We start from the raw sequence: 113739 nt of genomic DNA, 5'->3' as shown, positions 1-113739 counted from the left end.
GGCGTGTGCCACGGTCCGGGCCGCAGGCCCGGTGGGGCCCGTGGGTCCGGTCGGCCCCGTGGGGCCCATCGGGCCCGAGCGCGCCGGGCCGCTGGACCCGCCTCGCCAGGGCCGCGCGAACCCCGTGCCACGGCCTGCCGCGCCAGTGCAACCTGCCACCAGCGCTGCCAGCGGCGTGGGCGCGGGCAACCGCATCGAGGTCTCGGGCAATACCGCGTCCGGCACACGTTGCGCCTCGGATGGCTCGGCCTCCGTCAACAGCGTGGACGTATCGGGCGCGCGCCTGGAGGGCCGCACGGTCATCGTGCAGGGCCGCAATGCGAATGACGTGCGCACCGGCGATTGCCCGCAGCCCCCGAAGGCGGGGGCGGCGGCGGGCCAGACCAACAGCATCCGCATTCGCTGATGCGTGGCGCCCGACCCGCCGTTCCGCAGGCCCCCTCGCAAACCGCGCCACGGCAACCACCATGGACAGTGATTGATGAACCAGGAGCACCAGACACCATGAATTCAACGACTCCCGTGTGGACGCCATTGCGCAGGGGGGCGGCCCTGGCCGTGGCCGCTGCCGCCGTCGTGCTGGCAGCGTGCAAGGAGCGCGCGCCGGAGCCGCAGGTGGCTGCGGCGACCGCGCCCGTGCCCGCCGCGGGCCCCGCACCCACTGCACCTGCAACCCAGGCAGCGCCAGCACCGGCACCGGCGGCCGTGCCAGCCGCCGCCACGCCCAAGAAGGTCCCCATGTCCATCCAGGGCGTGGCCGCCGCGGGCGTCACGGTGCGCGTCAAGGCGGTCGAGATCGGCGCGGACGCGACGGTGCTCGACGTGAGCATCTCGTTCGCCAACCGCATCACCGACACCACCATGCTGGCCCTGGCCGACACCTACCTGCAGGATGAGAGCGGTGCCCGCCTGCACATCAAGCGGCCCGACAACAACCGTGACATCACCATCCGCGAGGGCGAGACGCTGGACGGCCAGCTCGTGTTCATGGGCGCCGTGGCGCCGTCGGCGCGCAAGCTCAAGCTCGTGTTCAACGATGGCAACCAGGGCGACAACATCGTGGCGCCGGGGCTGGTCGTCGACCTGCCGCTGCAGGGCGGCTGATGCGGCATCCGGGCTTGGCGGCCGCCGGGGCGCACGCCGTCGCGCCGGCCTGCGCCCTGCTGATAGCGCTGGCGGCTTGCGGGCCGGCACATGCGCTGGAGGTCGTGCGCAGCGGCCGGGCGCTGGGCGCCGTGCCCACGCGGCTGGTGCCCGCATCGGGCGCGCCATCGACCACGCTGCGCGCGCAGGAGCCCGCGGGCGGGCTGGTGGGACGGCGGCAGGACACCACGCTGCAGCGCAGCGCAGGGCCGCAAACGATCCTGCGCGAGGCCGAGGTGCCCAGGGAGCGGCTGGAGCAGACGCGCGCCCTGCTGGCGGAGCTCAAGGCCCGGCCCACGCCCGAGCAGGCCATCTCCATCGACCTGCCGGCGGACGTGCTGTTCGATTTCGACAAATCCGACCTGCGCGCGGACGCGGCGTCCTCGCTGGACAAGGCGGCGGAACTCATCAAGAGCTATGCGGCGGCGCCGCTCACGGTGGTGGGCCACACCGATGGCAAAGGCACCGACGCCTACAACGACAGCCTGTCGCTGCGCCGCGCCGAGGCCGTGGCGCGTGCACTGCACCGCCAGACGGGCCGGCAGGCCGCTGTGCAGGGCCAGGGCAAGCGCCAGCCCGTGGCGCCCAACACCACGCCGGACGGCCGGGACGACCCGCAGGGCCGGCAGCTCAACCGGCGCGTCCAGATCCTCATCGGCGTGCCGCTCCGGGAAGGCAGGTAGACCATGGCCCTTGTGCGTTGCCCGGAATGCGGGCGTGAAGTCTCGTCGAAGGCGCCCGCCTGCCCGTCCTGCGGCTACCCCCTGCAGGCCCAGGGCGCTTCGCCCGCGGAACCCCAAAACGCGCTGCAGTCGCCGCATGTGTGGGGTCGTGTGGCCTTGGCCCTGGGCGCGTGGCTGGTCACCCCCTGGATTGCCAGGCTCATCGTGGCGCTGGCGGTGTGCGTGCTGGCGTATTTCATGTTCACCGGGCGGTGACCTTGCGCGTCCCGGAGGGTTCGCGCTTGCGAGTCCACGGGGCGCATCAATGCGCCAAGGTGCCTGCGCCATGGGCGCCCGCCAGCGCCACCGCATCCGCGCCCGCCGCATAGCGCAGCCGCGCTGACGCATCGTTCACCGCCGCCCACACGGCCTCGGCCACATCCTGCTCGGTCGTCACGGCCGCGGGCTGGCCCAGGGCGGCGAAGACGGACTGGGCGCAGGGCGCATAGGCGGGAGGGATCAGCCCCTGCATGCGCTCGGCGCCATTGGCGGTGAACTGCGTGGTGGGCGCATAGCCGGGCTCCACGAGTTTCACGCGGACGCCAAAGGCCTCCAGCTCGAAGGCCAGCGAGGCGGTGAACCCCTCGATGGCGGTCTTGCTGGCGGTGTAGGCGGCCACGAGCGGCATGGGTGCCAGGGTGGCGCTGGACGTGACGTTGACCACCAGGCCCGCGCGCCGGTCGCGCATCTGCGGCAGCACGGCCTGGGTCACCGCCATGGTGCCGAAGGTGTTGGTGTCGAAGATGTCGCGCACTGTGGCCATGGGCGTGGCCTCGAAGGCGCCGAACAGGCCCAGGCCCGCGTTGTTCACCAGCACGTCGATGGGGCCTGCGGCCTGCAGCGCCTGGGCGATGCTGTCGGACCGGGTCACGTCCAGCGGCAGGATGCGCAGGCGGTCCGATGGCGGCAGCAGGTCGGTGCGCGGGGTGCGCATGCTGGCGATCACGTTCCAGCCCTGGGCGTGGAAGTGGCGGGCGGTGGCAAGGCCGTAGCCGGACGAGCAGCCGGTGATCAGGATGGTCTTCATGGTGAAACTCCGTGGATGGGTTGCGATGGAAAGTGGTGCAACGATATATGGCCGGAACCGGATTAAATACAATATAAAGTCTGATTTTCTTTTGCAGGAGTCCGACCGTGGTCGATCCCCTCGCGCAGGTCATCGCTCTGCTGCGGCCGCGCGCCGTTTTCTCCAAGCTGATCAGCGGCGCGGGGCCCTGGGCCGTGCGCTATGGCGAGTTCGGCAGCCCGAGCTTTTGCACCATGCTGGAGGGACAGTGCGTGCTCGCCCTCGCGGGGCAAGAGCCCGTGGCGCTGGAAGCGGGCGACTTCGTGCTTCTGCCGGCGACACCGGGGTTCACCTTGTCGGGCATGGAGCAACCGGCGGCGCCGGTGTTCATGGACCCCCACCGCATGCCCGCGCCAGACGGCGAGCATGGGCTGCGCCATGGCACGCCCGACGGCCCGCCGGACATGCGCATGCTGGGCGGCTACTTCGAGTTCGACTCCCCCGACGCCGCGTTGCTGGTGTCGCTGCTGCCGGACATGCTGCACGTGCGCGGCGTGGAGCGGCTGCCGACCCTGGTGCAATTGGTGCGGCAAGAGTGCCTGGCCGCGCTGCCGGGCCGTGAACTGGTGCTGGACCGCCTGGTGGAGGTGCTGCTGATCGAGGCCCTGCGATCGAGCAACCGCGATGGTGCGCCCCCCGGGCTGCTGCGTGGGCTGGCGGACGCCCGCGTGGCGGTGGGCCTGCGCCTGATGCACAGCGCCCCGGAGCGGTCATGGACGGTGGACGCGCTGGCCCGGGAGGCGGCGTTGTCACGGTCCACTTTTTTCGAGCGCTTCCTGCGCGCCGTGGGGGTGCCGCCCATGGAATACCTGCTCGCCTGGCGCATGGCGCTGGCCAAGAACCTGCTGCGCAGCGGTGGCGGCGTGGGGCTTCATGAGGTCGCGGAACGCGTGGGCTACAGCTCGGCCAGCACGTTCAGCACGGCGTTCAGCCGCCATGTCGGGCTGGCGCCCGGCCGCTACGCGCGCCAGCAGCAGTAGCAGGCCTGCGCGCTGGTTGCTATGTTTTATATAGCTGATTGCGCTTGTCCATCAAGCGCTGGGGGCACTTTTCATTCCAATTTTCTGCGCCAGCACCCAGTGGTTGTCCAGCCGCACATCCTGCAAGCCCCGGCCATGCGGGTGGCGCAGGGGCGCGGCGACCTGCGCGCTCTGCAGGCTGGCGCCCAGGCCGCCTGCCCACAGCACGCCGCCTTGCACCGCCAGGGGGCAGGCCTCGGGCAGGGGCACCAGGCCCTGCCACTCGCCCTGCAATGAAAACGTGGCAATGCCGTGGGCGCGGGGGCAGCTCACGGCCCAGCCGGCGGGCGTGGCGGCCATGCTGCCGCCGTAGCCGTGGATGCCCTGGGCGATGGCCTGGGGTGCAGCCACCACGCGCAGCGCCGTGCCGTCGAACAGGGCCAGCACCGGGGCGGCGTCCTTGGCGGCTGCGTCGTCGTGCTCGGCCTGCAGCGCGATGCCCAGCGTGGTTCCATCGGGGCTCCATGCCAGGTGGCGCAGGCTCAGGCGGGGGTCCTGCAGGCGCCATTGGCCCAGCAGCCGGCCCGTGCGGGCGTCGAGCCGCACGAGCGATGAGTCCATGGTGCCCAGGTCGCGCTTGACGCGGCCTGTTTCTGGCGCGGTGGGCACGCCGCCGTTGGCGACGATCAGCGTGGGGGCGGCGCTGCCTTGGCCCTTGCTCTTGCCGCCCTGCGTGTCCCAGAGCAATTCATGCGCGTCGATGCCGTGGGTAGGCCATTCGGCGGTTTTCGCGAGCGTGTGGGCGTCGCGCGCCACGATCAAGCTCGCGCCGGTCTCGGCGTCGGTCTCGGTGGTGTACAGCCGCTGGCCATCGGCGCTGGCGAGCACGTGGCCGTTGAAGGAGCGCTCGCCGTCTTGCCACAGCCACTGGGGCTCGCTGTCTTTGTCCGGCTGCCAGCGCACCAGCCAGTCGCCGGGCCGGCGGGCGGTGGCCAGCACGGAGCCGTCAGGCAGCACGCACAGGCCGTGGGCGCGCGTGGGCACGTCCAGCGATGCGTGGACCTGCAGTGCCTGCCCGGCTCCTTCAGATGTGGACAGCAGGCCGATGTAGAAACGGCCCTGGCGCTCCCACGCGGCAGCCAGGTGCACGCGGTCACCGGGTTTGGCGAAGACGGCACCTGGCGCAATCACGCAGGCACCGAGGCCCCCGAGCAGGGCCAGCGCGTGCCGGCGGTGCAGAAGATCAGTCGCCGTCTGCATCCGAGAATCCAATGCTCACCTGCAGCGCGGGCGCCACTTCGGACTCGGCCAGGAACTTCAGCGCCGCCAGGTCCCTGGCGGTCTGCTGGATGGCCGCCTTGTTCTGCAGGCCGGACTTCTGCACCTGGGCCATCGACGCATCGACCTTGCTGGTGGCCTGGCGCAGCTTGTCGGCCAGCGGGTTCAGGCCCTTGCCGCGCAGGTACATCTCGAGCGGCACCAGGGCCTCGCCAGCGGCGGGGATGTCGGCGCTGGCGGGCAGGGTGGTCAGGCTGCGCAGGCCTCCCCAGGTGGCCGCCCAGGCCGCCAGCGTGGTGCCGCTGGCGGTGCGGGGGTAGTCGGGCGTGCGGGCGCCGGATCCCGATCCGGCGGCGCGCAGCGGCTTGTCCATCTGTGCCCAGCGCAGGCGTTCGATGCCACCCACCCACTGGTTCACGAATTCGCCGATGGCCTGGGTGGACGCCTCCTGCTCGTCCTCGGCGCCCCAGTCGGTGGCCGCCGCATCGGCATAGGCCTTGGCCAGTGCGGCGGATTCCCGCGCCACATCCTGGGCCACTTCGTGCGCGTAGCCGCAGGCGGGGCTGCCGGGCTGGGCCGGGCGCGTCCACAGCAGCCATTCCAGCGCGGGCAGGCCCTTGGCGGGCGTGCCGATGCGCTCGAAGGCCTTGGCGCCCTGAGGCTGGGCAGCGATGGCTTTGTCGATCAGCGCGGGGCGCGTGGGCGTGAAGTCGATGGCGCGCTGGCTGCGGCGTGCGATGACGGGGCCCACGGACACGGCGGCGAGCTGCTCCCACGCGCGGGCCGTGGCCTGCCAGGCGGCGCGTGCGGAGTCGAGCGCGGCCTTGCCGTCTGCCGCCGACGCCTGGCACAGCGCCGCCACGGCGGGCACCAGGGCGCGGGCATCGCGGTCGAAGTCCTGTGCGCGTGGCAGGGCCCAGTGGCCGTAGATGCCTTGCAGGGCGTGCACCGTGTCGTAGAACGGCACGGCGTTGCGCTGCCAGGCTGGGATGGGGGGTGCAGTGGGCGCCGCAGACTGTGCCTGCGCTGTGAGAGGGGGCAGGGTGGCCAGCAGCAGGGCGGCTGCAAGGAGGGATGTTTTCATTGCCGGGCCGCCCCAAGATGAAAACGCGGCCCCCTCGGGAGGCAGCGACCACACGGAGTGGGGAGCGTGGGGGTAAATTCTCATAGCGACTCCACGAATTTCACGAGCGCGTCACGGTCGGCTTTCTTCATCCTGAGCACCTGGTTCTTGGCCTCCTCGGCCTCGCCGCCGTGCCACAGCACGGCTTCGAGCACGCCGCGCGCACGGCCGTCGTGCAGCAGGCGGGTGTGGCCGCTCACGTCCTTGATCAGGCCCGTGCCCCACAGCGCCGGGGTCTTCCACTGGCGGCCGTTGGCGCCAAAGTCGGGCCGGCCGTCGGCCAGGCGCTCGCCCATGTCGTGCAGCAGCAGGTCGGTGTAGGGCGCAATGCGCTGGCCGTTCAGTGCCTTGCTCGTCAGCTGGGGGAAGGGCCCCTCCTTGGTGACGTAGCTCGGGCGGTGGCAGGTGGCGCACTGGGCCTGCGAGAACAATGCCTGGCCGCGCAGCACCTGCGCATCGTTGATGTTGCGGCGCGCGGGCGGGGCCAGCGTGGCCTGGTAGAAGATCACGTCGGCCAGGGTCTTGTCGTCGATCTCCACGCCGGGCTGGCCTTGGTCGCCACCGCTCTTGCCGCTGGGTGCGTCCAGGCAGTCCTTCTGCGCGGGTGTGCAGGCCTCTTGCGCGAAGTGGCGCGAGGTGATGCCCATGTCGCCCAGGAAGGCGCCGCCCGTCTGGTGCGCGATGGTGGCCACGTTGGCCTTCCAGCCGAAGCGCCCGACCATCGTGCGGCCGGCGGGGCCGTCCCACACCTTGTTGGGCACGCCCTTGATGGGGCCGGGGGCGGCGGCCTGATCGGCGGCGTTGGCCAGGATGTCGGCCTCGGCGATGGCTTCGAGCAGGCCCACGCCGATGATCTGCGGCGCGATGCGCGGGCTGGTCATCACGTCCTTGTGCAGGGGGCCGTAGCCCAGGGCGGCAAAGCCGTAGATGGGCTTTTGCAGCGTGTAGGGCGTGCCGTCGGCGAATCGGCCCTTGATGGTGTCGTAGCGCAGGGTCACGCGGCCTTCGGGCTTGACGCCCTGGATGGCCGCGTTGTTGAACTGGTCGCCGTACACCGGGTCGTGCACCGGCCCGCCGTGCACGTCGGTGCCGGGGATGGACAGGCGGATCAGCAGGGCCACCGTGGGGTCCTTCGTTTCGCCCAGGCGGTTGAAGATCGCTGGCGGTTCGCCCCGGCCGTCCTGCACGTGGCAGCCGCCGCACGAGCGCGCGATGAAGTGCGGGCCCAGCCCGTCGCGCGCCTTGGTGGACGCGGGCGCTTCCACCCAGTTGCGCCGGAAGAACGAGTTGCCGATGACGAAGCGCGTGCGCTCTTCATCGGTCAGGTTGGCGGCCGGGAACGAGAAGGCATTGCGCCCGGTGGCGAACACCGTGGTCTCGCCGCCGGTTTTTTCGCCCAGCGGGTCGGGCCGGGGCGCCGCCGTCAGCGACTGCAGGCCCAAGCCGCCGAAGCTGGCGAGTGCGACGATGGCGGTGCTGGCTGCCGCCAGGCGCACGGTGCGCCGGCGGGCAATGGCTTGCGCAGGCTTCATGCTCAGGGCTGGACCAGGGTCAGCTTGGTGATGCCGATCGCGTTGGCCGCGGCGACGAGGTCCTTGCTTTGCTGCGTGAGGCTGTCGATGGTCTTCTGGATGCGCTGGCGGCCCGGTGCGTCCTTGCCGCCGATGATCTCGCGGTCGAACGGTGCCTGGATGCCTTCGGCGGCAGCCACCGAGGCCGCGATCTGCTTGGTGGTCTTGTCGGCCAGCGCCGCGTCCTTGGCGGCCACCAGGTCGCGCAGCGATGCGCCCTTGACCACGCTGCCGTCGGCGCGCTGGTACTCGCCCAGCCACACGTTCTGGATGCCCTTGGCGTTGGTCACCGCGTCGCGGTGGGTGTTGTCAGAGAAGCACGAGTGCTCGTCTTCCTGGTCCTGGCTGTTCAGGGCCACTTCCAGGCGTTCGCCGGCCAGCTCGCCGCGCGAGAGCGAGCCCAGGCCCACCAGCATCTTGCGCACGGACTCCTGGCCGCCGCGCGCGAAGCGGGCGCGGTAGTTGTTCTTGGCGTCGGGCGCCCAGGCCTTCACCAGCGAGGTGAGGTCGTCGATGAGCAGGTCGGTCACCACGGTCAGGTACTGACGGCGGCGGTCGGCGTTGGGGGCCTTGCCGTCCACGAAGTCCTCGAAGTTGCGGTCGCCCGGGCCGGTCTCGGACAGGTCCTGGCCCCACAGGAAGAACTCGATGGCATGCCAGCCGGTGGCGATGTTCTCCTCGCCGCCGCGCTCGTTCTGCGCAGACAGGTTCTTCTTGTTGATGGCGAACTTGCGGTTGTTCACGAGGCCCGCGTTGGGCTTGCCCTGCACGCTGTCGACGAACGATTCGTCCATGGGCCAGGCGTTGATGCGGCCCTCAGGCCCGTTGTCGTTGTCGATGGGCCCGCCGTAGAAGCGGAAGGCCTCGGTCTGGCCGTAGAACTCGCGCGCGGCCAGCCACTTCTTGCGGGCGTCTGCCAGGGTCTCGGCCGAGGGCTTGGCGGTGAATGCCTGCACGGCCTCGCGCAATGCCTGCGCGCTGGCCAGGGTGTCGCTGTAGTTGGCATGCACCAGCTGCGCGTAGTGCGCCGCCACGGCCTGGGCCGTCACTGCCTGTTTCGCCTGGGCCTGCGGGGCCGCCGCCGGTGCCGTCTGGGCGGCAGCGCCGGTGCTGTAGGCGCAGGCGAAGCTACCCGCGAAAAACGCAGCCCCCAGCAGGGACGTCTTCAGGGAGGGGAATGTCATGCAGTGGTCTCCAGGGAATCACGCGGGCTGCCGCACGGGGCCATGGGCCGGTGGTGGCACCGCGAAGGATGGGTGTGGATGGCGGGGCCGCACTGGCTGGAAGGGGCCTGCGCGCGAGCGTGGGCACAGACGACTGGCTGGGTGGGCGGGGGTGAGAAGGGATTATACAAATGGTAGTGATTCGTATTTGCCGAATTCCCTGGGTCCTGGCCGGGAACGCCTGTCATCAAACCGACGCAAAACCTTCACGGGGATGTCACCCGCGGTTTCTACGCTCCAGGGGTTTTGTAACCAACAACCCGAGGAACCCCCATGACCCACCGCGTGGATACGCCCGAGCAGGCCATCGACTTCAACAACGAAAACGCCAACACCTCCGCCAACCCCACGTTCGACGCGGTGCTGGGCGCCCGCCTGTCGCGCCGTGGCCTGCTGCGCGGCGGCGTGGGCTCCGTCGGCACCACCGTGCTGGCCGGGTTCGGCGTGAGTGCCTGTGGCGGCAGCGACGACCCCGTGGTGACGCCTCCCCCCGCCGGCCCCAAGCTGCTGGGCTTCGGCGCCGTGTCCAAGAGCCTGGCCGACGTGGTGGCCGTGCCCGCGGGCTACACCGCCAGCGTGATCTTCGCGCTGGGGGACCCCATTGCCGCGGGCGTGTCCGCGTACAAGAACGACGGCACCGACGGCGACTTCGACAAGCGCGCCGGCGACCACCATGACGGCATGGAATGGTTCGGCCTGGGCGCCGACGGCAAGCGCAGCGACAACGCCACCGAGCGCGGCCTGCTGGCCATCAACCACGAAGCCACCACCGACGAGAAGCTGTCCTCGTACTTCCTGCACGCCAATGGCGGCACCACCACCTTGCCCCGCCCCGCGGCGGAAATCGACAAGGAAACGGCCATCCACGGCATCGCCGTGATCGAAGTGGCCAAGTCCGGCGGCAAGTGGGCCTACGCGCAGAACTCCGCGCTGAATTTCCGCCTCACGTCGCTCAGCCCCGTCGAGATCTCGGGCCCGGCCCGCGGCAGCGCGCAGCTGTTCACCAAGTTCTCGCCCACCGGCACCACCACGCGCGGCACGCTGAACAATTGCGGCACGGGCAAGACGCCCTGGGGTACCTTCCTGACCGGGGAGGAAAACTGGTTCGGCTACTTCACGCGTGGCGCCGCCGACGACGCCGCGCGCGGCAACGACAAGAGCGTGACGGCCCTCAAGCGCTATGGCCGCAACCAGGGCGCCGCATCGCGCCACGGCTGGGAAAGCGGCGGCACCGACGACAAGTACCAGCGCTGGAACAACAGCAAGACCGGCACGTCGGTGGACGGCACGGACGACTACCGCAACGAGATGAACGGCATGGGCTACATCGTCGAGATCGACGCCTACGACAAGACCCGCATGGCCAAGAAGCGCACCGGCCTGGGCCGCTTCGCGCACGAGAGCGCGGCCTTCGGCAAGGTGGTGGCCGGCCAGCCGCTGTCCATCTACATGGGCGACGACTCGCGCGGCGAGTACATCTACAAGTTCGTGTCCACCGCCACGTGGAACCCGGCTGACGCCAATGCCAGCGACCGCCTGGCCATCGGCGACAAGTACCTGGACAGCGGCAAGCTGTACGCCGCCAAGTTCAACGCCGACGGCACCGGCGGCTGGGTGGAGCTGTCGCTCACCAACACCGCCATCAGCGGCTATGCCACGTACAAGTTCGCCGACGCGGCCGACATCGTCATCAACACCCGCCTGGCCGCCGACGCCGTGGGTGCCACGAAGATGGACCGCCCCGAGTGGAACGCCGTGAACCCCGCCAACGGCGAGGTGTACTTCACGCTGACCAACAACAGCGCCCGCAGCGCCAACCCTGGCAGCGGCCAGTACCTGCCCGACGCGGCCAACCCCCGCGCCTACACCGACATGAAGGGCACGACCAAGCAGGAAGGCAACCCCAACGGCCACATGGTGCGCCTGAAGGAAGGTGCGTCCGTGTCGGCCTTCACCTGGGACGTGTACCTGTTCGGCGCGGAAGCCAGTGCCGACAAGACGCTGATCAACATCTCGGCCCTGACGGACGACCAGGACTTCTCCAGCCCCGATGGCCTGGCCTTCAGCAAGGCCACGGGCATCTGCTGGATCCAGACCGATGACGGCGCCTACACCGATGCGAGCAACTGCATGATGCTGGCGGCCGTGCCCGGCCAGGTGGGCGATGGCGGCAAGAAGACGCTGACCTACACCAAGGCGGATGGCAGCAAGTTCGACATCGTCTCGCCCGTGGGCAAGGCCGCCACGGCCGACACGCTCAAGCGCTTCCTGGTCGGCCCCAAGGGCTGCGAGATCACGGGCCTGGCCGAAACGCCGGACGGCAAGACGATCTTCGTGAACATCCAGCACCCGGGCGAGTCCACCGGCATGGCCAACCTGGGCGACCCCGCCAAGTTCCAGAGCCAGTGGCCCGCCAACGCCGGCTACGGCGCGGGCAAGCGCCCTCGCTCGGCCACCATCGTGATCACGAAGAACGACGGCGGCAACGTGGGCACCTGACGGGGCGGGGTGAGAGGGAATGGGCCTCTCACCTTCCTTGATGGATTGGTTGCTTGCAGGCCGGCCCAGGGGGGCCGGCCTTTTTGTTTTGGGGGCAGGGGCTCAGTAGTCCGAACCCGGGGGCGGCGGCGGGGCGGGGGGCGAGGGGCGTGCCGGCGTGGCGGCGGGTGTGCCGCCCGCGCCGGGCGTCGCGGTGTAACCCATCTGCCCGCTGCCGTCCTTGGTGCCCTTGCGCCCGGCGATCTGCCAGGCCGTGCGCTGGTGGATGAGGCTGGCCAGGAACTCCAGTTCCTCGTCGGTGTGGTTGATGGCGCCGGCCGGGGTGAGCAGGCGGCCATTGCGCGGCGCGTTCTCGACCCAGAACGACTGGTGGTATGACGCCTCGCTGACCAGGCTTTCGGTGCCCGCCGCCAGGTCCACCGTGCCGTAGCAATTGCAGAAGTAGCCCCGGTTGTCCTGATCGGCGAAGACCTCGGCGTACACCCCCGTGCCCCGGATGCCGGCGGTGGCGGTGGGCAGGATCACCTGGCGCTCCGCGCCCCGGCCCCACACGCTGGCCACGGCGCCGCTGACCAGGCGCAGCACCCTGACGGCGGTGGGCGTCTCGCCCTCCAGCGCCACGCGCGAGTTCTGGCGCACCAGGAAGGCGCCGTTGCCCACCGCAAAGACCACGGTGGCGCCGGGCCCGGTTTCAAGGCGGTCTCCCGCGGCGATGCTGTGCTGCGGGGTCAGCGCCTCGCCGTTGCGCAGCACCTGGCCGCGCAGCTCCACGATGTTGCTGCGCGACTGGGCGTGCGCGGCCACCCAGCCGCCCGTGGCCATCCACAGCGCTGCGGCCTGCAGCAGGCCGCGCCGCTGGTACCAGGCCAGCTCGTCCTCAGTGCGGCCCAGGAGCTGGTGCGGGTGGGGGCGGTGCGTCGTCATGGGGTGGTGCCTCGGAGGCTGGATGGGACGGGGGCTCGAAGCAGTCGCGGAAGGTGAAAACCACCGACGTGAAGAACATGGCCGCCATTACCATCGCGGCCCCCACCATGATGCCGCCCGCGGTCGATCCGGCCAGCCCCGCTGCGGCCAGCAGCGCGGACGCCAGCGTGACCACCACGCCCCCCAGCAGGAACACGCCCAGCCAGCCCAGCCCGTAGACCAGGAACGCGCCAAAGTTGCGCACGCAGGCCACGATGCTGAAGAACAGCGCCTTGACCGGCGGCACGCCGTGCCAGTGCACGAGCCCCGGGGCATGCCAGAACAGCAGCGACAGCGGCAGGTACAGCATCATGGACAGCCACATGGCGCCCTGGAAGGCGGGGTCTTCCGCCACTTCCTTGGTCAGGGCGGCGCCGCCCAGGTACACCCGCGCGAACTGGCCGCCGTCCAGCAGCGCCGACAGGCCCATCACCGCCAGGAAGCCCGCCGCATAGAGGGCGCCGAGCACCAGCATGTCGCGCAGCCGCTGCTGGCCGGTGCGAAACGCCACCAGCAGCACGGCGGGGGTGGGAAACCGCCCCTGCGTGGCTTCCGCCGAGGCCACCATCATGGCCAGCGTGGCCGAGGGCAGCAGCACCAGCGCGATGGCCGGGCCCACCAGCGGAATCAGCGTGGCCAGCGACATGGACGCCATGGTCATGAAGAACAGCGCCGCCAGCGCCATGGGTTGCCGCCAGAACGTCCGGATGCCGAGCTTGACCCAGGCCATGCCGGTGCGGGCGGGGACGATGTGGAGTTTCATGGATGCTTAGGAGGAGAAAAGAGGGTGGGGCCTGCGCCCGGGCACTGCTGGCAGCCGAGAGGCTTCCGCTGGCAGTGCAATGCATAGCTTGGAATTTACCCCAGCGGCCCATTCCGGCCGCGGTGCAAGGGATCCCCCCTGCCGCGAGGGCCCGAGCGCGGATTTTCCGCGGGGCCGGTCAAGAAAGGCGCTTCGCGTCTTCGTGCTCCGGTGATCCAGGGCGCTCCGCGCCCGCCGTGGCCCCTGCGGCGGGGTTGGCCCCGGCGCGGAACACGCCGCACGGGCCGCGCCGCCGCGAGCGCGACATCCCCGTGGTGGGGGCGGGCCCCACGGGCGGCTCCAGGGGCTTCATCTCAGGCGTGCATGGGCTGCGCAATGCGGGCGCGCAGCACCCGCTCGAAGTGCGTGGGGTCGTGGGGCGTCAGCATCGAGGCTTCGCGCGGCAGGTGGAAGTCCCACAGGCGCGAGATCCAGAACCGCAGGGCGCCCGCGCGCAGCATGGCGGGCAGCAGTTCGCGCTCGGCCGCCGTGAGCGGGCGCACGGCCTGGTAGGCGTCGAGCATGCGGGTGGCGCGCCCGGCATCGTGCTGGCCCGTGGCGAGGTCGATGCACCAGTCGTTCAGGCACACGGCCAGGTCGAACAGCCAGGTGTCCACGCCCGCGAAGTAGAAGTCGAAGAAGCCGGTGAGCTCTTCGCCCTCGAACATCACGTTGTCGCGGAACAGGTCGGCGTGCACGGGGCCGCGCGGCAGGGCCGCGTAGGCGGCGCCGGCGGCCACATGGTTCTGGTAGGCCAGTTCGGAGCGCAGCAGGGCGGCCTGGGTTGCGCCGACGTGCGGCAACACCACCGGCACCGTTTCGTTCCACCAGGGCAGGCCGCGCAGGTTGGGCTGATGGCGGTCGAAGTCGCGGCCCGCCAGGTGCATGCGGGCGAGCATCGTGCCCACGGCGGCGCAATGCGCGGCCTGCGGCGCCAGCTGGCTCTTGCCGCGCAGCTTGTTCACCACGGCGGCGGGCTTGCCACACACGGTGTGCAGGATGTCGCCGTCCTGGTCGGCGCGCGGATCGGGCACGGGCACGCCACCGTGCGCCAGGTGCTTCATCAGGTACAGGTAGAACGGCAGCTGCGCGGCGGTGAGGCGCTCGAACAGCGTCAGCACGAACTCGCCCTGGTCGCTGGTGAGAAAGTAGTTGGTGTTCTCGATGCCACCCTCGATGCCGCGCAGCTCCACCAGCTCACCCAGTTGCAAACGGCGCAGCAGCTCGCGCGCCTCGGTGTTGGAGACTTCGGTAAAGACGGCCATCGCTCAGGGGGGTTACAAAGAAATGAAAAACTGACAGCAAAAGGGCAGGGCGTGCAGCGGCTTCATGGGGGGCAGCGCGGTGGCGCTGCCCGGCGCCGCAGGGGCCTCAGAACTTCAGCACGTTCCAGACGCGCGGGGCGGTGGTGGTCTCCGCGCCGCTGTTGCTGCCCGCGCGGCTGCGGGCGCCGTCGGGCGACTGCACTTCATAGCCGGGCAGGTTGCCGGTCTTGGGCTGCACGGAAATGATCTGGGTCTGGCCGCCCACGCGCAGCTCATCCACGCGGTTGCCCGCGTCTTCGACATGGATGCGCTCGGTGCGCTGGTTGGAACGGCCTGCAGGTTGCTCCTGGTTTGAGAGCGCCTCGCGCGTGTCTGCCGTGCCCTGGGGGGCATTTTGGCTTGAACTCTGGGCCAGGGCGGTGCCGGAGGCAATGCCCAGCAGCAAAAGGAGGTGAAGAGCGCGCATGGGGCGATTGTAGGGCGCGGGCTGGGCGGGGCTCGGCCGTGCACAATTGCCGCATGAGCAACAAAAAGACCCTGGTGCTGGTGGACGGTTCCAGCTACCTCTACCGCGCCTTCCACGCCATGCCCGACCTGCGGGCCGTGCCGGGCGACCCGACCAGTGCCGCCACGGGCGCCATCCGGGGCATGATCAACATGATGCAGGCCCTGCGCAAGGAGGTGACGGCCGACTATGCCGTGTGCGTGTTCGACGCCTCGGGCCCCACCTTCCGCGATGCCCTTTACACCGAATACAAGGCCACGCGCTCGCCCATGCCAGACGACCTGCGCAGCCAGATCGAGCCCATCCACGAGGTGGTGGACCTGCTGGGCTGGAAGGTGGTGGCCGTGCCTGGCGTGGAGGCCGACGACGTGATCGCCACCTTGGCCAACGTGGCGGCCGCACAGGGCATTGAGGTCATCGTGTCGAGCGGCGACAAAGATTTGAGCCAACTGGTCAACGAGCACATCACCATCATCGACACCATGAGCGGCAAGCGCCGCGATGTGGCGGGCGTGACGGCAGAGTTTGGCGTGCCGCCTGCGCTGATGGTGGACTACCAGGCGCTGGTGGGCGACACCGTGGACAACGTGCCCGGCGTTGCCAAGGTAGGGCCCAAGACCGCCGCCAAGTGGCTTGAAGAATATGGCTCGCTCGACAGCTTGATTGCCAACGCCGACGCCATCAAGGGCGTGGCGGGCAACCATCTGCGCGAGGCGATTGCCAGCGGTCAGCTGGCATTGAGCCGTCAGCTTGTCACCATGAAGACCGATTGCGCGCTGGCCGACTACATCCCCGGCCTGCCCGCGTTTGACGACATCACGCTGGACGCGCCAGACAACACCGGCCTGCTGCCGTTTTACGAACAATACGGCTTCAAGGGCCTGGCTGCCGCCATCAAAGGTGCAGCCGCCCCAGCGGCTACAGCCCCCACCGTCGCCATGCCCGGCCAAAGCGGCGACCTGTTTGCCGACCACTCCGCCAGCACCGTGGCCGAAGAAGCCCAGCACCGCACCGTGGTGTACGACACCATCCTCAACTGGGCCGACTTTGACCAGTGGCTGGAGCGACTGCACAAAGCCCCGCTCACGGCCATCGACACCGAAACAGACTCCCTCGACGAAATGCGCGCGCAAATCGTCGGCATCTCTTTCAGCGTGCAGCCCGGCGAAGCTGCCTACATCCCCCTGCGGCACGAAGGCCCCGACGCCCCCGCGCAGTTGCCGCTGGATGAAGTGCTCGCCCGCCTCAAGCCCTGGCTGGAGAACGCCAGGCACCACAAGCTGGGCCAGCACATCAAGTACGACCGCCATGTGTTCGCCAACCACGGCATCGAGGTGCAGGGCTACGCACACGACACCATGCTGCAAAGCTACGTGCTCGAAGTGCACAAGCCCCACAACCTCACCAGCCTGGCCGAGCGCCACACCGGCCGCAAAGGCATCACGTATGAAGACCTGTGCGGCAAGGGCGCGCACCAGATCCCGTTTGCCCAGGTGCCCGTGGACAAGGCCGCCGCCTACTCGTGTGAAGACTCGGACCAGACCCTGGACGTGCACAACGCGCTGTGGCCGCTGCTGCAGGCGGACGACAAGCTGCGCTTCATCTACGAGCTGGAGATGCAGAGCAGCGAGGCGCTGTACCGCATCGAGCGCAACGGCGTGCTGATCGATGCGCCCACCCTGGCCACGCAGAGCCACGAGCTGGGCCAGCGCATCCTGCAGCTCGAAACCGAGGCGTACGAGATCGCAGGCCAGCCCTTCAACCTGAGCAGCCCCAAGCAACTGGGCGAAATCTTCTTCGACAAGCTGGGCATGCCCGTGGTCAAAAAGACCGCCACCGGCGCGCGCAGCACCGACGAAGAGGTGCTGGAAAAACTGGCCGAGGACTACCCCCTGCCCGCCAAGCTGCTGGAGCACCGATCCTTGAGCAAGCTCAAAGGCACCTACACCGACAAGCTGGCCCAGCTGGCGCTGCCGCGCACGGGCCGCGTGCACACCCACTACGCGCAGGCCGTGGCGGTGACGGGCCGCCTGTCGAGCAACGACCCCAACCTGCAGAACATCCCCATCCGCACCCCCGAAGGCCGCCGCGTGCGCGAGGCCTTCGTCGCTCCCGCGGGCCGCGTGATCGCCAGCGCCGACTACTCGCAGATCGAGCTGCGCATCATGGCCCACCTGAGCGGCGACCACTCGCTGCTGCACGCCTTCCACGCCGGGCTGGACGTGCACCGCGCCACCGCCGCCGAAGTGTTTGGGGTGGAGGTCGATCAGGTCACCAGCGAGCAACGCCGCTACGCCAAGGTCATCAACTTTGGCCTGATCTACGGCATGAGCAGCTTCGGCCTGGCCAAGAACTTAGGGATAGAAACCAAGGCCGCTGCCGCCTACATCGACAAGTACTTCCAGCGCTACCCCGGCGTGAAGCAGTACATGGACGGCACCAAGGCCGCCGCCAAGTCCATGGGCTATGTCGAAACCGTGTTTGGCCGTCGCCTGTACCTGCCCGAGATCAACTCCCCCAACGGCCCCCGCCGCGCAGGGGCTGAGCGCGCTGCCATCAACGCCCCTATGCAAGGTACGGCGGCCGATCTGATCAAGCTGGCGATGGTGGCGGTTCAGAAGGAGCTGGACGCGCACAAGCCGGGCATCCAAATGATCATGCAGGTGCACGACGAACTGGTGTTCGAGCTGCCCGAGGGCGAGGTGGACTGGCTCAAGAGCCACATCCCGCGCCTGATGGCGGAAGTGGCTGCGCTGAAGGTGCCGCTGCTGGCCGAGGTGGGGGTGGGGGCGAATTGGGACAAGGCGCACTGAGGCCCAGGAGAGAACCGACGCGGGGAGGCAGAAATTTCGGTATTTTTGCCCCGGCGCTCATCCAGCAATCGCTGGCAGCTATCAAATTTTATGTCGTTGCCTGCGTCGCCGTCTCGCTGGAGAGACAAGCGGCTAGTTAGCTGCTCGCAAGACCCGTTTACGCCCTGGGTGAGAACACGAACAGCCGACCTTCGAAGTGAAGTGGTACTCCAAAGACAAGCTTCTCCAGGTTCGGAAGGTGCAGCCAGCATCAAGCCCGCATCGCTGGTGCGCCGTGTGACGGTGAATTGCCCGTGGGTAAGCCACACCAGAGTACGCATTGCGGCTGCCGGGTCTTCCTCAACCCGCGCCGTGCAACTGCTTCACCCGTGCCCTCAACGCGTCAGCCGCAGGTGACAGCACACGGTCGCGCCGCTGCAGCAGACCCAGGGTGCGCCACAAGTCGGGCGCGCTGAGGGGCACGCCGCAGACCTCGGCGTGAGCAGGCGGCAGTGCCAGCTGGGGCAGAACGGCCAGCCCCAGGCCACCCTCCACCAGGGCCAGCGCGCCCGCCACGTGATTGCATTCGTACCAAGCCACCGGTTGCTCGGGCAGGTCGGCCGTGGCCTGGTCCAGCAGCAGGCGGTTGGCGCTGTCGCGCGATACCGACACCAGCCGCATCCCGGCCAGTTCGGCCCAGGGCACTTCCTTGCGCTTGGCCCAGCGGTGGCTGCGCGGCATGGCCAGCATGTAGCGCTCTTTGGTCAGGGCTTCAAAGCGAACGGCAGACTCCTGACTTCCCGTGAAGCTGAGCCCGAAATCGGCCGCGCCGCTGAGCACGGCGTCCAGGACCTGGCTTGCGCTTTCGTCCATGACATGCACCTGCACTTCAGGTTGCGCGACTGCAAAGCCGCGCAGCACACGGGGCAGGAGATGGCTGGCCACCGACGGGATACATGCAATCGTGACCCGCCCCCGGCGCAGGTGTACCTGGTCGCTCACACGCTGCACGGCCGCATCCAGCCCGGCCAGCGCGGTGCGAGCCTCGTGCAGAAACTCCTGGCCGATGGCGGTCAGTTCCACGCTGCGGGTGGTGCGCTCCAGCAGTCGCACGCCCAGGGCCAGCTCCAGCCGCTCCACGCGCCGGCTCAAGGCGGGTGCCGACAGGCACAGCGCTTCGGCGGCAAGCCGGAAGCTCGCCTTCTCCGCGGTGGCCACGAATGCCTGCAGTTCACCCATATCGAATTTGATGCGTGCCATGCAACAGTCGCTCCTTAAATTGCAATTCACAGACCATTGTGCCCTGCCTAGACTTGCGCTCCTAGCAAGGCCGACCGTGCTTCGGCCGCTTCTGGAAATCACCGACATGCAACGACGTTCACTGATCGCGGCGGCCACCCTGGCAGTCAGCCTTGCGCTGGCCCACACCACAGCCCAGGCTCAAGACTTCCCTCCCAAAAAGCCGGTCACCCTGGTCGTGGGCTTTGCCGCCGGCGGTTCGGCGGATATCGCTGCGCGGCTGATTGCCAAGAAGCTGGGCGAAAACATTGGCCAGAGCGTGGTGGTGGACAACAAGCCGGGCGCGGGCGGCAATCTGGCGCACACGCAGGTCGCCACCGGTCCATCGGATGGTTCGGTGCTGCTGTTTGGATCGATCGGGCCGCTCACCATCGCGCCCCATTTCATGGCCGTGCGCTACGACCCGCTCAAGGATCTGTCGCCCATCACCATGGGAGTGAGCTTTCCCAATGTGCTGGTGGTGCCGGCCAGCACCGGCATCAAGACCCTGGGCGAATTCGTGGCGAAGGCCAAGCGTGAGCCTGGCAAGCTCGACTTTGCCTCGACCGGCCCTGGGTCTGCTTCCCACCTGGCGGGCGAGCTGCTCAACGATGTGGCCAGGATCGATACCGTGCATGTGCCCTACAAGGGGGGTGCCCCGGCGCTGCAGGATGTGCTGGGCGAGCGGGTCACGTCGTTTTATGCGGCCCCTCCAACGGCGCTGCCCCACATCGAATCGGGCAAGCTGGTGCCGCTGGCCACCACCGGGCTGACCCGCCCCGCCTACCTGCCCAATGTGCCCACGGTGGCCGAGACGTTCCCGGGCTTCAATGCCACCAACTGGTATGCGTTCGTGGCTTCGGCCAAAACGCCCAAGCCGTTGCTCGACCGCTGGAATGTCGAGCTGGTGAAGGTGCTCAACACCCCCGAGGTACGCGAAAACCTCCTCAAGCACGGCCAGACGGCTGCGCCCGGCACGCGGGAAGAACTGGGCAAGTTCATCGCGGCAGAGCACGGCAAGTGGGGCCGCATCGTGCGCGAGCGAAAGATCACTGCGGACTGAGGCGCAGCGCCCCGCATTCCAACAAGACATCAGGAGACAAGACATGCAATCCGTCCATTCGACGACTACCCGGCCCCCGCGGGCGCCGCGCCGACGATTCCTGAACGCCATGCTGGGCACCGCGCTGGCGGTGGGCCTGGGCATGGCGGGCGCCGTGCCGGCCAGCGTCCAGGCCGCAGAGATCCGCGTGGTCACATCGGGCGGCTTCTCGGCTGCGTACGACCAGTTGATCCCGCTGTACGAGCAGGCCACCGGCCACAAGGTGGTCACGGAGCGGGGTGCATCCATGGGCAACGCGCCCGATTCGATCCCGAGCCGTTTTGCCCGCAACGAGCAGTTCGATATCGTCATCCTGGCCGATTCGGGCCTGGAGGCACTCATTGCCCAGGGCAAGGTGCAGCAGGGCAGCCGCGTGGATCTCGCGCGTTCGATGATCGGCATGAGCGTGCGCAAGGGCACGCCCAAGCCCGACATCAGCACGGTCGATGCGCTCAAGAAGACGCTGCTCGATGCCAAATCCATCGCCTACTCGGCCAGCGCGAGCGGCGTCTATCTGTCGACCGAATTGTTCCCGCGTCTGGGTGTCGCGGAGCAGATCAAGGACAAGGCCACCAAGATATTCAGCGAACGCGTGGGCGCGGTGGTGCTGCGCGGCGATGCCGAGATCGGCTTTCAGCAGGTGAGTGAGCTGTTGCCGTTCAAGGAGCTGGAGTTTGTCGGCCCGTTGCCGGACGAAGTGCAGCAGCGCGTGTTTTTCTCGGCCGGGGTGGCGGCTGGGTCGGCCAATCCGGAAGCGGCCCGCCATCTGATCCGCTTCCTTTCGGCGTCGGCTGCAGCACCCATCATTCGCAGTACCGGCATGGAGCCCGCCAGCGCTCGCTGACGCGGCGACTCCCGGCACCGCCCAGGCACGCCCCCTGCGCCCGGGGCGCATGCCCCTTCCTGCGCGCACCTCAGACACGACAGGCACCGGCTTTGCACGGTGCGGCTGGCGGCTGCGCGCACATCACTACAACGACAAAAGAGTCCTATGACCCGCTTGATTCCTGTCCTCGTCGCGGCACTGAGTGTGCCGGCCTTCGCATTTGCCCAGCAGGGTGGCCCCACCGTGTATGGCATTGTCGACGCCGGCGTGCGGCACACCTCGGGCATGACCTCCGCCAACGCACCGGCCGCCGCGTCGGCCACCGGCCTGGCCAGCGGGGTCGACAACACCAGCCGCATCGGGTTCCGCAGCCGCGAGGACCTGGGCGATGGCATGTACGCGCTCTTCAACCTGGAGACGGGCCTGAACGTGGACACGGGCAGCACGGCCAACGTCACCAAGTTCTTTGATCGAGCCGCCATCGTTGGCGTCGGTGGTTCGTGGGGGCAGGTCACCCTTGGGCGTCAGACCAATCTGCTGGCCGATGCCGTCAGCCCGGTGGATGCCGTGGGTATGCGCTTTGCGGCCTTCAATCCCAACATCGTCACTGCGGCCTTGAGCAACCACGGCCTCGGGGTGGAGTACGGTGCCACCGGGTCTTCCAGCGGGTCGTACCGGCTGGACAACTCCTTCAAATACACCGGTTTCTTCGGTCCGGTCACGGCCCGGGCGATGTACAGCGTGGGTGAAAACGCCGGGTCCACCGCCGCCCAGCACTCGGCCGGTGCCGGCCTGGCGTACACGGCCGGGGGCTGGGTCATCTCGGGGGCGTTCCAGCGGTTCACCACGGCGGCAGACCTGCCGCTGCGTGCCGCCACGCTGGGCGCTGCCTACCAGTCCGGCAGCGTGCGCCTGGCGGTCAACACCGCGCGCAGCCATGCGCAGACGTCAGCAGCGGCCCGCACCGGGCAGCGTACCCATTCGGCCGGCGCCACCTGGTCGGCGACGAACACGATCGACTTCACAGCGGCGTGGTATCGCGTGGAGCGCGAGCGCACCGGGGCCAGGGAGGACGGGTACAGCCGGACTATGCTGTTTGCAGAATATAAGTTCTCACGCCGTACCAAGCTCTACGCCGAGCTGGACCGTACCCGCTGGCGCGCGGGCTACCAGGGCGGGGCCGCCAAGAGCCGAGCCACTGGGATCAGCAGCGGCATCGCGCATACGTTCTGAGCCGCGCCGCGGTCCTCCGGTGCGGGCCACCGAGGCTGCCTGGTCGACCCCGCTCTGCGGTGCCCCCGGCATTGCCCTGCTGCATGAAAGAGTCTGGAAGCGGACGCCGGAAAGGGCATGGGTGGTAGCCATGCAGGCGCGCAGGGTCGCCGCTAAACTTGCGAGGCAACCCGTGGCCGCATGGCCGCCTCTCCCACATTTGCCTGGAGCCCCTGCATGCCCGATCCCACCCCTTACACCCCACCCGCCATCTGGCAATGGAACAAGGAAAACGGCGGCCATTTCGCCAGCATCAACCGGCCCATTGCTGGTGCCACGCACGACAAGGAATTGCCTGTGGGGCGGCACCCGCTGCAGCTGTATTCGCTGGGCACGCCCAATGGCATGAAGGTGACGGTGATGCTGGAAGAGCTGCTCGCGCTGGGCCACAGCGGCGCGGAGTACGACGCGTGGCTGATTCGCATCAACGAGGGGGAGCAGTTCGGTAGCGGGTTTGTTTCTGTGAACCCCAACTCCAAGATCCCCGCGCTGCTGGACCGCACCGACGCCGCCAACCCGGTGCGGGTGTTTGAGTCCGGCGCCATCCTGATGTACCTGGCCGAGAAGTTCGGCAGCGCCTTCTTGCCCAAAGAGGGCGCGGCGCGGGCCGAGTGCCTGTCGTGGCTGTTCTGGCAGATGGGCAGTGCGCCGTTTGTGGGCGGCGGGTTTGGGCATTTCTATGCCTATGCGCCGGTCAAGATCGAATATGCGATTGACCGCTATGCGATGGAGGCCAAGCGCCAGCTGGATGTGCTGAACCAGCGCCTGGCCGTGACCGAGTATGTGGCGGGGGATGAGTACACGGTGGCGGACATCGCGATCTGGCCCTGGTATGGCTTGCTGGTGAAAGGGCAGGCCTACAACGCAGGCGAGTTCTTGCAGGTGCACGAGTACACGCATGTGGTGCGCTGGGCCGAGCAAGTTGCCAAGCGCCCGGCGGTGCAGCGCGGGCGCAAGGTCAACCGCGTCAATGGCGACCCGGCCAGCCAGTTGCGCGAGCGGCATGACGCCAGCGACTTTGACACCAAGACGCAGGACAAGATCGAGGCGGCGGCAGCAGCTTCTTCACCCGCACGCTGAGTTTTCTTGCAAAGGCGTCACCGTGATCACTTTGTACGACTGCGCCACCGCGCCCAGCCCGCGCCGTGCGCGCATCCTGCTGGCAGAAAAGGGCGTTGCCCACGACACCGTGCAGGTGGACCTGCGCAATGGCGAGCAACTGGGCGAGGCCTACCGTCAGATCAACCCGCAGTGCACAGTGCCCGCGTTGCGCACCGAAGAGGGTTTGCTGCTGACCGACAACGCGGCGATCACCGCGTATCTCGAAGCGCGCTACCCGCAGCCTGCACTGCTGGGCGAGACGCCGGCAGAGAAGGCCGAGATCGCCAGCTGGAACTGGCGCATGGAGTTCGAGGGCCTGCAGGCCATTGCCGAGGCGCTGCGCAACAGCGCGCCCGCCATGGCCAACCGGGCGCTGCCGGGCGCGGTGGACTATCCGCAGATCCCGGCCCTGGCCGAGCGTGGGCTGGTGCGGGTGGGGCAGTTCTTTCAGCTGCTCAACGAGCGCCTGGCGGGGCGCGACTTCATGGCCACCGACCGCTTCAGCGTGGCCGACATCACGGCCGTGGTGGCGGTGGACTTTGCGCGCGTGGTCAAGCACAAGCCGGGCGAGCAGCACCCGCACCTGCTGCGCTGGCGCGCGGCCATGGCGGCGCGGCCGTCGATGTCGTTGTAGCTGTAGCTGAGAGAACCGTTACGGCCGCCAGCTAGCCGCCCGACCGGGCTGCCGCAGCCCGTTTCCGCAATGGGGAGATTCAAGGATTGCGTGCCCGGCGCGTTCCTTGCATCGTTGCACCATGCGCCTTCGCCACATAGAAGTTTTCAACGCCGTCATGCTCACCGGCAGTGTGAGCGCGGCGGCCCGCCTCATCAACGTCACCCAACCCGCCGTGAGCCGCATCCTCGCCCACGCGGAGCTGCAGCTCGGTTTTCCGCTGTTCCACCGCCTCAAGGGCCGGCTGGTGCCCACCACCGAGGCGCAGACCCTCTACCCCCACATCGAGCGCCTGTTCACCCAGCTCGACGACGTGCAGCGCCTGGCCAACAGCTTGAAGAGCGACCGGCGCGAAGGCGAGCTGCACATCCTGAGCGTGCTGGCGCTGAGCTACGAAGTGCTGCCGCGCGCGCTGCGGTTCTTTCGCCAGGCGCACCCGGACGTGGTGATCACCATCGATGCGCTGCATTCGCCCCAGATCGTCTCGGCCCTGGTGCTGCAGGAAGCCGACGTGGGCTTCGTGTTCAGCGCCGTGGCGCACCCCTCGCTCACGCAGGAGCACCTGGCCGATGGGCGCATGCTCTGCGTGGCGCCCAAGGGCATGCTCGATGCGGCGCTGGTGCGCTCGGGCACCGTGCACCTGGCCGATCTGGCGGAGACGCCCGTGGTGCGCCTGGACGTGCGCGACCCCATCGGCACCGTGGTCAACCATGCGTGCCGCGAAGCGGGCGTGGGCCTGAAGACGGCGATCACCGTGCAGACCTACCACGCGGCGCTGGCGCTGGCGCACCACGGGCATGCGGTGGCGGTGGTGGATGCGTGCACCGCCGCATCGGCGGACCGCGGCAAGGTCGATGTGCTGGCGCTCGCGCCCCATATCGCCGTGCCCATTAAGTCGCTGCGCACCGTGAACCGGCCCAGCTCGCTGCTGGCCAGCGCCATGACGCGTTGCATGCGCCAGGCGGTGGCCGAGACCATGGAATCCGTGGGCCTGCCCGTGGCCGATTGAGCTGGCGGCGCGCTCCCGCAGCCCGCTGTGGCGGGCACGGGCAGCGCCGTACGCTCAGGCCGGCGCGAGCAGCTGCGCCACCTGGGCCGCGGTGCCGAACGCGAGGGTGAAACCCAGGGCGCCGTGCCCCGTGTTCAGCAGCAGGTTGGCGGGCGCACGGACATGGCGGCCCACCACGGGCACGCCGGTGGGTGTGGCCGGGCGCATGCCCGTCCAGGGGCGCAGCTCGCCAAAGTCGCTGCAGCGTGGAAAGACCGCGCTCGTGGCCTGGCACAGGCTGCGGATGCGCGCGGGAGGAATCTGCGCATCGTGCCCCACCAGTTCCGCCATGCCCGCCACGCGCAGGCGCTGGCCGATGCGCGCGAACACCACCTTGCGCGCCGCATCGGTCACGTTGACGCGTGGCGCGGCGCCCGCGTCGCCCGTGGCATCGAGCGTGATGCTGTAGCCCTTGAGCGGGTAGACCGGGAGGCGAACGCCCAGTGTCCGCGCCACGGCATGGCTGGCACTGCCCAAGGCCAGCACGAACTGCCGCGCCTCGATGGCCCCCTGGCTGGTGTGGACGGCCTGGATGTGCTGCCCCTCGCGCACGAAGTCCTCCACCCTGGCGCCGAGCACGAAGCGCACGCCGCGCGCAGCAAGCAGGTCCTGCAGGCCCTGGCAGACCTTGAGGCAATCGGCCGCGCATTCGCTGGGCGTGTGGATGGCGCCCGCGATGTGGCGCTCGTAATGGGCGAGGGCGGGTTCCAGCTCCACGCACCGCGCGGCGGACACGGCCTCCTGCGGGCGGCCCCAGGGGCGCTGCAGTTCCATCTGCCGGCGCGCGCCCGCGAGGCCCGCGGGCGTGTCGTACAGCACCAACTTGCCGGTGGTCGAAAAGTCGCAGTCGAGCTGCTCGGCCCGCAGCATGGCCTCGAACCGGCGGCGGCTCAGCGCGGCCAGATCGAGCAGTTGCCGGGTGCTCTGCTCCGACGTGCGCCGGTTGCAGGCGCGCAGGAACGCCACGCCCCAGCGCCACTGGTGGGGGTCCCACTGCGGGCGCAGCTTGAGCGGGGACTGGGGCGACAGCAGCAGCCGGGGCAGCTGGGCCCAGATGCCCGCGTCCGCGAGCGGCTGCACGTAGCTGTAGCTCAGCTGCGCACCGTTGCCGCCGCTGGCGCCGGCGCCGGGCTGGGCCTGGTCGACCACGGTCACCTGCATGCCGCGCTGGTGGAGTTCATACGCGGTGGCCAGGCCGACGATGCCTGCGCCGAGGACACATACCTGCATCTTGTGGGCTTTTTGGTGGATGGAAGCGCAATGTAGGGCGCGGGCCGGCGCCTGAACAATGCCAATGCGCGGGGCAGCCATGCCGGGAAGTTATGTGGATGCGCGCACGGGAAGGGGGCGCGCGGGTGCGGAAGTTGCGAGGGCCTCGTGGAAAGAGGCACGCGGATGGTGCGATGGCGTGCACCAGTCTGGCGGCATAACTTTTGGTCATGGCCTACCCGTGCAAATGAATTGTTCAAGGGCGGCGCAAATTCCTACAGTGCCCCTGCGTCCGGATTTTCCGCATTCATTCCATGATTCACGTTCGTTCGCTTGCTCCCCCTCCATCCATCTGCTTTTGCACAAAGGGATTTCCATGAAGCTCTCTGCCCTCACCACCGCCGCCATCGTGGCCACCGGACTGCTGGCCAGCACCGTGGCCAGTGCCGACACCCTCAAGAAGGTTGCCGAGTCGGGCAAGATCACCGTGGCCTACCGCGAGTCGTCGGTGCCCTTCAGCTACCTGGCCGGCCCGGGCGCGCCGGTGGGCTTCGCGGTGGACATCACCAACGCGGTGGTCGACGCGGTGAAGAAGCGCGTGAACAACCCTGCGCTCAAGGTGGAGCTGCAGGCGGTCACCTCGCAGAACCGCATCCCGCTGCTGCAGAACGGCACCATCGACCTGGAGTGCGGCTCCACCACCAACAACAGCACGCGCGGCAAGGACGTGCAGTTCGCTATCAACTACTTCTACACCGGCACGCGCCTGCTGACCAAGAAGTCGTCGGGCGTGAAGAACTACGCCGACCTGGCCAAGAAGAAGGTGGCGAGCACCTCCGGCACCACCAATGCGCAGGTGCTGCGCAAGTACAGCCGGGACAACAACCTCGATCTGGACATCGTGCTGGGCAAGGACCACGACGATGCCGTGCTGCTGGTGGAAAGCGGCCGCGCCGAGGCGTTCGCCATGGACGACATCCTGCTCTTCGGCCTGATGGGCAATGTGCGCAATCCGGCCGATTGGGCGGTGGTGGGCGACTCGCTGCAGGTCGAGCCCTACGCCTGCATGCTGCGCAAGGACGACCCGCAGTTCCAGGCGCTCGTCAACGGCGTGATCGGCACCATGATGAAGTCCGGCGAATTCGAGAAGCTCTACACCAAGTGGTTCAGCTCGCCCGTGCCGCCACGCAACCAGAACCTCAACCTGCCCATGAGCACGGAGCTGCGCGAGAACCTGGTGGCGCAGAGCGACAAGCCGGCCCTTTGAGGCGCGAGCCGCAGAGAGCACATGCCAGTGTCCGCAAGCCACGGCCCGCTGCCGCAGGTGGTGGGAATCCTCGGGGGCATGGGCCCCGCCGCGGGGGCTGATTTCGTGCGCCTGTTCGTGCAGGCCTGTACCGAGCGCATGGGCGCGCTGGGCATTCCCGTGCACGACCAGGCCTATCCCGAGCACTGGCTGGCGCAGGTGCCGATCCCGGACCGCACGGCGGCGCTGAGCGACACCCGTGCAGGCGCGCACCAGCCGGCCGAGCCCATGCTGCAGGCCACGGGGCGGCTCGCGGCGCTGGGGGCCCGCGTGGTGGCCATTGCCTGCAACACGGCCCATGCCTGGCATGGCCTGCTGCAGCAGCGGTTCCCGCAGATGGTGGTGCTGCACGGCATGCAGGAGGTGGTGGGCGGCCTGGCCGCCGCCGGGGTGCAGGGCGTGGGCCTGCTGGCCACCCGGGGCGCCTACGACGCGGGCCTGTACCAGCGCGAGCTGGCGTACAGCCGCATCGAGTGCTTCGTGCCCACGCTCGCGGAGCAGGACGCGCTGATGCAGGGCATCTACGGCGGCGTGAAGGCCGGCGACTATGCCCTGGCGCGGGACCGGTTCGAGTCCGTCTCGCGGGCGCTGCAGCGGCGCCACGGCGTGTCCACGCTCATCATGGGCTGCACCGAGATCCCGCTGGCGCTGAGCGAAAGCCCGCGCCTGGACGGGGTGGCGCTGGTGAACCCCTCGCTGGTGCTGGCCAGCGCATTGGCTCGGCATGCGTACCGCGACGCGGCCCTGCCACCCGCCCGGCCTGCGGCCCACCCGGCCTGAATCCCGGGGATGGCCTGGTTCAGCACGCACACCGCGTGTTCGACAAGTGCTTCTCCGCGCCCATTGCCCCCAGGGTGGATGAAACCGGGCATGCGGATGCCTCACCTGCTGCTGGTGGATTCGCTCACGTACCCGCCGGACCTCATGCCGCGGTGAGCGTGGAGGGCGGCGGGGAGAACACCTCGAACCGGTTGCGTCCGCCATGCTTGGCGCGGTACAGCGCGGCATCGGCCGCCTGCACCAGGGTGTCCGATCCGGTATCGGGGCGGGGCACCAGGCTGGCCACGCCGATGCTCAGGGTGAGCATGGGGGCCGTGGGCGAGCGCGGGTGGGGCAGGGCGGCCTCGCGCAGTCCGTCCATGCAGCGCTGGGCCACGGTCACGGCATCGGGCAGCAGGGTGTCGGGCAGCAGCAGCACGAACTCTTCACCGCCGTAGCGGGCGGCCACCTCGTCCGCGCGGCGGATGGTGGCCTGCAGCAGTTGCGCCACGTGGCGCAGGCAGGCGTCGCCGGCGATATGGCCGTAGTGGTCGTTGTAGAGCTTGAAGTGGTCGATGTCGATCAGCACCACCGCCAGCGGCGCCTGGTGGCGGCCGCAGCGCAGCCATTCGGTGGCCAGCCGCTCGTCGAAGCGGCGCCGGTTGCCGATGCCCGTCACGCCATCGGTGGTGGACAGCAGGGCCAGCTTCTCGTTGGCGGCCGCCAGTTCCTGCTCCTTGCGCACGAGCAGCGTCACGTCGGTGCGCACGCCGGCGATGCCGCCCTGCGGGGTGCGCCGCTCGTCGGCCTGCAGCCACCGGCCGTGGGGCAGGCGCTGCAGAACGGCCTGGCTGGCGGAGCGGTGGTCGGCCACGCGCTGCGCGATCCAGTCTTCCTCGTTGCCCACCGCGTCGAGGTATTGGCCACGCTCGACACCGTAGCGCGCGATCTGCTCGAAGGTGCTGCCGGGCACGATCATGGGCGCGGAAATGGGGTACAGCTTGCGGTACTGGGCGTTGCACACCACGAGCCTGTCGTCGGCATCGAAGAGGGCAAAGCCCTCGGGCAGCGATTCCACGGCGTCCTGCAGCAGCTCGCGGGCCTTGTGCGCGGCCTCCTGCGCGGCCTCCAGTGCCTGGCGCTGCTCGATCAGGTCGGTGATGTCCAGGCGCACCGCCACCACGTAGTTCTCGGGCGTGCGGGTCTCGTAGATGTTGATCCAGCGCCCGTCGGCCAGCCGCTGCACCAGGGTGGAGGTGCGGCTGCCATGCTCGGACAGGCGCTCGGCGATCCAGGCCTCCTCGCGGCCGTGGGCGGACGGAATCAGTCCCCGGTCCACCGAATGCCGCAGGATGTCGGCAAAGCTCCTGCCCAGGTGCTCCGCGTAGTTCATGTGCGGGTACATGCGCGACAGCTGCTGGTTGTAGAGCACCAGCCGGTCCTGCTCGTCGAAGATCTCGATGCTCACGGGCAGCGCCTCCACGGCGCGCTCGAGCAGCTGGCGGGTGTGCTGGCTTTCCTGGCGGGCCGCCTCGGCCACCTGCCGCTGTTCGATGAGGTCGGTGATGTCCAGGCGCACGCACACCGTCATGCCCGACGGCGTGCGGCTTTCGTGCATGTGGATCCACGCGCCGCCCCCTTCATGGCGCACCTCGGGGCCTGGGCGGTGGCCCCGCAGCGCCATCTCGTGCGCCAGCCACAGCTCTTCCTGGCCCTGCGCCGCTTCGGGGATGCCCTGGCGAAGGCCCTCGCGCAGCAGTTCCTCATACGTCTTGCCCAGCGAGGTCTCCGAGCGCAGGTGGGGCCGCAGGCGCTCCATGTGGCTGTTGCACAGCACCAGGCGGTCGGTCTCGTCGTAGATTTCAAGTCCCGCCGGCATGGCGTCGACCGCCTCGCGCAGGCTGCGCTCGGCGCGCTCGGCGTCGTGCAGGGCCCGCTTGAGCGCGCGCTCGCTGTGCACGGCCTCGGTGATGTCGGTGCGCAGCACCACCACGCCCCCGCCGTCCAGGCCACGTTCCGTGATCCGCAGCCAGCGGTCGCCCTGCATCTCCTGCACCTCGGGGCCCGCCGGAGAGCGGTGGCGCGCCATGCGCTCGCGCAGCCAGGCCTCGGTGTCGGGCAGGGCGGCGGTGATCCTGCCCGATTGCGCGGCACGGCGCAGCACGTCCTCGAAGCGGGTGCCGTACTCCAGCGGCATCACGGAGTCCGCGGCCACCTGGCGGTACTGCGCGTTGCACAGCACGAGCCGGTCTTCGGCGTCGTAGATCGCGAGCCCGTCGGGCAGGATGTCGAGGGTGGCGGACAGCTGCATGCTGGCGCGCCCGGCCGCCTGGCGCAACGCGGCGGCGTCGCGGCGCAGGCGCCGGGCCCGCAGCGCCAGCCGACCGTGCAGCAGGGCCAGCGCCGCCAGCGCCACGCCCGCGGCGGCCAGCATGGCGCGCGCGGTGCCGTTGCCGGCATCCTGGCCCGCCAGGGCCCAGCCCAGCAGCGCCAGCCCGCCCACGCCGCAGAGCCCCGCCACCGGCAGCGCCAGCGGGTCTTCGCGGGGTGGGGGCGGGCTCATCGTGCAGGGTTTCCCAAGGTGGCGGTCACGGGTCTCTCTGGTGAAGGGATCGACCGCCCCAGGGCGCGCCGTGGTGGCGCACAACCAGGGGGCCAGCGGCTGGGTGCGGTGCCGGTCTGCGGAAAGTCTAGCAGCGGTCCCTGTTTTTCGGTACCCAGGGAAGCGGGGATGCGGCAAACCCCCTAGACTGCGGTTCCCATCCCTTGCCCATCCTTCTTTTCCTGGAGAAACCCGATGTTCAATGACGACCTCCATTCCGACGCCCGGGCCCTGCTGCCCGGCCGCAGCACCGACGCCGGCGCCACGCGGCGCACCGCGCTGCAGGCTGCCCTGGGGCTGGGTTATGCGGCCGCGGCCGCGCCCATCATGGCGCAGACGGCCATCGCCACGCCGGCGGACGGGCTCACGGCGGGCGAGGTGAGCTTTACCGTGAACGGCTTCAAGGTGCCCGCCTACCGCGCCGCGCCCGCCGGCAAGACCGGCCTGCCCGTGGTGCTGGTGATCCAGGAAATCTTTGGCGTGCACGAATACATCGCCGACACCTGCCGCCGCTTCGCCAAGGCCGGGTACCTGGCCATCGCGCCGCAGCTGTATGCGCGCCAGGGCGACCCGTCCCAGTACACCGAAGTGGCCAAGCTCATGGCCGACGTGGTGTCCAAGGTGCCCGATGCGCAGGTGATGGCCGACCTGGACGGCGCGGTGCAATGGGCCACCGCCAATGGCGGCGACGCCGCGCGCGTGGGCATCACGGGTTTTTGCTGGGGCGGCCGCATCACCTGGCTGTACGCCGCGCATGGCCCCGTGAAGGCGGGCGTGGCCTGGTATGGCCGCCTCGTGGGGCAGCCGGGCGAACTCACGCCCAAGCACCCGGTGGACATCGCGCCCATCCTCAAGGCGCCGGTGCTGGGCCTGTACGGCGAGAAGGACACGGGCATCGCCCTTGACACGATTGATAAGATGAAAGCCGCGCTGGCCAGCGGTTCGCCGCAGGCCAAGGCGTCGGAATTCGTGGTGTACCCGGACGCGCCCCATGCCTTTCATGCCGACTACCGCCCGAGCTACCGCAAGGAAGCGGCCGAGGACGGCTGGAAGCGGGCCCTGGCCTGGTTCAAGACACACGGCGTGGCCTGAGGCAGCGTGGGCCCACGCGGGCCCGGCAGGGGAAGTCCCTGGCCACCGCAGCCGCCCCCACCCGGGGCGGCTTTTTTAATCTCGCATCCGGGATGCGGTATTTGAACGAAAATAGGCTCCAGGGCATATCTATAAAGCGCAAGAAGCTATGACTTTGGTAGCAATCATCCTGGCCACACTGGCCGCGGGCATTGGCAGCGTGTGGCTGGCCGCGCTGCTGATGCGGCTGGGCCTGGGCGGGCGCCCGGACAGCGTCGGCCCCCAGCACCTGCTCAGCCTGGCGGCGGGCGCCTTGCTGGCCACGGCCTTCATGCACCTGCTGCCCGAGGCATTCGAGAGCCAGGCGGGCGCGCACGACCTGTTCGCCACGCTGCTCGTGGGCGTGGTGTTCTTCTTCCTGCTGGACAAGGCGGAACTCTGGCACCACGGGCACGAGCACAGCCATGTGGCGCAGGCGCCGGCACATCCGCTCGGCGCTGAACACGGCCACGGCCCTGACCACGGCGGCAGGCACGACCATGCGCACCACGACCACCATCACCACCACCATGCCCCGCGATCCGGCGGCTGGGCTGTGCTGACGGGCGACAGCGTGCATTGTTTTGGCGACGGCATCCTGATCGCTTCCGCCTTCCTGGCCGACATCCGGCTGGGCGTGATCGCCGCCGTGTCGGTGCTGGCGCACGAGGTGCCCCACCACATGGGCGACCTGGTGGTGCTGCGCCAGACCAGCCCCAACCGCCGTATGGCGCTGGTCAAGGTGTCCCTGGCGGGCGCCGTGACGGCGCTGGGCGGCGTGGTGGGCTACTTCCTGGTGGGGCAGCTGCAGGACCTGCTGCCCTACTTCTTGGCCGTGGCGTCCAGCAGCTTTGTGTATGTGGCGCTGGCCGACCTGATCCCGCAACTGCAAAAGCGCCTCACGGCACGCGAGACGGTGCTGCAGATCGCCTGGCTCGTCGCGGGCATGGTCATCGTCACGCTGGTGAGCGGGGCGGCGCACGGGCACTGAGCCCGGTGCGACAGGTTGCCAGGGCTGTCTCCGCCCAGGCGGCTTATCCCGTGCGCAGCGCCTGAGTGAGGAACTCCAGGCAATCCTGCACCAGCGGGGGCCGCGCCCCCATGGGGGCGTGCGCCATGAGCGCCACCCGGCGCGAGATCACCGGTGCGTGCAGCGGGCTCACCCGTACGGCGGCCGCGTCCAGGTTGTGGGTGTACAGCCGGGAAATCACCCCCACTGCCAGCCCGCAGCGCACCAGGCTGTAGAGAGATTCGCTGTAGAGCAACTGGTCTGCCGCTGCCAGGTCCACCCCGTGCTGGCGCAAGGTGGCCACCGCGAGGTCGTAGGTGCTGCCCCTCGCGAACAGGGCCAGGCGTTCGCCGGCCAGGTCTTGCCATGCCAGCCGCTTGCGCCGGGCCAGCCGGTGGCGGATGGGCAGTACCGCCACCAGGTCGTCGTGGGCCACGGGGAAGGTCTCGATATGGGGCGGAAGATCGAGCGCGACGCCCAAGGCCAGGTCCACCTCGCCGCGCTGCAGCGCGGCCACCAGATCGTCGTTGAGGGGGTCCTGCAGGCGCAGGTCCACGTCCGGGTGCTGCGCCAGCCACTGCCGCAGCGGCTCGGCCAGCAGGTGCATGGCCGAGGGCAGCGCGGCCACGCGCAGGGTGCGCTTGCCATCGTCCAGCGTGCGGTACAGCCCATCCACTCCCTGCTCGTAGCCATTGATGAGCCGTTCCACCTGCGGCAGCAGCAGGGCGCCCTGGGGCGTGAGGCGCACGTGGTGCGTGCTGCGCTCCAGCACGGGCGCGCCCAGCACGGCCTCCAGCTCGCGGATGGAGGCGGACAGCGCGGGCTGCGTGAGCGACAGGGCGTCAGCCGCCTGCCGAAAACTCAGGGCCCGGGCCACGGCCTGAAAGCTGCGCAACTGGCGCAGCGTGGGCGTGCGGTGCGCGGGTGGGCGCTCGCCCGCGGGCCGTGTGGCGGGGTGTTTGCTCATAAGTTGCTTTTATTGCAACATCAAATTAAATCACTTCCGCTATCACACCGCGCTGCATAGCATGCGGCCATGCCCACCTTTGCCGCACCCGCAGACCCGCTGTACGCCTTTCTCCACGCCCTGCCCAAGGTGGAGCTGCACTGTCACCTGCTCGGCACCGTTCGGCGCGATACGTTCACCAGCCTCGTTCGCCGGGCGGGCGCCCCCATCGGCGATGCCGAGATCGAGGCCTTCTACACCCGGGGCGAAAAACCCGTGGGCGTGCTGCGGGTGCTGCGCGCGCTGGATGCCGAACTGATCCGCAGCCCGGATGACCTGCACCGCCTGACCTACGAATACCTGCAGGATGCCGCCGCGCACCACGTGCGCTATGCCGAGTTCTTCTGGAACCCCACGGGTACCGCACGGCAATCGGGGCTGGCCTATCCGCAGGCGCTGGAAGGCATCGTGCGCGCCATTGCAGATGCCGAGGCCGACTTCGGCATCACGGGCCGCCTGGTTGCCGCCATCGACCGCGAGGCCCCGCCCGAGGCCGCCACCGAAATGGTCGAATGGGTGCTGGCCCACCGGCGCGACGAGGTGATTGGCATCGGCATCGACTACCGCGAGGTGGATCACCCGCCTGAATGGTTCACCCCGGCCTACGCGCTGGCGCGCCGGGGCGGGCTCAGGACCACGGCCCATGCGGGCGAGTTCGGCATGCCCTGGAACAACGTGCGCACGGCCCTCGACGTGCTGCAGGTGGACCGCATCGACCACGGCTACACGGTGCTCGACAACCCGGCCCTGGTGCGCGAATGCGCCGACCGGGGCATCGTCTTCACCGTGGTCCCCACCAATTCGTATTACCTGCGCACCCTGGCCCCCGAACGCTGGGCGCTGGACCACCCCATCCGCCACATGCCGGCGGCGGGCCTGCGCATTCACCCCAACACCGATGACCCCACGCTGCACCACGTGAACCCCACCCAGGCCTGGGCCATGATGGTGCGCGACTTCGGCTTTGGTGCCGGGGACCTGCGCGGTTTCCTGGCCAATGGACTGGATGCCGCCTGGATTGACGATGGCACGCGGCGTGCATGGTCTACGCAGTGGCTGGCAGCGTTTGACAAGCAACTGGCGCAGACAAACCTGTTCTCTGCCGTCCCCCCCTGAAGGAGTCCTTGCATGTTTCCCTCCCGGTTCTTCCCTGTACCGTCCTTCTTGCCACGGCGCCTGGCGTGGCCCCTGGTGGCTGCGCTGCTCGGCGCAGGCGCCAGCATGGCTGCGCACGCGCAGGCCGCCTGGCCCGCCGCCAAGCCCATCACGCTCATCGTTCCCTTCAGTGCCGGGGGCAATGTGGATGTGACGGGGCGGCTCATCGCGCAAAGGCTCGGAGAGCGCCTGAAACAGAGCGTGGTGGTGGACAACGTGGCAGGCGCTGGCGGCGTCATCGGCATGGAAAAGGCCGCCAGGGCGGCGCCAGATGGCTACACGCTCGTCCTGGGTGCTGACAGCCCGGCGGCCATCGCACGACTGGTGAACCCTGCGGCCGTGCGCTACGACACCCTCAAGGACCTGGCTCCGGTGGGTTTGGTGACCACCGCTCCCATGCTGATCGTGGCGTGCCCCGGGCTGCCGGCGAACAACCTGGCCGATGTGCTGCGTCTGGCGCGTGAAAAGCCCGGACAGCTGAGTTACGCCACCTCGGGCGTGGGCACGGTGCTGCACCTGGCCATGGAGCGCGTCAAGGAACAGAGCAAGACCTTCATGGTGCATGTGCCGTACCGGGGTGGCGCACAGATCGTGACCGATGTGATCGGCAACCAGGTGGACCTCGCCGTGCTCATCAGCGTGACGGCGGCGCCGCACATCCACAGCAAGAAGCTCAAGGCCATCGCCCTGACGGACGACCAGCGCCTGCCCTCTCTGCCCGACGTGCCGACGGTGGCCGAGACCGCGGGCTTCACAGGGTTTGACATGGTCTCGTGGACGGGCCTGTTTGCCCCCGCGCAGACGCCCCCCGCCGTGGTGGAACGCCTGAACCGCGAGCTGGGCGAAGTGCTGCGCATGGACGATGTGCGCGCGAAGCTGGCCGATGGTGGCGCCGTGGCGGGCAAGGGAAGCGCCGCCGAGTTTGCGCGGTTTGTGCAGACCGAAAGCGCCCGGTATGCCGCGATCGTGAAGGCGGCGAACATCAAGGAATGACCCGCCGGCGGGGTGGTCAACCTGCCGGTGGGGGGCATGCGCTGGGGTCGATGGTGGCTGCACCATCGGTCATGGCGACACAAAAGCTATTAAATTGATAGCTTTTGGCGCTTTATGGATAAGCCATAGGGCAATTTTTATGCATAAAAAATGCGCCTGCGCCGCAGCGCGCATACCCCCGCCATCAGGGCTGACAACAGCGCCAGCCCCGCATGTCCCAGCGTGGGGATGGCGGCAGGGCTGGCCGGGCCGCCCCCGCCGCCTGCTGCTCCCAGCGGCGACTCAAAGGCACCGATGTCGCATGCCGGGCCGATGGGGCGCGCCACGCCGCGCTGATCCGTCGCCGCACAGCTGCCGCCGGTGTTGAGGGCCGGGCTGCCTGCCTGCAAGGCCATGGTCTGGCTGAAGCCGCCGTTGGCGGCCAGCGGGGCGAGCAGCGGGTCGGCGACGGGGATGGACGCGCCGCACGACGGAGCCGCCGAGCCGCCCCATTGCAGGTTGTTGCCTCCATCCACGATGGTGTTGCCCGCCATTCCATAGATGGCGCAATTGGACTGGCCCCCGGTGGTGTTGCCGATGAGTGTGTTGCGCAGCGTCAGGTGGGTGGGCGTGTTGGTGCCGAACACCGTGATGGTGCCGGGTGAACCGCCGTTGTCGGCAAAGGTGCTGTTGGTGATAGTGCCTGAAGGCACGCCCGAGACGCCGATCGCGTTGCCGCTGCCGCTCGCATCCCGCAGGTTGCCCTGGAAGGTGCTGTTGGTGATGGACAGCGTGCTCGTGAGGCCGGGGCTGACGACGATGGCGCCTCCGGTGGCACCCAAGGTATGGGACTGGTTGCGGGTGAACAGGCTTTGCGCAATGTTCAGCGCGGCGCCGGCGTGCAGGATGGCGCCGCCGTCGGCGCCTGCGATGTTCTCCACCGCGACGAAGTCGGTCAACGTGAGCGTGTCGGCGTCACCCCCGGTGTAGATGGCGCCGCCCGCGTTGGCCATGTTGCCCGTGGCCGTCACCTTCTGCAGCGTGAGCTGCGCGCCCCCGAACGAGTAGATGGCGCCGCCCCGGCTGAACGCACCGGATGCCACGTTGCCGAACAAGGTCACGTTGTTCAGCAGCAGTGTGCTGGTCTCGATGCGGATGGCGCCCCCGCTGCCATTCAGGGCCATGCCGTCCGTCAGAATCAGGTTCGCCATCGTATAGCTGGCCGCGCCGGTCAAGTCGAACAGGCGCACATTGCCGTCGCCCTGCAAGATGACGAGATCCCCGCCGTCGATGTGGGTGGACTGGTTGAGCACCTTGGTGCTGGTGATCGGGATGGAAACGGGGCTGGGGCCGCAGTTGAACGATACCGCGCCGCCGCCAGCCAGCGCCAGGTCGAGTGCGGCCTCGGTGCAACTGGCTGGCGTGCCAGAGCCCACGGCCGCTTGCGCGGGCAGGGCGACAGCCAGGGCCAGGACGGCAGCCGATCGGGCCACGAGAGGGAAGATGGAGGCAGGAAGGCGGGTATGCGGCATGGCGTGGATTGGTGGTAAGTCTGGCTGCCGGGATTCTTGTGAAAACCCTGCTCTCCGTCTTGACGCCTGCGGCCCTCGCATTGACTGCTGCGGACACGTGTCAAAACCTGCAACACTACGCGCCATCGAGAGAGAAAGAGACGAGGAGGCGGCCCATGCAGACACCCACGCCCAGCCTGGAAGGGGTGGAAGAAGAACAGCCAGAGCCTGCTGGCGCGACGGTACCCATCCAGCGCTTGCGCCTGAGCGGCCTGCCCGGCGACCGCGATCTGCTCGCCATGCGCGACTACTTGGCCGACATCGTGCGGGCCGACTTCGCGCCGTTGCACGCCCACCAGCCCTGGTGCTACGAGGGCGCCACGCGTACCGTGCCGGGAGCGACGTGGAGCACCCAGCGTTTCGACCCCGTGGTCAGCACACGCACCGCCGCCATGTGCCGTGACGGGCAGGACGACCTCATGCTGTTCGTGTCGTCGGCCTGCATGACCATCGAACAGCCGGGGCACGAGACGCTGCGCATCCTGCCCGGCGGGGCAGCCCTGGCGTCGCGGGCGCGGCCCATGCGCGTGGTGCAGGAGCAGGCTGGCACTTTGTGGGCGCTGCGGGTGCCGCACCGCGATCTGGCCTGGCGCCTGCCGCGCCTGTCTGCGGCCCCGCTGCTGGCGCTGCACCAGGGCACGCCGCTCCTGCACATGCTGCCGCGCATGGGCAGGCTGCTCGACTCCGACCCGCTGCACGGCGCCGCAGCCCAGCAACTGGCCGCGCGACAGTTGCAGGACATGCTCGCCGTTGCCCTCGGCCAGTCGCGCGAGTTCACGGAGTGGGCCGAAGACCACAGCCTGCCCACCGCCCGGCTGCGCGCCGTGCAGGCCGACATTGCAGCCCACCTGGGTAGCGGGCGCCTGAGCATGGACTGGCTGTCAGAACGCCAAGGGATCTCCGCCCGCCACCTGCGGCGCCTGCTGGCGCAGGCCGGCACCAGCTACCAGGATGCGGTGCGCACGGCCCGCCTGCAAGCTGCCCGTGCCATGCTGGCCGATCCGCGCAACGCGGGCCTGAGCATTTCGGCCATTGCGCACGCGTGCGGGTTCTCGGAGGCGTCGGCGTTGAACCGCGCGTTCAAGCAGCACTACGGCATGACCCCCGGGCAGGCGCGGTGCGACGCGGGGCTGGGTTGACTGGCTCCGATGGATGTTCTCGGGATTCGCCACACCTTGGAAGTCGTTGTCCCCGGGCTTGTTGGAGCGGGGCTCACACTGGGGCCCAGGAGCGCTCTGGCTTGGCCAGGCTCAGTTGGGCAGTGGGGCTGTCGTGAGCCTGGATGCTCTCGACAGAAACCATCCACATGCAGCCAACGCGGTCAGCGCGCCAACTCTTCCCGCACCGCGGCCACCTGCCGGCGCGACACCGCCAGCAGCTCCGTGGAGCCCTGCAGCCGCACGGCCCAGCCTTCGCCCTCCTCGGGGTCGTAGTGCTTTTCCAGCGCGCGCACGGCGCGGCGGGCCACCAGCGCGTTGCGGTGGATGCGCAGGAAGCGCGGGGCGAACTTGGCCTCCAGCTCGCTCAGGGCGCCGTCCATGATGTAGCTGCGCGTGGCGGTGCGCACGGTCACGTACTTCTGCTCGGCCTTGAAGTACAGCACCTCGGCCAGGGGCAGGCGTTCGGTGCGGCCCCGGTCCTGGATGAGCAGGGTTTCGCCTTCGGGCACGCCGGTGGTGGGCGCGGACGCGGGGGGGCGCGTGCCACGCTGTACCTTGGCCAGTGCCTGCTGCAAGCGTTCGCGGCGCACGGGCTTGGTCAGGTAGTCGGTGGCATCCAGTTCGAACGCGCTCACGGCATGGTCCGCGTGGGCTGTCACGAACACCACGGCCGGGGGCTGGGGCAGGGTCTGCAGGGTGTGGGCCAGTGCCAGCCCATCCTGGCCGGGCATGTGGATGTCAAGCAGCACCAGGTCGAAGGCGCGTCCGCCCGTGGGCCCCAGCAGCGCCATGGTTTCGCCGGCGTTGGCGGCCTCGGCCACGGTCATGCGCTGGGCAGGCTGGGCCTGGGCGCAGTCGGACAGGAGGGTGCGCAAGCGGCTGCGGGCCAGGGCTTCGTCGTCAACGATCAGGATGTTCATGGTCGGTAGCGGGGCTGCTGTGGTTGAGGTCGTCTTCGCCGTCCACCATGCGGCGCTGGGATGTTTGCGCGCGGCCGCCATGGGGGCCCCTTCGGGCTTGCGCCGCGCCGCGCGCGCTCCGGGCGCGCGCCTTGGGGTCGGTGGCGGGCAGGGTGATGCGCACCTGGTACAGGCCGTCCTGCACGCCGGCGGTGAATTCGCCCTGCACATCATGCAGCAGCGCCAGCCGCGCGCGGACGTTGGCCAGGGCAATGCCGTGGCCCCGGGGCGCCGTGTCGTCGCCATGGCCGTTGCCGTTCCTGCCTTCCTTGGGGGGCAGGGTGTTGGTGATGCGCACGACCACGCGGCTGCCGCGCAGCTCGGTCAGCACGCGCAGCCGCCCGCCGCGCGCGCTGGGCTCCACGCCGTGCTTGACGGCGTTCTCCACCAGCGGCTGCAGCAGCAGCGGCGGCAGGCGGGCGCTGTCGGTGCGGGGGTCCAGGTTCCACTGCACCTGCAGACGCTTGCCAAAGCGCACCTCTTCGATGGCCAGGTAGCGGCGCGCCAGGGTGATCTCTTCGGCCAGCGTGACCGATTCCCCCTGTTCCACCAGCGCGTGGCGAAACAGGTCGCTCAGGTCTTCGAGCAGCGATTCGGCCTTGGCCGGTTCCGCGCGCACCAGCGCGATGGCGCTGTTGAGGGTGTTGAACAGGAAGTGCGGCCGGATGCGCGACTGCAGCTCGGTCAGCCGCGCCGTGGTGGCGGCGGGCGTGCGGCCCCGTGCGCGCAGCACCAGCGCCGCCACCAGCATGGCCGCCAGCAGCGCCCCTGTCGCGGCGCTGGCCAGCCAGGGCGGTGACGCAGGTTGCGCCACCAGCGCCAGCATGCCGCAGGCGTAGGCGCCCGCCAGCGCGCCCAGCAGCACGCCGGCCGCATACTGCTGCGCGGTGGAGAGGCGCTGCAGAACAGTCTTGAGGCTGCAGGCCGTGATGAGCCACAGCAGCGTGGCCGGCAATGCCCCGCCCGTCAGCAGCGCCATCGTGGCCAGCCATTCCACGGGGTTGCCCGCTCCGAACATCGCGCCCACGCCCACCACCAGCTCCACGAACAGCACGGCCCGCAGCACCACGCCCACCTGGCAGGCATCGAACACCAGCACCCGGCGCGCGGGCGCCAGGCCACCCCGCGCGGAGCCTCGCGGCAGGGCCGAATCGGGCGGCGGGGGCTGGGTCGATAAAATTTGCGTGTTTTGCATTGCGGCGCCCGGGTTGTCCGGGTGTCTGAACCTCCGGATTATTGCCCTCCTATGTCCAAAGCCCAAGCCACCAGCGCTGACTCTGCGCCGTCCCACAACCAGCTCGATACCAAGGCCCAGGCCTGGTCGGCGCTGTTTTCCGAGCCCATGAGCGACCTGGTCAAGCGCTACACCTCCAGCGTGTTCTTCGACAAGCGCCTGTGGCAGGCCGACATCGCGGGCAGCCTGGCGCATGCCGAGATGCTGGCGGCCCAGGGCGTGATCAGCCAGGAGGACCACGCCTCCATCCAGCGCGGCATGGCGCAGATCACCTCCGAGATCGAGTCCGGCGGCTTCGAATGGAAGCTGGACCTGGAGGACGTGCATCTGAACATCGAGGCGCGCCTGACGCAGCTGGTGGGCGATGCGGGCAAGCGCCTGCACACCGGCCGCAGCCGCAACGACCAGGTGGCCACCGACGTGCGCTTGTGGCTGCGCGGCGAGATCGACCTGATCGGCGACCTGCTCAAGGAATTGCAGGTGTCGCTGGTGGACGTGGCCGAGCAGAACGTCGAGGTGATCCTGCCCGGCTTCACCCACCTGCAGGTGGCCCAGCCCGTGAGCTTCGGCCACCACATGCTGGCCTATGTGGAGATGTTCAAGCGCGATGCCGAACGCATGGCCGATGTGCGCCGCCGCACCAACGTGCTGCCGCTGGGGGCCGCTGCGCTGGCCGGCACCACCTACCCGCTGGACCGCGAGCGCGTGGCCAGGACCCTGGGCATGGAGGGTGTGTGCCAGAACAGCCTGGACGCCGTGAGCGACCGTGACTTCGCCATCGAATTCACCGCCGCCGCCAGCCTGTGCATGGTGCACGTGAGCCGCCTGAGTGAAGAACTCATCATCTGGATGAGCCAGAACTTCGGCTTCATCAAGATCGCCGACCGCTTCACCACGGGCAGCTCGATCATGCCGCAGAAGAAGAACCCCGATGTGCCGGAACTGGCGCGCGGCAAGACCGGCCGCGTGGTCGGCCACCTGATGGGCCTGATCACCCTGATGAAGGGCCAGCCGCTGGCCTACAACAAGGACAACCAGGAGGACAAGGAGCCGCTGTTCGACACCGTGGACACGCTCAAGGACACGCTGCGCATCTTCGCCGAGATGGTCGGCGGCCAGCTGAACCCCGCCACGGGCCAGAAGGAGGGCGGCATCACCGTCAACGCGCCCGCGATGGAGCAGGCCGCGCTCAAGGGCTACGCCACCGCCACCGACCTGGCCGACTACCTGGTCAAGAAGGGCTTGCCCTTCCGCGACGCGCACGAGACCGTGGCCCACGCCGTGAAGGCGGCCACCACGCACGCCTGCGACCTGTCGGAGCTGCCCCTGGCCGTGCTGCAGGGCTTTCACCCGCAGATCGACAAGGACGTGTACGAGTGCCTGAGCCTGCGCGGCTCGCTCAATGCGCGCAACACCTTGGGCGGCACCGCGCCCGCGCAGGTGCGCAGCCAGCTGGAGCGCCACCGCGCGCGCCTGGGAAAATGAGACAACCCCCGGGGCGCTGCGCGCCTTTGCCCGTCTCTCGAATCGCCGCGCAGTTCGGGAAGGGGCACGCCGCCAGCGCACGCCAGCGCAGCGCCGCAGCCACGGCGGGGCGGCCCCTGGTGCGCCGGGACCGCTGGCCTGAACCGTGCTAGGTGTGCGGATGCGCACCCCAGCGACCACATTCGAACAAACCGGAGTTCTGCCATGACGACCACTTTCCGCCGCAGCCTGCTGTCCCGCCTTTTGCGCACCACCGCCCTGGTGGGCGCCGCGCTGACCGTGGGGCTGGCCTTTGCCCAGGCACCCAAGCCCATCCGCCTGCTGGTGGGTTTCCCGCCCGGCGGCGGCACCGATGCGATCGCGCGCACGCTCGCCGAGAAGCTCAAGGACGAATTGGGCCAGCCCGTGGTGGTGGAAAACCGCCCCGGTGCGGGCGGCCAGATCGCCGCGCAGGCGCTCAAGGCCTCGGCGCCGGACGGCACCACGCTGTTCCTCACGCACGACCACACCATCTCCATCCTGCCGCAGGTGGTGAAGAACCCGGGCTTTGATCCGGTGCGCGACTTCGTGCCCGTGGGTGGCTTCGCCACCTTCGTGAACGCGTTCGCCGTCTCGGGCGGCACGCCGGCGAAGTCGTTCCCCGAGTACGTGGCCTGGGTGAAGGCCAGTGGCCACGGCAAGGGCGCGGTCGGCATTCCGGCACCCGCCTCCACGCCCGAGTTCCTGGTCAAGCTGCTGGGCCAGAAGTACCAGCTGGACCTGGTCTCGGCCCCCTACCGGGGCAGTGCGCCCATGATGGCCGACATGCTGGGCAACCAGATCAGCGCGGGCGTGGCCTCGGTGCAGGACTTCATGGAGAACCACAAGGCCGGCAAGGTGCGCGTGGTGGGCGTGCTGGGCACCAGGCGCCAGGCGGCCATGCCCGACGTGCCCACGTTCGACGAGATGGGCCTCAAGGGCTTCGAGGACCTGCCGTACTACGGCATCTACGCACCCACCGGCACGCCGCAGAAGTTCATCACCGACTTCTCGGCCGCGCTGGCCAAGGTCGTGGCCATGCCCGACGTGCGTGACCACCTCACCGCCATGGGGCTCACCGTGGGCCACATGTCGCCCCAGCAGCTGGCCGCCCGCCAGGCTTCCTACACCGACGCCTGGACCCGCATCATCAAGACGAGCGGGTTCGTGGCCCAGTAGTGGGGGTTCCGAAGGGCCGTGGCGCCAGCGCGGCTGGGCAATGAAATAGCCGCCAGCGCTTGTCAATCAAGCGCTGGCGGCTATTGTTTTTGTAGCAATGGAATGAAGCGCCCGGCGGTGCCCCCCGCGGCTTGTCCGGCTACAGCATGGCCTCGCGCTGCTGCTCGGCGCGCGATGCGCCGATGGCGGTTTCCACCTTCTTGACCTCTTCGGGCGGCGGCAGCACGGCGGGCATGCCCAGCGCCTCAATGGCCAGTTCGCGGCACCAGCCCTTGGTGTGGTAGAGGTGGTGGTCCTCGTCCTTTTCCACGGCCTTGTGGGCCGCTTTCAGCGTCTGGCCCACGTCCCCCGTGGCCACCTCGGCCACCTTGCCCAGCAGTTCCCAGTTGGCGTGGTCCTTGGTCTCGGCGTGCACCACGCATTCGCAGGCCACCAGCTGGGCGGCGGCGGGGTCGCCCCCCTGTTTCGCCAGCAGCATGGCCTTGACCAGGGATTCGCCGATGTGCTTGACCACCGCCCGGCTGGGTGACTGCGCGGCCGGGTCCAGGCCCAGGGCGTCGCACAGGCTGCGCACCACCTCCTGGTGGGTCAGGGTTTCTTCCAGATAGGTCTGCCATTCCTTCTTGAGATCCGGGTTCACGGCGCAGGTGAGCGCGGTGCGGTACACCTGCTCGCCGCCGAGTTCGGTCTCCATCATCTGGAGCACGAGATCATCAAGCTGGTGGCTGTCATAGTGGGCTTTGGGCATGGTTTCTCCTTCGGTGGTTGGGTTGGCAATGGGGTGTGCGCAGGGGGTGTTCGTTCATGCGAGGGTGCGGACCCTGGGTTCGCGCTCCCATTGGCGGGTCTGCGCGGCAGCCAGGAAGCCCTGCACGTCGGCCGGGTCCACCACGCCCGCATCGGGCTCGATGCCCCCGGCCTGCAGGATGGCCTGGGTGCCCTTGCAGGCCGCGATGGCCTTGAGGTGCCCGAACGCGTCGCGGAACCAGTCCACGGCGGCGGCCTCCTGGGCCAGCTGCGCGCCCATCTCGGGCGACAGCACCGAGGCCACGGCGTCGAACACCACCGAGGGCGTGCCTTGCAGCTGCCCGTCGGCGGGCAGCTGGGTGCCGTCCCTGAGCCGGGCACCGCCCACCTTGGGCGCCACGATCTTGACGGTGGCGCCGGCCTTCTCCGCCGCCTTGCGCAGGTTGGCCACCGTGTTGCCGTTGGAGCCGTCGGCCACCAGGATGCCGATGCAGCGGCCCTGCAGCGTGGGCTTCATGCGGTCGATGATGCGCAGCGCGGGAGAGGGCGGCAGGTCCTGCACCGGATCGGCCACCGGCGGTGCGGGGGGCAGGGCCTGCAGGCCCAGCCCGTCGGCCACGCGCCGGGCCAGCTCGGGGTCCACATGCTGCAGGTGGCCCACCACGGCCTCGCGCACATGCGGCGTGCCCACCTTGGACAATTCGAACACCAGCGCGGACGCCATGTGCGCCTGCTCCAGCGGGCTCTGGCTGCGAAAGAACATGCGCGCCTGGCTGTAGTGGTCGGCGAAGCTCTCGGCGCGGATGCGCCCCTTGGCGCCGTCGTCCCCTTGCGCGAAATGCCGCATTCCCAGCGCCTGCGAGGCGCGCGGCGTATCGGCCTGCAGGCTGCTGGGCTCATAGTTCACGCGGCCCTTGGGCACCTGCATCTGCATGTGGCCGTCGCGCTGCATGTTGTGAAAGGGGCACTTGGGCGCATTGATGGGAATCTGCGCGAAGTTGGGCCCGCCCAGGCGCGACAGCTGCGTGTCCAGGTACGAGAACAGGCGGCCCTGCAGCAGCGGGTCGTTGCTGAAGTCGATGCCTGGCGGCACATTGGCGGGGCAATAGGCCACCTGCTCGGTCTCCGCGAAGAAGTTGTCGGGCCAGCGGTTGAGCACCATGCGGCCCACGGGCTGCAGCGGCACCAGTTCCTCGGGAACGAGCTTGGTGGGGTCCAGGTGGTCGAACGGAAAGCGCTCCGCATCCTCTTCGGTGAAGAGCTGCACGGACAGCTCCCATTCCGGGAAATCGCCCGCCTCGATGGCCTCGAACAGGTCGCGCCGGTGGAAGTCGTTGTCCGCCGCCTGCAGCTTCACGGCCTCGTCCCACACCGTGGACTGGATGCCCAGCTTGGGGCGCCAGTGGAATTTCACGAAGGTGCTGTCGCCCGCGGCGTTGATCAGGCGGAAGCTGTGCACGCCGAAGCCTTCCATCATGCGCAGGCTGCGCGGGATGGTGCGGTCGCTCATCGCCCACATGATCATGTGCAGCGACTCGGGCATCAGCGAGATGAAATCCCAGAAGGTGTCGTGCGCGCTGGCCGCCTGGGGAAACGCACGGTCGGGCTCCATCTTGACGGCGTGCACGAGGTCGGGAAACTTCATCGCGTCCTGGATGAAGAACACGGGGATGTTGTTGCCCACCAGGTCCCAGTTGCCCTCGGGGGTATAGAACTTGACGGCGAAGCCGCGCACATCGCGCGGCGTGTCCACCGAACCGGCGCCGCCCGCCACGGTGGAAAAGCGCGTGAACACGGGTGTCTGAACGCCCACCTCCGTGAGCACACGGGCGGTGGTGTACTGCTTGAGGGAATGGGTGAGCTCGAAGAAACCGTGGGCCGCCGAGCCGCGCGCGTGCACGATGCGCTCGGGAATGCGCTCGTGGTCGAAGTGGGTGATCTTCTCGCGCAGGATGAAATCCTCGAGCAGCGTGGGGCCGCGTGGCGACGAACGTAGGGAGTTCTGGTTGTCCGCCACGGGAATGCCCAGCTGCGTGGTGAGCACGGGGTGCTTGCCGCCAGCTTGCTGCTGCAACTCGCCCGCGTTGCCGCGGTAGGTGTCGGCCTGGGTGGAGGAGGGAGCAGCGGGCAGCGTCTTCTTTGCCGCGCCGCGGGTGGTGGGGGTTCGTGCCATGGGCGCTCCTGAACGGTGGGAAGGAAGGGAAACAAACCCCCATCTTTGAGGGCCACACGCCGCCGCGGGGTAGGACGCCACCGTATCGGGCCGTCGTCGGCGGGCGGTGATCCGGCCGGCTGGCCGGATACGTAAGCGCTTGCAACGCCGCGCCGGGTGCAGTGCCGTTTTGTTACGCTTGCCGGTTCCTTCGGAGGGGACAGCGTGAACGCAAAGAAATGGATGCTGGCCACCAGCCTGTCGCTGGCGGCCTGGGGGGCGCAGGCCCTGCAGATCACCAGCTTTTCGCCGCAGGGCGAAGTGGCCCGGGTGCGGCAGGTGGTGGCCAAGTTCGATGCCGCTGCCGTCAACTTTGGCGACCCCAAGGCGCCCGCGCCGCTGGCCCTGAGTTGCAGCGATGCCGGGGCCACCAAGGGCACGGGCCGCTGGACGGGAGAGCGCGAGTGGGTGTTCGACTTCGAGCGCGACCTGCCGCCGGGGGTGCGCTGCACCGCCACCGTCAGGGCAGGGTTCAAATCGGCCGCTGGCGCTGAATTGACGGGCGCGAAAAGCTATCAATTCAATAGCGGAGGGCCATTCGTGCAGGCCATTCGCCCGAACCCCTACCAGGAGATCGACGAAGAGCAGTTCTTCGTGCTGCAGCTCAATGGCCCCGCCACCACCGCCAGCGTGCAGGGCAATGTGTGGTGCACGGCCGAAGGCGTGGGCGAGCGCATCCCGGTCCGGTTGATCGAGGGCGCGCAGCGGGCCGAGATCCTGAAGGCGCTGGGCCTGGAGAAAAGCGCCGCGCAGGAGCCCCTGCAGTACGCCGCGCTGGCCTGCAACCGGCGGTTCACGTCCGGTTCGCGCATGCAGGTCGTGTTCGGCAAGGGCGTCGCCACGCCCAGCGGGGTGGCCAACGCGGTGGAAAAACGCTTTGACTTCAAGGTGCGCGAGCCCTTCTCGGCCGAATTCAGCTGTGAGCGGGAGAACGCGCAGGCGGCCTGCCTGCCCATCCGTCCGCTGCAGCTGTCCTTCAATGCCCCCGTGCCGCGCAAGCTTGCAGCGGCCATCCGCCTCAAATCGGCCAAGGAGACGCTCCAGCCCCGGATGGAAGGCGCGGGCGACGGCCAGGCGGGCGATGCGCTGGTGAACAGCGTGCAGTTCGCCGCGCCCCTGGCCGAGAACACGGCGTTCACGCTGGAGCTGCCCAAGGACCTCAAGGACGCCTCGGGCCGTCCGCTGCGCAATGCCGACAGCTTTCCGCTGAAGGTGGCCACGGGCGGCATGCCGCCGCTGGCCAAGTTCGCGGCGGCGCCGTTCGGCATCGTGGAGCGTTTTGCCGAGGGGCCGCGCTCCGACAAGCCCCCCGCCCTGCTGCCGGTGACGCTGCGCAATGTCGAGGCGGCGCTGCGCGTGCAGGGGCTGCAGCCGGGCGCCGAGGCGCCGGCAGGCAAGGTGAGCACGCTCAAGCCCCGCACCGATGCGGACATCATCGCGTGGTTCCGCAAGGTGCAGCGCTATGACAACTACGTGGTGAACCGCAAGCAGGCGCGGCAGGACGTGAGCGGCCCGCTGCCCAAGGCGCTGGACGAGGAAAAGGAGTACGTGCAGTCGCGCATGCTGTCGCTGCTGGCGGGCAAGGGCGGGGTGAAGACGCTGGACCTGCCCAGGCCTTCCGGCAACGACCCGCGCCCGTTCGAGGTGGTGGGCATTCCCCTCACGCCTGGGTTCCACGTGGTGGAGATCGCCTCGCAGAAGCTGGGCGCCTCGCTGCTCGACGAACGCCATGGCGATGCCCGCACGATGTATGTGCGCACCTCGGCCCTGGTCACCAACCTGGGCGTGCATTTCAAGCTGGGCCGCGAGAACGCACTGGCCTGGGTGACCACGCTCGACAAGGGCCAGCCGGTGCAGGGCGCCACGGTGCGTGTGTCCGACTGCAAGGGCAACGAGCTGGCGCAGGCCATCACCAACGACCAGGGGGTCGCGAACATCGAGGGCCTGTCGTCCGAACCGCCGCGCTGCGGCGATGCCTACCACGGCGGCGATGGCGGCCAGGCCTATTTCGTGAGTGCGCGCCACAAGGGCGACGACGGCGTGGAGGACATGGCCTTCACCTGGAGCGACTGGCAGCGCGGCATCGAGCCCTGGCGCTTCAACGTGCCCACGAACAGCGACCCGCGCCCCAGCGAGCGGGCCCACACCATCTTCGACCGCACCCTGTTCCGGGCGGGCGAAACCGTGTCGATGAAGCACGTGCTGCGCTCTGAAACCCGCCAGGGGTTCGCGCTGCCCGCGCAGCGGCCCGAGACCCTGGTCATCACCCATGTGGGCAGCGGCCAGCAATTCACCCAGAGCCTCGCATGGCGCGCGACCGCCACCGGGGGGCTGAGCGCGCAGAGCAGCTTCGCCGTGCCGCCCGCCGCCAAGCTCGGCGTGTACCAGGTGGAGCTGCGCAGCGATTCCGACAATGAGCGCAGCTTCAGCTCGGGCGAGTTCCGCGTGGAGGAATTCCGCCTGCCGGTGCTCGAAGGGCGCATTGCGCCGGCCGACAAGAAGGCGCTGGTGCGCGTGCGCTCGGTGCCCACCGACGTGCAGGTCAATTACGTGGCGGGCGGCGGCGCGGCCCATCTGCCGGTGCGGGTGTCCGCCCTGGTGCGCGGCAAGAGCCTGCAGTACGCCGACTACGAGGCCTTCAGCTTCAACCCTCCGCGCAAGCGCGCGCAGGCCTCCAGCGCGGGTGGCGACGACGAGGAGCCCGCCGCCAGCCAGGACGCGCGCGTGATCGCTGACAAGCTGCCGCTCACGCTGAACAAGGACGGGGCGGGCAAGCTGACCATCGACAACGTGCCCCAGGCGCGCGAACCACAGGAATTGCTGATGGAGGCCACGTATGCCGACCCCAACGGCGAGGTGCAGACCCTGCGCGGCACGCACACGCTGTGGCCCGCCGGCGTGGTGGCGGGCGTGAAGACCGAGGGCTGGGTCTCGGCCCGCCAGAAGATCCGCTACCAGGCCCTGGCGCTGCAGCACGACGGCAAGCCCGCCGCCGACACCTCGCTGCAGGTGCAGGCCATCGCGCGCATCACGACCACCACGCGCAAGCGCATGGTGGGCGGCTTCTACAGCTATGACAACCAGACCGAAACGAAAGACCTGGGCACGCTGTGCAGCGGCAAGAGCGACGCGCGCGGCCTGCTGCTGTGCGAGTCCAGGCTGGATGAGCCCGGCGAGGTGGAACTGGTGGTCACGGCCACCGACCGCGACGGCAACACCAGCGTGGCCGCCTCGTCGGTGTGGGTCACGCGCCAGGGCGAGCTGTGGTTTGGCGGCGAGGACCACGACCGCATCGACCTGCTGCCCGAGAAGAAAAGCTACCAGCCGGGCGAGACCGCCAAGTTCCAGGTGCGCATGCCGTTCCGCTTTGCCACGGCACTGGTGGCGGTGGAGCGCGAGGGCGTCATCGACACCCAGGTGGTGCAGCTCAACGGCCAGGACCCGACGGTGAGCCTGAAGGTGCAGCCGGATTGGGGCCCGAACGTGTACGTGAGCGTGCTGGCCCTGCGCGGGCGCCTGCGCGAGGTGCCGTGGTACAGCTTCTTCACCTGGGGCTTCAAGGCGCCGCGCGAGTGGTGGACCTCGTTCTGGTACGAGGGCAAGGAGTACCAGGCGCCCACGGCGCTGGTGGACCTGTCCAAGCCCGCCTTCCGGCTGGGCCTGGCCGAGATCCGCGTGGGCACGCAGGCCCACCAGATCAGCGTGAAGGTGGCGGCCGACAAGGAAAGCTATGCCGTGCGCGGCAAGGCGCAGGTCACCATCACCGCCACGTTGCCGGGCGGCAAGCCCGCCGCCAATGCCGAGGTGGCCGTGGCCGCCGTGGACCAGGCGCTGCTGGAGCTGATGCCCAACACCAGCTGGAACCTGCTCGAAGCCATGCTCCAGCGCCGCAGCTGGGGCGTGGAGACCTCCACCGCGCAGATGGAGATCATCGGCCGGCGCCACTATGGCAAGAAGGCCGTGCCTGCCGGCGGCGGAGGGGGCAGGGCGCAGACGCGCGAGCTGCTCGACACGCTGCTGCTGTGGGAGCCGGCCCTGCAGCTGGACGCCAACGGCCAGGCCAAGGTGACGGTGCCGCTCAATGACGCGCTGACCACGTTCAAGATCGTGGCGGTGGCCGATGCGTCCACCGGCCTGTTCGGCACCGGCAGCACCAGCATCCGCGCCACGCAGGACTTGCAGATCATCAGCGGCCTGCCGCCCCTGGTGCGCGAGGACGACCAGTTCCGCGCGCAGATCACGCTGCGCAACACCACCAAGGCGGCGATGAAGGTCGAGGTAGCGCCGCGCGCCACGCTGCTGGAGCTCAAGCCCCAGACCGTCGACATCCCCGCCGGCGAGTCGCGCGAGGTGGCCTGGAACGTCACCGCGCCGGCCCAGCTGGCGCAGACGCGCTCCGAGTCCATCCTGTGGGAGATCGAGGCCAAGGACACCGTCAGCGGCGCGCGCGATGCCCTCAAGGCACGCCAGCGCATCATCCCCGCCGTGCCGCTCACGGTGCAGCAGGCCACGCTCGTGCAGGTGGACGGCAGCTTCAGCCTGGACGTGAACCCGCCCGCCGATGCGCTGCCGGGCCGGGGCGGCCTCAAGATGTCGCTGCAGCCCAAGCTGGCCGAGGGCCTGCCCGGCGTGCGCGACTGGTGGGCCCGCTACCCGTTCGCCTGCCTGGAGCAAAAGACCAGCAAGGCCGTGGGCCTGCGTGACGGCGCGCTGTGGCAGACCGTGGTGGCGCAGCTGCCCACCTACCTGGACAGCGACGGTCTGGCCAACTACTTCCCGCCGCGCGACGGCGACGCCAACCGGGGCAGCGACACGCTCACGGCCTACGTGCTGGCGGCCACGCACGAGGCGGCCAGCCTCAACCCCGCGTTTGCCCTGCCCGACGAGGCCCGCGCGCCCATGGAGCGCGGCTTGATCGCGTTCGTGGAAGGCCGCATCCAGCGCAGCTTCTGGAGCCCGCGCAAGGACCTGGACATGCGCAAGGTGGCCGCGCTGGAGGCGCTCTCGCGCTACGGCAAGGCCCAGGGCCGGATGGTCGGCAGCATCACCATCGCGCCCAACCAGTGGCCCACGCACACGGTGATCGACTGGGTGAACGTGCTCAAACGCGTGGCCGACGTGCCCGAGCGCGACAAGCGCCTGGCCGAGGCCCTGCAGATCCTGCGCAGCCGCCTGTCGTTCCAGGGCACCAAGCTGAACTTCAGCACCGAGCAGGACGACTACTGGTGGTGGCTGATGCAGAACGGCGACGTGAACACCGCGCGCCTGATGCTCGCGGTGATGGACGACCCGGCCTGGAAGGACGACATGGGCCGCCTGGCCAACGGCTTCATCAGCCGCCAGCAGGCCGGCGCCTGGCACACCACCACGGCCAACCTGTGGGGCGGGCTGGCGCTGGAGAAGTTCAGCGCCAGGTTCGAGGCCACGCCGGTGTCGGGCACCACCAGGGCCGCCATGGGCACCCACAACGCGGCGGTGGACTGGAGCAAGGTCGAGCGCGTGAAGACCACCGACCTGACGGGCGCTGCGCACCAGGCCACCTGGTTCGGCGCGCCTGCGTCGCCGGGCAACCTGAAGAACAACGGCATGTTCCTGCCCTGGGGCAAAGCGGGTGGCAAGGAGCCACTGGCCGTCACGCACCAGGGCCCCGGCAAGCCCTGGCTCACGCTGCAGTCGGTGGCCGCCATCCAGCTGAAGGCGCCTTTTGCCGCCGGGTACTCCATCACCAAGACGGTGACGCCCGTGGAGCAGGCCAACAAGGCGCTGCCGCCCGGCCAGTACACGCGCGGCGACGTGCTGCGCGTGACCCTGGAGGTGAACGCCAGCGCCGACATGACCTGGGTGGCCATCACCGACCCGGTCCCGGGCGGCGCCACCATCCTGGGCAGCGGCCTGGGCCGCGACTCGGCCATCGCCACGCAGGGCGAGAAGGCGAAGAGCGGCGCGGGCTGGCCCGCATTCGAGGAGCGCAGCTTCGAGGCCTTCCGCAGCTACTACGAGTACCTGCCCAAGGGCACGGTCAAGATGGAGTACACCGTGCGCCTGAACAACGTGGGCGATTTCGCGTTGCCCCCGAGCCGCGTGGAGGCCATGTACGCGCCCGAGATGTTCGGCGAGCTGCCCAACGCGCGGGTCAAGGTGGAGGCGGCCAGGTAGCCGCGGCGCCGTGCCACGCCCCGTCATGAGCCGTCCCCGGAGCCGCGCGCCATGAGCCTCAGTGTCTTCGTGGAACTGCGGTTCTGGCTGCTGGTGGCGTTTTCCCTGGTGCTGCCCGCGGGCATCTATGGGCTGCTGCTGGCCACGCGCTCGATCTCGCGCATGGCGGTGCTGGGTTTTGGCGTGGCGCTGGTGCTGATCGCGGGCGTGGACGTGTACCTGCTGCAATCGCTCGCGGCCCTGGCCAAAGGCACGCCGTCGCTGGCGGACGACGCGGTGTTCATCTCCGAGCTGTCGATTGCCCTGTATATCCTGCCGGTGGTGTTCGGCGGCATCGGGGTCAACCTGATCTCGCACGTGCTGCTGCGCCACCTGACCGAGGCCGAAACGCGGTTCGACCGGGAGCATCGGGATGACTGACCGTGGCCGGCCCGTGGTGCCCGGGCGGGCGCGCAGGCCGTACAAGGGGTGGGCCGTGGCGGCCCTGTCCGCCTTCCTGGCGGCGCCCGCGGCGGCCATCGCGACTTTCGAGGAGGTGCGCGCGGACTTCAGACCGTCCGACACCGTGCTCCTCTCGCGCGAGGGCGAGGTGCTGCAGCGCCTGCGCACCGACACCACCGTGCGCCGTGGCCAGTGGGTGGCGCTGGCCGACATTTCACCCGCGCTGCGCACGGCCCTGGTGCTCAGCGAGGACAAGCGTTTCTTCGAGCACAGCGGGGTGGACTGGCAAGCCGCCTCGGCCGCCGCCTGGGGCAACCTGTGGAACCAGCGCACGCGCGGGGCCAGCACCATCACCATGCAGCTGGCGGGCCTGCTCGATGGGGACTGGCGCCAGGGGCCGGGCGGGCGCTCGGTGGCGCAAAAGCTCGGCCAGACGGTGGCCGCGCAGGTGCTGGACCGGCGCTGGCGCAAGGACCAGATCCTGGAGGCCTACCTCAACCTCGTACCCTTTCGCAGCGAACTGGTGGGCATCGACGCCCTGAGCCGCACGCTGTTCGGCAAGGCCGCCCATGGCCTGGACGAGCGCGAGGCAGCCGTGGCGGCCGCGCTGGTGCGCGCGCCCAACGCGCGCCCCGGCCTGGTGGCGCAGCGGGCCTGCGGGGTGCTGCGCGACATGCGGGCGCAGCAGCCACCGGCGCGGCCGCCATCCCTGGCCTCCGGCCGTCCGGCACAGCACCTGCCCCCCGTGGACTGCGATGCCCTGGACCTGTTCGCCACGGCGGCGCTGCAGCGCCGCGCGTTCGATGCGAGCGAGGGCGTGGCCCCCCACTTCGCGCGGCACTTGCTGCGCCAGCGCTTCAAGGAAGGGGGCGTGGTGCCCGAGCGCGTGCAGAGCACGCTGCGCGCGCCGCTGCAGCGCTTTGCCGTGCAGACCCTGCAGCAGCACCTGCGGGAGCTGCGCGGGCGCAACGTGGAAGACGGCGCGGTGCTGGTGCTGGACAACGCCACGGGCGCGGTGCTGGCCTGGGTGGGCTCGTCGGGGCCGCTGAGCCAGGCCGGCGAGGTGGACGGCGTGCTGGCGCCGCGCCAGCCGGGCTCCACGCTCAAGCCGTTCCTGTATGCGCAGGCCATCGCCGAGCGGCGTCTCACGGCGGCCTCGCTGGTGGACGATTCGCCCGCGCACATCGCCACCGCGGGCGGCCTGTACATCCCGCAGAATTACGACCGCCAGTTCAAGGGCTGGGTGTCGGTGCGCACCGCGCTGGCGGCGTCGCTGAACGTGCCGGCGGTGCGCACGCTGGTCATGGTCACGCCGGACGCGTTCCATCGCCAGCTCTCCGCGGCGGGCATGCCGCTGCGCGAAAACGGGGACTACTTTGGCTACAGCCTCGCGCTGGGCAGCCCCGAGGTGCCGCTGCTGCACCTGTCCAACGCGTTTCGCACCCTCGCCAACGGCGGGCGCCTGAGCCCGGTGGCATGGGCGCAGGCGCCCCCTTGCAAGGCCCCGGCCTTCGTCCCCGCGCTCGATCCGCGCGCGGCCTTCATCGTGGGCGACATCCTGTCCGACGGCAATGCGCGGGCGCGCACCTTTGGCACCGACAGCGTGCTGGCCACGCGCTTCTGGACCGCCGTGAAGACCGGCACCAGCAAGGACATGCGCGACAACTGGGCCGTGGGCTGGTCCGCGCGCTACACCGTGGGCGTATGGGTGGGCAATGCCAGCGGCGCGGCCATGCACGACGTGAGCGGCACCAGCGGCGCCGCGCCCATCTGGGCCGCGGTCATGGGCTTCCTGCACGCGCGCGAACCCAGCCGCGCCCCCAAGGCGCCCCCGGGCCTTGCCCGGGCCGCCGTGCAATTCGGGCCCGCCGCGCCACAGCCCGGTGGCGCGGGCGACGCCCGCCAGCCCCTGGAGGCGGCGCGGCAGGAGTGGTTCCTGGAGGGCACCCAGCAGCCCCTGTTTGCTATTGATTCAGGAGCTAACGGGCAAGACGAACCCAGCACCAGCACCAAAAGAACCCCCCATCCCCCGGGGCGCGAGGCCGGGGCGGCCGCGCCGGGCCTTGGCGCGCGCATCACGGCGCCGGCCCCTGGCACCATCATCGCGCTGGACCCGGACATCCCTCCCGCGCGCCAGCGCCTGCAGTTCACCGCCACGGGAAGCGGGTGGCTGTGGCGCATGGACGGCAGGCCGCTCGGGCGCGGCGCGCGCGTGGCCTGGATGCCCTGGCCGGGGCGGCACGTGGTGCAGCTCACCGATGCCCAGGGCCAGGTGCTGGACGAGGTCCGCATCGAGGTGCGCGGCGCGGGTGCCGTGGCGCCCGCACCCAGGGCCACTGCGCATTGACGCCACGAAATCCGAGGGATACGGTGTGACTTGCCGCCCGGCACGCCACAGGTAGACGCCTAGAATGGTTACAAGATATTTCTATGCCCTTTCTGCGCCAGTTCTTTTCCCACCGCCTGATCTGGCTGGCCCTGTTGGTCTCGCTGGGCATTGGCGCACTCTTCGCACGCACGATCTGGACCATTCGCGCTGACGAGTGGAACTACGCCGCCCAGACCAACGCCAATCTCGCGCGCACGCTGGAGCAGGGGCTGAGCTGGGCGCTCGACACGTTCGACAAATCGCTGGAAGGCGTGGCGCGCGAGGTGGGCAGGCCCGAGGTGTGGGCCCTGCCGCCCGACCTGCGCGCCCGGGTGGTGTTCGACAACTCCCTGCGCGCGCGTGGCGCGGGCGATGTGCTGGTGCTCGACACCCTGGGCAACGTGGTGCTCGATTCGGGCCCGCTGCCGCCGCGCCGGGTCAACTTCGCGGACCGCGACTATTTCACGGCGTTCCAGTCGGGCGGGCACCAGGGCCTGTTCGTGGGCAAGCCCGTGCCCTCGCGCGTGACCGGGCTCAACATCCTGCCGGTCTCGCGCGCCTACTACCGCCCGGACGGCAGCTTCGCCGGGGTGGTGGTGGGCGCCATCAGCCTGAGCTATTTCAATGAGCTGTTCGGTTCGCTCGACATGGGCCCCCACAGCGGCGTGAACCTGTTTCGCAGCGACGGCGTCGTGATCACCCGGTTTCCCTATGGCGACGCCGACGTGGGCCGCAGCCTGGCGGGCACCCCCAACATGATCCGCTTCCAGACGGAGGGCACGGGCACCTTCATCGGCACGTCCACCATCGACGGCATGGAGCGCCTGTATTCGTTCCGTCCCGTGGGGCGCTATCCGCTGATCCTCAACGTGGCGCAGTCCACCGACACCGTCCTGGCCAAGTGGTACCGCAGCGCCTGGGTGCTGGGCGGGTTCGCGCTGCTGCTGATGGTCAGCTGCGTGGGGCTGGCCACGCTGTTCGTGCGCGAGCTCACGCTGCGCCAGCAGGTCTCCGCGCGGCTGCGCGAGGCCGAACGCAACACGCGCACCATTCTCGACAACATGCCCTCGATGATCGGCTACTGGGATGCCGGGCTGCGCAACCGGTTCGCCAACCAGGTCTATTTCGAGTGGTTCGGCGTGCGGCCCGAGCGCATGCCCGGCATGCACCTGAGCGACCTGCTCGGGCCGGAGCTGTTCGCGCAGAACAAGCCGTTCCTGGACAGGGCGCTGCTGGGCGAGCCGCAACTGTTCGAGCGCACCTTCGCGGATGTGCATGGCGTTGCGCGCCACACCATGGCCTCCTACCTGCCTGACACCGAGGGCGGCAAGGTGCGTGGCATCTTCGTGCAGGTGACGGACATCTCGGAACGCAAGCGCATGGAGGACGAACTGTTTGACGAGAAGGAGCGCGTGCGCCTCACGCTGCAGTCCATCGGAGACGCGGTGGTCTGCGCGGACGCCCATGGAGCGGTCACGTACCTGAACCCGGTGGCCGAGCGCCTGACCGGCTGGCAGGCCTTCGACGCGGCGGGCCACAACGTGGACGAGGTGGTGAACCTGCGCAGCCCCGACAACGACGCGGTGCTGGCCAGCCCCTTGCGCCAGGCCATGGAGCAGGGCCTGGCGGTGGAAGCGGTGCGCGGCGTGGTCCTGCACCGCACCAGCGGGCAGCGCTTTCAGGTGGAGGAAACCTCCAGCCCCATCACCGACCGCCATGGGGCCGTGACGGGCGCCGTGGCCGTGCTGCGCGATGTGACCGAATCGGTGGTCATGGCCGAGCGCATGGCGCACCTCGCCCAGTACGACGCGCTGACCGACCTGCCCAACCGCGTGCTGCTGCAGGACCGCGCCCAGCTGGCCATCTCGCAGGCGCGCCGCGACGGCAAGTGCCTGGCCGTGATGTACCTGGACCTGGACGGCTTCAAGGACGTGAATGACACCCTCGGCCACGATGTGGGCGACCTGCTGCTGGTGCAGTTCGCCCAGCGCCTGAAGGCCGCCGTGCGCGCCTCGGACACCGTGTGCCGCCAGGGCGGCGACGAATTCGTGGTGCTGCTGCCGGGGCTGGACGGCGCCGAGCCCGCGTGCAGCGTGGCGTGCAAGATCCTCGCGTCCTGCGACCTGCCTTTCGAGCTGGCGGGGCGGGTGCTGCAGATCGGGCTGAGCGGCGGCATCGCGCTGTACCCCCAGCATGGTGACACCTTCGACGCGCTTTCGCGCCATGCCGACAGCGCCATGTACGCCGCCAAGCGCGGCGGGCGCATGCGCTTCATGCTCTACCGGGGCCCGGACGAGGCGCCCGAGGTCGTGCTGGCCGACAACGCGGGAGGCCGCGTGCGCTGAGCATGCGGCGGTGCGACGCGGTGCGGGGAGGGGGGCCGCATGCCAGAACCCACGGTGGGATCATGTTTTGCTATGAAAATAATAGCTTATTGCGCTTGTGGAATAAGCGCCAGTCGGTGTTTTTGGTGAAAGTCCTGGAGCTTGCGCGGGCCCGCCTCGGCCTGCCTTGGAAATTTGTTGCAGCCCCGCGCAAATAATTTTGATGGCCCGCCAGCGCGCAAGTGCCTACCATCCGCGCAGTTCTTACCGTCCCCTGTGCAACCCCTTCTGGAGCGTCCGCGTGCCTGACTTGTCCAAAATCACCTGCATCGAAGACCTGCGTGTCATCGCCCAGCGGCGCGTGCCGCGCATGTTCTATGACTACGCCGATTCAGGCTCGTACACCGAGGGCACCTACCGCGCCAACGAAAGCGACTTCCAGCGCATCAAGCTGCGCCAGCGCGTGGCCGTGAACATGGAAGGCCGCAGCACGCGCACCACCATGGTGGGGCAGGACGTGGCCATGCCCGTGGCCATCGCGCCCGCGGGCCTCACGGGCATGCAGCATGCCGACGGCGAGATCCTGGGCGCGAAGGCGGCCAAGGCGTTCGGCATCCCGTTCACGCTCTCGACCATGAGCATCTGCTCCCTCGAGGACATCGCCGAGCACACGGGGCGCCACCCGTTCTGGTTCCAGGTGTATGTGATGCGCGACCGCGACTTCATCGAGCGCCTGATCGACCGCGCCAAGGCCGCCAACTGCTCGGCGCTGCAGCTCACGCTGGACCTGCAGATCCTGGGCCAGCGCCACAAGGACATCAAGAACGGACTGTCGGCCCCGCCCAAGCCCACGCTCGCCAACCTCATCAACCTGGCGACCAAGCCGCGCTGGTGCCTGGGCATGCTGGGCACCCCGCGCCGCTCGTTCGGCAACATCGTGGGCCATGCCAAGGGCGTGGGCGACCTGTCCTCGCTCTCGTCCTGGACGGCCGAGCAGTTCGACCCGCAGCTCAACTGGGGCGATGTCGAGTGGATCAAGAAGCGCTGGGGCGGCAAGCTGATCCTCAAGGGCATCATGGACGCGGAGGACGCCCGCCTGGCGGTCGACAGCGGCGCCGATGCGCTCATCGTCAGCAACCACGGCGGCCGCCAGCTGGACGGCGCGCCATCGTCCATCGCCGCGCTGCCCGGCATCGCGGCCGCTGCCGGCAAGGACATCGAGGTGTGGATGGACGGCGGCATCCGCAGCGGGCAGGACGTGCTCAAGGCGCGCGCGCTGGGCGCCCAGGGCACGCTGATCGGGCGCAGTTTCCTCTACGGCCTGGGTGCCTTCGGCGAGGCGGGGGTGACCCGCGCGCTGCAGATCATCCAGAAGGAGCTGGACATCACCATGGCCTTCTGCGGCCACACCAACATCAACACGGTGGACCAGTCCATCCTGCTGCCGGGCACCTACCCCGTCTAACCGTGGCCCGTGCAACCGCGGCCGGCCGGCGCGCAGGACCTACAGCGTCTTCTGCAGCGCCGCGATCTCCCGCTGCAGGGTCTGCACCACGAAGTCCTCGCGCGGCTGCATGCGCGCCGTCATGGCGCTCACGCTGATGGCGCCGACCACCATGCCGCCCCGGTCCCGGATGGGCACGCCAATGCTGGTCACGCCCGCCACGGCGTAGTTGGTGATGCTGGCGTAGCCCCGCGCACGGGCGGTTTCCATCAGGTCCAGCAGGATCTGCCGCGTGAGGCCCCCGTAGGTGGCCAGGTGCGGCTCGATGCGGCCGAGCACCTCGGGCAGTTCGTCCTGCGGCATGAAGCTCAGCAGCGCCAGCCCCCCGCCGCCAATGCCCAGGGGCCGGCGCTTGCCCACTTCCACGGTCAGCACCTGGATCGGAAAGCTGCCGGACTGGCGGTCCAGGCAGAACGAATCCGCCCCGCTGCGCACCATCAGGAAGGCGGTGTCCCCCGTCTCGGCGCTGATGCGTGCGAGGAAGGGCGCGCACTGGTCGCGCAAATTGAAGTGGGTGGACGCCACCAGCCCGAGTTCGTAGGCGAAGTGGCCCAGCCGGTAGCGGCGCCGGGCGTCCTGCATCACCAGCCCCCCTTCGACCAGTTGCTTGAGCAGCCGGTGCACCGTGGGCTGCGCCAGGCCGCTGGCCGCCACCAGCGTGGACAGGCGGGCGCCGGACTTGTGCTCGGAGGAAATCAGCCGCAGCAGCCCGATGGCCCGGTCCAGGCTTTGAACGGTGGTCATGTCATCAAATTCACTGTAAATCCATATTGTGGACTTATTTGCTTTGGCGTCCGGCCGTGCAAAGGAATAATTCAATGAGAAGTTTATTTCACTGACGACGATTCAACAATAAAAGTCCGTATTGCGGAATATTTGCATGTACCCCATCGATTTCTTCTACCGCGCTGTCCGGATGTATCCGCAGCGGGAAGCCCTGGCCGGCGGCGGCCAGGTGCTGACCTATGCCGCGCTGGCCGCGCGCGTGGACGCCGCCGCCTGTGCGCTGCAGCAGCTGGACGCCGAACCCGGCTCGCGCGTCGGCATCTGCGCCGGCAACACCGTGGACCATGTCGTGGCGCTGCTGGCCGTGCTGGCGGCGGGCAAGGTGTGGGTGCCGCTGAACTGGCGCAACCCGGCGGCGGAGCTCAACCGCATCATCGCGTTCACCGAACCCACCATCGTGGTGGCCGAGCCCGCGCACCTGGGCACGCTCGACCTGGCCGGCGTGAAGGCCGTGCTGGCGCTGGGCGAGGGCGGTGAAGCCCGCGCCACGCTGCAGGCCGCCGAGGCTGCGCACGCGGGCCAGCGGCCCCGGCCGCACGGCCGCTCTCGCGACGAGGCCCAGGCCATCAAGTTCACGGGCGGCTCCACCGGCGTGCCCAAGGGCGTGATGCAGCCCTACCGCGCGTGGGTGGCCACGCTGGTCAACCAGATCCAGGCGTTCGGCTTCGGCGCGGACGACCGCTACCTCATCTCGGCGCCCGTCACGCACGGCACCTCCACCTACCTGCTGCCCATCCTGGCGCAGGGCGGCTGCCACGTGCTGCCCGCCAGCAACAAGCCGGCCGAGCTGCTGCGCAGCTTCCGCGAGGATGGCATCACCACCACCTTCATGCCGCCCACGCTGCTGTACATGCTGGTGGCCGAGGCGCATGGCGAGCGCCTTCGGCTGCCCCGCCTCAGGCACCTGATCTACGGCGGCGCGCCCATGCCGCCCGAGAAGATCCGCGTGGTGCGCGAATGCTTCGGCCCCGTGCTGGAGACCACCTACGGCCAGACCGAGGCGCCGCAGGTGGTCAGCGTGATGCGCGCCGAAGACTTCGCCGACGAGGCCAACTGGCGCTCCGTGGGCCGCCAGGGCCTGGTGACCGACATGGCCATCATGAGCCCGGAAGGCGCCCTGCTGCCCACGGGCGAGGCGGGCGAGATCGTGGTGCGCGGCGACCTCATCATGAACGGCTACTGGAAGATGCCGGAGAAGACCGCCGAGACCATCGTGGACGGCTGGCTGCACACGGGCGACCGGGGCTACGTGGACGAGCGCGGCTACCTGTTCCTCAAGGACCGGCTGCGCGAGGTGGTCATCACCGGCGGCTTCAACGTCTACCCCATCGATGTGGAGAGCGTGCTCGACCAGCACCCGGCCGTGCACGAGTCCGCCGTGTTCGGCATCGAGGACGACAAGTGGGGCGAGGCCGTGCACGCGGCCGTGCAGCTCAAGCCCGGCGCGCAGGTGAGCGCGCAGGAGCTCATCGCCTTCGCCAAGGAGCACCTGGGCTCCGTGAAGACCCCCAAGGCCGTGCACTTCTACGCCGACCTGCCGCGCAGCGTGGCCGGCAAGGTGCACAAGGTCACGCTCAAGGCCGACATCACGCGCCTGGTGCGCCAGGAGCAGCCCGCATGAACAAGCCCGTGGAACGCCCCTACACCGAGCTGTGCACGCACTCGCCAACGTCGATCCACTACCGGGGCGACAACCTGGCCGAGGACGTGCTGGGCCAGCGCGGCTTCACCGACGTGCTGTTCTCGCAGATCCTCAACCGCCGGCCTGACGCCGACGACCTGCGCGTGCTGGACGCCGCGCTCATCGCCATCATGGAGCACGGCCTCACGCCGAGCGCCATCGCCACGCGCATGGTCTACATGAGCTCGCCCGAGAACATCCAGAGCGGCGTGGCAGCGGGCCTGCTGGCCGTGGGCAGCCAGTTCGTGGGCACGGTGGAGAATTCGGCCATCCTGCTGCGCCAGATCATCGATGCGCCCGAAGGCGTGGAGGCCGCGGCGCGCGCCACGGTGCAGCGCCACCGCGCCGAGCGCAAGCCCATCCCCGGCTTCGGCCAGCACATGCACAAGCCGGACGACCCACGCGCGGCCAGGCTGCTGGCCATCGGCCGCGAGCATCCGCGCTTCGAGGGGCGCTACCTGCAGGCCATCGAGGTCCTCTCGCGCGAGGTGGATGCCGCCTTCGGCAAGCACATCACCATCAACGCCACGGGCGCGGTGGGCACGCTGCTGGGCGAGCTGGGCGTGCCCCCGGCGATGATGCGCGGCTTTGCCGTCATCTCGCGCGCGGCGGGGCTGGTGGCGCACATCGCGGAAGAGCAGCGCATTCCGTCCGCCCGTTTCGTGTGGGACCTGGTGGACCACGAGGTGCCCTACCGTGGCACGGGCGAGGGCCACAACAAGGACCGGAGCGGCGAATGACCGGCACCACCCCTTCGCGCGACATCCTGGTCTGCGATTCGGTCACCCGCATGGGGCAGGACGTGCGGGGCCGCGTGGCCATCGCCGCCTCGCATGGCGGCGTGTTCGCGGTGCACCTGGCGCTGCAGGAGGGCGTGGCCGGCCTGGTGGTGTGTGATGCGGGCGTGGGGCTGGAGCGCGCGGGCATCGCGGGCCTGGACCATGCCAACAGCCTGGGCGTGCCGTGCGCCGCCCTCCACCACCGCTCGGCGCGCATCGGCGACGGGGCCGACTGCGCGCGGCGCGGCCTGGTCTCGTACGCCAACGCGCGTGCCGTGCAGCTGGGCGTGCGCGTGGGCATGTCCGCCCTGCAGGCCGCGCAGTGCATGGCCGCTGCGGACCTGCAGGCCGTGGACCCGGGACCCTCGCCCGGCGAGGCGCGCAAGGTGCTGCCGGGACTGCATGGGCACCGCACCATCGTGCTCATCGACTCGGCCTCGCTGGTGGCCGAGGAGGACCGCGACTGCGTGGTGATCACCGCCTCGCACGGCGGCTTGCTGGGTGGCCGGTTCGAGACCGCCATCAAGCTGCCCGTGTTCGCCGCGCTCTACAACGATGCGGGCATCGGCTGCGACGGCGCGGGCGTCTCGCGCCTGCCGGCGCTCGATGCGCGGGGCATCCCGGCTGCCACGGTGGCTGCCAGCAGCGCGCGCATTGGCGACGCGCGGTCCGCATGGGAGACCGGCGTGATCAGCCGCGTGAACCAGGCGGCCTACGCCCTGGGGGCGCGCGAGGGGCAGGGCGCACGCGACTGGGCCGAACTCATGGCGGCCGTGCACTGAGGCTGAAGGCCCGGCACAACCCACAAAGAAAGAGACATTCATGGCGACCACAGCACATGCAAGCAGCCCGGCAACGTCGGCCGCGTACTTCCCGCCGCTCGATGCGCTGCCCGGCCGGGGCCGTGTGGCGGGCAAGGTGGCGCTGGTGTTCGGTGGCGGTTCGGCTGGCCCCGGCTGGGGCAACGGCAAGGCCGCCGCCATGGTCTACGCCCGCGAAGGCGCGCGCGTGGCGGTGGTGGACATCCGCCGCGAGGCGGCCGAGGAAACCCGTGCCCAGCTGTACGCCGAGGGCTTCGACGCCGAGGCCTATGCCGCCGACGTCACGGACTCCGCCGCCGTGGCCGAGGTGGCGCGGCGCGTGCACGCGCGCTTTGGCGCCATCGACATCCTGCACAACAACGTGGGCATCACGCGCATGGGCAGCGTGATCGACATGGACGAAGCCACCTGGCAGCAGGTGATCGACACCAACCTGACCGGCGTGTTCCTCACCTGCAAGCACGTGGTGCCGGTGATGCTGGCGCAGGGGCGCGGCGCCATCGTCAACATCTCGTCGCTGGCCTCGCAGCAGATCAACAGCTACCCGTACATGCCGTACTACGCGGCCAAGGCCGGGCTCAACCACTTCACGCGGGCGCTGGCCGTGCAGTACGCGGCCCAGGGCATCCGCGCCAACGCGGTGCTGCCGGGCGTCATCGACACACCGCTCATCCACCAGCAGATCGCCGGCCAGTTCGCCAGCACCGAGGAGATGCTGCGCACCCGCAACGCCGCCAGCCCCATGGGCCGCATGGGCCAGGCCTGGGACGTGGCCTACACGGCGCTGTTCCTGGCGAGCGACGAGGCGCGCTACGTGACGGGCGTGTGCATTCCGGTGGATGGCGGCAAGGGCTGCACGGGCAAGTAGGCCCTTCACGTTCCAGCGTTTCAAAGTTCCATTGATTTTTTCATTCCCACATTCGCAGGAGACAACACCCATGAACAAGCACCGAATGAACCGCCGCACGGCCGCTGGCGTCGCACTGGCACTGCTGGGGGCCGCGGCGGCGCTGCCCGCCGCCGCGCAGGGCGCCTTCCCTGACAAACCCGTCAAGCTGGTGGTGCCGTTTCCGCCGGGCGGCACGTCGGACATCAGTGGCCGCGTGCTGGCCGACGCCTTGTCCAAGGAACTGGGCCAGCCGGTGATCGTGGAGAACAAGGCGGGCGCGGGCGGCTCGGTGGGCGCGCGCTTCGTGGCCGAATCCAAGGCCGACGGCTACACGCTGCTGCTGGGCACCACCAGCACCAACGGCACGAATTCGGCGGTGTACAAGAACCTGAGCTTCGATGCGCTCAAGAGCTTCACGCCCATCACCCGCATCCTGTCGGTGCCGGGGGTGCTGGCCATCAACAAGAGCTTCCCCGCCAAGAACTATGCGGAGTTCGCCAAGCTCGTGGGCCAGTCGCCCGGCAAGTATTCGTATGCCTCCTCGGGCAACGGCGGCGCCACCCACATGGCGATGGAGTACTACAAGTCGCTCAGCGGCCTGCGCGTGGTGCATGTGCCGTACCGCGGCACGGGCCCGGCGCTCAACGACGTGATCGGCGGCCAGGTCGAGATGATCTACGACACGCTGGCCTCGTCGATGCCGCACATCAAGTCGGGCAACCTGGTTCCCATGGCCCTGGCCACGCCCCGGCGCCTGAAGGAATTGCCCGAGGTGCCCACCTTCGCGGAGCTGGGCCTCAAGAGCGCCAACGAAGGCTTCTGGAACGGCGTGCTGGCGCCCGCCGGCCTGCCCGCCGATGTGCTGGAGAAGCTGCACGGCGCCATCGTGCGTGCGCTGCGCACGCCGATGGTGCAGGAGAAGTTCGCCGCCGCCGGTGCCATCACGGTCGAGGACACGCCCGCGGCCTTCGCCAAGATCATTGCCGACGACATCGTGAAGTGGAAGAAGGTGGCCGAGACCAGCCACATCACGGCGGACTGACCGTCTGGCCGTCTGACTGACCGGGCCGCTGACGTGGGGGCGCACCGCGCCCTCGCGCCCCTGCATGGCCGCATTGCCCATTGGCGTCGGGCGGCGCGCCATGGGGCCGCTATAACCCCTGCATGACTCTTTCCTGGATCGCCTGGGCGTGGATACCGCTGACGCTGTGGGCCGCATTGGCCCAGACCGCGCGCAACGCGGCGCAGCGCTCGCTCACCGCCGGGCTGGGCACGCTGGCGGCCACGCTGGTGCGCTTTCTGTACGGCCTGCCGCTGGCCACGGCCTGGGTGGCGGGGCTGACCTGGGCAGGGGCGGGCGGCATTCCTCAGTTCAACGGGATGTATGCCGCGTGGCTTGCCATGGGCGCGCTCACGCAGGTGGGGGCCACGGCCTTCCTGCTGCTGGCGATGAAGGAGCGCAACTTCGTGCTCGCCGTGGCGTATTCCAAGACCGAGGTGCTGCAGGTGGCCCTGTTCTCGGCCGTGCTGCTGCACGAACTGCCGGGCCCGCTGGCGCTGGGCGCCATGGCGGCGGCCACGGTGGGCGTGGTGCTGCTGTCGCTGCCGCCGGGCGGCTGGCGCGCGCTGCGCGCGGGGCCAGGGGCCGTGGACGGCCAGGGCAGCGGCCGGCTCGTGGTCTACGGGCTGTCATCGGGCGCCTGCTTCGCGCTGGCCAGCGTGGGATTTCGCGGTGCGTCGCTGGCGCTGGCAGAGGCCAATGCGGGCGTGGCGCCCTGGGTGGCCGGTGCCTGGGGCGTGTTCTGGGCGCAACTGCTGCAGTCGGTGGTGCTGGGCGGCTGGCTGCTGGCACGCCAGCCCGGCGTGGCGGGCGCCATCGCGCGGGCCTGGCGCATGTCGGTGGTGGCGGGATCGATGGGCGCGGTTGCGTCCATTGCTTGGTTCACGGCCTACGCCATGCGGCCCGCGTCCGACGTGCGCACGCTGGGCCTGGTGGAGGTGCTTTTCAGCTACCTCGTCTCGCGCCGCGTGTTCCGCGAGAGCCTGACGCGCACCGAGGGCGTGGGGCTGGCGCTGGTGGTGGCGGGGCTCGTGGGGGTCTGCGCGCAGTGGTAGCGGTCGCAGCAGCAGCAGCGACCGAGTCGGCTTGAACGCGGCCGCCGCGCGCTGCACTCTTCGGGCCGGGCGATGAATCCAAGGCGCCTGCTGTGGCGTATTCACCCACAGAAGATCCCATTGCACCGTGAACAGAGACCAATCCCAGAGAATGGGCGCATGAGCACCCTCCACACAGACCGTGAACTGATGGACCTCCTCGACCGCATCGCCGCGCAGGACGACACCGCGCTGAAAAGCCTGTACGAGAGCACCTCGTCGCGGCTTTTTGGCCTGGCGCTGCGCGTGGTGCGCAACCGTGATGCGGCCGAGGACGTGCTGCAGGAGTCGTTCCTGACCATCTGGCGGTCGGCCGCCAGCTACCGTGCATCGCTCAGCCCGCCCATGGCGTGGCTGGGGCTCATCGTGCGCAGCCGCGCGCTCGATGCGCTGCGCAAGCGCACCAGCGACCGCGCGGACCTCATGAACGAACTGGACGATGCCCTGGCGGAAACGCTGCCGGGCGAGGGCGCCAACCCCATGGACGCCACCGAGGCGAGCGAGCAGGCCTTCGCGTTGCACCAATGCCTGGGCAGGCTGGAGACGCGGCAGCGCGAGGTGGTGAGCCTGGCCTACCTGCGCGACCTGAGCCACGGCGAGCTGGCCGAGCAGCTCAAGCTGCCGCTGGGCACCGTCAAGACCTGGATCCGGCGCGGGCTGGAACAGCTGCGCGCCTGCATGGCACGCTATGCCTGAGCCAGGAACCTCCCCATGAACCTTTCCCGACACCCCGAACTGCTGGACCGCCTGGCGGCCAGCTATGCGCTGGGCACGCTGCGGGGCGGCGCGCGCCGCCGCTTCGAAACCCTGGCCCGCGAGCAGGCCCCCGTGCGGGCTGCCGCGCTGGTGTGGCAAGGCCGCTGGTCCGGCCTGACCGAACTGCAGGAACTGGCTGAGCCGTCCTCGCATGTCTGGACCCGCATCCACAACCTGGTCGAGGCGGACAAGGCCGCGCGGGCCCTGCAGGCCGCCCATCGGCCCGCAGACCGGGTGCCGGGCGGCGGCTGGTGGCACAGCCTCTTGGTGTGGCGCGGCGCGGCCGCCGCCGGCGCGCTGGCCACCGTGGCGGCGGTGGCGATCGGCGTGCAGGTGCACGGCGCGCTCAAGGCCACGTCGGGCCGGCAGATTGCCACGCTGCAGCAGCAACTGCAGGCCGCGCCGCAGATCCAGTACGTGGCCGTGCTGTCCGACGACAAGGAGGCCGCGTCGATGCTGGTCACCTTCGACCCCAGGAACAACCAGCTGGTGCTGCAGCGCGTGGGCGGCTTCCAGGAAGGGGCCGACAAGTCGCTGCAGCTGTGGGCGCTGCCGCCCTCGGGCGGGCCGCGTTCGCTGGGGGTGCTGGGGCAGGACAGGCTGCTCACCCTGGTGGCGGGCGAGGCCGATGTGAAGCAGGTGCCAGCCCTGGCGATCAGCCTGGAGCCCAAGGGTGGCGTGCCCAGCGCGACCGGACCTACCGGGCCGGTGCTGTTCAAGGGCGCGCTGATCGAGCGCATGCTGTAAGGGGCGCCGGGGTGGAGGGCTGGCGCAGGCGCCCGTCAAAAAAATTTATCTGTCGTTTTTGAATCCACCGGGTGCCGGGGTTCGTAAGTTGGGAGCAACATCCACTTACAACCGCGACACCGCCCTTTGGGAGAGATCACGATGGAATACAGGCTTCACTGCACGCTGCTCGCGGCACTGGCGATGGGCGCCGCCGGGCTGGCCCAGGCCGGGACGGGCAAGCTGCTGCTCACCGGCGGCGTCAGCAGCATCGGCGGGTCGGCCGGCGGCGGGCTCACGCCCTGGGCCGTGATCGGCACGAACGCCACGGCGGGCGAGACCGGCTTCAGCGGCTACGCCACGCGGGCGGCCACGCAGGACTACGGCCTTACGGGCTATGGCGTGGCGCTGGGCCTGCACGACCGGGTGGAGCTGTCGCTGGCCCGGCAGGATCTTGATGCCTCGCCTGCGCTGGCGCTCAACGGCATCGCGCCCTTTGGCGTGGCGCCCGGCCAGCACATCCGGATGGATGTGGTGGGCATCAAGGTGAAGGTGGCGGGCGATGCCGTGCTGGATGCCGACAGCCTCATGCCGCAGATCGCCGTGGGCCTGGAGCACAAGCGCACGCACGCGGGCTCCATCCGGTCGGTGCTCGACTTCCTCGGTACAAGAACCAGCGGCACCGATGTGTATGTGAGCGCCACCAAGCTGCTGCTGGCGCAGAGCCTGCTCGTCAACGGCACCCTGCGCTACACCAATGCCAACCAGAACGGCCTGCTGGGCTTTGGCTCGGCCGCGCCGGGCAGGAACAGCCGCAGCCTGCAGCTCGAGTTCTCGATGGTCTACCTGCTGAGCAAGAACCTGGCGGTCGGCGCCGAGTACCGCTTCAAGCCCAACAACCTGCAGGCGCTGGGGGCGGCGGCCGGCCTGGGCGCCGCGCTGCGCGAGGACGACTGGAAGGACATCTTCATCGCCTGGGCACCCACCAAGAACGTGTCGCTCACGCTGGCGTATGTGGACCTGGGGCGCATCGTGCCGGGCATCACCAACAACCGCCGCCAGACGGGCTACTACCTGTCGGCCCAGGTCACTTTCTGAGCCCGCTTCGGAGACCCCCATGACGATCAAGCGCAACACCCTCACTGCCCTGGCCCTGGCCGCCGCCTGCCTGTGGGCTCCAGCTGCCCTGTCGCAGCCTGCCCCGGCCACCTCCCCGGCGGCGCCCGCGGGCCTGTACCAGGCGCTGGGCGAAAAGCCCGGCATCACCCGCCTCATGGACGACTTCGTGGACCGTGTCGTGAGAGACCCGCGCATCGGCGGCCACTTCAAGGAGGCGAAGCCCCAGGCCCTCAAGGAAAGCCTGACCGACCAGGTCTGCCAGCTCAGCGGGGGGCCTTGCAAATATGAAGGCGCTGACATGAAATCGGCCCATGCCGACATGGACATCCACAAGGGCCACTTCAATGCCCTCGTGGAGGTGCTGCAAAGCGCCATGGATGCCCAGGGCATACCCTTCGCCCAGCAAAACCGGTTGCTGGCCCTGCTCGCACCCATGCACCGGGACGTGATCACCATCCACTGACGCCATGATGAAAAATACTATTATTTTGATAGCTATCAGCGCTTTATGGGTAAGCGCTAGCGCCGGAAATGTTCAAATCCAGGTGCTGGACCGCGAGGGCCGGCCCGTGCCCGATGCGGTGGTGGTGGTGTACCCCGGCGCCACGGCCGGCACGCCCCCGAGCCTGCTGCAGGCCAGCCCCACCATCGAACAGGAGAAGATGCGCTTCGTGCCCGCCTTGACGGTGGTGGCCCCCGGCACCACCGTGCGCTTCACCAACCAGGACCGGTGGGACCACCATGTGCGCGGCAACCCCGCCACGGTCGCGGCCGCCGCGGCGCCGGGCGGCACCAACCCCGGCTTCGAGCTGCGCCTGGCGGGCAAGACCGATGGCAAGCCCTCCAACTTCGCCGACGTGAAGCTCGACACGCCCGGCGTGGTGCTGCTGGGCTGCCATCTGCACGGCTCCATGCGCGGCCATGTGTTCGTGACCGATTCGGCCTGGGCCCTCAAGACCGACGGCGACGGCATTGCCCGCTTTCCCGCCGTGCCCGAAGGTGCCGCCCAGGTCCGCGTATGGCATGCGGAGCAGCTGGTGGACCTGCCGCGCAAGGCCCTGAACGTGGCGCCCGGCCCGGTGCTCGACACCGTGCAGCTCAGCGTGGTGCCGCGCGTGCGCCGCGCCCCGCCCGCCGCGCCCCCGGGAGGCCCCATGGGTTCGTACAGCCAGGCGCCCGCGGGCGGCGCCCACCTGCACCCCGGCAGCTGACCCGCCACCACGGCGGGTGGTCCACCGGATGGCGGGCCAGCGGGCAGGCCGGCGCCCCGTGGGCCGTGCCGGCCCTTCGCTTCCTCAGCCCGGCAGCTTCAGGCCGCCCGGTCCCGAGGGAATGGTGTTGACGCTGCTCTTGTTGCCCGCGGCCGGCGCGCCCACGTTGTCCACCTTCACGCTCCCGGCGGGGGCATTGAGGTACAGGTAGAGCGCCTGTGCATCCACATCGCTGAGCTGGCCCAGCGACTCGAACGGCATGACCTGGATGGGCGTGCCGTCCGGCCGTTTGCCGGTGCGCAGCATGGCGACGAAGCTCGCCGCCGTGGGGTAGCGCGCCAGGGCGCTGTCGGCGCCGGGGCGGATGTCGGCGGCAGCGGGCCAGTCGGGCGGTCCGCCCGGAATCTTGCCGCCCTCCAGCGTGGCGCCGTGGCAGCCGATGCACATGTTGGCCACGTACTGGCCGTTGGCCAGTGTCACGCCGGCTGGCACGGGGCGTGACGGAGCGAGCTGGTGGTCGATGCGCGCCGCCGCGTCGGGGATGGCGCCCAGGCCGTACAGCACCCAGGCGGGGCGGGGCAGCTCCACCACCGCCTGCGTGCCCTCCTGGGGCTTGAGCTGGCGCACATACGACACCAGGGCATTCAGGTCGTCGTTGGTGAAGCGGTTGTAGTCCTCGCTGGGCATCACCAGCACGGGGCGGCCGTTGGGCTTCACGCCATGGCGGATCACGCTGTTCCAGTCCTCGGGCTGGTAGCGCGCCACCACGCCGGCGGGCGTGATGTTGGGCCCGATGATGCGCGTGCCCTTGCCGTCGTTGACGAATTCGCGGCCCGTGCCCTGCGCGCCGTGGCAGTCGGTGCAGCCGCGCGATGCATACAGGTAGCGCCCGCGCTCGATGGTCTGCGCATCGGTGGTGTAGGCCACGGGCCGGGGCTTGATGTCGATGTAGCGGTTGCGCTTTTGCTCGGCCAGATACAGGCCGCTGGCCGCCGTGGCGGCAACGATGGCGCTCAGCAGCAGCGCGCCGCCGGCGGTCCATTTGATCCAGCGTTTCATGGGGGTCCCTCTTCTTCGAATGAATGATTGGCGTGTCCAGGCGCCGGATTCTGAATTCGAAGAAGCGGTTTGTGCCACCCGCCGCCGCAAGGCGTGGCGGGGCCGGTGACATTTGTCACAAACGGCCCGCCGGTGTGGGGGGCCGCGAAGGTTCAGCGCTCGATGGTCTTGTTCCAGCGCGTGTTCCAGGCCGGGCGGTTGGCGTTCACGCTGTCCCAGTCCAGCGTCACGGCGTTCTTCATCCACTGGCTGATCTGCGCCACTTGCGCCGCGCCTTCGCCCACGGCCGGGGCCTTGGGGTTGGTGGGGATCTGCGCGCCGAACTGCAGCACGTTGGCCTGCGCCAGCGGGCTCAGCAGGAACTCGGCCAGCTTCTGCGCCAGCTCGGGCTCGCTGTTCCTGGCGATCACGCACTGGCCGGTCATCAGCACCACCGAGCCCTCCTTGGGCTGTGCGTATTCCACGGGAATGCCCTTGGACTTGAGCGCGGCCACGGCCGTGGGCGTGAGCGGGAACAGCGCGGCCTCGCCGGTCTGCACCATCTCGGAGATCTTGGCCGAGCTCGGGATGTATTCGAGCACATTGGGGCCGATGGTCTTGGCCCAGTTGTTGAAGCCCGGTTCCACGTTCTTGTCGTTGCCGCCCTGGATGCGGTTGAACATCAGGAAGCCGTGCAGCCCGAACGACGACGACGGCATGGACTGGAACACCACCTTGCCCTTGTACTTGGGGTCCGCAAAGTCCATCCACGAGGTGGGCGCGGCCCAGCCCTTTTCGGTGAACATCTTGGTGTTGTAGGCGATGCCGGTCATGCCCAGGCTCACGCCGCTGGCCAGGTCGTCCTTGAAGCGCGCCGCGGGGTAGATGTCGTTCAGGTGCGGGTTGGGGCGCTGCTTCTCGCACAGGCCCATGCCCATGGCGCGCACCATGATGCCGTCATCGAGGAACATCACGTGCATCTGCGGCTTGTCCTTGTTGGCCTGGGCCTTGGCCAATATGTCCGAGGACGTGCCCGGCACCACCACGACCTTCACGCCGTGCAGCTTCTCGAACGCCGGGAACACGTACTGGGTGTACGCCTTCTCCATGGTGCCGCCGTTCATGCCGATGTACAGCGTCTTGGGGGTCTGTGCCACGGCTGCGCCGCTGGCGGCCAGGGCCGTGGCAGCGGCCGCAGCCAGCAGGCCGCGGCGCAGGGAAACGTTCGGGCGGAAAGCGAAGTTCATGGTGATTGCCTTTCGGGTGGGAGGGGGTGGGGAGAGGTCGGCGGGCTCAATGGGCCTGCGCTGTGGTTGTTGTGGGCGTGGCGCCCGCGGCGGGCGCTGGCGGCGTGTCAAAGCGAGCCAGGGAAAACGCGTCGATCGGCGTGCTGGTGTGCCCGTCGCGCGCCAGTTCGGCCAGCACTTCGCCCACGGCGGGGCCGATCTGAAAGCCCGCGCCCGCAAAGCCGAAGCCATGGATCAGGCCGGGCGTGGTGCGGCTCTTGCACAGCACGGGCTGGCGGTCGGGCAGGTAGCCCTCGGTGCCGCTCCAGGTGCGGATGAAGTGCGCGTGCGTCAGCGCAGGCAGCAGCTCGACCGCCTGCACGGTGAGCGACGCGATGGCGCTGCGCTCCGAGCGCGCGCGGTCGCCGTCGAGCCAGAAGCCCGACCCGCCGCCCAGCACCAGATTGCCGCGCGCCACCTGCCGGCAGTAGATGCCGCCGCCTTCCACGCCCAGGCTCCATTGCATGAAATAGGGCAGGGGCTCGGTGACCATCATCGCGGGGTGGCCGGAGCGCAGCGGCACCGGTTCGCCAAACTGCTCCGCCATCGCACCGGCCCAGGCACCCGCGCAGTTGAGCACCACCGGGGCACTGACCTCCAGTGCCGTGTCCGAGTGCAGCGTGAACAACTGCCGGCCGTCGTGTTCGATGCGTGTGAGCGGCGAGCGCTCGAAGATCTGCGCGCCGGCGCGTTGGGCTGCCAGCGCGAACGCGGGCGACACCAGGCGCGGGTTGGCCTGCCCATCGTCCACGCACAGCGAGCCGCCCACCGCCTTGCCGCCCAGCCAGGGGCACTGCGCCCGCAGGCGCTCGCCGCTGATCAGCTCGATGCCCAGGTCGAAGTCCCGGCTCTGGTGGGCGTAGTGCTCCAGCGCGGCCATGTCCGCCTCGCTGCGCGCGATCTTGAAATGCCCGGTGCGGGCGTACTCGCCATCGGTGCCGATCAGTTCGGGCAGGCGCGCCCAGATCTGGTGGGCGCGCTGCGCCAGGGGCAACTGGCTCAGGGGTCGCCCCTGGCGGCGCACACCGCCGTAGTTCACGCCGCTCGAGCGCGAGCCGCAGCGATCGCGCTCGAGCAGCACGACATCGACGCCCTGGCGGCGCAGGGCCAGCGCGGCCGATGCACCCACGATGCCGCCGCCCACGATGGCGACGTCGGTCTTGACGGTCCGAGGCGTGCTGCTGTTCATGCGCTGGCTCCCGCGTCGGTGGCCTGCCGTGCCTGCAGGTGGATCGGTATCGGCTTGATCGGCGCCTGTCCGCGCAGCCGGCCCACCCGCTCCACGGGCTGGCCGGTGGCCTGCGCCAGGATCTCGGCCGCGGCCACGCCGCAGCTGCGGCCCTGGCAGCGGCCCATGCCCACGCGGGTGAGCGCCTTCAGTCGGTTCATCTCGTCGGCACCGGTCTCGCGCACGCAGGCGCGCAGCTCGCCCGCCGTGATGTTCTCGCAGCGGCACACCACCAGCGCATCGGGCGCTTGCGCGGCCCAGTCGGTGGGGAAGGGAAAGGCGCGTTCCAGCCCCTGGCGAAACCGCATCAGGCGGTGAAGCTGCCCCTGCAGCGCCTGCATGCGCGCCGCATCCACGGCCGTCCCGTGGTCCTGCAGCAGCGCCAGCGCGGCCAGCTCGCCGGCCCACTCGGCCGCGTCGGCGCCCAGGATGCCCGCGCCGTCGCCCGCCAGGTACACGCCTCGCACGCTGCTGCGGCCCGCGGCATCGCGCTCGGGCAGGTGGGCGCGGTGCATCGGTGCCCAGGCAAAGCGGCAGCCCAGCAGGTCGGCCAGTTGTGTTTCGGAGCGCAGCGCGTAGCCAAAACCCACGGCGTCGCAGCTGAGCGTGTGTTCGCGCCCGGCACCATCGGCCCACACCACGCCCGCCACGCGGCCGTCGCCCAGCACGCGCACGGGGCGGATGCCGCTGTGGATGGGCACGCCGTGCGCGCGCAGCCAGCCCACGTAGTAGACGCCCTTGGCGAACACCGCAGGCTGCGTGAGCATGGCGGGCACGGCGGCCAGCTGGTCGGCAAAGCGCGCGGTGTCGAGCACCGCAGCGACCACGGCGCCCGCCTTGGCGTACTGGTAGGCCACCAGGTACAGCAGCGGGCCCGTGCCCATCAGCACCACCCGGCTGCCGATGGCGCAGCCCTGGAACTTGAGCGCCACCTGTGCGCCGCCCAGCGTGTAGACGCCCGGCAGCGTCCAGCCCGGCACGGGCAGCACGCGGTCGGTGGCGCCGCTGGCCACGATGAGCTGGCCGTAGGGCACGGTGCGCGTGGTCTGCGTGGGGCCGTGCAGCACATCCAGCAGGCCGCCCTGTGCGTTCCACACCAGGCTGTCGGGCTGGTAGTCGATCTGTGCGTGCAGGCCGTCCAGCGTGCCGTGCAATGCGGTGGCACGCGCGGCCTCGGTGCCGTACAGCGTGGCGGGGGTGCGCTTGAAGTGGGCAGGCGGGCGGCGGTAGATCTGCCCGCCGCCGCGCGCGGCTTCGTCGATCAGCACCGGCCGCACGCCGTGGGCCGCCAGCGTCTGCGCGGCGCGGATGCCGGCCGGGCCTGCGCCCACGATCACAGGTTGCAAAGCAGGCGCCGTCGTCATGGCTGGCCCCCTCTGGCAAAGGTGGCCGCGTCGGCGGCTTCGGTGCGCAACGCCATGCCGGGGGTGATGAAGGTGCTGCAGGCGCGCAGGCGCTCGCCGCTGTCGATCAGCACCCAGCAGTCCTGGCAGGCACCCATCAAACAGAAGCCTGCGCGCGGCTCGTGGCTGAATTCGTTGCGGCGCAGTTGCGCATGTTGCGTGAGGATGGCCGTCAGCACCGTATCGCCCTGAAGAGCGGTGGCGGATTGGCCGTTGATGGTGAAGTGCACGGGCGCACGGCTCTTCTCGGCCACGCGGTGCAGCAAGGCAGGGCTGGAACTCATGTTTTCGGTGCTCATCTACTTCCGGCCCACGAGGACGCGGTCCAGTCCATACACACGGTCCAGCAGCACCATGGCGCACGCCGTCACGGCCACCATCAGCGCCGACACGGCCGCCATCAGCGGGTCGATGGATTCGGTGGCGTACATGTACATCCGCACCGGCAGCGTCACCGTGCTGGGCGAGGTGACGAAGATCGACATGGTCACTTCGTCAAAGCTGTTGATGAAGGCCAGCATCCACCCGCCCGTCACGCCCGGCAGAATCATGGGCAGCGTGATGCGCGTGAACACCGTGGCCTGGCTGGCGCCCAGCGACAGGGCTGCGTGCTCCGCGCTGCGGTCGAACCCCACCAGCGCCGCCACCACCAGGCGCAGCGTGTACGGCGTGACGATGAGCGCGTGCGCCACCACCAGCCAACCAAAGCTGCCCGTGCCGCCGATCAGCGCGAACAGGCGCAGCAGGGCCACGCCCAGCACCAGGTGCGGAATGATCAATGGCGACAAAAACAGGCCGTTGAGAAAGCCGCGCCCGGGAAAGTCGTAGCGCGTGATCGCAATGCCCGCGGGCACTGCCAGCACTGTCGCCAGCGTGGCCGACGCCAGGGCCAGCCACAGGCTGTTCCAGAACGACTGCATGAAGTCCGGGTGGTCGAACACCGCCTTGAACCAGCGCAGCGAGAACTCGGTGGTGGGCAGCGTGAGCGTGTTGTGCGGCGTGAAGGCGACGATGCAAACCACCAGAAGCGGGGCCAGCATGAAGGCGATGACGAGCGCGTTGAACGCGAGGGCGATGGGGCCGTTTTTTTGCATGGATCAGGACTCCCGCCGGGCCGCCCCAAGGGAGGCCTGCGCCCCCTTGGGGGGCAGCGAATACACGAAGTGATGGAGCGTGGGGGTGGTCATACTTACCCGAGAGATTTCTTATAGCGGCCTTCAACCAGGCGGTTGTAGCTCAGCATCACCACCAGGTTGGCCACCAGCAAGGTCAGCGCAATGGCGGCGCCCAGCGGCCAGTTCAGCTCGTGCAGGTACTCGTCGTACACCACCGTGGCCACCATCTTCAGCCGCCGCCCGCCCAGCAGGCCGGGAATGGCGAACGAGCTGGCGGCCAGGCCGAACACGATCAGGCTGCCCGACAAGATGCCCGGCAGCACCTGCGGCAGCACGATGCGCTGCAAGGTGGTGAAGGGCGAGGCCCGCAGCGACAGCGCGGCGTTTTCCACGCCCGGGTCCAGCTTCTGCAGCGATGTCCACACGGGGATCACCATGAAGGGCAGCATCACGTGCACCAGCGCCACCACCACGGCGATCTCGGTGTAGAGCATCTTCACCGGGCCGATGCCCACCAGGCCGAAGGCAGCGTTCACCAGCCCCTCGGGGCCGAGCAGCATGCTCCAGCCAAAGGCCCGCACCACCACCGACACCAGCAAGGGCGCCAGCACCACCAGCAGCAGGATGGAGCGCCACGGGTTGCGCATGCGGCTGAGCACATAGGCCTCTGGCGCGCCGATGGCCACGCAGATCAGCGTGACCAGCCCGGCGATCCAGAACGTGCGCCAGAAGATCGCGTGGTAGTACGAATCGGCAAACACATGGCGGTAGTGCTCCAGCGTGAACTCGCCCGCCTTCACCCCCGTGGCCGGGTCGAACGCGTTGAAAGACAGCACCGCCGTGAGCGCCAACGGCACCAGCAGCAGCACGGTGAACAGCAGCAGCGCCGGGCCGGACAGCCACCAGGGCATGGCCTTCTTGCCCAGCAGCGGGTGGGGCGCTGCGGACAGGGTCGATGGGACGGCTGTCATGGCGTGGCCTCGGCCTCGGCGCCTGCCGTTGCGGCTTCATCGGCGGGCAGCAGGCGCATGCAGTGGTCGGGCCAGTCCAGGCCGGTGCGGTCGCCTTCGTCCAGCGCGTTGCGGCCGTCGTTGGGCGCCAGCACCATCAGGTCGCCCATGGGGGTGTCCACGCGGTACAGCCACTGGCTGCCCAGAAAGAAGCGTTCGCGCACCTCGCCGCCGATGCGGCCCTGCACCGCAGGCACCAGCTGCAGTTTTTCGGGCCGCACGCTCAGCAGCACGGCCGCGCCGGGGCGAAACTGCGCGCCGTCCACCCGCACCTCGATGGGCCCCGCGCCCACGTGGGTGTGCGTGTTGTTGGCCGAGGTCACCTTGCCGGGCACCAGGTTGGCCTTGCCGACGAAGGTGGAGATGAAGCGGGTGCGCGGGTGTTCGTACACGCGGTGCGGGTGGTCGATCTGCGTGGCGCGGCCGGCCTCCATCACCACCACGCGGTCGCTGATGGACATGGCCTCGCTCTGGTCGTGCGTGACCATCACCGTGGTGGTGCCCACCTTGCGCTGGATCTGGCGCAGCTCGAACTGCATCTCCTCGCGCAGCTTGGCGTCCAGGTTGGACAGGGGCTCGTCCAGCAGCAGCACCGGCGGTTCGATGACGAGTGCGCGCGCCAGGGCCACGCGCTGGCGCTGGCCGCCCGACAGTTCGCGCGGGTAGCGCGTGGCGTGCGCCTCCAGGTGCACGAGGCCCAGGGCCTGGGCCACGCGGTCCTTGCGCTCGGCCTTGGGCACCTTGCGCATCTCCAGGCCAAAGCTCACGTTGTCGGCCACCGTCATGTGCGGAAAAAGCGCATAGCTCTGGAACACGATGCCCAGCCCGCGCGTGTTGGCCTTGGCGTGGGTGATGTCGCGCCCGTCCAGCTGGATGCGGCCGCTGCTCACCGCCTCGAAGCCCGCCACCATCTGCAAGGTGGTGGTCTTGCCGCAGCCCGAGGGGCCGAGCAGGGAGACGAATTCGCCTTTTTCCACCGTGAGGTTCATGGACTGCACCGCGCAGGTGCTGCCGTAGAACTTGGTCACATCACTGAGCTTCAGGAAGGACATGGGGGCCTTTCTTCGGATTCCGGTTTCCTGCCATGCGCGTGCTCCGAGCGGCGCGCGCATGGATGTCTTTGTGCCGGGCTGCCTCTGCTGAACAAGGTGGCTTGCCACTGCTGCACCGCCGTGGTGCATGGGGCCGTTCAGGATGGAGAGCCTTGGCGTTTTCAGTTCACTCTATTGCAACAACCGAACCAGATCGCACCGGGTATTCCATTAATCAGAATTTTTCTTTAAATTATTCCGATAATTGGAATGTGATAGGTAGAATGAAGCCCATCTATTCCGCAGGAGCGATGCATGGAAGCAGCAACCGCAGGCACGGGCGGCGTACCCCGGGTCTTTGCCCTCATCCGCGCCCTGGTGGCCGTGCAGGCCGAGGGTGGCCGGGTCACCCAATTGGCGCGTGCCATCGGTCTCACGCAGGGCACCACGCACCGTTTGCTGCAATCGCTGGTGGCAGAAGGCATGGTCGAGCAGGACGAGCGCAGCAAGCTCTACCGGCTGAGCATGGACTTCTTCGCGCTGGCGGCCCGCGCCGGCAACCCGGGCGACCTGCGCAGCCTGTGCCGCCCGGCGCTGCTGCGGCTGTGCGGCAGCCTGGGCGACAGCATCTTTTTGCTGGCGCGCAGCGGCTTCGACGCCATCTGCCTGGACCGCAGCGAGGGGCCTTTCCCGATCCGCTCGTTCACCGGCGACATCGGTGGCCGCGTGGCCCTGGGGGTGGGGCAGGGCGCGCTGGCCATCCTCGCGTTCCTGCCCGAGGCCGAGCGCGAAGAGGTCATCCGCTTCAACCTGTCCCGCGTGCGCGAGTACGGCGTGTACGACGAGGTGTATTTGCGTACCGAGATCGAGCGCGTGCGCCATCAGGGCTACGCAGGCCGCAACACCGGCCTGCTCGAAGGCATGGCCGGGGTTGCCGTGCCCATCTGCGACCGCGAAGGCCGCGCCGTGGCGGCGCTGAGCGTGGGCACCATCGCCGACCGCCTGAACGCCGACCGCATGCCCACGGTGGTGGAGCTGCTCAAGCGCGAGGCGGCTGCCATCGGGCCCCGGATCAACCCCTTTGACGCCACCCTGCGCCGGCCTGCACAAAGCCTGGCGGGTTCGCCGCCAGCGCAGCGGGTGGTGCCCGGCGCAGACCGGGCGAGCGCATCCGACCCCCTGGGCTGAGGTGCTGGCCTGGCGGCGCGCGGCCCGTGCTCGGCAAGTCCCGGCCGCCATCCGCGTAGCCCGCAGAAAAATGCGCTGGACAGCGTGGTGGCAGTCCGCCCCGCTATAGTCCGCGCTCCCCCTGGCGGTTTGCGGGCCGGCGATGCACGCCGTGTTGACCGACCCGCCTCTTCAAGACAAGAAAAAAACGAACACCATGGGCCTGCAGCAGACCACCCCCGAATACCTCGACCAATGCCGCGCCGCGCAGCGGGCTGAGCAGGAGCAATCCCTGGCGGCCACCAACGACTGGGCGCACGTGGACAAGCCCCAGGTGCATGCCGACTTCGCTGCGTTCTACCAGGAGCTGGGACCGCTGATCGATGCGCACGCCCCTGAATCCGAGGCCATCCAGGCCCTGATGGAAAAGCACTTTTCCATCGTCGCGCGTTTTTACGTGCCGTCGCGCGACGCTTATGTGGGCACCGTGCTGTTCTATGCCGACAATGCCGACATGAAGGCGTTTCACAATGCCTACCACCCGCGCATGGTGGAGTTCCTGGGCGACGCCGCGTTCGTCTACGCGCTGCAGAACCTGCAATAGCGCTCCCTGGAGGCCCATGCAACCCCATGCCACGCCGGCGCAGCCACCCGCGAGCGGCGCACTGGAACCCTTTGCTCCCGTGTGCGGCGCCCTGGCCGAAGCGCTGCGGGACGATGCGTTCTATCAGGCCGTCACCATCGACCACGCGGCCGACCCCGCCCTGCGGCACCGTGTGCTGGCCCACTACTTCGCGCTGGCCTTGGACGAGGCCCGCGCCGTGGGCGAGGTGCATGTGTCGGGCGCCGACGGCGCCGCCCTCTGGCTGACCTAGGAGGCCACGGCCAGCGCGCAGGCCCTGCACGGCGAGCGCCGCACCCAGGGGCTTTCCCGGCTGCTCGGGCCCACAGGTTTCGCCAACTATGTGCGCATCGCCGCCGCCATGGAGGAGCAGGTGCCCGGCGACCTGCGGGGTGCGTGGTACCTGTCCATCCTGGGCGTGCGCCCTGCTGCGCAGGGCCAGGGGCTGGCGCAGGGACTGCTGCGGCTGACGCTGGCCCGCGCAGACCTGGCGCGCGCCCTCTGCTTTCTGGAAACCTTCAACCCGCTCAGCCTGCCGTTCTACCGGCGCCTGGGGTTCACGCGCACGGTGGAGTGCGTGGAACCGGTCTCTGGCCGCACGTACTGGCTGATGGTGCGCGAGGCCGCGCGGCGCCCCTGAAGGCGCGCAAGCCCAGGCACGCACGCACGCCACCGCCCGCGCGGCGGGTCTTTGAAAGGTGGGGTTTCATCCCAGTAGCAAAGCCACCACCAATCACTTAGTATGGTCCGCAGAGGGGTAGAGGCCAGCCAGGCCGCCGATCTGTCCTGACGTTTGCTGGGTGTGCTGGTGGGTGGAAATGAATCGATGAAGCGTGATGTTCGCCTGGCAGTGCTGCTGCTGACCGTTGTGTACCTCTCGGTGGCTGCCGCCACCGCCTGGCAGATGTGGTCGGCGCGGGAGCGCTCGCTGGCCGAAATCGACACCCAGAACCTCAACCTGGCGCAGACCCTCAACACCTACACCGAAGGCGTCATCACGCAAAGCGCCATGCTGCTGCTGGGCATCGTGGAGCGGCTGGAGGAAGAGGGCACCGGCCCCCAGCACATGCAGCGCCTGCAGCGGCTGATCGACCAGCAGGAACATTTGCTGACCCAGCTCAATGGCATCGTCATCTATGGCGCCACCGGCGACTGGCTCATGTCTTCGGCCGGGCGCTTGCCGGCCCAGGCCAACAGCACGGACAGGGCCTTCTTTGCCCACCACCGCGACAGCGCGTCGCGCGAGCCCTTCATCGGGCCGGCCATCCGGAGCCGCTCCACCGGCGACTGGGTCATCACCATCAGCCAGCGCTTCGAGGACAAGGACAGGCGCTTTGGCGGCGTGGTGGTGGTGAGCCTGGGCATCAAGAGCTTTCTGGAGCTGTTCGGCAAGATCGACGTGGGCGACCAAGGCGCCATCGGGCTGTCGACCACGGGCGGGCAGATGCTCGTTCGCTATCCCTACCGCGAGCAGGACCTGGGCCGCGACTTCTCCAAATCGGCCAATTTCCAGCGCGTCTACTCCGGCGCCGTGTCGGGCACGGCCTCGTTCAAGTCCGGCATCGACGGAACGCAGCGGCTGTACGCCTTTCGCAAGAGCGACCGGTATCCCGTGGTCACCACCGTGGCGGTGGGCAAGGAAGAAGCCCTGTCCGGCTGGCGGCATCAGGCGCTGCTCACTGCGGCCGTCGTCGGTGCCTTGCTCCTGGGCATCGCGGTCATCGGCTGGCGGCTGCTGCTCGACATCCGCCGCCGGACCCGCGCCGAGGCCTCCCTCGTGGCTGCGCGCGAGGATCTGATGCGGGTGAACCAGAAGCTGGAGGCGCTGGCCGCGCAAGACCAGCTCACGGGCCTGGCCAATCGCCGCTGCTTCGACGAAACCCTGAACATGGAGTGCCGCCGCGCGAGCCGGCAGGGGACGCCGCTGTCCCTGCTGCTCATCGATATCGACTACTTCAAGGGTTTCAACGACACCTACGGCCATGTGGCGGGCGATGCCTGCCTGCAGGCGGTGTCGAAATGCCTGGTGCAGTACGCCAAACGCCCCGGTGACCTCGTGGCGCGCTACGGCGGGGAAGAACTGGCGATCATTCTTCCCGGCACGGATCTTCAGGGCGCGCGCATTGTGGCGGAGGTCGTGCGGGAGCGGATCGAGGCGCTGGCCATCGCGCACAGCGGCAGCTCGTGGGGCTGCGTCACGGTGAGCGTGGGAGCCGCCACGATGGCAGGGCCTTACGCGCAGGGGTGCGAGCGGCAACTGATCGAGGCGGCGGATGGCGGGCTGTACCGGGCCAAGGCGTCAGGGCGCAATCGGGTGGAAGCGCCGTGAAGACGGGGTTCTTTCCGGATCACAAGGTCCTGGCGTAGAACGGAATCAGCTGGCCCATCGCGGCTTCCACATACTGGGGCACCCAGTAGGTCTCGATGTGCGTGGCGCCTTCGATCTTGAACAGTTCCTTGTCCTTCGCGCCCGTGGCCTTGGCGAACGCATCTTCGGTCATGTACAAGCTGTCAGCCTTGCTGCCCGCGATCATCAGCAGCGGTTGCTGGATCAGTTCGATCTCCTCGGTGGCATCCCAGCGCATCAGGTCCATCAAGCTGCTCGTGGTGTATTTGAACGTGGAGCCCGGATGCGCATGGGTGCGCCAGTAGTATTCGTAGCCCTGCCGGTACATCTCGAATGGCAACGCCGCAATCTGCGCATCCGTCATGTCGGCATCGCCCGAATAGAGAACCTTGCCTCCCGCCTTCTCCTGGGCGCGCGCATCCGACGCGTCCTTCAAGCGCTTCTGGATCGTATCCAGCTGGGAGTCGGAAAACCCGTTGCGGCGGACCCGTCCGGAGTTGAACATGCTGAGCGTCGCCAGCGTCTTGAAGCGCTTGTCTGACTTCGCTGCCGACAGCGCATAGCCGCCGCCACCACAAATGCCGAGCAGTCCCAGGCGCGCCGCATCGACACCTGGATAGCGGGTGATGAAGTCGGCCGCACCGTGAATGTCCTCCGTGCGAAATTGCGGCTTGTCCGTGCTGCGTGGCTGGCCGCCGCTGCCGCCCTGATACGCCGCGTCCATCGCGATCGTGATGTAGCCCTGCTCCGCCAGGTGCTGGGCATACAGGCCGGCGACCTGCTCCTTCACGCCGCCGTTCGGGTGCGCCACGACGATCGCGGGGTATTTTTTCTTGGGATCGTGGTTCGCCGGGGTGTAGACGTTGGCGACGATGTCCAGGCCGTTGAGCTTGTACTTCACCGGGCGGATGTGGACCTTGCCCGGCTCGTTCTTCGTGATCGCGCTGGCATAGACCAGCGTGAAGGGATTCTTGCTGCCGCCACCAGCGGCGACAGCGGAGGTGGGTGTGGCCATGGCGGGAACACCGATGGCGGCGGCTGAGATGGCAAGGGCCGAGGTCCCAAGGAACTCGCGGCGCTTTTCATTGACGGCTTCGTGTTTCATTCAAGCTCCAATCATTTTTGTGGTCTGCCTGCGCGGTATGGCGCGGCCGGGTACATCAGTCCAGCTTCTTGTGGGCCAGAAACTGCGACACCAGCTGCGCGATCTGCAGGTTGTTCAAGTCGGACATCAGGAAGTGCGTGTTGCCGCGCACTCCAATCTCCGGAAGGTGCACCAGCCGGGCGTCGCCGCCGTGCCTGTTGACGGCGTCGACCCACAGCCGGGCCATGGCCAGCCGCACGCGCCAGTTGTCCTGGCCGCGCTCCGGGGTGGGCTCGACCGGGAAGTTGTCGCCGTAGTAGATGGTGATCGGGAGCCGGGTGAGCTTCAGGAAGTCCGGCATCGGTACCGCCTCGGGCGACAGCGTCCCGGCCGCACTGGGCATGGCCGGGGGCAACTCGCCCCGCGGAAAGATGAAGCCGCTGCCCGGCTCGAAAGCGACGATCGCCTTGACGTTCGGGTTCTTGATTGCCGCCAGCCAGCCGGGGCCGCCGGCTTGCGAATGCGTGAACAGGATCGCCGGGCCGATTTTGGTGAACAGCGCCGACAGGGCGTCTGCTACCACGCCGGCGTCGTAGGGGCCGGTGTTGGGCGTGACTGAGCGGAAGAACTGCTCCAGCGTCTCCGGCTTGCGGTCGAACTGGACATTGCCGAAGTAGTTCGGCCACTTGCCCATCCGGAACTGGTCGAAGAACAGCTGGTCGTTGGGTGCCGGCTCGATCGTTGCCGCGACCGTGCTGCTGCCGGCCCGGCCACGGCGCGGCTGGTCCACCACGTAGACCGGAAAGCCACGGCGCAGGAACAAGGTCTGAAAGCCCTCGCGCCCGTCCGCCGTGGTTTCCCAGCTGCGCGCGGACTGGAAGGCGCCATGCAGCATCACGATGGGCAATGCCTTCGGGTTCTGCGGCACCTGGTAGAAGGCATAGAGGTGGTCGCCGTGGAAACTCTGGCCCGAAGCGCCCGGCTTGTTGTTGTCGTAGTTTCCGGGGGTTTTCTGCACGGTCCCGCCGACGGCGAAGCTCCCCTGGGCCTGGATCACCAGCGGACCAGGGACGTTGCCGGTGCCCTGGGGAGGAGGGGTTGCGCAGCCGGTGATGAGCGCCGGCAGGGCAAGGGCGGCGGCCCGCAGGATTCGGTGGGTGTCCATGTTCAACCTTTCGATGCGGCGGCAACCGCCTGCGTGAGCGCGTCTTGGGCGCGATGGGCGGCATCTGGATCGCCCTGTTCTGCCAGCACCTGCACCAGTTGCCGCAGCTGCGTGGCACTCGGGCCCACGCGCAGGCTGGCCCGCAGGTGCGAGCGCAACTGGGCCTCCACGCCCGGCATGGCGGCGAGCGCGCCGACCGTGGCCAGTTCGCGGCTTTGCCAGTCGAGGTTGTCGCGCTCGAAGATGTCGCCGAACAAGTGGGCCTGCAGGAACTGGTTGATGACGGGCGCGAAGTCGAACAGCGGGCCCTGCACCGGCCCGCCGGAGATCGCGGTCTGGTTCGCCTTGCCGGCCGCCACCAGTTCATCGCCGGTGGCGATGCGGCGTCCGGGTTCGCGGCCCGGTGCGTCCTGGATGCCGCGCTGCCTGCGTTCCTGCACGACCTTCATCAGTTCGCCAAGCGCGTTGAGGCTCTTGGGGAACCCCGCATAGGCGTAAAGCTGCACCAGAACTTCCTTGGCCTCGCTGACCGTCATGCCCGCATCCAGCCCCTGGTTCAAGGCCGTGTTGAGCCGGGGCATGTTGCTGGCCGCCGCAAAGGACGCCATCAGGGGGATGGCCTGCTGCCTGGCCGACAGGACTTCGCTGGCGGGCTGTGCATGCGCCGCTGCCCGCGGGGGCACGATGTGCTGGCCGGCGTGTCCAGCCGGCATCGCGGCGGGAGCCGCCGCGGCCAGGCCCGCGCTGGCCAGGGCGGCCTCGTAGTCCTGATCGCTGACCTTGTCTTTCCAGGCCACCGAGGTGCCGTCTTCCTTTTCGGCGATGGCGACATGGGCCATGGGGCCGCCGGGGCCCGCGCCGTGCCAGTGGCGCACGTTGGCGGGGATGCCGACCACGTCGCCGGGGCGGATCCACTGGGCCGGTTGCCCCGCCTGCTGCACCAGGCCCAGGCCGGCCGTGACCACGAGCGTCTGTCCCAGGGGATGGGTGTGCCAGGCCGTGCGGGCCCGGGCCTCGAAACGCACCGTTGCGCCGCCGGCCTTTCCCGGCGGCAGCGCCTGAAACGGCGTGCTGATCTCGACGGTGCCCGTGAAGGTCTCCGGCGCCCCGGTCGCGGCGGGCGACGGCGCGGCCGTGCGGACGGCAACGGCGGGCGCGGCGCTTTCCGGTCCGGGCCGCTGCGCGCTCGCCACGGTGGCTGCGCCGCACAGGGCGAGGCAAAGCAGTGTCTTCATGCGCATGGCTCAGAGGTCGAGCTTGCGCCCGGCCATCCACTGGACGATGGCGGGATCGCGGTGGGAGAAGAAACTGCTGGTGCGGGTGTCGAGCGTGGCAATGCGCGCCATGTCCGCGGCATCGAGCTCGAAGTCGAGGATGGCGATGTTCTCCGCCATGCGTTCCCTGCGCACCGACTTGGCCAGGGTGGCGATGCCGCGCTGGGCCAGCCAGCGCAGCACGACCTGGCCCACGGATTTGCCGTGGCGCCTGCCGATGTCGGTGAGCACCTCGTTCTCGAACAGGTTGTTGCGCCCTTCCGCAAACGGTGCCCAGGCCTGGGCCTGCACGCCGATTTCCCGCATGAAGGCGGCGCTCTCGATCTGCTGCAGGAACGGGTTCACCTCCACCTGGTTGACGGCCGGTGCGATCTGGTTGAACGCCTGGATGTCCATCAGTCGGTCGGGGTGGAAATTGCTGACGCCGATGGCACGCAGCTTGCCCGCGCGGCAGGCTTCCTCCATTGCGCGCCAGGCGCCATGCACGTCGCCGAATGGCTGGTGGATGAGGTAGAGGTCCAGATAGTCCACCTGCAGGCGGCGCAGCGATGTGTCGATGGCCCGCTGTGTGCGCTCGTAGCCGGCGTCCTGAACCCAGAGCTTGGTCGTCACGAAAAGCTGGGCCCGCGCCACGCCGCTGGCCTTCAGGCCCTTGCCGACCGCTTCCTCGTTCAGGTAGGACGCCGCGGTGTCGATCAAGCGGTAGCCGGCCTGGATGGCGTCGATCACGCAGCGTTCGCATTCCTGCGCATCGGGAATCTGGAAGACACCGAAGCCCAGGACGGGCATCTGGACGCCATTGTTCAAGGTGAGGTGTTGCAAGGTGGGTTTCCGCGGGGGACGATGGGGCGAAGTCTAGGAACTGGACTCACATCCGGATAGTGGTAAATAGGTTGCTGGATTCGCATCCAAATGGAGACAATGCCGGCAGGAGGAAGCAGCCATGGCCATCAACGAACTCCGCTCCGTATCCACCTTCATCAAGGCCGCGGAGCTGGGCAGCCTGCGCAAGGCGGCACACGCGCTCGACATCAGCCCGCAGGCGGCGAGCAAGGCGCTGGCGCAACTGGAGGAACACCTGGACGCGAGGCTGTTCCATCGCACGACGCGGGTGATGTCGCTGACCGATGCAGGGCAGCGCCTGCTGGAGGACGTGCAGCCCGCGTTGCTGGGCGTGCAGCGCGCCCTGCAAAACGCGCGGACGGCCAGGGACGAATTCGCCGGGCCCTTGCGCATAGCCGGCCCTCGCACGGCTTTTCAGCCCATCCTCTGGCGCCTGGTGGAGGAGTTCTGTGAACGGCACCCCGGCATCCAGCCCGACGTGCTCCTGGACGACCGGGTGGGCAACTGGGTCGAGGACCGGGTGGACGTTGGCTTTCGCCTGGGCGCCTCGCCGCATGAAGGGGTCATCGCCCGCAAGCTGTTCCCGTTGCAGATGGTCATTTGCGGAGCACCGGCGTATTTGCAGCGCTTTGGCGTGCCGGACTCGCTGGCGGCCCTGGCCGCCCACCGCTGCAGCGCTTTCCGCCACCCCGGCACGGGCAAGGTCGCCCCCTGGCATGTGAAGCTGGGGGAGCAGACCGTGGACCAGCCGGTCGTGCCCGCCATCTGCAGCAATGACGAAGTCTTCGAGCTGCAGGCCGTGCTGGCGGGCAAGGTCCTGGGGCAGCTGGCGGGCGTGACCGCGGCGCCCTATATCCGTTCGGGGCAGCTGGTCCCCGTCCTGCGCGACCACATGCCCGATTTCGCCAGCTACTTTGTGTACTTCGGCAGCAGGACGTCGCAGCCTGCGCGCGCCCGGGCGTTCATCGACCTGGCCGTGGAACGCCTCACCAACAACCCGCAGTACGTATTGAACGACAAGGAACTGGCGGGGGCGGATCGCCGGGCCGGCCGCACCGCGCGCAAGCCGGCGGGAACCGCCAGCAGCCGGGCAGTGCGGCCCGCCTGAAGCCGCTGCCTGGTTTCCGCTAGGGGTTTTGTGCAGGGCCGATCGAGCCGCCCGCGCCGGGCCTTGGCGGACTTCCGCTGGTGGACGGGCGCTGAATGACGGCCTGCCGGTGCGCGGCCCGGGCGCCGGATACCCGGTGCTGCCACTTCACTTTTCATAGCTGCCAGCGCTTTAGCCACAAGGGCTGGAGGCATTTTTATTCAAAAATTCCATGGACCCGGTGGTGCAGGGGCGTCGCGCCGGTCCTCAGCCTTGGGCTTGCCGCTGGCCTGCGCATTCCCCCACCACCCAGTCCCTGAACGCCTTCACCAGCGGCGTCTGCGCGCGCGCCTCCGGGTACACGAGGTAGTACGCATCGGTGCTGGTCAGTACCGTGCCCGACAGCTCCACCAGGCTGCCCGCCGCCAGCTCCTGCTCGATCAGGAAACGCGGCAGCAGCGCCGCGCCCAGGTGCGAGACGGCGGCCTGGGCGATCATGGCGAAGTGTTCGGACTGGGGGCCGCGCAGGGCCAGGGCCGTGGGGGCGCCCACCAGCTCGAACCACTCGGCCCACTGGGTGGGGCGCGTGCTTTGCTGCAGCAGCACCACGCGGGTCAGATCCTGTGGCGTGCGGATGTGGTGGCGGTCGCGGTAGGCGGGGCTGCACACGGGCACCGTCTCTTCGTGCATCAGGTATTCGCACACGGCACCCGCCCAGTGCGGCGCACCGAAGTGGATGGCCGCGTCGAACGGTGTTCCCGCGAAATCAAAGGGCTCGGTGCGGGCCGAAAAATTGACCATGGCCTCGGGGTGCTGGGCCATGAAGCCGCCCAGGCGTGGTATGAGCCAGCGGGTGCCCAGCGTGGGCAGCACGGCCAGGTTGAGCAGGCCGTCGGTGCTCGCGAACGCCATGGCCTTCTGCGTGCTGGCCGACAGCTGCTGCAGCACGGCCAGCACGTCGGCGGCGTAGACGCGGCCCGCGTCGGTGAGCACCACGCGCTGGCGCACGCGGTGGAAGAGGGCGGTGCCCAGTTGCTCCTCCAGCTGGCGGATCTGGCGTGACACGGCGCTTTGCGTGAGGTGCAGCTCCTCGGCCGCGCGCGACACGCTCTGGTGGCGGGCAGCCGTTTCAAAGGCCAGCAGATCGGCGGTGGATGGCAGGAAGGAGCGGCGCAGCATGGTCATGCGTGGGGGGAATGATCGGTGGTGGCCCAGGCAAGGCCTTTCAAGTCCGTGGCACTGATGCGGTGTGCGGTGCGGGTCCCTGCTATTTTCAGGTACTTCATTCCAATTTGTGATCAAGTAGTTCCATTTTTTTGCTATCCAGCGCGGCAGGATTGGCGGATATTGGCGCCTTCATTGCGTGTTTTCTCCTGCGCTGCCCCTTTTTCCTGCCCTTCTGATCCTTGCGAGCCGCCATGTCCGCCACCCCTGCCGCCACCCCCCTCGTGACCGAAGTCGATCAATTGCTGCAACGCCTGGGCGTGCCCCGCGCGGGCTACACCGGTGGCACGCTGGCCGCCCGCTCGCCCATCACGGGCGAGGTGCTGGCCCGGGTGCCGCAGCACGGCCCCGCCGAGGCGACCGCCGCCATCGGCCGTGCGCATGCGGCCTTCCAGGCCTGGCGCAACGTGCCTGCGCCGCGCCGGGGCGAGCTGGTGCGCCTGCTGGGCGAAGAGCTGCGCGCCGCCAAGGCGGACCTGGGACTGCTCGTCACCATCGAGGCGGGCAAGATTCCGTCCGAAGGCCTGGGCGAGGTGCAGGAGATGATCGACATCTGCGACTTCGCGGTGGGCCTGTCGCGCCAGCTGTACGGCCTGACGATTGCCACCGAGCGCCCCGGCCACCGCATGATGGAAACCTGGCACCCGCTGGGCGTGTGCGGCGTGATCTCGGCCTTCAACTTCCCGGTGGCCGTGTGGTCGTGGAACGCGGCGCTGGCGCTGGTGTGTGGTGATTCGGTGGTGTGGAAGCCGTCCGAAAAGACCCCGCTCACGGCCCTGGCCACGCACGCCATCGCGCAGCGTGCCATCGCGCGGTTTGGTGCCGACGCGCCCGAAGGCCTGCTGGAGCTGATCGTGGGCCAGCGCGACATTGGCGAGGTGCTGGTGGATGACGCCCGCGTGCCCGTGCTGTCAGCCACGGGCTCCACCGCCATGGGCCGCGCGGTGGGCCCGCGCCTGGCGGCACGTTTTGCGCGCGGCATCCTGGAGCTGGGCGGCAACAATGCCGCCATCGTGGCCCCCACGGCCGACCTGGACCTGGCGCTGCGCGGCATCGCGTTCGCCGCCATGGGCACGGCGGGCCAGCGCTGCACCACGCTGCGCCGCCTGTTCGTGCACGACAGCATCTACGATCAGTTGGTCCCCCAGCTGGCCAAGGTGTACGCCAACGTGCAGGTGGGCGACCCGCGCACCGCCGGCACGCTGGTGGGCCCGCTGATCGACCGCATGGCCTTTGAAGGCATGCAAAAGGCGCTGGAACAAAGCCGTGCGCTGGGTGCCGCGGTGCACGGCGGCGGCCGCGTGGAAGGTTTGGGTGGTGCGGACGCGTACTACGTGCGCCCTGCCCTGGTGGAGCTGCAAAGGCATGACGGCCCCGCGCTGCACGAAACCTTCGCGCCCATCCTGTACGTGGTGCGCTACAGCACGCTGGACGAGGCCATCGCGATGAACAACGCCGTGGGCGCGGGCCTGTCGTCGTCGATCTTCACGCTCAATGTGCGCGAGGCCGAGCTGTTCATGTCGGCAGCCGGCTCGGACTGCGGCATTGCCAACGTGAACATCGGCCCGAGCGGCGCGGAAATCGGCGGCGCGTTTGGCGGCGAGAAGGAAACCGGCGGCGGGCGCGAGGCGGGCTCCGACAGCTGGAAAGCCTACATGCGCAGGGCGACGAACACCATCAACTATTCCACGGCACTGCCGCTGGCGCAGGGCGTGACCTTCGACGTGTGAGCAGCGCAGTGGCAAGCGCTTTCATGCCGGCTGAAACGCCACCCATCGTCGTCATCGGTGGCGGCGTCATCGGCAGCGCCATCGCGTACTTCCTCACGCTGCAGCAGCCGGGCTGCACGGTGGTGGTGGTCGAGCGGGACCCGACCTATGCGCGCGCATCGTCCGCGCTGTCGGCCAGCTCCATCCGCCAGCAGTTCTCCACCGACATCAATGTCCAGATCTCGGCCTATGGCATCGGCTTTCTGCGCAATGTGAACGCGCTGCTGGCCTGCAACGGCGACGCGCCGGATGTGGGCCTGCACGAGGGCGGCTATCTGTACCTGGCCACCCAGGCGGGCGAGGCCACGCTGCGCGAGAACCATGCGCTGCAAAAGCGGCACGGCGCCGATGTGGCGCTGCTCGGCCCGCAGCAGCTGGCCGGGCGCTTTCCGTGGCTGGCGCTGCAGGACGTGGTGCTGGGGTCGCTCGGGCTGTCGGGCGAGGGCTGGTTCGACGGCTACCTGCTGCTGAGCGCGCTGCGCAAGAAGGCGCAGAGCCAGGGCGTGCGCTACGTGGCCGATGAGGCCGTGGGCCTGGACCTGGTGGCTAGCGATGGCGTGCGGCATGTGCGTGCCGTCAGCCTGAAAAGCGGTGGCGAGCTGCCGTGCCGCTTTGCGGTGAACGCGGGTGGCCCCTGGGCCGCGGCCATCGCGGGCTGGGCGGGCATCGGCCTGCCCGTGGTGGGCAAGCGCCGCACGGTGTTCCACCTGGCCAGCCCCGCGGCGCTGCCGGGCTGCCCGCTGCTCATCGACACCAGCGGCATCTGGCTGCGGCCCGAGGGCTCGGGCTTCATCTGCGGCTTTGCACCGCAGGCTGGCGACGATGCCGACTTTGCGCCGCTGGAGCCCGAGTACGACGCCTTCGACAACCATGTCTGGCCTGCCTTGGCGGAGCGCATTCCGGGATTCGAGGCGCTGCGCATGCAGGGCGCCTGGGCGGGCTACTACGAGATGAACACCTTCGACCACAACGCCATCGTGGGCCTGCACCCCGCGTGCGACAACCTGGTGTTCGCCAACGGTTTCTCGGGCCATGGCCTGCAGCAGTGCCCTGCCGTGGGGCGCGGCCTGGCCGAGCTGATGCTGACGGGCCGCTACCGGAGCCTGGACCTGGCGCCGCTGTCCATCGAACGCATCGCGCGCAACCAGCCGCTGCTGGAGAAGAACGTCATCTGAACCCAGGAGCCCCGCACCGGGGCCCCGCCCATCCGGCCCTCCCTTTTTTTCGACGCTTTCCCACCTGCCAACCACAACACAACCGGAGACAACGACCATGGCAATTTCCCGCAAGACATTCACCGCGCTCGCTGCAGGGCTCGCACTGGCCTGCACGGCCTTCGTGCCCGCGCAGGCGCAAACCGCCATGCCCACGCTGGAGAAGATCAAGGCATCGGGCAAGGCGGTGCTGGGCGTGCGCGAGACCTCGCCGCCCATGGCCTACGCGCTGGGCGCGAATGAAAAATACGTGGGCTACCACGTGGAGCTGTGCGAGCGCGTGCTCAAGGAAATCGTGCCCGACGCGAAGCTCGAGTACATGGCCGTGACGGCGCAGAACACGATGCCGCTGGTGCAGAACGGCACGCTGGACATCGGCTGCGGCCCCACCACCAACAACCTGGCGCGCCAGCAGCAGGTGGCTTTTGCCGTGACCACCTATGTGAGCGAGGTGCGCATGGCGGTGCGCAAGGATTCGGACCTGAAGTCCATCAGCCAGCTGGGCAACCGCACGATTGCGGCCTCCACCGGCACCACGGCCGTGCAGCTGCTGCGCAAGCAGGAGCGCACGCTGGGCGCACCCGTCAAGACGGTGCTGGGCAAGGACCACCACGAGAGCTTCATGCTGCTCGAATCCGGCCGCGCTGATGCGTTCGTGCTGGACGACAACCTGCTGGCGGGCCTGATCTCCAACTCCAAGGACCCGTCGGCCTACCGCATCGTGGGCGAGCCGCTGGGCGCCGAGCCGATCGCGCTGCTGTTCCGCAAGGACGACCCCACCTTCAAGGCCGCGGTGGACGGCGTGCTCACCCGGCTGATGCAGAGCGGCGAGATGGAAAAGATCTACACCAAGTGGTTCGTTAACCCCATTCCGCCCAAGAACATGAGCCTGAATTTGCCGCTGGGCACCACGCTGCGCCAGCTGTTCTCCGCACCCAACGACAAGCCCCTGGAGTCCTACCAGCAATGAACGCCGCCATCCCCGCCACAGCCTTTCGCGCGGCCGACCGCATCAGCGCCATCGGTGTGTCGGACATCGTGCGCATCACCCAGGCCGCCAATGAATTGAAGCGCCAGGGTCAGCCCGTGATCGTGCTGGGCCTGGGCGAGCCGGACTTCGACACGCCGATCCACATCCAGGAGGCCGCGCAGCGCGCCATGGCGCGGGGCGACACGCACTACACGGTGCTGGACGGCACGCCGGAGCTCAAGGCCGCGATCCAGCTCAAGTTCCGCCGCGACAACGGCCTCGCGTTCGCCACCCACGAGATCACTGTGGGCGCCGGTGCCAAGCAGGTCATCTACAACGCGCTGATGGCCAGCCTGAACCCGGGCGACGAGGTGATCCTGCCCGCGCCGTACTGGACCTCGTACGCCGACATGGTGCTGATCGCGGGCGGTGTGCCCGTGGTGGTGCCGTGCAGCGAAGACAACGGCTTTCGCATTACGGAGCAAGAGCTGGATGCCGCCATCACGCCGCGCACGCGCTGGGTGTTCATCAACTCGCCGTCCAACCCCAGCGGCACGGCCTACAGCGCCGAGCAACTGCGGCCCCTTCTGGAGGTGGTGCTGCGCCACCCGCGGGTGTGGGTGCTGGCGGACGACATCTACGAACACATCCTGTACGACGGCCATGCGTTCGCCACGCCGGTGGTCGTGCTGCCCGCGCTGCGCGAGCGCACGCTCACGGTGAACGGCGTGTCCAAGTCGTACGCCATGACGGGCTGGCGCATCGGCTACGGCGCGGGCCCGCGTGCGCTGATCGCGGCCATGGCGGTGGTGCAGAGCCAGGCGACGTCGTGCGCGTCGTCCATCAGCCAGGCGGCGGCGGTGGCGGCGCTCACCGGTCCGCAGGACGTGGTGGCCGAGCGCTGCCGCGAGTTCCAGGCGCGGCGCGACCTCGTGGTGGCTTCGCTCAACGCATCGCCGGGCCTGCGCTGCCGCGTGCCCGAGGGTGCGTTCTACACGTTTGCCAGCTGCGAAGGCGTGCTGGGCCGCACCACGCCGGGCGGCGCGCTGCTGCGCACGGACGCCGACTTTTGCGACTACCTGTTGCGCGAGTTCCACGTGGCCGTGGTGCCGGGCAGCGTGCTGGGGCTGGCGCCGTATTTCCGTATCTCGTACGCTGCCAGCATGGCCGACCTGCAGGAGGCCTGCACACGTATCCGCCGTGCGTGCGAGGCGCTGCGCTGACCCGCCTGTTTTCCTCGTTTGATATTTTCCCGTTCCGGACCTTTTGACATGACCACGCCTTCCACCTCCAGCCCCGCCCCAAGCCGCACCGGCGGCCAGATCCTGGTGCAGCAGCTCATCACCCATGGCGTCAAGCAGCTGTTCTGCGTGCCGGGCGAGAGCTACCTGGCCGTGCTCGATGCCCTGCACGATGCGGACATCGGCGTGACGGTGTGCCGCCAGGAAGGCGGCGCGGCCATGATGGCCGAGGCGCAGGGCAAGCTCACGGGTCAGCCGGGCATCTGCTTCGTGACGCGCGGGCCGGGCGCGACCAATGCGTCGGCCGGTGTGCACATCGCGCACCAGGACTCGACCCCGATGATCCTGTTCGTGGGCCAGGTGGCGCGCGGCGCCATGGGGCGCGAGGCGTTCCAGGAGCTCGACTACAGCGCGGTCTTCGGCACCATGGCCAAGTGGGTGGTGCAGATCGACGACCCGGCGCGCGTGCCCGAACTCATCTCGCGCGCCTTCCACGTTGCCACCTCGGGCCGCCCCGGCCCGGTGGTGGTGGCGCTGCCCGAAGACATGCTGACGGAGGCCGCCACCGTGGCCGACGCGCAGCCCTACCAGGTCACCGAGACCCACCCCGGCGCCGCGCAGATGGCCGAGCTGGCCCAGCGCCTGCAGGCCGCCCAGAGCCCCGTGGCCATCCTGGGCGGAAGCCGCTGGTCCGAGCAGGCGGTGCGCGAGTTCACGGCGTTTGCCGAGGCGTGGTCCATTCCGGTGTACTGCTCGTTCCGCCGGCAGATGCTGTTTGCCGCCACCCACGCCTGCTACGGCGGCGACCTGGGCCTGGGCGTGAACCCCAAGCTGCTGGCGCGCATCCGCGCGTCCGACCTGGTGCTGGTGGTGGGCGGGCGCCTGTCCGAAGTGCCGTCGCAGGGCTACGAGCTGTTCGGCATCCCCACGCCCACACAGCCCCTGGTGCATGTGCATGCCGATGCCGATGAACTGGGCAAGCTCTACCGCCCCACGCAGGCCATCCACGCCACGCCGCAGGCCTTCGCCGCGGCCTTGAACGCGGTGCGCCCCACGGCGCCGGTGCCGTGGAAGGCCCACACCGAAGCCGCCCATGCCGACTACCTGGCCTGGAGCGATACCGCGCCCATCCGCATCCCCGGTGATCTGCAGATGGGCCAGGTGATGCAGCACCTCAAGGACGTGCTGCCCGCCGACACCATCTTCTGCAACGGCGCGGGCAACTTCGCGACGTGGGTGCACCGCTTCTGGCCCTTCACCACCTATGCGAGCCAGCTCGCGCCCACCAGCGGGTCGATGGGCTACGGGCTGCCGGCCGGCGTGGGCGGCAAGCGCCTGTGGCCGCAGCGCGAGGTGGTGATCTTCGCGGGTGACGGCGACTTCCTGATGCACGGCCAGGAGTTCGCGACCGCCGTGCAGTACGGCCTGCCGATCATTGTGGTGCTGCTGGACAACGCCATGTACGGCACCATCCGCATGCACCAGGAGCGCGAGTACCCGGGCCGTGTGAGCGCCACGCAGCTCAAGAACCCCGACTTCAAGGCCTACGCCCAGGCCTTCGGCGGCCACGGCGAGCGCGTGGAGCGCACCGAAGACTTCGCCCCCGCGCTGGCCCGCGCGCGCGCCAGCGGCCTGCCCAGCGTGCTGCACTGCCTGATCGACCCCGAGGCGATCACTCCCACGGGAACGCTGCAGGGCCTGCGCAACGCGGCGCTCGCCAAGAAGCAATAGACACAATCAATACCGCAGCCCAAACCCTGTGGTCGGCCGGGCGGCTGACAGCAGGGTGTCTGCGCTTTTGCGCACAATGGAGGCCGTGACCTCCGCACCGCCCGACGAGCCCTCCGCACCGCGCCTGCGTCGCATCGCGCACCTCGACATGGATGCCTTCTTCGCATCCGTCGAGCTGCTGCGCTACCCCCAGCTCAAGGGCCTGGCCGTGGTCATCGGCGGCGGGCGGCGCAAGGTGGACGAGCTGCTGCACCAGAGCCCCGATGGCCAGGGCCTGCGCGAGCCGCATTTCATCCCGGTGGCCGACTTTCCCCTGCTCAAGGACTATGTGGGCCGGGGCGTCATCACCACCGCCACCTACGCGGCGCGGCAGTTCGGCGTGGGCTCGGCCATGGGCATGATGAAGGCCGCCAGGCTGTGCCCCCATGCCATCGTGCTGCCCGTGGATTTCGACGAAGTGCGCCGCTTTTCGCGCCTGTTCAAGAGCACCATCACCGACATCGCTCCGGTGATGCAGGACCGGGGCGTGGACGAGGTCTACATCGACTTCACCGACGTGCCCGGGGGTCAGCGCGAAGGAGGCAGGGTGCTGGCACGGCTCATCCAGAAGAGGATCTTCGACGTGACGGGGCTGACCTGCTCCATCGGCGTGGCCCCCAACCGGCTGCTGGCCAAGATGGCCAGCGAGTTCAACAAGCCCAATGGCATCTCCATCGTCTATGAGTCGGATCTGCAGGCGAAGATCTGGCCGCTCAACGTGCGCAAGATCAACGGCATCGGCCCCAAGGCGGGTGAGAAGCTGGCGCGCCTGGGCATCGAGACCATCGGCCAGCTGGCGGCGCAGGATGAACAGTGGCTGATGGGGCACTTCGGCAAATCGACGGGGGCGTGGATGCACCGGGTGTCCTGGGGGCGGGACGACAGCCCCGTGGTGACCGAAAGCGAACCCGTGAGCATGAGCCGCGAGACCACCTTCGACCGCGACCTGCACGCCGTGCGCGACAAGGCGGAGCTGGGCGCGATCTTCACCGACCTGTGCCTGCGCCTGGCCGAAGACCTGCAGCGCAAGGGCTATGTGGCGCGCACCATCGGCATCAAGCTGCGCTACGACGACTTCAAGATGGCCACGCGCGACCACACCGCGGGCATCTACACGGCGGACGGCGCCACCATCCGCCAGCTGGCCGGGCAGTGCCTCAAGCGCGTGCCGCTGGACAAGCGCCTGCGCCTGCTGGGGGTGCGGGCCAGCACGCTGGCGCGGCGCGGGGAAGAGCCGGTGCTGGAGCCACGCACACCGGTGCCGGCCGGCGGCCGGGGGCGGCGGCCCGACGCGCAGGCCACCATGGAAACCGGTCAGCTTTTCTAGGCCCGAGGCTGCGCCCGGGGCCGCCCGTTTCTCGCGGCACCACCGCAATTCTTTTGGTGCCAGACGGTGTGATCGGCAGGTAGACTTGATCGGTATCAAGCGGTAGCGGACCGCGCCGCCTGCCGACGATGCGGGCCCATCAGGAGCTTTCCATGCGCATCAACCTGCCGGTGACCCAGCAGAATTTCGACTACCCCGGCGATGAGCTGCTGGTGTCCAGCACCAACACCAAGGGCGAGATCACGCACTGCAACCCCGCCTTCGTGCGCGTGAGCGGGTACAGCCACGACGAGCTTGTCGGCCAGCCCCACAGCATCATCCGCCACCCCGACATGCCCGCCGAGGCCTACAAGGACTTGTGGCGCACCGTCGGCCGGGGGGAGCCCTGGACGGGGCTGGTGAAAAACCGCCGCAAGAATGGCGACCACTACTGGGTGCGGGCCAATGTCACGCCCATCATGGAGGGGGGCAAGCCCCGCGCCTACATGTCGGTGCGCACCAAGCCCAGCGCGGCGGAGTCCGATGCCGCCGAGGCCCTGTATGCGCAGATGCGCCGCGATGCGGCCTCGGGCGCGCGCAGTTTCTACCTGGACGCCGGCAACCTGCGCTACCGCGGTGTGCGTGGCTGGCGGCAGCGCATGGCGCAAATGGCGTTGCTGCCCCGCATGGCGCTGGTGCTTGGGGTGTTGCTGCTGCTGGCGCTGGTGCCCGACATGCTGGGGCTGCAGGGCCCCGTGGCCTGGGTGACGCGCCTGGTGCTGCTGCTGGTGGGGAGCGGGTGGGCGCTGTGGCGCTACCAGGCCACCGTGCTGCGGGGCGTGCACGATGCGACCCGGTTCGCCTCCGACATCTCGGCATGCAATCTGGCCACCTCGGTCCACGTGGACTATCCACCGCCATTGGGCGCGCTCATGCAGCGGCTGCGGCAGACGCAGGTCAACCTGCGCGCGGTGGTGGGCGATGTGCGCACCGAAGTGCGCAGCTTCACCCAGTCGGCCGCCGAGATTTCGCGCGGCAGCCTGGACCTGTCGGCACGCACCGAATCGCAGGCGAGCAGCCTGGAGGAAACCGCCGCGTCGATGGAGCAGCTGGCCAGCACCGTGCAGCAGACGGCCGACACCGCCGCCAAGGTGTCGCACGAGAGCGCGCAAAGCAGCGACATCGCCACGCGCGGCGGCCAGGCCGTGCAGGAGGTGGGCGCTGCCATGCAGGAGATGAAGCAGTCGTCCACGCGCATCAGCGAGATCGTGGGCGTGATCGAGGGCATCGCCTTCCAGACCAACCTGCTGGCGCTCAATGCCGCCGTGGAGGCGGCCCGCGCGGGCGAGCAGGGCCGGGGCTTTGCCGTGGTGGCGGGGGAGGTCCGGGCCCTGGCGCAGCGCAGCGCCAGCTCGGCCAAGGAGATCAGCGGCCTGATCGGCGCGACGGTGAACCAGATCGCCAACGGCGCGCAGCAGATGGACCATGCGGGCACCACCATCCAGGGCGTGGTCAACGCCGTCGGGCGGGTGAGCACGCTGGTGCAGCAGATCAGCAGCGCGACCAAGGAGCAGTCCCAGGGCATCGCCCAGGTCAACGAGGCTGTCACGCAGCTCGACACCGTGACGCAGCAGAACGCGGCGCTGGTGGAGCAGTCGGCGGCATCGGCCCAGGGCCTCAAGGAAAGCGCCCTGTCGCTGGGCCGGTCCGTGGATGTGTTTCGCCTGGGCTAGCGGCCCTGCGCCGTGGCGGGGCGCGCGGTATTTCTTGACGAATTCTTACTGCTAGCTTACAGTGAATTTCCCGTTTTCCGGGAGGTTCCCATGACCCTGAACGAGCTGCAACGCATCAAGCAGTGGCATGTCGCGCACAAGGCCGAGCACCCGCTGGAGTACCACCTCTGGGACCTGGTGCTGACGATCTGGATGCTGGGGTGGGTGGGCTGGTTTCCCATCTGCGCCTTTGGCGAGCCCTGGACCGCGCCGGTGTGCCTGGTCGCCATCTTTCTGCCCAGCCTGTATGTGACCTGGCGCACCCGCGCGCATGCGCGCCACACCCTGCGGTGCGACTGGATTGACGCGCGCGGTTAGCGGATCTTTGGAGGGCCTTACTGGCGGGCGGTGCGCACGTTGCGCGGCAGGCCCTGCGGGTGGCTGGTGCGCAGCGGGTTGATGTCCAGGCCGCCCCGGCGCGTGTAGCGCGCATACACGGTGAGCTTGATGGGTTTGCAGCGGGTCCACACGTCCATGAAGATGCGCTCCACGCACTGCTCGTGGAATTCGTTGTGGTTGCGAAAGCTCACCAGGTACTGCAGAAGGCCTTCCTGGTTGATCTGCGGGCCGCTGTAGCTGATCTGCACGCTGCCCCAGTCGGGCTGGCCCGTCACCAGGCAGTTGCTCTTGAGCAGGTTGCTGGTGAGCACTTCGGACACGGGGGCCTCGCCAAACACGGCCGTCAGCAGCTCGGGCGCGGGCTGGTACTGCGTGCATTCCACGTCCAGCCGATCGAGGCTCAGGCCGTCGAGTTCGTGCACGGGCTCCTGGTCGAACAGTTCGGGGCTGAGGAGCCGCACGCCCACGGTGGCCGGGTGCTCCGCGCCGCGCCACACGGCCTCGCTGATGTCGGCACGGATGCGGGCCTGCACCTCGGCCGCATCCGTGAATCGGGTGTTGTTGAAGCTGTTGAGGTAGAGCTTGAACGACTTGCTCTCCACGATGTTGGGGGTCTCGCACGGCACGGTGATGTGCGCCAGCGCCACCTGCGGCTTGCCGCGCTGGTTGAGCCACGACAGCTCGAACGCCGTCCACAGGTCGGCGCCGAAGAACGGCGCGGCGCCGGTGACACCGATCTCGGCCCGCTTGCCCGCGCGGGGGATGGGGAACAGCAGAGAGGCGTCGTACTGGTCGATGTAGGCCGATGCCTTGCCGAGTTGGGATTGTTCCGGGGTGTTCATGGATACTATTAAATTGATAGCTGGTAGCGCAATGTGGATAAGCGCCAGGGCCTGTTTTTATTTGAATTCCCGCTCGCGCAGCCACTTGGTGGCGATCCATTTTTCGCCGGCGATCACCGGGGCGCCGCCATGCAGGGTGCGCGTGGACGGGTGCGGGCGCTCGTAGCTGAAGAACACGGCATTGCCGCGCTGCGGCGCCACTTCCACATGCACATCGGGGAAGGTGGTGCCGCCGCCTTTCTCGGGCGTGTTCAGGTACATCACGAGCGTGCCCACACGCTGGCCGCCGCGCTTGACGATGGTGGGCGTGCCCGGCTCGGCGGGGTCGAAGTAGTCGTAGTGCGGCTTGTATTCGGCGCCGGGGCGGTAGTGCAGCACCTGCAGGCCCTCGCCGTTCTCGATGGGCCAGTTCAGCAGGCGGGCGATGCGCTCCTCGATGCGCTGCAGCAGTGGGCTTTCGCCGCGCTGGAAGAACATGCCGTCGCTCGTGCGGTCGTCGTTGACTTCCTCGCCCCCCGTCTTGGTGGCCACGGTGAGCGAGCGCGCCATGCGCGGCGCGGCGGCGGCGATCAGCGCATCGCATTCTTCGGGCGACAGCAGGTTGCCGAACACCACGATGCGCGGCTGGGCGATCGCCAGCAGCACGTTCACGCTGCGGTCGCCGGCCTCAAGCTGCGCGGGGGATTCGTCCAGCCGCGGCTCGGGCACCGCCACGGCGGGTGGCTGGCCCTGCTGCACGGCCAGTTCGTTGAGGTGGTCCTGCAGCGTGATCTCCAGCGCATCGGCGGCCACGTCCTCATCCCAGCCCGCATCGCGCATGGACTGCAGCACCACGGGCGCGGCATAGCCTGCCTGGGCCTGCTCGATGATCCAGCGGCGCAGCTCGGGCGTGATGGCCTGCCGCGCGGCACCGCGGTCCTGTTGGGTTGCCGTGGTGCTGTCCGGGTGCTGTTCAGAACGCGATGTCATGGCGGTCCTTCAACGTAAGCAGGTTTCTTTCGGGGTTACGGGGCGGGTGCTGCCTTGCGCCGGAATACCAGGCGCTCGGGCCCGGATGATGCCGGGGCAAAGGCATAGCCGTCCAGATCAAACCCTTCCAGCTGGCGGGGTGTGGCAAGGCGGTGCGTGACGGCATAGCGGGCCATGAGGCCGCGCGCGCGCTTGGCGTGGAAGCTGATGATCTTGTAGCCGCCGCCTTTCCAGTCCTCGAACACGCATTCGACCACGCGTGCCTTGAGCGCCTTGCGGTCCACGGCCTTGAAGTACTCCTGCGACGCCAGGTTGACCACGACGGGCGTGGTGTCGGCGCGCAGCCGGGTGTTGAGGTGCTCGGCGATCTGGCTGCCCCAGAACTGGTACAGGTTGCTGCCCGCGGCCGTGGCCAGGCGCGTGCCCATCTCCAGCCGGTAGGGCTGCATGCGGTCGAGCGGGCGCAGCACGCCGTACAGGCCGCTCAGGATCGCCACGTGGCGCTGGGCCCAGTCCAGGTCGTCGGCGGTGAGCGCGCGCGCCTGCAGGCCTTCGTACACGTCGCCGTTGAAGGCCAGCAGCGCCTGGCGCGAGTTGGCGGCGGTGAAGCGGGGGCGCCAGGCCTGGTAGCGCGCCACGTTGAGCGCGGCCAGCTTGTCGCTCAGGTCCATGAGCGAGGCGATGTCCTGGGGGGACTGGGTGCGCAGCACCTCGATCAGGGCCGTGGACTGTGGCACGAACTGGGGCGTGGAATGGGGCAACCCCTCGGGCAGGGGGGTGTCGTAGTCAAGGGATTTGGCAGGGGACAGCAGGAACAGCATGTGGGAGTCCGGGTGGTCCGTGGGGCTCGGAAGGGGAGAAGGCTGGGCGGAGCGAGGCCGGAATGCCGGCAGCGGCCAAAATGGTACCTGCTGCAGGGCCGCCGCAGCGCCAAGGCGTTGTTCAGGGCCCCCAAAGCAAGAAGGCGGCCCTGGGCCGCCTTCTTGTTTTCAGGGCCGCAGCCGGTGGATCAGGCCGCCGGCGGCTGCTCGAAAGGCAGGGTCATCGCCGACAGGTCGCGGCGGGTTTCCACCAGCACCAGCGGGCCTTCGTCCAGCACGACCGCGGGCGGCCGTTCGCGTGGAACGCGGATGGGTTGCGGTTCGGCGGCGATCGCCGCCTGCACGGCGGCGATCTTGCCCGCGTCCGAGTTCACCCATTGCAGCCCCGACGAGGCGGCAACCTGCTGGAGCTCGTCGACCGGCAGCGTGAAGGACTGGACACGGGGCATGCCGTTGGCGGCAGCCGCCGCAGCAGCAACCGCCACCGGGGCTGGCGCGGGCGCGGCAACGGGTGCGGCCGGGGGCGCCACGGGTGCCGCGGCAGCAGGGGCCGTGGCGGCCACCGGAGCAGCCACGGGCGCTGGCGCTGCAGCCGCCACCGGGGCGGCAGCCGGAGCCTCGGCCACGGCGGCCTCCACCGGTGCGGCGGGGGCGCTGAAGTAGCTGCGGCGTGGAGCCTCATCCTGCTCCGGCGCCGGTTCGGCCTGGGGTGCGGCGACGGCGGTGGGATCGAAGTCCAGCATCGCCGGTGCCGCTGCCGTGGTCTCGGCGCTGTCGCGAGGACCTCGCTCGCCGCGTTCGCGGCGGTCACGGCCGTAGCGGTCGCGCGAGCGGCGCTCGCGGCGCTGCTGCTCTTCGCTGGCCGGGGCTCCATTGCCCGCGGCCACGTCGTTGCCGGACAGGTCCAGGTCGGGCAGCGATGCCAGCGGGGCGGTGTCGACGAAGTCGCCCGCGGCCGGCGCGGTGCTCTCCTGCGCTTCGACAGCACGGGGCGTGCGTTCGCCGCGCTCTGCACGGTCTCCACGTTCGCGGCGGCCGGAGCCTTCGCCACGGTCACGGCGCGGACCGCGCTCGCCGCGCGGCTGCTGGCCCGCTTCCGCGCTGTTGCCGTTCGGACCTTCCACCTGCGCCTGCGCGGCAGCGGTGTTGTCGCCGTTCAGGCCGGCGGCCTGGTTGCGGGGCTCTGCGTCGCGGCGGCCACGGCCACCGTCACGCCCGTTGCGGCCTTCGCGTCCCTCGCGGGCTTCGCCTTCGGGGCGGCGGTCGGTGTCGCGGGGTGGACGGCCCTCGGCGTCGCGCGGAGCGCGGCCTTCGGCCGAGCGCTCGCCACGGCGGCCGCGGCCTTCGCTGGCGCCTTCGCGGTTGCCGCCATCACGGCCGCCTTCGCGTTGGCCTTCCCGGTTGCCATCGCGGCCACCACGGCGGCCACGGCCTTCGCCGTTGCGGCCATCGCGGCGGGGCTCGCCGCGGCCCGTGGTTTCAGGTGTGGCGGCGGGGGCAGGGGCTGCTGCCACCGGTGCGGGGGCTGCCGGTGCATCGCCAAAGCCGAACAGGCTCTTGAGCCAGGAAAAGAAGCCTTGCTCCTGCGGCGCGGCGGCGGCAGCGGGCGCTGGCGCAGCCACGGGGGCCTGGGCGGGTGCCGCGGGCGCGGCAGCGGGGCGCTGGCCGGCGCGGGGTGGGCGGGCCGCGCCTTCGGGGCGGGGCTCGGCCACGGGGGCGGGAGCATCGGGCAGCACGCCCTTGATGACGGGGGTCTGCTTGTTGGTGGGCTCCTGCGAGCGGCGCGTCACGGCCGTGGGGTCTTCCACTTCCTCGGCGAGCTTGTAGCTGGCTTCGATGTGGTCCAGGCGCGGATCGTCGTGCTTGAGGCGTTCCAGGCGGTAGTTGGGGGTTTCCAGCGTCTTGTTGGGCACCATCAGCACGGCCACGCGCTGCTTGAGTTCGATCTTGGCGATCTCGGTGCGCTTTTCGTTGAGCAGGAACGAGGCCACTTCCACCGGCACCTGGCAGTGCACGGCGGCCGTGTTGTCCTTCATGGACTCTTCCTGGATGATCCGCAGGATCTGCAGGGCCGAGCTTTCCGTGTCGCGGATGTGGCCCGAGCCGCCGCAGCGGGGGCAGGGGATGGACGAGCCTTCGCTCAAGGCGGGCTTCAGGCGCTGGCGGCTCATCTCCATGAGGCCGAACTTGCTGATGGTGCCGAACTGCACGCGGGCGCGGTCCTGGCGCAGCGCGTCGCGCAGGCGGTTTTCCACTTCGCGGCGGTTCTTGCTCTCCTCCATGTCGATGAAGTCGATCACGATCAGGCCGCCCAGGTCGCGCAGGCGCATCTGGCGCGCCACTTCGTCGGCGGCTTCCAGGTTGGTGCGGGTGGCGGTTTCCTCGATGTCGCCGCCCTTGATGGCGCGGGCCGAGTTCACGTCCACGCTGACCAGCGCTTCGGTGTGGTCGATCACGATGGCGCCGCCCGAGGGCAGTTGCACGGTGCGTGCGTAGGCCGATTCGATCTGGTGCTCGATCTGGAAGCGGCTGAACAGGGCGGCGTCGTCGCGGTAGCGCTTCACGCGGGCGGCATGCTCGGGCATGACGTGCGCCATGAACTGCTGCGCCTGTTCGTAGATGTCGTCGGTATCGATGAGGATGTCACCGATGTCGTTGTTGAAGTAGTCGCGGATCGCGCGGATGACGAGGCTCGATTCCTGATAGATCAGGAAGGCGCCCTTGCCGCCCTTGGCGGCGCCGTCGATGGCGTTCCACAGCTTGAGCAGGTAGTTCAGGTCCCACTGCAGCTCGGGCGCGGTGCGGCCGATGCCGGCGGTGCGCGCGATGATGGACATGCCGTTGGGGTATTCCAGCTGGTCCATCGCCTCCTTGAGCTCGGCGCGGTCCTCGCCCTCGATGCGGCGCGAAACGCCACCGCCACGGGGGTTGTTGGGCATCAGCACCACGTAGCGGCCGGCCAGCGAGACGAAGGTGGTCAGGGCCGCGCCCTTGTTGCCGCGCTCTTCCTTTTCGACCTGGACCAGCAGCTCCTGGCCCTCGCGGATCACTTCATTGATGCGTGCCTGGCTGGGCGAGACACCGGGGGTGAAGTAGCTGCGCGAGATTTCCTTGAACGGCAGGAAGCCGTGGCGGTCTTCGCCGTAGTCGACGAAGCAGGCTTCCAGCGAGGGCTCGACGCGCGTGACGACGGCCTTGTAGATGTTGCCCTTGCGCTGTTCGCGCCCCTCGATTTCGATTTCGTAGTCGAGGAGCTTCTGTCCGTCGACGATGGCCAGGCGCCGTTCTTCAGGCTGCGTGGCGTTGATGAGCATCCGCTTCATGATGCGATTCCTTCAGTGTTTCGCGGACAGCAGCGGAGCAGCCAACCGTGACCCACGGAGAGGGCTGCGCGGGCTGCCGCCCACAGTTTCCAAACCAATACAACAAGCTCTACAGGAGCTGTGAATGCCTGGACTGACGCATCGAAACGAAGGGAATTGCCGGGAATGCCAAGGGTCTGCCGAGCGCTAGCGCGGCAGGAAAAGGCAGGGGCGCGTGGATGGGGGCGAGTGAGAGTGGCGCAGTTTTGCTACTAAAATAGTAGCGTGTTGCGCTTGCAGGACGGGCGCTGGGGCGGAATGTGCGTGTGCGGCCGGGGGCAACAGCCACCGCCACAAGGTCACCATCCATGCCATCAACAACCACATGCTCGCTTCGATCCGCTGGCAGGCTGCTCCCGGGTAGGGTGCGTCTGCCAGCTTGGGGATTCCGTATCAGTGTTTCAATCTGTCAGCCCGCCGAACGAAGCGCAGGCCACCGCAGGCATCTGGCCTGCAATCTGCGTGCACGACGCCCGCTGGCATCGACCTTCCTGCACGAGGGAAAGGGTTGCGTGGACTAAACTCCAGACAAATCAACCACTTACACAGCAACGCGCAGGTGAAACACATTATAGGGGCCAAACCGCCATCCGACCGCACCACGGCGGCAAGCCCTCCGGCGGCACGCCTGATCGAGGTCGATTCCGATTCCGCGGGCCAGCGGCTCGATAACTTTTTGATACGCCACTTGAAAGGTGTGCCAAAAACGCACGTCTACCGCATCATCCGCAGCGGCGAGGTGCGCATCAACAAAGGCCGCGTGAGTGCCGACACCCGCGTGGAAGCAGGGGACGTGGTGCGCCTGCCTCCTGTTCGAATTTCAGACAAGGTGGCCGAGAAGGCCGAGCGTCCGGCGCCCGCGCGCGAATTTCCCATCCTGCTCGAAGACGAGCATCTGATCGCCATCGACAAACCTGCCGGCGTGGCGGTGCACGGCGGCAGCGGCGTGAGCTTCGGCGTGATCGAGCAGTTGCGCCAGGCGCGCCCGGCCGCGAAGTTCCTGGAGCTGGTGCACCGGCTGGACCGCGAGACCTCGGGCATCCTGCTGGTGGCCAAGAAGCGCTCGGCGCTCACGCACCTGCAGGACCAGTTCCGCGAGCGCGAGACCGGCAAGACCTACCTGGCACTCGTCACGGGTGCCTGGCCCGCCAACAAGAAAGTCATCGACCTGCCGCTGCACAAGTACCTGCAGGCCGACGGGGAGCGCCGTGTGCGCGTGACCACGGCCGACGACCCGGACGGCATGCGCTCCGTCACGCTCGTCAAGGTGCGCAGTTCCGTGCCCCCGCGCCCCGCGCAGGGGCTGCCCGCCATGTCGCTGCTGGAGGTGACCATCAAGACCGGCCGCACCCACCAGATCCGCGTGCACCTGGCCAGCCAGGGGCATGCCATCGTGGGGGACGACAAGTACGGGGATTTCGACCTCAACAAGCGGCTGCAGAAGCTGGGCATGAAGCGCATGTTCCTGCATGCCTGGCGGTTACAGTTCAACCATCCCGCCTCGGGCGAGCGCGTGGCGCTCCATGCCGAGCTGCCGTCCGAACTGGCCGGCTTTGTGCCTTCTCCTGCCTGAAATGGCGCGAACAACCCCCCATGCCCTCCACCACCTCCCGCCCGCGCCGTTTCGATCTCATCGCCTTTGACTGGGACGGCACCCTGTTTGATTCCACCGCCATCATCGTGCGCTGCATCCAGGCGGCGGTTCGCGATGTCGGTGGCACGGTGCCCACCGACAAGGAGGCCGCCTACGTGATCGGCATGGGGCTCATGCAGGCCCTGGCCCATGCCGCCCCCGACGTGCCGCCCGAGAAGTACACCGACCTGGGCAACCGCTACCGGTTCCACTACATCCAGCACCAGGAGGACCTGAGCCTGTTCGACGGCGTGCTGCCGCTGCTGGCCGACCTGCGCGATCGCGGGCACCTGCTGGCGGTGGCCACGGGCAAGAGCCGCCGCGGCCTGGACGATGCGCTGCATTCGGTGGACCTGCGCGGCGTGTTCGATGGCTCGCGCACGGCCGACCAGACCGCGGGCAAGCCGCATCCGCTGATGCTGCAGGAGCTGATGGCCGAGTTCGACGTGCCGCCCGAGCGGCTGCTGATGGTGGGCGACACCACGCACGACCTGCAGATGGCGGTGAATGCCGGCTGCGCCAGCGTGGGGGTGAGCTACGGCGCGCATGAGCCCGAGGTGTTCCATGCGCTCAACCCGCTGCACGTGGCCCATTCGGTGCGCGATTTGCACGACTGGCTGCTGCAATACGCTTGACGAGGGTGCACGATGCGCAAACGAGCATTCCCATGACGGACCTTCCTGACCGGGCCATTGCGTTGTGCAACAGCGCCGACCTGGCCGACAGCGGCCTGGCTGTTGCGTTTGACGTGGCCTATGCGGGGCAGACCTGCCGGGCCTTTGCCATCCGCTACCGCGGCACACCCCATGCCTACCTCAACCGCTGCACGCACGTGGCGATGGAAATGGACTACCAGCCCGACCGGTTTTTCGACGACACCGGCCAGTGGCTGCTGTGCGCCACCCATGGTGCGGCCTATCTGCCCAGCACGGGGCAGTGCGCGGGGGGGCCCTGCCGGGGCGGCCTGGTGAAAATTGCCTTGTCGGAAAGCGATGGCGTGGTGCACTGGCATACTGCATACAACCTGCAACCCGTGGAGTTCTAGAAAATCTAGATGAATTACCCTTATGTGCTGTCGTCCGGTGCCTTGCCCGTGCCCTGGACAGGCCGCCCCGGCAAGGCAGGCGCAGCGCCAGGACGCATGACATGACCGACCCCCAAACGCCCGGTTCCCCGGGTTTTGACCCCAAAAACAACCCAGCGCCCGACCTGTGGGCGCAATCAGCTACGAATTCAGGAGCATCTGTGAGCGACTCATCGCGTGAACCCGGCTGGGAACGCGCCACGCTGGAAAAGCTGGCCTTCTCTGCCCTGCAAGAGCAACGCAGCGCCCGCCGCTGGAAGATATTCTTCCGGCTGGCATGGCTGCTGCTGATCGCCGCCGTTGCCTTCGCCGCCCTGCGCCAGGCGTCGCCCAGCGCCAGCAAGAGCGCGCCGCACACGGCGGTGGTCGACATCAAGGGCGAGATCGCCGCGGGCGCCGAGGCCAGCGCCGAGTTCGTCGTGGCCGCGATGCGCAGCGCGCTGGAGGACGAAGGCTCGCAGGCGCTGGTGCTGCTCATCAATTCGCCCGGCGGCAGCCCGGTGCAGGCCGGCATCATCAACGACGAGATCGTGCGCCTGAAGGCCAAGCACAACAAGCCGATCTATGCCGTGGTGGAGGAAACCTGCGCCTCGGCCGCGTACTACATCGCCGCCGCGGCGGACGACATCTATGTGGACAAGGCCAGCATCGTGGGCAGCATCGGCGTGCTGATGGATGGCTTCGGCTTCACCGGCACCATGGAAAAGCTGGGCGTGGAGCGCCGCCTGCTGACCGCTGGCGAGAACAAGGGCTTTCTCGACCCGTTCAGCCCGCAGACCGAAAAGCAGCGCGCCTACGCGCAGACCATGCTCGACCAGATCCACCAGCAGTTCATCGCCGTGGTGAAGGCCGGGCGCGGCGACCGCCTCAAGACCACGCCCGACACGTTCAGCGGCCTGTTCTGGACCGGCCAGCAGGCCGTGGAAATGGGCCTGGCAGACAAGCTGGGCAACCTGGACTACGTGGCGCGCGAGGTGGTGAAGGCCGAGGACATCATCGACTACACCCGCCGCGACAACGTGGCCGAGCGCCTGGTCAAGCGTTTTGGCGCCGCCATCGGCGTGGGCGCGGTCAAGTCGCTGTCGGTGGCGGGGCCGCAGCTGCGCTGACGCCACCTGATCTGGCCTGCGGGCCACTCGCAGCCAATGCCCTGGGTGGAGATTCCATCCGGGGCATTTTTGCGTATGGGCGTGTGCGAATGGCGCCGCTGACCGGGCGGTGCAAGCCTCAGGGGCGGCAGGAGGGTGGAGGGGCAGGGGTCTGATGCCTGCTTCAGCTGTCCAGCCCGCCGGCCCTGCGCTGGCGCGAGCCATCTTCAAGAATGGTGTCGTCCGCCACGAGCTTGCCCGCTTCGTCCCACTGCTTGCGCGCCGTGAGACGCGTGCGGCCGCGGGCATCGGGGGCGGAATACTGCTCTTCCATCGCCAGCCGGCCGTTGTCGTGGAACGCCTGCTGCGTTCCCACGGGCCACTGGTCCTTGGTGAGCTGGTCGCGCCGCAGGAGGCTGCCGTCGTCGCGGTGCATCTCGCGCAGCAGGCGGGCCTGCTCGCCGGTGCCGCTCCAGGTGCTGCGTTCGCGCACGGACCCGTTGAGGTACCAGTGCTCCACCTGCACCTCGCGCCCGCCGTCAAAACCGCGCTGCTCGATGAGCTGGCCCGATGCGCCGTAGCGCCGGGTGCTCCACAGAGGGCCCCGGGTGTCGCGCAGCGCGCGCTCGTCGGGGGCGAAAACGCGTTCCTCGCGCAGCACGCTCCTGCCGCCTTCGGTGTGGAAGCTGCGGTGAACGCGCCGGCCTTCCACCACGAGCTGCTGGGCGGAGACGAGGCCGCCGCTGGTCCATTCGGTGGCGCTCAGCAGGCGGCCCTGGTCGTACCGAAGCTGTGCGGTTGGGGTCCCGTTTTCCGCGTGCAGCAGGGTGTCGGTGGCGCCATCGAAGCCGCAGAGCTTGCGGTCTTCGGGCAGCACGCTGGCACGGGGGCAGAGCAGGCGCGTGGGCTGGCCCCTGCCGTTGGTCTCCACATGAAAGAGCTCCTGCCCGTCGCCATGGAACGACACCCGCTCCACGCGGCCGGTGGCATCGAAGCGGCGCACCGCGCCCTGGGTGCGGCCGTTGTCGGCGGTTTCCTCGCGCCGCACCTGGCCGTTGGGCCAGAACTCGGCCACCCGGCCGTGGCTGTTGCCGCGTTCGTTCACCGTGCGCTCGCGCTGCAGGCGGCCTTCGCGGTCGAACATGCGCTCCTGGCCGAGGTACTTGCCATCGCGCAGCTCCTGCTCTCGCTGGACATGGCCCGTGTCCTCTTCGCGGCAGCGCACGAGCCCGGACTGTCCGGCCGTTTCGGCACCGTTGGAGATGTTGATGGCCTTGCCGTTCAATTCACAACGAATAATGGCCTCTGCGCTTGTCATATAAGCGCTACAAGCTATTAAAAATATAGCAATCGAATGCGGCTGCATGTCAGCGGCCCAATGCGAACACCACGGGGGTGCGGTTGTCGGGGGGCTCGGGCTGCTGGCGCCATTGCCGCACCAGCTGGCTGCGGATGCGTGCGTCCGGCAGCGTCAGCCCGCTGGCCAGCGCCAGCCGGGTGTGGGGTTGCAGCGCCTGGACCAGCGCCTGCCACAGGGCCGCATTGCGGTACGGGGTTTCGATGAAGAGCTGGGTCTGCCCTGTCTTGAGGGCCAGGCCTTCGAGTTCCTTGATGCGCTGGGTGCGCTCCTGGCTGTCCTGTGGCAGATAACCGACGAACGCGAAGTTCTGCCCGTTCAGGCCGCTGGCCGCCAGTGCGAGGAGCAGCGACACCGGGCCCACCAGGGGGGCCACGGGGATCTGCAGATCGTGCGCGGCGCGCACCACGGACGAGCCCGGGTCGGCCACGGCGGGCATGCCCGCCTCGCTGACCAGTCCCATGTCATGCCCCGCCAGCGCGGCGGCCAGCAGGGGGCGGGCATCGAAGGGGGCCGACCCCTTGTCGCCATGGTCTCCCTTCTTGTGCACCTCGCGCGGCAGTTCGGTGATCTGCTGCTGCTGCAGGGAAGCGGCCAGGGGGTGGAGGGCATCGACGCGCTTGAGGTAGGCGCGGGTGCTCTTGGCGTTCTCGCACACCCAGTGGGTGAGCCGCGCCGCGGTCTGCAAGGTGCTGGCGGGCAGCGCATCCTGCAGCGGAACCTGGCTGTCGCAGCCAAAATCGAGCGGCGCGGGCACCAGGTACAGCGTTCCGGTTCTTGCGTTCATCGCTGGTCTCCATGGGGCTGCGTGGTACCGGCCGTCCAGGCAACTGGCGCAGCCCAGGCCGGGGCGTGCCCTTCTGCGCAAAGAGAGGGTGGCGGCGCGAAGCGGCTCGGGGGATGTTTCATCACGGCAGTACCAGCCCTGCCGCCCGCAGCATGCGGCAGGTGCGGATCAGGGGCAGCCCAATGAGCGCGGTGGGGTCGTCGCTCACGATGGCATCGAGCAGCACGATGCCCAGGCCTTCGCTCTTGGCGCTGCCCGCGCAGTCGTAGGGCTGCTCGGCGCGCAGGTAGCGCTCTATCTCTGCGTCGGACAGGTCGCGGAATTTCACCTCCACCGCAGCCAGGTCCACCTGCTCGAAGCCCGTGGCGGCGCACACCACGGCCACGGCGGTCTGGAACACCACGGTCTGGCCCCGCATCTGGCGCAACTGCTGCACCGCGCGCTCGTGGTGGCCCGGCTTGCCCAGGGGTTCGCCCGCAAGGTCGGCGACCTGGTCGGAGCCGATCACCACGGCATCGGGGTGCTGGCGGGCCACCGCCTGGGCCTTGGCCACCGCCAGGCGCAAGGCCAGCGCGCGCGGGACCTCGCCCGGGCGGGGCGTCTCGTCCACATCGGGGGCGGCAACGTCGAAACGCAGGTTCAACCGCTGGAGCAATTCGCGTCGGTACCGCGAGGTGGAGCCCAATACCAGAGGGCGTTGCAGGGGAGGGGATTGATGCATGCGCCGATTCTCTTACACTGCCGCCATGACCAAGGAATTCTCCGCACAGCGCCTGGACGTGAAAGCCTTTGCACAGGCGGGCGGTCGGCTGTCGGGCCACGATTCGCTCTTGAAGTACGAACGCCTGGCCCAGGAGGCCAAGGGCCTGCACCCGGACCTGATGGTGGACTGGGAGGCGGTCGGCGAAGTGCGCACGGCGCTGGGTGGCATGGGCCAGGTGTGGCTGCATCTCAAGGTGCAGGCCAGTTTCCCCATGGAGTGCCAGCGCTGCATGACCCCGGTGGATGTCCCCTTGGAGGTGGACCGCGAGTTCCGCTTCGTGGCCGACGAAGCCACGGCCGAGGCGCTGGACGACGAGAGCGAGGAAGACCTGCTGGCCATGAGCCGCGAATTTGATCTGCGCGAGCTGATCGAAGACGAATTGCTGATGGCGCTGCCCGTGGTGCCCAAGCACGACGAATGCCCGACCTCGGTGCCCCTGGCTTCCTCGGATGAGGATTTCGAAGAGGCCAACGCCGAGAAGCCCAACCCATTTGCCGCGCTGGCGGGCCTGCGAAAACCCGGCAAAGGGTCATGAAGAGGCCGCGAGCCATTTAGGCTATAATCGAGGGCTTCGCGCGAATCCCCTCGTGTCTTTAATGGGCTGATCGCGTTTTTACCAACCTATTCAAGACCAGGAGCCATCATGGCCGTTCAGCAAAACAAAAAGTCCCCTTCCAAGCGCGGCATGCACCGCTCGCACAATGCCCTGAATGTGCCGGGCATTGCCGTGGAACCCACGACCGGTGAAACGCACCTGCGCCACCACATCAGCCCCAACGGCTTCTACCGCGGCCGCCAGGTGCTGAAGAACAAGTCTGAAGCCTGACTTTCGCCCCATCCAAAGGCCCGTTGCTACTGAAATCGTAGCGCGGGCCTTTGTTTTGACCGTTGCATTTCATCTTCCGGCCTGTCTGGCCGGTCGGACAAGTCGCCCATGATCACACTGGCTGTTGACTGCATGGGGGGCGACCATGGCCCCCGCGTCACGCTCGCGGCGTGCCGTCAGTTCCTAGATAACCACCCTGATGCCCGCCTGCTGCTCGTTGGCCTGGCGGACAGCCTGCAGTCGTTCTCGCACGACCGCGCCACCATCGTGCCCGCTTCCGAAG

At 69.0% G+C, this 113739-nt stretch carries 98 protein-coding genes (2 of these 98 cut by a window edge); 59 read left to right on the top strand and 39 right to left on the bottom strand.

Features of this window, described 5'->3' with window-relative positions; genetic code table 11:
* The 4 genes from KW843_RS13755 to KW843_RS13740 all read left to right on the top strand — a co-directional run.
* A protein-coding gene (locus KW843_RS13755; RefSeq protein ID WP_218295690.1) for a hypothetical protein crosses the window boundary here: on the top strand, window positions 1–406 show its 3' portion. 38 nt of this gene lie to the left of the window's left edge; the window shows 406 of its 444 coding nt (coding positions 39–444); its start codon lies off the left edge, out of view; it ends in the stop codon at window positions 404–406.
* Between the two features lie 98 nt (window positions 407–504).
* Window positions 505–1104 carry a hypothetical protein gene (locus KW843_RS13750; protein WP_218295689.1) on the top strand — a complete coding sequence of 200 codons (600 nt, stop codon included), beginning with the start codon at window positions 505–507 and terminating at the stop codon, window positions 1102–1104.
* A complete protein-coding gene (locus KW843_RS13745) occupies window positions 1104–1826 on the top strand; it encodes an OmpA family protein (RefSeq protein WP_218295688.1) in 723 nt (240 codons plus the stop codon). Before KW843_RS13750 ends, KW843_RS13745 begins: the two co-directional genes overlap by 1 nt.
* A gap of 3 nt (window positions 1827–1829) precedes the next feature.
* Window positions 1830–2081, top strand: coding sequence for a zinc ribbon domain-containing protein (locus KW843_RS13740; RefSeq protein ID WP_218295687.1), 252 nt, complete (start codon window positions 1830–1832; stop codon window positions 2079–2081).
* A gap of 46 nt (window positions 2082–2127) precedes the next feature.
* On the opposite strand, the gene KW843_RS13735 is transcribed toward KW843_RS13740, so the two are convergent.
* A complete protein-coding gene (locus KW843_RS13735) occupies window positions 2128–2892 on the bottom strand; it encodes an SDR family oxidoreductase (protein ID WP_218295686.1) in 765 nt (254 codons plus the stop codon).
* A 107-nt stretch (window positions 2893–2999) separates the two neighbouring features.
* Here KW843_RS13735 and KW843_RS13730 point away from each other — a divergent pair, with 107 nt between their 5' ends.
* Entirely contained in the window at window positions 3000–3911 is a 912-nt protein-coding gene (locus KW843_RS13730) for an AraC family transcriptional regulator (RefSeq protein ID WP_218295685.1), read from the top strand.
* A 51-nt stretch (window positions 3912–3962) separates the two neighbouring features.
* Here KW843_RS13730 and KW843_RS13725 read toward each other — a convergent pair whose 3' ends face one another.
* The 4 genes from KW843_RS13725 to KW843_RS13710 form a co-directional block, all read right to left on the bottom strand.
* Window positions 3963–5150: a DUF1513 domain-containing protein gene (locus KW843_RS13725; RefSeq protein ID WP_218295684.1), complete on the bottom strand. Its 1188-nt coding sequence runs from the start codon at window positions 5148–5150 to the stop codon at window positions 3963–3965.
* On the bottom strand, window positions 5134–6252 hold the full coding sequence (locus tag KW843_RS13720) for an imelysin family protein (RefSeq protein ID WP_218295683.1): 1119 nt from the start codon (window positions 6250–6252) through the stop codon (window positions 5134–5136). The genes KW843_RS13725 and KW843_RS13720 overlap by 17 nt, the downstream gene beginning before the upstream one ends.
* An 80-nt stretch (window positions 6253–6332) precedes the next feature.
* Window positions 6333–7823, bottom strand: a complete 1491-nt coding sequence (locus KW843_RS13715) for a di-heme oxidoredictase family protein (protein ID WP_218295682.1) — start codon at window positions 7821–7823, stop codon at window positions 6333–6335.
* A gap of 2 nt (window positions 7824–7825) precedes the next feature.
* A complete protein-coding gene (locus KW843_RS13710) occupies window positions 7826–9046 on the bottom strand; it encodes an imelysin family protein (RefSeq protein WP_218295681.1) in 1221 nt (406 codons plus the stop codon).
* A 312-nt stretch (window positions 9047–9358) separates the two neighbouring features.
* Between KW843_RS13710 and KW843_RS13705 the strand changes: the two genes are divergently transcribed.
* Window positions 9359–11584 (top strand): PhoX family phosphatase, encoded by a 2226-nt coding sequence (locus KW843_RS13705; RefSeq protein WP_218295680.1) that lies wholly within the window; start codon window positions 9359–9361, stop codon window positions 11582–11584.
* A 102-nt stretch (window positions 11585–11686) separates the two neighbouring features.
* On the opposite strand, the gene KW843_RS13700 is transcribed toward KW843_RS13705, so the two are convergent.
* The 4 genes from KW843_RS13700 to KW843_RS13685 all read right to left on the bottom strand — a co-directional run bounded on the left by KW843_RS13700 (window position 11687) and on the right by KW843_RS13685 (window position 15080).
* A complete protein-coding gene (locus tag KW843_RS13700) occupies window positions 11687–12508 on the bottom strand; it encodes an iron dicitrate transport regulator FecR (RefSeq protein ID WP_255594732.1) in 822 nt (273 codons plus the stop codon).
* Window positions 12462–13310, bottom strand: a complete 849-nt coding sequence (locus KW843_RS13695) for a BPSS1780 family membrane protein (protein ID WP_218295679.1) — start codon at window positions 13308–13310, stop codon at window positions 12462–12464. The genes KW843_RS13700 and KW843_RS13695 overlap by 47 nt, the downstream gene beginning before the upstream one ends.
* Before the next feature lie 353 nt (window positions 13311–13663).
* Window positions 13664–14614, bottom strand: coding sequence for a homoserine kinase (locus KW843_RS13690; RefSeq protein ID WP_218295678.1), 951 nt, complete (start codon window positions 14612–14614; stop codon window positions 13664–13666).
* Window positions 14615–14720: 106 nt separating this feature from the next.
* Window positions 14721–15080 (bottom strand): hypothetical protein, encoded by a 360-nt coding sequence (locus tag KW843_RS13685; RefSeq protein ID WP_218295677.1) that lies wholly within the window; start codon window positions 15078–15080, stop codon window positions 14721–14723.
* 53 nt (window positions 15081–15133) lie between these two features.
* Here KW843_RS13685 and polA point away from each other — a divergent pair, with 53 nt between their 5' ends.
* Window positions 15134–17932, top strand: coding sequence for a DNA polymerase I (polA, locus tag KW843_RS13680; RefSeq protein ID WP_218295676.1), 2799 nt, complete (start codon window positions 15134–15136; stop codon window positions 17930–17932).
* A 339-nt stretch (window positions 17933–18271) separates the two neighbouring features.
* Here polA and KW843_RS13675 read toward each other — a convergent pair whose 3' ends face one another.
* Entirely contained in the window at window positions 18272–19171 is a 900-nt protein-coding gene (locus KW843_RS13675) for a LysR family transcriptional regulator (RefSeq protein ID WP_218295675.1), read from the bottom strand.
* Between the two features lie 106 nt (window positions 19172–19277).
* Here KW843_RS13675 and KW843_RS13670 point away from each other — a divergent pair, with 106 nt between their 5' ends.
* The 6 genes from KW843_RS13670 to KW843_RS13645 all read left to right on the top strand — a co-directional run bounded on the left by KW843_RS13670 (window position 19278) and on the right by KW843_RS13645 (window position 25172).
* Window positions 19278–20252 (top strand): tripartite tricarboxylate transporter substrate binding protein, encoded by a 975-nt coding sequence (locus KW843_RS13670; protein WP_218295674.1) that lies wholly within the window; start codon window positions 19278–19280, stop codon window positions 20250–20252.
* A 43-nt stretch (window positions 20253–20295) separates the two neighbouring features.
* The gene (locus tag KW843_RS13665; RefSeq protein ID WP_218295673.1) at window positions 20296–21135 is read left to right on the top strand and encodes a substrate-binding domain-containing protein; all 840 of its coding nucleotides are present in this window, start codon (window positions 20296–20298) and stop codon (window positions 21133–21135) included.
* Between the two features lie 147 nt (window positions 21136–21282).
* Window positions 21283–22350, top strand: coding sequence for a porin (locus KW843_RS13660; protein ID WP_218295672.1), 1068 nt, complete (start codon window positions 21283–21285; stop codon window positions 22348–22350).
* Window positions 22351–22566: 216 nt separating this feature from the next.
* Window positions 22567–23469 carry a glutathione-dependent disulfide-bond oxidoreductase gene (gene yghU / locus KW843_RS13655; RefSeq protein WP_218295671.1) on the top strand — a complete coding sequence of 301 codons (903 nt, stop codon included), beginning with the start codon at window positions 22567–22569 and terminating at the stop codon, window positions 23467–23469.
* 22 nt (window positions 23470–23491) lie between these two features.
* Window positions 23492–24124: a glutathione S-transferase gene (locus KW843_RS13650; protein ID WP_218295670.1), complete on the top strand. Its 633-nt coding sequence runs from the start codon at window positions 23492–23494 to the stop codon at window positions 24122–24124.
* Between the two features lie 121 nt (window positions 24125–24245).
* The gene (locus KW843_RS13645; protein WP_218295669.1) at window positions 24246–25172 is read left to right on the top strand and encodes a LysR family transcriptional regulator; all 927 of its coding nucleotides are present in this window, start codon (window positions 24246–24248) and stop codon (window positions 25170–25172) included.
* A 54-nt stretch (window positions 25173–25226) separates the two neighbouring features.
* On the opposite strand, the gene KW843_RS13640 is transcribed toward KW843_RS13645, so the two are convergent.
* Window positions 25227–26441 (bottom strand): D-amino acid dehydrogenase, encoded by a 1215-nt coding sequence (locus KW843_RS13640; RefSeq protein WP_218295668.1) that lies wholly within the window; start codon window positions 26439–26441, stop codon window positions 25227–25229.
* A 355-nt stretch (window positions 26442–26796) separates the two neighbouring features.
* Between KW843_RS13640 and KW843_RS13635 the strand changes: the two genes are divergently transcribed.
* Window positions 26797–27687, top strand: coding sequence for a transporter substrate-binding domain-containing protein (locus tag KW843_RS13635; protein WP_218295667.1), 891 nt, complete (start codon window positions 26797–26799; stop codon window positions 27685–27687).
* Window positions 27688–27708: 21 nt separating this feature from the next.
* Window positions 27709–28506: an aspartate/glutamate racemase family protein gene (locus tag KW843_RS13630; RefSeq protein WP_218295666.1), complete on the top strand. Its 798-nt coding sequence runs from the start codon at window positions 27709–27711 to the stop codon at window positions 28504–28506.
* 142 nt (window positions 28507–28648) lie between these two features.
* Here KW843_RS13630 and KW843_RS13625 read toward each other — a convergent pair whose 3' ends face one another.
* Window positions 28649–31048: a GGDEF domain-containing protein gene (locus KW843_RS13625; RefSeq protein WP_218295665.1), complete on the bottom strand. Its 2400-nt coding sequence runs from the start codon at window positions 31046–31048 to the stop codon at window positions 28649–28651.
* A gap of 234 nt (window positions 31049–31282) precedes the next feature.
* Here KW843_RS13625 and KW843_RS13620 point away from each other — a divergent pair, with 234 nt between their 5' ends.
* Window positions 31283–32179 carry a dienelactone hydrolase family protein gene (locus KW843_RS13620; RefSeq protein ID WP_218295664.1) on the top strand — a complete coding sequence of 299 codons (897 nt, stop codon included), beginning with the start codon at window positions 31283–31285 and terminating at the stop codon, window positions 32177–32179.
* A 148-nt stretch (window positions 32180–32327) separates the two neighbouring features.
* Window positions 32328–33188 carry a ZIP family metal transporter gene (locus KW843_RS13615; protein ID WP_218295663.1) on the top strand — a complete coding sequence of 287 codons (861 nt, stop codon included), beginning with the start codon at window positions 32328–32330 and terminating at the stop codon, window positions 33186–33188.
* A 43-nt stretch (window positions 33189–33231) separates the two neighbouring features.
* Here the strand turns inward: KW843_RS13615 and KW843_RS13610 are convergent, their stop codons facing one another.
* Window positions 33232–34173, bottom strand: coding sequence for a LysR family transcriptional regulator (locus KW843_RS13610; protein WP_218295662.1), 942 nt, complete (start codon window positions 34171–34173; stop codon window positions 33232–33234).
* Between the two features lie 69 nt (window positions 34174–34242).
* Between KW843_RS13610 and add the strand changes: the two genes are divergently transcribed.
* Together add and KW843_RS13600 are read left to right on the top strand one after the other, a co-directional pair.
* A complete protein-coding gene (add, locus tag KW843_RS13605) occupies window positions 34243–35328 on the top strand; it encodes an adenosine deaminase (protein WP_218295661.1) in 1086 nt (361 codons plus the stop codon).
* Between the two features lie 12 nt (window positions 35329–35340).
* The gene (locus KW843_RS13600; RefSeq protein ID WP_218295660.1) at window positions 35341–36360 is read left to right on the top strand and encodes a tripartite tricarboxylate transporter substrate binding protein; all 1020 of its coding nucleotides are present in this window, start codon (window positions 35341–35343) and stop codon (window positions 36358–36360) included.
* 137 nt (window positions 36361–36497) lie between these two features.
* Here KW843_RS13600 and KW843_RS13595 read toward each other — a convergent pair whose 3' ends face one another.
* On the bottom strand, window positions 36498–37871 hold the full coding sequence (locus KW843_RS13595; protein ID WP_218295659.1) for an IPTL-CTERM sorting domain-containing protein: 1374 nt from the start codon (window positions 37869–37871) through the stop codon (window positions 36498–36500).
* Between the two features lie 155 nt (window positions 37872–38026).
* Between KW843_RS13595 and KW843_RS13590 the strand changes: the two genes are divergently transcribed.
* Window positions 38027–39049 carry an AraC family transcriptional regulator gene (locus tag KW843_RS13590; protein WP_218295658.1) on the top strand — a complete coding sequence of 341 codons (1023 nt, stop codon included), beginning with the start codon at window positions 38027–38029 and terminating at the stop codon, window positions 39047–39049.
* A gap of 182 nt (window positions 39050–39231) precedes the next feature.
* Here the strand turns inward: KW843_RS13590 and KW843_RS13585 are convergent, their stop codons facing one another.
* Entirely contained in the window at window positions 39232–39990 is a 759-nt protein-coding gene (locus tag KW843_RS13585; protein WP_218295657.1) for a LytTR family DNA-binding domain-containing protein, read from the bottom strand.
* Window positions 39971–41224 carry a sensor histidine kinase gene (locus KW843_RS13580; protein WP_218295656.1) on the bottom strand — a complete coding sequence of 418 codons (1254 nt, stop codon included), beginning with the start codon at window positions 41222–41224 and terminating at the stop codon, window positions 39971–39973. Before KW843_RS13580 ends, KW843_RS13585 begins: the two co-directional genes overlap by 20 nt.
* Before the next feature lie 51 nt (window positions 41225–41275).
* On the opposite strand from KW843_RS13580, the gene argH reads away from it, so the two are divergent.
* On the top strand, window positions 41276–42748 hold the full coding sequence (argH, locus tag KW843_RS13575) for an argininosuccinate lyase (protein ID WP_218295655.1): 1473 nt from the start codon (window positions 41276–41278) through the stop codon (window positions 42746–42748).
* 204 nt (window positions 42749–42952) lie between these two features.
* Complete coding sequence (locus KW843_RS13570) at window positions 42953–43945, top strand: Bug family tripartite tricarboxylate transporter substrate binding protein (RefSeq protein ID WP_218295654.1); 993 nt, start codon at window positions 42953–42955, stop codon at window positions 43943–43945.
* 139 nt (window positions 43946–44084) lie between these two features.
* Here the strand turns inward: KW843_RS13570 and KW843_RS13565 are convergent, their stop codons facing one another.
* On the bottom strand, window positions 44085–44693 hold the full coding sequence (locus KW843_RS13565; protein WP_218295653.1) for a hypothetical protein: 609 nt from the start codon (window positions 44691–44693) through the stop codon (window positions 44085–44087).
* 54 nt (window positions 44694–44747) lie between these two features.
* The gene (locus tag KW843_RS13560; RefSeq protein ID WP_218295652.1) at window positions 44748–46865 is read right to left on the bottom strand and encodes a catalase; all 2118 of its coding nucleotides are present in this window, start codon (window positions 46863–46865) and stop codon (window positions 44748–44750) included.
* 222 nt (window positions 46866–47087) lie between these two features.
* Here KW843_RS13560 and KW843_RS13555 point away from each other — a divergent pair, with 222 nt between their 5' ends.
* From KW843_RS13555 to KW843_RS13535, 5 genes are all read left to right on the top strand, one after another.
* Entirely contained in the window at window positions 47088–53060 is a 5973-nt protein-coding gene (locus KW843_RS13555; protein WP_218295827.1) for an Ig-like domain-containing alpha-2-macroglobulin family protein, read from the top strand.
* A 51-nt stretch (window positions 53061–53111) separates the two neighbouring features.
* Entirely contained in the window at window positions 53112–53480 is a 369-nt protein-coding gene (locus tag KW843_RS13550) for a hypothetical protein (protein WP_218295651.1), read from the top strand.
* Window positions 53473–55848 (top strand): penicillin-binding protein 1C, encoded by a 2376-nt coding sequence (gene pbpC, locus KW843_RS13545; protein ID WP_218295650.1) that lies wholly within the window; start codon window positions 53473–53475, stop codon window positions 55846–55848. Before KW843_RS13550 ends, pbpC begins: the two co-directional genes overlap by 8 nt.
* An 83-nt stretch (window positions 55849–55931) precedes the next feature.
* Window positions 55932–58214, top strand: coding sequence for a diguanylate cyclase domain-containing protein (locus tag KW843_RS13540; RefSeq protein WP_218295649.1), 2283 nt, complete (start codon window positions 55932–55934; stop codon window positions 58212–58214).
* Between the two features lie 280 nt (window positions 58215–58494).
* Window positions 58495–59658: an L-lactate dehydrogenase gene (locus tag KW843_RS13535; protein ID WP_370628496.1), complete on the top strand. Its 1164-nt coding sequence runs from the start codon at window positions 58495–58497 to the stop codon at window positions 59656–59658.
* A 39-nt stretch (window positions 59659–59697) separates the two neighbouring features.
* Here KW843_RS13535 and KW843_RS13530 read toward each other — a convergent pair whose 3' ends face one another.
* Complete coding sequence (locus KW843_RS13530) at window positions 59698–60441, bottom strand: IclR family transcriptional regulator (protein WP_218295648.1); 744 nt, start codon at window positions 60439–60441, stop codon at window positions 59698–59700.
* Window positions 60442–60577: 136 nt separating this feature from the next.
* Between KW843_RS13530 and KW843_RS13525 the strand changes: the two genes are divergently transcribed.
* The 11 genes from KW843_RS13525 (at window position 60578) to KW843_RS13475 (ending at window position 70619) form a co-directional block, all read left to right on the top strand.
* Window positions 60578–62104, top strand: a complete 1527-nt coding sequence (locus KW843_RS13525; RefSeq protein WP_218295647.1) for a class I adenylate-forming enzyme family protein — start codon at window positions 60578–60580, stop codon at window positions 62102–62104.
* The gene (locus KW843_RS13520) at window positions 62101–62904 is read left to right on the top strand and encodes a citryl-CoA lyase (protein ID WP_218295646.1); all 804 of its coding nucleotides are present in this window, start codon (window positions 62101–62103) and stop codon (window positions 62902–62904) included. The genes KW843_RS13525 and KW843_RS13520 overlap by 4 nt, the downstream gene beginning before the upstream one ends.
* Window positions 62901–63725, top strand: coding sequence for a hypothetical protein (locus KW843_RS13515; protein ID WP_218295645.1), 825 nt, complete (start codon window positions 62901–62903; stop codon window positions 63723–63725). Before KW843_RS13520 ends, KW843_RS13515 begins: the two co-directional genes overlap by 4 nt.
* A 40-nt stretch (window positions 63726–63765) precedes the next feature.
* The gene (locus KW843_RS13510) at window positions 63766–64632 is read left to right on the top strand and encodes an SDR family NAD(P)-dependent oxidoreductase (RefSeq protein WP_255591092.1); all 867 of its coding nucleotides are present in this window, start codon (window positions 63766–63768) and stop codon (window positions 64630–64632) included.
* A gap of 70 nt (window positions 64633–64702) precedes the next feature.
* The gene (locus KW843_RS13505; protein WP_255594731.1) at window positions 64703–65695 is read left to right on the top strand and encodes a tripartite tricarboxylate transporter substrate binding protein; all 993 of its coding nucleotides are present in this window, start codon (window positions 64703–64705) and stop codon (window positions 65693–65695) included.
* 122 nt (window positions 65696–65817) lie between these two features.
* A complete protein-coding gene (locus tag KW843_RS13500) occupies window positions 65818–66768 on the top strand; it encodes a DMT family transporter (protein WP_218295644.1) in 951 nt (316 codons plus the stop codon).
* 159 nt (window positions 66769–66927) lie between these two features.
* Window positions 66928–67503 carry a sigma-70 family RNA polymerase sigma factor gene (locus tag KW843_RS13495; RefSeq protein ID WP_218295643.1) on the top strand — a complete coding sequence of 192 codons (576 nt, stop codon included), beginning with the start codon at window positions 66928–66930 and terminating at the stop codon, window positions 67501–67503.
* Between the two features lie 15 nt (window positions 67504–67518).
* Complete coding sequence (locus tag KW843_RS13490) at window positions 67519–68310, top strand: anti-sigma factor domain-containing protein (protein WP_218295642.1); 792 nt, start codon at window positions 67519–67521, stop codon at window positions 68308–68310.
* Window positions 68311–68451: 141 nt separating this feature from the next.
* Window positions 68452–69387, top strand: a complete 936-nt coding sequence (locus KW843_RS13485; RefSeq protein ID WP_218295641.1) for a DUF3034 family protein — start codon at window positions 68452–68454, stop codon at window positions 69385–69387.
* Between the two features lie 19 nt (window positions 69388–69406).
* Window positions 69407–69871 (top strand): group 1 truncated hemoglobin, encoded by a 465-nt coding sequence (locus tag KW843_RS13480; RefSeq protein WP_218295640.1) that lies wholly within the window; start codon window positions 69407–69409, stop codon window positions 69869–69871.
* Window positions 69872–69875: 4 nt separating this feature from the next.
* On the top strand, window positions 69876–70619 hold the full coding sequence (locus tag KW843_RS13475; protein ID WP_369643029.1) for a plastocyanin: 744 nt from the start codon (window positions 69876–69878) through the stop codon (window positions 70617–70619).
* Window positions 70620–70703: 84 nt separating this feature from the next.
* Here the strand turns inward: KW843_RS13475 and KW843_RS13470 are convergent, their stop codons facing one another.
* The 8 genes from KW843_RS13470 to KW843_RS13435 all read right to left on the bottom strand — a co-directional run bounded on the left by KW843_RS13470 (window position 70704) and on the right by KW843_RS13435 (window position 78751).
* Entirely contained in the window at window positions 70704–71678 is a 975-nt protein-coding gene (locus tag KW843_RS13470) for a c-type cytochrome (RefSeq protein ID WP_218295639.1), read from the bottom strand.
* A 152-nt stretch (window positions 71679–71830) separates the two neighbouring features.
* A complete protein-coding gene (locus KW843_RS13465) occupies window positions 71831–72904 on the bottom strand; it encodes an ABC transporter substrate-binding protein (protein WP_218295638.1) in 1074 nt (357 codons plus the stop codon).
* A 46-nt stretch (window positions 72905–72950) separates the two neighbouring features.
* Window positions 72951–74132: an FAD-binding oxidoreductase gene (locus KW843_RS13460; protein WP_218295637.1), complete on the bottom strand. Its 1182-nt coding sequence runs from the start codon at window positions 74130–74132 to the stop codon at window positions 72951–72953.
* The gene (locus KW843_RS13455) at window positions 74129–75535 is read right to left on the bottom strand and encodes an NAD(P)/FAD-dependent oxidoreductase (RefSeq protein ID WP_218295636.1); all 1407 of its coding nucleotides are present in this window, start codon (window positions 75533–75535) and stop codon (window positions 74129–74131) included. Before KW843_RS13455 ends, KW843_RS13460 begins: the two co-directional genes overlap by 4 nt.
* A complete protein-coding gene (locus KW843_RS13450) occupies window positions 75532–75858 on the bottom strand; it encodes a (2Fe-2S)-binding protein (RefSeq protein ID WP_255594730.1) in 327 nt (108 codons plus the stop codon). The genes KW843_RS13455 and KW843_RS13450 overlap by 4 nt, the downstream gene beginning before the upstream one ends.
* A 15-nt stretch (window positions 75859–75873) precedes the next feature.
* On the bottom strand, window positions 75874–76668 hold the full coding sequence (locus KW843_RS13445; protein WP_218295634.1) for an ABC transporter permease: 795 nt from the start codon (window positions 76666–76668) through the stop codon (window positions 75874–75876).
* Between the two features lie 95 nt (window positions 76669–76763).
* Window positions 76764–77660 (bottom strand): ABC transporter permease, encoded by an 897-nt coding sequence (locus tag KW843_RS13440; RefSeq protein ID WP_218295633.1) that lies wholly within the window; start codon window positions 77658–77660, stop codon window positions 76764–76766.
* On the bottom strand, window positions 77657–78751 hold the full coding sequence (locus tag KW843_RS13435) for an ABC transporter ATP-binding protein (RefSeq protein WP_218295632.1): 1095 nt from the start codon (window positions 78749–78751) through the stop codon (window positions 77657–77659). Before KW843_RS13435 ends, KW843_RS13440 begins: the two co-directional genes overlap by 4 nt.
* A 294-nt stretch (window positions 78752–79045) precedes the next feature.
* On the opposite strand from KW843_RS13435, the gene KW843_RS13430 reads away from it, so the two are divergent.
* From KW843_RS13430 to KW843_RS13410, 5 genes are all read left to right on the top strand, one after another.
* A complete protein-coding gene (locus tag KW843_RS13430; RefSeq protein ID WP_218295631.1) occupies window positions 79046–79918 on the top strand; it encodes an IclR family transcriptional regulator in 873 nt (290 codons plus the stop codon).
* A gap of 154 nt (window positions 79919–80072) precedes the next feature.
* Window positions 80073–80501 carry a TipAS antibiotic-recognition domain-containing protein gene (locus KW843_RS13425; protein WP_255594729.1) on the top strand — a complete coding sequence of 143 codons (429 nt, stop codon included), beginning with the start codon at window positions 80073–80075 and terminating at the stop codon, window positions 80499–80501.
* Between the two features lie 16 nt (window positions 80502–80517).
* Window positions 80518–80772 (top strand): hypothetical protein, encoded by a 255-nt coding sequence (locus tag KW843_RS13420; protein ID WP_218295842.1) that lies wholly within the window; start codon window positions 80518–80520, stop codon window positions 80770–80772.
* Between the two features lie 90 nt (window positions 80773–80862).
* Entirely contained in the window at window positions 80863–81159 is a 297-nt protein-coding gene (locus KW843_RS13415) for a GNAT family N-acetyltransferase (RefSeq protein ID WP_218295630.1), read from the top strand.
* A gap of 186 nt (window positions 81160–81345) precedes the next feature.
* Window positions 81346–82848 carry a diguanylate cyclase gene (locus tag KW843_RS13410; protein ID WP_218295629.1) on the top strand — a complete coding sequence of 501 codons (1503 nt, stop codon included), beginning with the start codon at window positions 81346–81348 and terminating at the stop codon, window positions 82846–82848.
* A 19-nt stretch (window positions 82849–82867) separates the two neighbouring features.
* Here the strand turns inward: KW843_RS13410 and KW843_RS13405 are convergent, their stop codons facing one another.
* From KW843_RS13405 to KW843_RS13390, 4 genes are read right to left on the bottom strand one after another with little or no spacing between them, the layout of a single operon-like run.
* On the bottom strand, window positions 82868–83971 hold the full coding sequence (locus KW843_RS13405) for an alpha/beta hydrolase (protein ID WP_218295628.1): 1104 nt from the start codon (window positions 83969–83971) through the stop codon (window positions 82868–82870).
* A 55-nt stretch (window positions 83972–84026) separates the two neighbouring features.
* Window positions 84027–85115: an alpha/beta fold hydrolase gene (locus KW843_RS13400; RefSeq protein ID WP_218295627.1), complete on the bottom strand. Its 1089-nt coding sequence runs from the start codon at window positions 85113–85115 to the stop codon at window positions 84027–84029.
* 2 nt (window positions 85116–85117) lie between these two features.
* On the bottom strand, window positions 85118–86350 hold the full coding sequence (locus KW843_RS13395) for a carboxymuconolactone decarboxylase family protein (protein WP_218295626.1): 1233 nt from the start codon (window positions 86348–86350) through the stop codon (window positions 85118–85120).
* Window positions 86351–86359: 9 nt separating this feature from the next.
* Entirely contained in the window at window positions 86360–87211 is an 852-nt protein-coding gene (locus KW843_RS13390; protein ID WP_255591097.1) for an aldo/keto reductase, read from the bottom strand.
* 121 nt (window positions 87212–87332) lie between these two features.
* On the opposite strand from KW843_RS13390, the gene KW843_RS13385 reads away from it, so the two are divergent.
* Window positions 87333–88340 (top strand): LysR family transcriptional regulator, encoded by a 1008-nt coding sequence (locus KW843_RS13385; protein WP_218295625.1) that lies wholly within the window; start codon window positions 87333–87335, stop codon window positions 88338–88340.
* A gap of 246 nt (window positions 88341–88586) precedes the next feature.
* Here KW843_RS13385 and KW843_RS13380 read toward each other — a convergent pair whose 3' ends face one another.
* Complete coding sequence (locus KW843_RS13380) at window positions 88587–89498, bottom strand: LysR family transcriptional regulator (RefSeq protein ID WP_218295624.1); 912 nt, start codon at window positions 89496–89498, stop codon at window positions 88587–88589.
* Between the two features lie 239 nt (window positions 89499–89737).
* Here KW843_RS13380 and KW843_RS13375 point away from each other — a divergent pair, with 239 nt between their 5' ends.
* The 8 genes from KW843_RS13375 (at window position 89738) to KW843_RS13340 (ending at window position 99903) form a co-directional block, all read left to right on the top strand.
* Window positions 89738–91273, top strand: coding sequence for an aldehyde dehydrogenase family protein (locus tag KW843_RS13375; RefSeq protein WP_218295623.1), 1536 nt, complete (start codon window positions 89738–89740; stop codon window positions 91271–91273).
* 23 nt (window positions 91274–91296) lie between these two features.
* Entirely contained in the window at window positions 91297–92487 is a 1191-nt protein-coding gene (locus KW843_RS13370; RefSeq protein ID WP_218295622.1) for an FAD-binding oxidoreductase, read from the top strand.
* Between the two features lie 97 nt (window positions 92488–92584).
* Window positions 92585–93496, top strand: coding sequence for an amino acid ABC transporter substrate-binding protein (locus tag KW843_RS13365; RefSeq protein WP_218295621.1), 912 nt, complete (start codon window positions 92585–92587; stop codon window positions 93494–93496).
* Window positions 93493–94719 carry a pyridoxal phosphate-dependent aminotransferase gene (locus tag KW843_RS13360; protein WP_218295620.1) on the top strand — a complete coding sequence of 409 codons (1227 nt, stop codon included), beginning with the start codon at window positions 93493–93495 and terminating at the stop codon, window positions 94717–94719. Before KW843_RS13365 ends, KW843_RS13360 begins: the two co-directional genes overlap by 4 nt.
* A 48-nt stretch (window positions 94720–94767) precedes the next feature.
* Window positions 94768–96468, top strand: a complete 1701-nt coding sequence (locus tag KW843_RS13355; RefSeq protein WP_218295619.1) for a thiamine pyrophosphate-binding protein — start codon at window positions 94768–94770, stop codon at window positions 96466–96468.
* Between the two features lie 76 nt (window positions 96469–96544).
* Entirely contained in the window at window positions 96545–97834 is a 1290-nt protein-coding gene (locus KW843_RS13350; RefSeq protein ID WP_218295618.1) for a DNA polymerase IV, read from the top strand.
* A 152-nt stretch (window positions 97835–97986) separates the two neighbouring features.
* Window positions 97987–99546, top strand: a complete 1560-nt coding sequence (locus tag KW843_RS13345) for a methyl-accepting chemotaxis protein (RefSeq protein ID WP_218295617.1) — start codon at window positions 97987–97989, stop codon at window positions 99544–99546.
* A gap of 90 nt (window positions 99547–99636) precedes the next feature.
* Window positions 99637–99903 (top strand): hypothetical protein, encoded by a 267-nt coding sequence (locus KW843_RS13340; RefSeq protein ID WP_218295616.1) that lies wholly within the window; start codon window positions 99637–99639, stop codon window positions 99901–99903.
* A 17-nt stretch (window positions 99904–99920) separates the two neighbouring features.
* Here the strand turns inward: KW843_RS13340 and queF are convergent, their stop codons facing one another.
* From queF to KW843_RS13320, 4 genes are all read right to left on the bottom strand, one after another.
* Window positions 99921–100766 (bottom strand): NADPH-dependent 7-cyano-7-deazaguanine reductase QueF, encoded by an 846-nt coding sequence (queF, locus tag KW843_RS13335; protein ID WP_218295615.1) that lies wholly within the window; start codon window positions 100764–100766, stop codon window positions 99921–99923.
* 57 nt (window positions 100767–100823) lie between these two features.
* Window positions 100824–101735 (bottom strand): 2OG-Fe(II) oxygenase, encoded by a 912-nt coding sequence (locus KW843_RS13330; RefSeq protein ID WP_218295614.1) that lies wholly within the window; start codon window positions 101733–101735, stop codon window positions 100824–100826.
* A gap of 35 nt (window positions 101736–101770) precedes the next feature.
* Window positions 101771–102556 carry a peroxide stress protein YaaA gene (gene yaaA, locus KW843_RS13325; RefSeq protein WP_218295613.1) on the bottom strand — a complete coding sequence of 262 codons (786 nt, stop codon included), beginning with the start codon at window positions 102554–102556 and terminating at the stop codon, window positions 101771–101773.
* A gap of 188 nt (window positions 102557–102744) precedes the next feature.
* Complete coding sequence (locus KW843_RS13320) at window positions 102745–105879, bottom strand: Rne/Rng family ribonuclease (protein ID WP_218295612.1); 3135 nt, start codon at window positions 105877–105879, stop codon at window positions 102745–102747.
* 598 nt (window positions 105880–106477) lie between these two features.
* Between KW843_RS13320 and KW843_RS13315 the strand changes: the two genes are divergently transcribed.
* The 4 genes from KW843_RS13315 to KW843_RS13300 all read left to right on the top strand — a co-directional run bounded on the left by KW843_RS13315 (window position 106478) and on the right by KW843_RS13300 (window position 109744).
* Window positions 106478–107491, top strand: a complete 1014-nt coding sequence (locus tag KW843_RS13315; RefSeq protein WP_218295611.1) for an RluA family pseudouridine synthase — start codon at window positions 106478–106480, stop codon at window positions 107489–107491.
* Between the two features lie 20 nt (window positions 107492–107511).
* Window positions 107512–108186, top strand: a complete 675-nt coding sequence (locus tag KW843_RS13310) for an HAD family hydrolase (RefSeq protein WP_218295610.1) — start codon at window positions 107512–107514, stop codon at window positions 108184–108186.
* 32 nt (window positions 108187–108218) lie between these two features.
* Window positions 108219–108596, top strand: a complete 378-nt coding sequence (locus KW843_RS13305; RefSeq protein WP_218295609.1) for a Rieske 2Fe-2S domain-containing protein — start codon at window positions 108219–108221, stop codon at window positions 108594–108596.
* Window positions 108597–108697: 101 nt separating this feature from the next.
* Entirely contained in the window at window positions 108698–109744 is a 1047-nt protein-coding gene (locus KW843_RS13300) for a S49 family peptidase (protein ID WP_218295608.1), read from the top strand.
* A gap of 163 nt (window positions 109745–109907) precedes the next feature.
* Here KW843_RS13300 and KW843_RS13295 read toward each other — a convergent pair whose 3' ends face one another.
* The 3 genes from KW843_RS13295 to KW843_RS13285 all read right to left on the bottom strand — a co-directional run bounded on the left by KW843_RS13295 (window position 109908) and on the right by KW843_RS13285 (window position 112588).
* Window positions 109908–111041 carry a toxin-antitoxin system YwqK family antitoxin gene (locus KW843_RS13295; RefSeq protein ID WP_255594728.1) on the bottom strand — a complete coding sequence of 378 codons (1134 nt, stop codon included), beginning with the start codon at window positions 111039–111041 and terminating at the stop codon, window positions 109908–109910.
* Window positions 111042–111090: 49 nt separating this feature from the next.
* Window positions 111091–111867: an SAM-dependent methyltransferase gene (locus tag KW843_RS13290; protein ID WP_218295607.1), complete on the bottom strand. Its 777-nt coding sequence runs from the start codon at window positions 111865–111867 to the stop codon at window positions 111091–111093.
* A 121-nt stretch (window positions 111868–111988) separates the two neighbouring features.
* The gene (locus tag KW843_RS13285; protein ID WP_218295606.1) at window positions 111989–112588 is read right to left on the bottom strand and encodes a nucleoside triphosphate pyrophosphatase; all 600 of its coding nucleotides are present in this window, start codon (window positions 112586–112588) and stop codon (window positions 111989–111991) included.
* A 25-nt stretch (window positions 112589–112613) separates the two neighbouring features.
* On the opposite strand from KW843_RS13285, the gene KW843_RS13280 reads away from it, so the two are divergent.
* The 3 genes from KW843_RS13280 to plsX all read left to right on the top strand — a co-directional run.
* The gene (locus tag KW843_RS13280) at window positions 112614–113165 is read left to right on the top strand and encodes a DUF177 domain-containing protein (protein ID WP_218295605.1); all 552 of its coding nucleotides are present in this window, start codon (window positions 112614–112616) and stop codon (window positions 113163–113165) included.
* Window positions 113166–113273: 108 nt separating this feature from the next.
* Complete coding sequence (gene rpmF / locus KW843_RS13275; RefSeq protein WP_005794249.1) at window positions 113274–113456, top strand: 50S ribosomal protein L32; 183 nt, start codon at window positions 113274–113276, stop codon at window positions 113454–113456.
* A gap of 108 nt (window positions 113457–113564) precedes the next feature.
* On the top strand, window positions 113565–113739 hold the 5' end (the start) of the coding sequence (gene plsX / locus KW843_RS13270) for a phosphate acyltransferase PlsX (RefSeq protein ID WP_218295604.1). It continues 881 nt past the right edge of the window; the window shows 175 of its 1056 coding nt (coding positions 1–175); its start codon is at window positions 113565–113567; the stop codon falls past the right edge of the window.

It is taken from the genome of Acidovorax sp. sif1233 (assembly GCF_019218755.1).
Classification (GTDB): domain Bacteria; phylum Pseudomonadota; class Gammaproteobacteria; order Burkholderiales; family Burkholderiaceae_C; genus Acidovorax.
The sequence above is the reverse complement of the archived record's forward strand: the minus strand, read 5'-3'. Positions and strand labels throughout refer to the sequence as shown.

Excerpts from the sequence above, each read along its gene's own strand:
- KW843_RS13695 (WP_218295679.1), bottom strand. The coding sequence starts at position 13,310 with ATGAAACTCCACATCGTCCCCGCCCGCACCGGCATGGCCTGGGTCAAG.
- KW843_RS13280 (WP_218295605.1), top strand. The coding sequence starts at position 112,614 with ATGACCAAGGAATTCTCCGCACAGCGCCTGGACGTGAAAGCCTTTGCA.
- KW843_RS13705 (WP_218295680.1), top strand. The coding sequence starts at position 9,359 with ATGACCCACCGCGTGGATACGCCCGAGCAGGCCATCGACTTCAACAAC.
- KW843_RS13555 (WP_218295827.1), top strand. The coding sequence starts at position 47,088 with ATGCTGGCCACCAGCCTGTCGCTGGCGGCCTGGGGGGCGCAGGCCCTG.
- KW843_RS13495 (WP_218295643.1), top strand. The coding sequence starts at position 66,928 with ATGAGCACCCTCCACACAGACCGTGAACTGATGGACCTCCTCGACCGC.
- KW843_RS13290 (WP_218295607.1), bottom strand. The coding sequence starts at position 111,867 with ATGAACGCAAGAACCGGAACGCTGTACCTGGTGCCCGCGCCGCTCGAT.
- KW843_RS13360 (WP_218295620.1), top strand. The coding sequence starts at position 93,493 with ATGAACGCCGCCATCCCCGCCACAGCCTTTCGCGCGGCCGACCGCATC.
- KW843_RS13560 (WP_218295652.1), bottom strand. The coding sequence starts at position 46,865 with ATGGCACGAACCCCCACCACCCGCGGCGCGGCAAAGAAGACGCTGCCC.
- KW843_RS13395 (WP_218295626.1), bottom strand. The coding sequence starts at position 86,350 with ATGAAGACACTGCTTTGCCTCGCCCTGTGCGGCGCAGCCACCGTGGCG.
- KW843_RS13585 (WP_218295657.1), bottom strand. The coding sequence starts at position 39,990 with ATGAACATCCTGATCGTTGACGACGAAGCCCTGGCCCGCAGCCGCTTG.
- KW843_RS13430 (WP_218295631.1), top strand. The coding sequence starts at position 79,046 with ATGGAAGCAGCAACCGCAGGCACGGGCGGCGTACCCCGGGTCTTTGCC.
- KW843_RS13615 (WP_218295663.1), top strand. The coding sequence starts at position 32,328 with ATGACTTTGGTAGCAATCATCCTGGCCACACTGGCCGCGGGCATTGGC.
- KW843_RS13490 (WP_218295642.1), top strand. The coding sequence starts at position 67,519 with ATGAACCTTTCCCGACACCCCGAACTGCTGGACCGCCTGGCGGCCAGC.
- KW843_RS13345 (WP_218295617.1), top strand. The coding sequence starts at position 97,987 with ATGCGCATCAACCTGCCGGTGACCCAGCAGAATTTCGACTACCCCGGC.
- KW843_RS13565 (WP_218295653.1), bottom strand. The coding sequence starts at position 44,693 with ATGCCCAAAGCCCACTATGACAGCCACCAGCTTGATGATCTCGTGCTC.
- KW843_RS13470 (WP_218295639.1), bottom strand. The coding sequence starts at position 71,678 with ATGAAACGCTGGATCAAATGGACCGCCGGCGGCGCGCTGCTGCTGAGC.
- KW843_RS13660 (WP_218295672.1), top strand. The coding sequence starts at position 21,283 with ATGACCCGCTTGATTCCTGTCCTCGTCGCGGCACTGAGTGTGCCGGCC.
- add (WP_218295661.1), top strand. The coding sequence starts at position 34,243 with ATGCCCACCTTTGCCGCACCCGCAGACCCGCTGTACGCCTTTCTCCAC.
- KW843_RS13540 (WP_218295649.1), top strand. The coding sequence starts at position 55,932 with ATGCCCTTTCTGCGCCAGTTCTTTTCCCACCGCCTGATCTGGCTGGCC.
- KW843_RS13440 (WP_218295633.1), bottom strand. The coding sequence starts at position 77,660 with ATGACAGCCGTCCCATCGACCCTGTCCGCAGCGCCCCACCCGCTGCTG.
- KW843_RS13665 (WP_218295673.1), top strand. The coding sequence starts at position 20,296 with ATGCAATCCGTCCATTCGACGACTACCCGGCCCCCGCGGGCGCCGCGC.
- KW843_RS13675 (WP_218295675.1), bottom strand. The coding sequence starts at position 19,171 with ATGGCACGCATCAAATTCGATATGGGTGAACTGCAGGCATTCGTGGCC.
- polA (WP_218295676.1), top strand. The coding sequence starts at position 15,134 with ATGAGCAACAAAAAGACCCTGGTGCTGGTGGACGGTTCCAGCTACCTC.
- KW843_RS13590 (WP_218295658.1), top strand. The coding sequence starts at position 38,027 with ATGCAGACACCCACGCCCAGCCTGGAAGGGGTGGAAGAAGAACAGCCA.
- KW843_RS13305 (WP_218295609.1), top strand. The coding sequence starts at position 108,219 with ATGACGGACCTTCCTGACCGGGCCATTGCGTTGTGCAACAGCGCCGAC.
- KW843_RS13700 (WP_255594732.1), bottom strand. The coding sequence starts at position 12,508 with ATGACGACGCACCGCCCCCACCCGCACCAGCTCCTGGGCCGCACTGAG.
- KW843_RS13505 (WP_255594731.1), top strand. The coding sequence starts at position 64,703 with ATGAACAAGCACCGAATGAACCGCCGCACGGCCGCTGGCGTCGCACTG.
- KW843_RS13530 (WP_218295648.1), bottom strand. The coding sequence starts at position 60,441 with ATGACCACCGTTCAAAGCCTGGACCGGGCCATCGGGCTGCTGCGGCTG.
- KW843_RS13400 (WP_218295627.1), bottom strand. The coding sequence starts at position 85,115 with ATGGACACCCACCGAATCCTGCGGGCCGCCGCCCTTGCCCTGCCGGCG.
- KW843_RS13580 (WP_218295656.1), bottom strand. The coding sequence starts at position 41,224 with ATGCAAAACACGCAAATTTTATCGACCCAGCCCCCGCCGCCCGATTCG.
- KW843_RS13550 (WP_218295651.1), top strand. The coding sequence starts at position 53,112 with ATGAGCCTCAGTGTCTTCGTGGAACTGCGGTTCTGGCTGCTGGTGGCG.
- KW843_RS13485 (WP_218295641.1), top strand. The coding sequence starts at position 68,452 with ATGGAATACAGGCTTCACTGCACGCTGCTCGCGGCACTGGCGATGGGC.
- KW843_RS13640 (WP_218295668.1), bottom strand. The coding sequence starts at position 26,441 with ATGCAGGTATGTGTCCTCGGCGCAGGCATCGTCGGCCTGGCCACCGCG.
- KW843_RS13350 (WP_218295618.1), top strand. The coding sequence starts at position 96,545 with ATGGAGGCCGTGACCTCCGCACCGCCCGACGAGCCCTCCGCACCGCGC.
- KW843_RS13340 (WP_218295616.1), top strand. The coding sequence starts at position 99,637 with ATGACCCTGAACGAGCTGCAACGCATCAAGCAGTGGCATGTCGCGCAC.
- KW843_RS13480 (WP_218295640.1), top strand. The coding sequence starts at position 69,407 with ATGACGATCAAGCGCAACACCCTCACTGCCCTGGCCCTGGCCGCCGCC.
- KW843_RS13670 (WP_218295674.1), top strand. The coding sequence starts at position 19,278 with ATGCAACGACGTTCACTGATCGCGGCGGCCACCCTGGCAGTCAGCCTT.
- pbpC (WP_218295650.1), top strand. The coding sequence starts at position 53,473 with ATGACTGACCGTGGCCGGCCCGTGGTGCCCGGGCGGGCGCGCAGGCCG.
- rpmF (WP_005794249.1), top strand. The coding sequence starts at position 113,274 with ATGGCCGTTCAGCAAAACAAAAAGTCCCCTTCCAAGCGCGGCATGCAC.
- KW843_RS13570 (WP_218295654.1), top strand. The coding sequence starts at position 42,953 with ATGACGACCACTTTCCGCCGCAGCCTGCTGTCCCGCCTTTTGCGCACC.
- KW843_RS13525 (WP_218295647.1), top strand. The coding sequence starts at position 60,578 with ATGTACCCCATCGATTTCTTCTACCGCGCTGTCCGGATGTATCCGCAG.
- KW843_RS13460 (WP_218295637.1), bottom strand. The coding sequence starts at position 74,132 with ATGAACAGCAGCACGCCTCGGACCGTCAAGACCGACGTCGCCATCGTG.
- KW843_RS13600 (WP_218295660.1), top strand. The coding sequence starts at position 35,341 with ATGTTTCCCTCCCGGTTCTTCCCTGTACCGTCCTTCTTGCCACGGCGC.
- KW843_RS13595 (WP_218295659.1), bottom strand. The coding sequence starts at position 37,871 with ATGCCGCATACCCGCCTTCCTGCCTCCATCTTCCCTCTCGTGGCCCGA.
- KW843_RS13365 (WP_218295621.1), top strand. The coding sequence starts at position 92,585 with ATGGCAATTTCCCGCAAGACATTCACCGCGCTCGCTGCAGGGCTCGCA.
- KW843_RS13295 (WP_255594728.1), bottom strand. The coding sequence starts at position 111,041 with ATGACAAGCGCAGAGGCCATTATTCGTTGTGAATTGAACGGCAAGGCC.
- KW843_RS13725 (WP_218295684.1), bottom strand. The coding sequence starts at position 5,150 with ATGCAGACGGCGACTGATCTTCTGCACCGCCGGCACGCGCTGGCCCTG.
- KW843_RS13610 (WP_218295662.1), bottom strand. The coding sequence starts at position 34,173 with ATGAGCAAACACCCCGCCACACGGCCCGCGGGCGAGCGCCCACCCGCG.
- KW843_RS13455 (WP_218295636.1), bottom strand. The coding sequence starts at position 75,535 with ATGACGACGGCGCCTGCTTTGCAACCTGTGATCGTGGGCGCAGGCCCG.
- KW843_RS13285 (WP_218295606.1), bottom strand. The coding sequence starts at position 112,588 with ATGCATCAATCCCCTCCCCTGCAACGCCCTCTGGTATTGGGCTCCACC.
- KW843_RS13510 (WP_255591092.1), top strand. The coding sequence starts at position 63,766 with ATGGCGACCACAGCACATGCAAGCAGCCCGGCAACGTCGGCCGCGTAC.
- KW843_RS13355 (WP_218295619.1), top strand. The coding sequence starts at position 94,768 with ATGACCACGCCTTCCACCTCCAGCCCCGCCCCAAGCCGCACCGGCGGC.
- KW843_RS13375 (WP_218295623.1), top strand. The coding sequence starts at position 89,738 with ATGTCCGCCACCCCTGCCGCCACCCCCCTCGTGACCGAAGTCGATCAA.
- KW843_RS13685 (WP_218295677.1), bottom strand. The coding sequence starts at position 15,080 with ATGCGCGCTCTTCACCTCCTTTTGCTGCTGGGCATTGCCTCCGGCACC.
- KW843_RS13410 (WP_218295629.1), top strand. The coding sequence starts at position 81,346 with ATGAAGCGTGATGTTCGCCTGGCAGTGCTGCTGCTGACCGTTGTGTAC.
- KW843_RS13690 (WP_218295678.1), bottom strand. The coding sequence starts at position 14,614 with ATGGCCGTCTTTACCGAAGTCTCCAACACCGAGGCGCGCGAGCTGCTG.
- yghU (WP_218295671.1), top strand. The coding sequence starts at position 22,567 with ATGCCCGATCCCACCCCTTACACCCCACCCGCCATCTGGCAATGGAAC.
- KW843_RS13710 (WP_218295681.1), bottom strand. The coding sequence starts at position 9,046 with ATGACATTCCCCTCCCTGAAGACGTCCCTGCTGGGGGCTGCGTTTTTC.
- KW843_RS13320 (WP_218295612.1), bottom strand. The coding sequence starts at position 105,879 with ATGAAGCGGATGCTCATCAACGCCACGCAGCCTGAAGAACGGCGCCTG.
- queF (WP_218295615.1), bottom strand. The coding sequence starts at position 100,766 with ATGAACACCCCGGAACAATCCCAACTCGGCAAGGCATCGGCCTACATC.
- KW843_RS13450 (WP_255594730.1), bottom strand. The coding sequence starts at position 75,858 with ATGAGTTCCAGCCCTGCCTTGCTGCACCGCGTGGCCGAGAAGAGCCGT.
- KW843_RS13735 (WP_218295686.1), bottom strand. The coding sequence starts at position 2,892 with ATGAAGACCATCCTGATCACCGGCTGCTCGTCCGGCTACGGCCTTGCC.
- KW843_RS13500 (WP_218295644.1), top strand. The coding sequence starts at position 65,818 with ATGACTCTTTCCTGGATCGCCTGGGCGTGGATACCGCTGACGCTGTGG.
- KW843_RS13720 (WP_218295683.1), bottom strand. The coding sequence starts at position 6,252 with ATGAAAACATCCCTCCTTGCAGCCGCCCTGCTGCTGGCCACCCTGCCC.
- KW843_RS13475 (WP_369643029.1), top strand. The coding sequence starts at position 69,876 with ATGATGAAAAATACTATTATTTTGATAGCTATCAGCGCTTTATGGGTA.
- KW843_RS13740 (WP_218295687.1), top strand. The coding sequence starts at position 1,830 with ATGGCCCTTGTGCGTTGCCCGGAATGCGGGCGTGAAGTCTCGTCGAAG.
- KW843_RS13745 (WP_218295688.1), top strand. The coding sequence starts at position 1,104 with ATGCGGCATCCGGGCTTGGCGGCCGCCGGGGCGCACGCCGTCGCGCCG.
- KW843_RS13645 (WP_218295669.1), top strand. The coding sequence starts at position 24,246 with ATGCGCCTTCGCCACATAGAAGTTTTCAACGCCGTCATGCTCACCGGC.
- yaaA (WP_218295613.1), bottom strand. The coding sequence starts at position 102,556 with ATGCTGTTCCTGCTGTCCCCTGCCAAATCCCTTGACTACGACACCCCC.
- KW843_RS13630 (WP_218295666.1), top strand. The coding sequence starts at position 27,709 with ATGCCAGTGTCCGCAAGCCACGGCCCGCTGCCGCAGGTGGTGGGAATC.
- KW843_RS13405 (WP_218295628.1), bottom strand. The coding sequence starts at position 83,971 with ATGAAACACGAAGCCGTCAATGAAAAGCGCCGCGAGTTCCTTGGGACC.
- KW843_RS13435 (WP_218295632.1), bottom strand. The coding sequence starts at position 78,751 with ATGTCCTTCCTGAAGCTCAGTGATGTGACCAAGTTCTACGGCAGCACC.
- KW843_RS13625 (WP_218295665.1), bottom strand. The coding sequence starts at position 31,048 with ATGAGCCCGCCCCCACCCCGCGAAGACCCGCTGGCGCTGCCGGTGGCG.
- KW843_RS13635 (WP_218295667.1), top strand. The coding sequence starts at position 26,797 with ATGAAGCTCTCTGCCCTCACCACCGCCGCCATCGTGGCCACCGGACTG.
- KW843_RS13465 (WP_218295638.1), bottom strand. The coding sequence starts at position 72,904 with ATGAACTTCGCTTTCCGCCCGAACGTTTCCCTGCGCCGCGGCCTGCTG.
- KW843_RS13520 (WP_218295646.1), top strand. The coding sequence starts at position 62,101 with ATGAACAAGCCCGTGGAACGCCCCTACACCGAGCTGTGCACGCACTCG.
- KW843_RS13445 (WP_218295634.1), bottom strand. The coding sequence starts at position 76,668 with ATGCAAAAAAACGGCCCCATCGCCCTCGCGTTCAACGCGCTCGTCATC.
- KW843_RS13380 (WP_218295624.1), bottom strand. The coding sequence starts at position 89,498 with ATGCTGCGCCGCTCCTTCCTGCCATCCACCGCCGATCTGCTGGCCTTT.
- KW843_RS13330 (WP_218295614.1), bottom strand. The coding sequence starts at position 101,735 with ATGACATCGCGTTCTGAACAGCACCCGGACAGCACCACGGCAACCCAA.
- KW843_RS13515 (WP_218295645.1), top strand. The coding sequence starts at position 62,901 with ATGACCGGCACCACCCCTTCGCGCGACATCCTGGTCTGCGATTCGGTC.
- argH (WP_218295655.1), top strand. The coding sequence starts at position 41,276 with ATGTCCAAAGCCCAAGCCACCAGCGCTGACTCTGCGCCGTCCCACAAC.
- KW843_RS13385 (WP_218295625.1), top strand. The coding sequence starts at position 87,333 with ATGGCCATCAACGAACTCCGCTCCGTATCCACCTTCATCAAGGCCGCG.
- KW843_RS13300 (WP_218295608.1), top strand. The coding sequence starts at position 108,698 with ATGACCGACCCCCAAACGCCCGGTTCCCCGGGTTTTGACCCCAAAAAC.
- KW843_RS13310 (WP_218295610.1), top strand. The coding sequence starts at position 107,512 with ATGCCCTCCACCACCTCCCGCCCGCGCCGTTTCGATCTCATCGCCTTT.
- KW843_RS13420 (WP_218295842.1), top strand. The coding sequence starts at position 80,518 with ATGCAACCCCATGCCACGCCGGCGCAGCCACCCGCGAGCGGCGCACTG.
- KW843_RS13370 (WP_218295622.1), top strand. The coding sequence starts at position 91,297 with ATGCCGGCTGAAACGCCACCCATCGTCGTCATCGGTGGCGGCGTCATC.
- KW843_RS13750 (WP_218295689.1), top strand. The coding sequence starts at position 505 with ATGAATTCAACGACTCCCGTGTGGACGCCATTGCGCAGGGGGGCGGCC.
- KW843_RS13715 (WP_218295682.1), bottom strand. The coding sequence starts at position 7,823 with ATGAAGCCTGCGCAAGCCATTGCCCGCCGGCGCACCGTGCGCCTGGCG.
- KW843_RS13620 (WP_218295664.1), top strand. The coding sequence starts at position 31,283 with ATGTTCAATGACGACCTCCATTCCGACGCCCGGGCCCTGCTGCCCGGC.